104 protein-coding genes, 1 tRNA gene and 2 pseudogenes (1 of these 107 only partly in view) are annotated in these 115,343 nt (G+C 57.0%); 44 read left to right on the top strand and 63 right to left on the bottom strand.

The annotated features are described in order from the left end of the window. Positions 1-481: the 3' portion of a diguanylate cyclase gene (locus SCT_RS04875; protein WP_059419749.1), read on the top strand. 374 nt of this gene lie to the left of the window's left edge; only the last 481 of its 855 coding nucleotides appear in the window; its start codon lies off the left edge, out of view; it ends in the stop codon at positions 479-481. A 29-nt stretch (positions 482-510) separates the two neighbouring features. Here SCT_RS04875 and SCT_RS04880 read toward each other — a convergent pair whose 3' ends face one another. After that, positions 511-885, bottom strand: a complete 375-nt coding sequence (locus SCT_RS04880; RefSeq protein WP_059419751.1) for a VOC family protein — start codon at positions 883-885, stop codon at positions 511-513. A gap of 360 nt (positions 886-1,245) precedes the next feature. Here SCT_RS04880 and SCT_RS04885 point away from each other — a divergent pair, with 360 nt between their 5' ends. The 4 genes from SCT_RS04885 (at position 1,246) to lysS (ending at position 4,774) form a co-directional block, all read left to right on the top strand. After that, positions 1,246-1,500, top strand: a complete 255-nt coding sequence (locus SCT_RS04885) for a hypothetical protein (protein WP_059419754.1) — start codon at positions 1,246-1,248, stop codon at positions 1,498-1,500. Positions 1,501-1,660: 160 nt separating this feature from the next. Further along, positions 1,661-2,765 (top strand): peptide chain release factor 2 gene (gene prfB / locus SCT_RS04890; protein WP_144408224.1). Its coding sequence is split into 2 segments (ribosomal slippage): positions 1,661-1,741 and positions 1,743-2,765, totalling 1,104 coding nucleotides; the frame shifts between segments, so codons are not numbered across the junction. An 80-nt stretch (positions 2,766-2,845) separates the two neighbouring features. Next, entirely contained in the window at positions 2,846-3,199 is a 354-nt protein-coding gene (locus SCT_RS04895) for a CZB domain-containing protein (protein WP_059419757.1), read from the top strand. A 66-nt stretch (positions 3,200-3,265) separates the two neighbouring features. After that, complete coding sequence (gene lysS, locus SCT_RS04900) at positions 3,266-4,774, top strand: lysine--tRNA ligase (protein ID WP_059419759.1); 1,509 nt, start codon at positions 3,266-3,268, stop codon at positions 4,772-4,774. A gap of 243 nt (positions 4,775-5,017) precedes the next feature. Here lysS and SCT_RS04905 read toward each other — a convergent pair whose 3' ends face one another. After that, positions 5,018-5,881, bottom strand: a complete 864-nt coding sequence (locus SCT_RS04905; protein WP_059419760.1) for a DMT family transporter — start codon at positions 5,879-5,881, stop codon at positions 5,018-5,020. Positions 5,882-6,484: 603 nt separating this feature from the next. Between SCT_RS04905 and SCT_RS04910 the strand changes: the two genes are divergently transcribed. The 9 genes and pseudogenes from SCT_RS04910 (at position 6,485) to SCT_RS04950 (ending at position 13,860) form a co-directional block, all read left to right on the top strand. Next, positions 6,485-6,859, top strand: a complete 375-nt coding sequence (locus SCT_RS04910; protein WP_059419766.1) for a VOC family protein — start codon at positions 6,485-6,487, stop codon at positions 6,857-6,859. A 166-nt stretch (positions 6,860-7,025) separates the two neighbouring features. Next, positions 7,026-7,331: a hypothetical protein gene (locus SCT_RS04915; RefSeq protein ID WP_059419769.1), complete on the top strand. Its 306-nt coding sequence runs from the start codon at positions 7,026-7,028 to the stop codon at positions 7,329-7,331. A 119-nt stretch (positions 7,332-7,450) separates the two neighbouring features. Continuing rightward, positions 7,451-7,837 carry a hypothetical protein gene (locus tag SCT_RS04920; RefSeq protein WP_059419773.1) on the top strand — a complete coding sequence of 129 codons (387 nt, stop codon included), beginning with the start codon at positions 7,451-7,453 and terminating at the stop codon, positions 7,835-7,837. Positions 7,838-8,127: 290 nt separating this feature from the next. Further along, positions 8,128-8,382, top strand: a pseudogene (locus SCT_RS04925) (sodium:solute symporter); the annotation flags it as partial. A 36-nt stretch (positions 8,383-8,418) separates the two neighbouring features. Next, positions 8,419-9,792, top strand: a complete 1,374-nt coding sequence (locus SCT_RS04930) for an APC family permease (RefSeq protein WP_202812122.1) — start codon at positions 8,419-8,421, stop codon at positions 9,790-9,792. Between the two features lie 163 nt (positions 9,793-9,955). Beyond that, on the top strand, positions 9,956-11,038 hold the full coding sequence (locus SCT_RS04935) for an ABC transporter ATP-binding protein (RefSeq protein ID WP_059419784.1): 1,083 nt from the start codon (positions 9,956-9,958) through the stop codon (positions 11,036-11,038). A gap of 41 nt (positions 11,039-11,079) precedes the next feature. Beyond that, complete coding sequence (locus SCT_RS04940) at positions 11,080-11,958, top strand: ABC transporter permease (RefSeq protein ID WP_059419789.1); 879 nt, start codon at positions 11,080-11,082, stop codon at positions 11,956-11,958. Next, positions 11,951-12,724: an ABC transporter permease gene (locus SCT_RS04945; protein ID WP_059419795.1), complete on the top strand. Its 774-nt coding sequence runs from the start codon at positions 11,951-11,953 to the stop codon at positions 12,722-12,724. The genes SCT_RS04940 and SCT_RS04945 overlap by 8 nt, the downstream gene beginning before the upstream one ends. Before the next feature lie 53 nt (positions 12,725-12,777). Further along, positions 12,778-13,860, top strand: a complete 1,083-nt coding sequence (locus SCT_RS04950) for a PotD/PotF family extracellular solute-binding protein (protein WP_059420105.1) — start codon at positions 12,778-12,780, stop codon at positions 13,858-13,860. A 227-nt stretch (positions 13,861-14,087) separates the two neighbouring features. Here SCT_RS04950 and SCT_RS04955 read toward each other — a convergent pair whose 3' ends face one another. The 6 genes from SCT_RS04955 to merT all read right to left on the bottom strand — a co-directional run bounded on the left by SCT_RS04955 (position 14,088) and on the right by merT (position 16,587). Further along, the gene (locus SCT_RS04955) at positions 14,088-14,483 is read right to left on the bottom strand and encodes a phage holin family protein (RefSeq protein WP_059419797.1); all 396 of its coding nucleotides are present in this window, start codon (positions 14,481-14,483) and stop codon (positions 14,088-14,090) included. A 97-nt stretch (positions 14,484-14,580) separates the two neighbouring features. Next, a complete protein-coding gene (locus SCT_RS04960; RefSeq protein ID WP_059419799.1) occupies positions 14,581-14,868 on the bottom strand; it encodes an HU family DNA-binding protein in 288 nt (95 codons plus the stop codon). Between the two features lie 107 nt (positions 14,869-14,975). Further along, positions 14,976-15,275 carry a hypothetical protein gene (locus tag SCT_RS04965; RefSeq protein ID WP_059419801.1) on the bottom strand — a complete coding sequence of 100 codons (300 nt, stop codon included), beginning with the start codon at positions 15,273-15,275 and terminating at the stop codon, positions 14,976-14,978. Positions 15,276-15,428: 153 nt separating this feature from the next. Next, a complete protein-coding gene (locus SCT_RS17030; protein WP_144408225.1) occupies positions 15,429-15,866 on the bottom strand; it encodes a hypothetical protein in 438 nt (145 codons plus the stop codon). A 78-nt stretch (positions 15,867-15,944) separates the two neighbouring features. Continuing rightward, on the bottom strand, positions 15,945-16,223 hold the full coding sequence (gene merP, locus SCT_RS04970) for a mercury resistance system periplasmic binding protein MerP (protein ID WP_059419805.1): 279 nt from the start codon (positions 16,221-16,223) through the stop codon (positions 15,945-15,947). 13 nt (positions 16,224-16,236) lie between these two features. Further along, positions 16,237-16,587 carry a mercuric ion transporter MerT gene (merT, locus tag SCT_RS04975; RefSeq protein WP_059419813.1) on the bottom strand — a complete coding sequence of 117 codons (351 nt, stop codon included), beginning with the start codon at positions 16,585-16,587 and terminating at the stop codon, positions 16,237-16,239. A 72-nt stretch (positions 16,588-16,659) separates the two neighbouring features. On the opposite strand from merT, the gene merR reads away from it, so the two are divergent. From merR to SCT_RS04990, 3 genes are all read left to right on the top strand, one after another. Then, positions 16,660-17,070 (top strand): Hg(II)-responsive transcriptional regulator, encoded by a 411-nt coding sequence (merR, locus tag SCT_RS04980; RefSeq protein ID WP_059419818.1) that lies wholly within the window; start codon positions 16,660-16,662, stop codon positions 17,068-17,070. A 438-nt stretch (positions 17,071-17,508) separates the two neighbouring features. Then, positions 17,509-18,213 (top strand): glycine zipper 2TM domain-containing protein, encoded by a 705-nt coding sequence (locus tag SCT_RS17630; protein WP_059419819.1) that lies wholly within the window; start codon positions 17,509-17,511, stop codon positions 18,211-18,213. Between the two features lie 47 nt (positions 18,214-18,260). After that, positions 18,261-20,642: a heavy metal translocating P-type ATPase gene (locus SCT_RS04990; protein ID WP_059419825.1), complete on the top strand. Its 2,382-nt coding sequence runs from the start codon at positions 18,261-18,263 to the stop codon at positions 20,640-20,642. A gap of 89 nt (positions 20,643-20,731) precedes the next feature. Here SCT_RS04990 and SCT_RS17900 read toward each other — a convergent pair. Next, a pseudogene (locus tag SCT_RS17900) lies at positions 20,732-21,156 on the bottom strand (hypothetical protein). A gap of 544 nt (positions 21,157-21,700) precedes the next feature. Here SCT_RS17900 and SCT_RS05000 point away from each other — a divergent pair. Then, entirely contained in the window at positions 21,701-22,177 is a 477-nt protein-coding gene (locus tag SCT_RS05000) for a hypothetical protein (RefSeq protein ID WP_159107882.1), read from the top strand. 337 nt (positions 22,178-22,514) lie between these two features. Here the strand turns inward: SCT_RS05000 and SCT_RS05005 are convergent, their stop codons facing one another. The 3 genes from SCT_RS05005 to SCT_RS05015 all read right to left on the bottom strand — a co-directional run bounded on the left by SCT_RS05005 (position 22,515) and on the right by SCT_RS05015 (position 23,999). Beyond that, on the bottom strand, positions 22,515-22,964 hold the full coding sequence (locus SCT_RS05005; RefSeq protein ID WP_059419830.1) for a hypothetical protein: 450 nt from the start codon (positions 22,962-22,964) through the stop codon (positions 22,515-22,517). Positions 22,965-23,021: 57 nt separating this feature from the next. Next, positions 23,022-23,342 (bottom strand): DUF3106 domain-containing protein, encoded by a 321-nt coding sequence (locus SCT_RS05010; protein WP_059419834.1) that lies wholly within the window; start codon positions 23,340-23,342, stop codon positions 23,022-23,024. A gap of 63 nt (positions 23,343-23,405) precedes the next feature. After that, on the bottom strand, positions 23,406-23,999 hold the full coding sequence (locus tag SCT_RS05015) for a hypothetical protein (protein WP_059419836.1): 594 nt from the start codon (positions 23,997-23,999) through the stop codon (positions 23,406-23,408). 194 nt (positions 24,000-24,193) lie between these two features. On the opposite strand from SCT_RS05015, the gene ompR reads away from it, so the two are divergent. The 5 genes from ompR to SCT_RS05040 all read left to right on the top strand — a co-directional run bounded on the left by ompR (position 24,194) and on the right by SCT_RS05040 (position 27,544). Beyond that, positions 24,194-24,913, top strand: a complete 720-nt coding sequence (gene ompR, locus SCT_RS05020; protein WP_059419840.1) for a two-component system response regulator OmpR — start codon at positions 24,194-24,196, stop codon at positions 24,911-24,913. Next, the gene (locus tag SCT_RS05025) at positions 24,910-26,211 is read left to right on the top strand and encodes an ATP-binding protein (protein WP_059419844.1); all 1,302 of its coding nucleotides are present in this window, start codon (positions 24,910-24,912) and stop codon (positions 26,209-26,211) included. The genes ompR and SCT_RS05025 overlap by 4 nt, the downstream gene beginning before the upstream one ends. Before the next feature lie 145 nt (positions 26,212-26,356). Further along, positions 26,357-26,572: a heavy-metal-associated domain-containing protein gene (locus SCT_RS05030; RefSeq protein ID WP_059419848.1), complete on the top strand. Its 216-nt coding sequence runs from the start codon at positions 26,357-26,359 to the stop codon at positions 26,570-26,572. Positions 26,573-26,624: 52 nt separating this feature from the next. Continuing rightward, positions 26,625-27,254 carry a hypothetical protein gene (locus SCT_RS05035; protein WP_059419853.1) on the top strand — a complete coding sequence of 210 codons (630 nt, stop codon included), beginning with the start codon at positions 26,625-26,627 and terminating at the stop codon, positions 27,252-27,254. Further along, positions 27,251-27,544, top strand: coding sequence for a hypothetical protein (locus SCT_RS05040; protein WP_059419856.1), 294 nt, complete (start codon positions 27,251-27,253; stop codon positions 27,542-27,544). The genes SCT_RS05035 and SCT_RS05040 overlap by 4 nt, the downstream gene beginning before the upstream one ends. Before the next feature lie 21 nt (positions 27,545-27,565). On the opposite strand, the gene SCT_RS05045 is transcribed toward SCT_RS05040, so the two are convergent. From SCT_RS05045 to rluD, 8 genes are all read right to left on the bottom strand, one after another. Continuing rightward, complete coding sequence (locus tag SCT_RS05045; protein WP_059419859.1) at positions 27,566-28,045, bottom strand: hypothetical protein; 480 nt, start codon at positions 28,043-28,045, stop codon at positions 27,566-27,568. An 8-nt stretch (positions 28,046-28,053) separates the two neighbouring features. After that, complete coding sequence (rimO, locus tag SCT_RS05050; protein ID WP_059419863.1) at positions 28,054-29,370, bottom strand: 30S ribosomal protein S12 methylthiotransferase RimO; 1,317 nt, start codon at positions 29,368-29,370, stop codon at positions 28,054-28,056. A gap of 282 nt (positions 29,371-29,652) precedes the next feature. Beyond that, on the bottom strand, positions 29,653-30,432 hold the full coding sequence (locus SCT_RS05055; protein WP_059419868.1) for a ZIP family metal transporter: 780 nt from the start codon (positions 30,430-30,432) through the stop codon (positions 29,653-29,655). Between the two features lie 56 nt (positions 30,433-30,488). After that, complete coding sequence (gene pgeF, locus SCT_RS05060; protein ID WP_059420107.1) at positions 30,489-31,247, bottom strand: peptidoglycan editing factor PgeF; 759 nt, start codon at positions 31,245-31,247, stop codon at positions 30,489-30,491. Between the two features lie 181 nt (positions 31,248-31,428). Continuing rightward, positions 31,429-33,774, bottom strand: coding sequence for a plasma-membrane proton-efflux P-type ATPase (locus tag SCT_RS05065; RefSeq protein ID WP_059419870.1), 2,346 nt, complete (start codon positions 33,772-33,774; stop codon positions 31,429-31,431). After that, positions 33,771-34,346, bottom strand: coding sequence for a DedA family protein (locus SCT_RS05070; protein WP_059419872.1), 576 nt, complete (start codon positions 34,344-34,346; stop codon positions 33,771-33,773). The genes SCT_RS05065 and SCT_RS05070 overlap by 4 nt, the downstream gene beginning before the upstream one ends. A 58-nt stretch (positions 34,347-34,404) precedes the next feature. Beyond that, positions 34,405-34,848 (bottom strand): universal stress protein, encoded by a 444-nt coding sequence (locus tag SCT_RS05075; RefSeq protein WP_059419874.1) that lies wholly within the window; start codon positions 34,846-34,848, stop codon positions 34,405-34,407. Between the two features lie 85 nt (positions 34,849-34,933). Next, positions 34,934-35,929: a 23S rRNA pseudouridine(1911/1915/1917) synthase RluD gene (gene rluD / locus SCT_RS05080; protein WP_059419875.1), complete on the bottom strand. Its 996-nt coding sequence runs from the start codon at positions 35,927-35,929 to the stop codon at positions 34,934-34,936. On the opposite strand from rluD, the gene SCT_RS05085 reads away from it, so the two are divergent. Next, a complete protein-coding gene (locus tag SCT_RS05085) occupies positions 35,928-36,755 on the top strand; it encodes an outer membrane protein assembly factor BamD (protein WP_059419878.1) in 828 nt (275 codons plus the stop codon). The two genes, rluD and SCT_RS05085, sit on opposite strands and share 2 nt — an antisense overlap. On the opposite strand, the gene SCT_RS05090 is transcribed toward SCT_RS05085, so the two are convergent. The 19 genes from SCT_RS05090 to SCT_RS17035 all read right to left on the bottom strand — a co-directional run bounded on the left by SCT_RS05090 (position 36,756) and on the right by SCT_RS17035 (position 62,411). Next, the gene (locus tag SCT_RS05090) at positions 36,756-37,094 is read right to left on the bottom strand and encodes a P-II family nitrogen regulator (protein WP_059419883.1); all 339 of its coding nucleotides are present in this window, start codon (positions 37,092-37,094) and stop codon (positions 36,756-36,758) included. Between the two features lie 25 nt (positions 37,095-37,119). Beyond that, positions 37,120-38,727: an NAD+ synthase gene (locus SCT_RS05095; RefSeq protein WP_059419885.1), complete on the bottom strand. Its 1,608-nt coding sequence runs from the start codon at positions 38,725-38,727 to the stop codon at positions 37,120-37,122. Beyond that, the gene (sucD, locus tag SCT_RS05100; RefSeq protein ID WP_059419890.1) at positions 38,724-39,602 is read right to left on the bottom strand and encodes a succinate--CoA ligase subunit alpha; all 879 of its coding nucleotides are present in this window, start codon (positions 39,600-39,602) and stop codon (positions 38,724-38,726) included. The genes SCT_RS05095 and sucD overlap by 4 nt, the downstream gene beginning before the upstream one ends. A 15-nt stretch (positions 39,603-39,617) precedes the next feature. Continuing rightward, positions 39,618-40,778 carry an ADP-forming succinate--CoA ligase subunit beta gene (sucC, locus tag SCT_RS05105; RefSeq protein WP_059419893.1) on the bottom strand — a complete coding sequence of 387 codons (1,161 nt, stop codon included), beginning with the start codon at positions 40,776-40,778 and terminating at the stop codon, positions 39,618-39,620. A 131-nt stretch (positions 40,779-40,909) separates the two neighbouring features. Continuing rightward, positions 40,910-41,006: transfer RNA gene (locus tag SCT_RS17255), tRNA-Sec, on the bottom strand. Positions 41,007-41,045: 39 nt separating this feature from the next. Continuing rightward, on the bottom strand, positions 41,046-42,929 hold the full coding sequence (gene selB / locus SCT_RS05110; protein WP_059419895.1) for a selenocysteine-specific translation elongation factor: 1,884 nt from the start codon (positions 42,927-42,929) through the stop codon (positions 41,046-41,048). 17 nt (positions 42,930-42,946) lie between these two features. Then, entirely contained in the window at positions 42,947-44,347 is a 1,401-nt protein-coding gene (gene selA, locus SCT_RS05115; protein WP_082098188.1) for an L-seryl-tRNA(Sec) selenium transferase, read from the bottom strand. Between the two features lie 284 nt (positions 44,348-44,631). After that, on the bottom strand, positions 44,632-45,270 hold the full coding sequence (locus tag SCT_RS05120) for a hypothetical protein (RefSeq protein ID WP_059419900.1): 639 nt from the start codon (positions 45,268-45,270) through the stop codon (positions 44,632-44,634). Positions 45,271-45,362: 92 nt separating this feature from the next. Further along, positions 45,363-46,667, bottom strand: coding sequence for an McrC family protein (locus SCT_RS05125; RefSeq protein ID WP_059419902.1), 1,305 nt, complete (start codon positions 46,665-46,667; stop codon positions 45,363-45,365). A gap of 5 nt (positions 46,668-46,672) precedes the next feature. Then, complete coding sequence (locus SCT_RS05130; protein WP_059419905.1) at positions 46,673-49,147, bottom strand: AAA family ATPase; 2,475 nt, start codon at positions 49,145-49,147, stop codon at positions 46,673-46,675. Between the two features lie 91 nt (positions 49,148-49,238). Beyond that, a complete protein-coding gene (locus SCT_RS05135; RefSeq protein ID WP_059419907.1) occupies positions 49,239-49,523 on the bottom strand; it encodes a hypothetical protein in 285 nt (94 codons plus the stop codon). A 115-nt stretch (positions 49,524-49,638) separates the two neighbouring features. Next, a complete protein-coding gene (locus SCT_RS05140) occupies positions 49,639-53,061 on the bottom strand; it encodes a TM0106 family RecB-like putative nuclease (RefSeq protein WP_059419909.1) in 3,423 nt (1,140 codons plus the stop codon). A 226-nt stretch (positions 53,062-53,287) separates the two neighbouring features. Next, positions 53,288-54,448 carry an IS30 family transposase gene (locus SCT_RS05145; RefSeq protein WP_059419911.1) on the bottom strand — a complete coding sequence of 387 codons (1,161 nt, stop codon included), beginning with the start codon at positions 54,446-54,448 and terminating at the stop codon, positions 53,288-53,290. A gap of 391 nt (positions 54,449-54,839) precedes the next feature. Next, on the bottom strand, positions 54,840-55,763 hold the full coding sequence (gene fdhE / locus SCT_RS05150; protein WP_059419913.1) for a formate dehydrogenase accessory protein FdhE: 924 nt from the start codon (positions 55,761-55,763) through the stop codon (positions 54,840-54,842). Continuing rightward, complete coding sequence (locus tag SCT_RS05155) at positions 55,760-56,392, bottom strand: formate dehydrogenase subunit gamma (protein WP_059419915.1); 633 nt, start codon at positions 56,390-56,392, stop codon at positions 55,760-55,762. Before SCT_RS05155 ends, fdhE begins: the two co-directional genes overlap by 4 nt. Then, the gene (gene fdxH / locus SCT_RS05160; protein ID WP_059419918.1) at positions 56,389-57,267 is read right to left on the bottom strand and encodes a formate dehydrogenase subunit beta; all 879 of its coding nucleotides are present in this window, start codon (positions 57,265-57,267) and stop codon (positions 56,389-56,391) included. Before fdxH ends, SCT_RS05155 begins: the two co-directional genes overlap by 4 nt. Positions 57,268-57,275: 8 nt before the next feature. Next, positions 57,276-60,347 carry a formate dehydrogenase-N subunit alpha gene (gene fdnG / locus SCT_RS05165; RefSeq protein WP_144408226.1) on the bottom strand — a complete coding sequence of 1,024 codons (3,072 nt, stop codon included), beginning with the start codon at positions 60,345-60,347 and terminating at the stop codon, positions 57,276-57,278. Positions 60,348-60,569: 222 nt separating this feature from the next. Beyond that, positions 60,570-62,039 (bottom strand): EAL and HDOD domain-containing protein, encoded by a 1,470-nt coding sequence (locus tag SCT_RS05175; protein WP_059419928.1) that lies wholly within the window; start codon positions 62,037-62,039, stop codon positions 60,570-60,572. A gap of 168 nt (positions 62,040-62,207) precedes the next feature. Beyond that, positions 62,208-62,411, bottom strand: a complete 204-nt coding sequence (locus SCT_RS17035) for a hypothetical protein (protein WP_144408227.1) — start codon at positions 62,409-62,411, stop codon at positions 62,208-62,210. 233 nt (positions 62,412-62,644) lie between these two features. On the opposite strand from SCT_RS17035, the gene SCT_RS05180 reads away from it, so the two are divergent. From SCT_RS05180 to SCT_RS05250, 15 genes are all read left to right on the top strand, one after another. Further along, on the top strand, positions 62,645-62,947 hold the full coding sequence (locus SCT_RS05180; RefSeq protein WP_059419931.1) for a copper-binding protein: 303 nt from the start codon (positions 62,645-62,647) through the stop codon (positions 62,945-62,947). A gap of 70 nt (positions 62,948-63,017) precedes the next feature. Continuing rightward, entirely contained in the window at positions 63,018-64,313 is a 1,296-nt protein-coding gene (locus tag SCT_RS05185) for a TolC family protein (RefSeq protein WP_082098191.1), read from the top strand. Further along, a complete protein-coding gene (locus tag SCT_RS05190; protein ID WP_059419933.1) occupies positions 64,310-65,635 on the top strand; it encodes an efflux RND transporter periplasmic adaptor subunit in 1,326 nt (441 codons plus the stop codon). Before SCT_RS05185 ends, SCT_RS05190 begins: the two co-directional genes overlap by 4 nt. A gap of 1 nt (position 65,636) precedes the next feature. After that, a complete protein-coding gene (locus SCT_RS05195) occupies positions 65,637-68,771 on the top strand; it encodes an efflux RND transporter permease subunit (protein ID WP_059419935.1) in 3,135 nt (1,044 codons plus the stop codon). Between the two features lies 1 nt (position 68,772). Next, positions 68,773-69,216 carry a cytochrome c gene (locus SCT_RS05200; protein ID WP_059419937.1) on the top strand — a complete coding sequence of 148 codons (444 nt, stop codon included), beginning with the start codon at positions 68,773-68,775 and terminating at the stop codon, positions 69,214-69,216. 42 nt (positions 69,217-69,258) lie between these two features. Beyond that, positions 69,259-69,648 carry a DUF302 domain-containing protein gene (locus SCT_RS05205; RefSeq protein WP_059419941.1) on the top strand — a complete coding sequence of 130 codons (390 nt, stop codon included), beginning with the start codon at positions 69,259-69,261 and terminating at the stop codon, positions 69,646-69,648. Further along, positions 69,645-70,328, top strand: coding sequence for a leucyl/phenylalanyl-tRNA--protein transferase (aat, locus tag SCT_RS05210; protein WP_059419945.1), 684 nt, complete (start codon positions 69,645-69,647; stop codon positions 70,326-70,328). The genes SCT_RS05205 and aat overlap by 4 nt, the downstream gene beginning before the upstream one ends. Further along, complete coding sequence (locus tag SCT_RS05215) at positions 70,325-71,062, top strand: arginyltransferase (protein WP_059419950.1); 738 nt, start codon at positions 70,325-70,327, stop codon at positions 71,060-71,062. The genes aat and SCT_RS05215 overlap by 4 nt, the downstream gene beginning before the upstream one ends. 144 nt (positions 71,063-71,206) lie before the next feature. Beyond that, a complete protein-coding gene (locus tag SCT_RS05220; protein WP_059419961.1) occupies positions 71,207-73,258 on the top strand; it encodes an ATP-binding protein in 2,052 nt (683 codons plus the stop codon). Beyond that, a complete protein-coding gene (locus SCT_RS05225) occupies positions 73,255-73,719 on the top strand; it encodes a response regulator (protein WP_059419962.1) in 465 nt (154 codons plus the stop codon). The genes SCT_RS05220 and SCT_RS05225 overlap by 4 nt, the downstream gene beginning before the upstream one ends. Position 73,720: 1 nt before the next feature. Further along, positions 73,721-76,201 (top strand): EAL domain-containing protein, encoded by a 2,481-nt coding sequence (locus tag SCT_RS05230; RefSeq protein WP_059419963.1) that lies wholly within the window; start codon positions 73,721-73,723, stop codon positions 76,199-76,201. A gap of 72 nt (positions 76,202-76,273) precedes the next feature. Then, positions 76,274-77,068 carry a thymidylate synthase gene (locus SCT_RS05235; protein ID WP_059419965.1) on the top strand — a complete coding sequence of 265 codons (795 nt, stop codon included), beginning with the start codon at positions 76,274-76,276 and terminating at the stop codon, positions 77,066-77,068. Between the two features lie 225 nt (positions 77,069-77,293). After that, complete coding sequence (locus SCT_RS05240; RefSeq protein ID WP_059419970.1) at positions 77,294-78,517, top strand: methyl-accepting chemotaxis protein; 1,224 nt, start codon at positions 77,294-77,296, stop codon at positions 78,515-78,517. Positions 78,518-78,533: 16 nt separating this feature from the next. Then, a complete protein-coding gene (locus SCT_RS05245; RefSeq protein ID WP_059419972.1) occupies positions 78,534-79,046 on the top strand; it encodes a dihydrofolate reductase in 513 nt (170 codons plus the stop codon). Further along, positions 79,043-79,861: a metal-dependent hydrolase gene (locus SCT_RS05250; RefSeq protein WP_059419975.1), complete on the top strand. Its 819-nt coding sequence runs from the start codon at positions 79,043-79,045 to the stop codon at positions 79,859-79,861. The genes SCT_RS05245 and SCT_RS05250 overlap by 4 nt, the downstream gene beginning before the upstream one ends. Positions 79,862-79,979: 118 nt before the next feature. Here the strand turns inward: SCT_RS05250 and SCT_RS05255 are convergent, their stop codons facing one another. From SCT_RS05255 to apbC, 3 genes are all read right to left on the bottom strand, one after another. Beyond that, positions 79,980-82,226: an arginine/lysine/ornithine decarboxylase gene (locus SCT_RS05255; protein WP_059419976.1), complete on the bottom strand. Its 2,247-nt coding sequence runs from the start codon at positions 82,224-82,226 to the stop codon at positions 79,980-79,982. Positions 82,227-82,345: 119 nt separating this feature from the next. Beyond that, positions 82,346-82,912: a dCTP deaminase gene (dcd, locus tag SCT_RS05260; protein WP_009204872.1), complete on the bottom strand. Its 567-nt coding sequence runs from the start codon at positions 82,910-82,912 to the stop codon at positions 82,346-82,348. 90 nt (positions 82,913-83,002) lie between these two features. After that, complete coding sequence (apbC, locus tag SCT_RS05265; RefSeq protein WP_059419978.1) at positions 83,003-84,097, bottom strand: iron-sulfur cluster carrier protein ApbC; 1,095 nt, start codon at positions 84,095-84,097, stop codon at positions 83,003-83,005. A gap of 136 nt (positions 84,098-84,233) precedes the next feature. Here apbC and metG point away from each other — a divergent pair, with 136 nt between their 5' ends. Further along, complete coding sequence (gene metG / locus SCT_RS05270) at positions 84,234-86,273, top strand: methionine--tRNA ligase (RefSeq protein WP_059419980.1); 2,040 nt, start codon at positions 84,234-84,236, stop codon at positions 86,271-86,273. Positions 86,274-86,318: 45 nt separating this feature from the next. Here metG and SCT_RS05275 read toward each other — a convergent pair whose 3' ends face one another. Beyond that, complete coding sequence (locus tag SCT_RS05275; RefSeq protein WP_189799646.1) at positions 86,319-86,771, bottom strand: DsrE family protein; 453 nt, start codon at positions 86,769-86,771, stop codon at positions 86,319-86,321. Positions 86,772-86,982: 211 nt separating this feature from the next. Beyond that, positions 86,983-90,315 (bottom strand): EAL domain-containing protein, encoded by a 3,333-nt coding sequence (locus SCT_RS05280; RefSeq protein ID WP_082098192.1) that lies wholly within the window; start codon positions 90,313-90,315, stop codon positions 86,983-86,985. A 157-nt stretch (positions 90,316-90,472) separates the two neighbouring features. Here SCT_RS05280 and SCT_RS05285 point away from each other — a divergent pair, with 157 nt between their 5' ends. After that, a complete protein-coding gene (locus SCT_RS05285) occupies positions 90,473-90,748 on the top strand; it encodes an acylphosphatase (RefSeq protein ID WP_059419989.1) in 276 nt (91 codons plus the stop codon). 20 nt (positions 90,749-90,768) lie between these two features. Here SCT_RS05285 and SCT_RS05290 read toward each other — a convergent pair whose 3' ends face one another. Both SCT_RS05290 and dnaE read right to left on the bottom strand, forming a co-directional pair. After that, positions 90,769-91,242 (bottom strand): WbuC family cupin fold metalloprotein, encoded by a 474-nt coding sequence (locus SCT_RS05290; protein WP_059420115.1) that lies wholly within the window; start codon positions 91,240-91,242, stop codon positions 90,769-90,771. Between the two features lie 402 nt (positions 91,243-91,644). Beyond that, entirely contained in the window at positions 91,645-95,091 is a 3,447-nt protein-coding gene (dnaE, locus tag SCT_RS05295) for a DNA polymerase III subunit alpha (RefSeq protein WP_059419991.1), read from the bottom strand. A gap of 20 nt (positions 95,092-95,111) precedes the next feature. Here dnaE and yegQ point away from each other — a divergent pair, with 20 nt between their 5' ends. Next, positions 95,112-96,458: a tRNA 5-hydroxyuridine modification protein YegQ gene (gene yegQ / locus SCT_RS05300; protein ID WP_059420117.1), complete on the top strand. Its 1,347-nt coding sequence runs from the start codon at positions 95,112-95,114 to the stop codon at positions 96,456-96,458. A gap of 66 nt (positions 96,459-96,524) precedes the next feature. Further along, positions 96,525-97,754: an HD-GYP domain-containing protein gene (locus SCT_RS05305; protein ID WP_059419993.1), complete on the top strand. Its 1,230-nt coding sequence runs from the start codon at positions 96,525-96,527 to the stop codon at positions 97,752-97,754. A gap of 206 nt (positions 97,755-97,960) precedes the next feature. Here the strand turns inward: SCT_RS05305 and SCT_RS05310 are convergent, their stop codons facing one another. Then, positions 97,961-99,157 (bottom strand): ammonium transporter, encoded by a 1,197-nt coding sequence (locus SCT_RS05310; RefSeq protein ID WP_059419996.1) that lies wholly within the window; start codon positions 99,155-99,157, stop codon positions 97,961-97,963. Between the two features lie 202 nt (positions 99,158-99,359). Here SCT_RS05310 and SCT_RS05315 point away from each other — a divergent pair, with 202 nt between their 5' ends. Beyond that, positions 99,360-100,388: a DUF2279 domain-containing protein gene (locus SCT_RS05315; protein ID WP_059419998.1), complete on the top strand. Its 1,029-nt coding sequence runs from the start codon at positions 99,360-99,362 to the stop codon at positions 100,386-100,388. A 3-nt stretch (positions 100,389-100,391) separates the two neighbouring features. Here the strand turns inward: SCT_RS05315 and SCT_RS05320 are convergent, their stop codons facing one another. The 16 genes from SCT_RS05320 to SCT_RS05395 all read right to left on the bottom strand — a co-directional run bounded on the left by SCT_RS05320 (position 100,392) and on the right by SCT_RS05395 (position 115,029). Continuing rightward, entirely contained in the window at positions 100,392-100,709 is a 318-nt protein-coding gene (locus SCT_RS05320; protein WP_059420000.1) for a hypothetical protein, read from the bottom strand. An 82-nt stretch (positions 100,710-100,791) separates the two neighbouring features. Then, positions 100,792-101,688: a CoB--CoM heterodisulfide reductase iron-sulfur subunit B family protein gene (locus SCT_RS05325; protein ID WP_059420002.1), complete on the bottom strand. Its 897-nt coding sequence runs from the start codon at positions 101,686-101,688 to the stop codon at positions 100,792-100,794. Between the two features lie 10 nt (positions 101,689-101,698). Continuing rightward, the gene (locus SCT_RS05330) at positions 101,699-102,298 is read right to left on the bottom strand and encodes a 4Fe-4S dicluster domain-containing protein (protein WP_059420004.1); all 600 of its coding nucleotides are present in this window, start codon (positions 102,296-102,298) and stop codon (positions 101,699-101,701) included. 10 nt (positions 102,299-102,308) lie between these two features. Continuing rightward, positions 102,309-104,579: an FAD-dependent oxidoreductase gene (locus SCT_RS05335; protein ID WP_059420005.1), complete on the bottom strand. Its 2,271-nt coding sequence runs from the start codon at positions 104,577-104,579 to the stop codon at positions 102,309-102,311. Positions 104,580-104,583: 4 nt separating this feature from the next. After that, entirely contained in the window at positions 104,584-105,870 is a 1,287-nt protein-coding gene (locus tag SCT_RS05340) for a CoB--CoM heterodisulfide reductase iron-sulfur subunit A family protein (protein ID WP_059420009.1), read from the bottom strand. 171 nt (positions 105,871-106,041) lie between these two features. Beyond that, the gene (locus SCT_RS05345; protein ID WP_059420012.1) at positions 106,042-106,560 is read right to left on the bottom strand and encodes a metallophosphoesterase; all 519 of its coding nucleotides are present in this window, start codon (positions 106,558-106,560) and stop codon (positions 106,042-106,044) included. Positions 106,561-106,657: 97 nt separating this feature from the next. Beyond that, positions 106,658-107,206, bottom strand: a complete 549-nt coding sequence (gene ppa, locus SCT_RS05350) for an inorganic diphosphatase (RefSeq protein WP_059420016.1) — start codon at positions 107,204-107,206, stop codon at positions 106,658-106,660. Positions 107,207-107,290: 84 nt separating this feature from the next. Beyond that, positions 107,291-109,309, bottom strand: a complete 2,019-nt coding sequence (locus tag SCT_RS05355) for a sodium-translocating pyrophosphatase (RefSeq protein ID WP_059420019.1) — start codon at positions 109,307-109,309, stop codon at positions 107,291-107,293. Between the two features lie 251 nt (positions 109,310-109,560). Further along, positions 109,561-110,820, bottom strand: a complete 1,260-nt coding sequence (locus SCT_RS05360; RefSeq protein WP_059420023.1) for a 6-phosphofructokinase — start codon at positions 110,818-110,820, stop codon at positions 109,561-109,563. Positions 110,821-110,838: 18 nt separating this feature from the next. Continuing rightward, positions 110,839-111,183 (bottom strand): hypothetical protein, encoded by a 345-nt coding sequence (locus SCT_RS05365; RefSeq protein WP_059420025.1) that lies wholly within the window; start codon positions 111,181-111,183, stop codon positions 110,839-110,841. A gap of 10 nt (positions 111,184-111,193) precedes the next feature. Beyond that, positions 111,194-111,847 carry an adenylate kinase gene (gene adk, locus SCT_RS05370; protein ID WP_059420030.1) on the bottom strand — a complete coding sequence of 218 codons (654 nt, stop codon included), beginning with the start codon at positions 111,845-111,847 and terminating at the stop codon, positions 111,194-111,196. Positions 111,848-111,981: 134 nt separating this feature from the next. Then, complete coding sequence (gene kdsB, locus SCT_RS05375; protein ID WP_059420033.1) at positions 111,982-112,737, bottom strand: 3-deoxy-manno-octulosonate cytidylyltransferase; 756 nt, start codon at positions 112,735-112,737, stop codon at positions 111,982-111,984. Between the two features lie 23 nt (positions 112,738-112,760). Further along, entirely contained in the window at positions 112,761-112,940 is a 180-nt protein-coding gene (locus tag SCT_RS05380) for a Trm112 family protein (RefSeq protein WP_059420035.1), read from the bottom strand. Further along, complete coding sequence (gene lpxK / locus SCT_RS05385; protein WP_059420036.1) at positions 112,921-113,931, bottom strand: tetraacyldisaccharide 4'-kinase; 1,011 nt, start codon at positions 113,929-113,931, stop codon at positions 112,921-112,923. The genes SCT_RS05380 and lpxK overlap by 20 nt, the downstream gene beginning before the upstream one ends. Positions 113,932-113,965: 34 nt before the next feature. Beyond that, complete coding sequence (locus SCT_RS05390) at positions 113,966-114,388, bottom strand: biopolymer transporter ExbD (RefSeq protein ID WP_059420041.1); 423 nt, start codon at positions 114,386-114,388, stop codon at positions 113,966-113,968. A gap of 8 nt (positions 114,389-114,396) precedes the next feature. After that, a complete protein-coding gene (locus SCT_RS05395; RefSeq protein ID WP_059420043.1) occupies positions 114,397-115,029 on the bottom strand; it encodes a MotA/TolQ/ExbB proton channel family protein in 633 nt (210 codons plus the stop codon). Between the last annotated feature and the right edge of the window lie 314 nt (positions 115,030-115,343).

The following is a 115,343-nucleotide window of genomic DNA, read 5'->3' on the forward strand; positions in this document are numbered from 1 at the left end:
GCAGGACACCCTCACCGGCCTTGCCAACCGGCGCGCCTTCTACGAGATGGGCGAGATCGAGGCAGAGCGCTCCCGGCGCTATGACCGCCCCTTCACCGCCCTGTTTTTCGACCTGGACAACTTCAAATCCGTCAACGATACCAAGGGGCATGACGAAGGCGACCGCCTGTTGAAAACCGTCGCAGAGATTCTTCATTCCCGCCTGCGCACCACCGACATCTGCGGGCGGCTGGGCGGCGACGAGTTCGCCGTGCTGCTGCCGGAAACCGGCGAAAAGGCCGCCGCGATTTTTGCCGCCGAGCTGCGTGCCAGCCTGATAGAAGCCATGGAAAAGCACGGCTGGCCGGTCACCTTCAGCATCGGCGTAGCCACCTTCCACACCACGCCCGACAACCTCGATCAGCTGATCGAGAGGGCCGACGCGCTGATGTACCTCGTCAAGCAGGGCGGTAAGAACGCCATCCGGCAGGAAGTGTATTGACGTATAGCTGCCGGGCAGCCTGTTCCGGATTACTTTGCCGGAGCCTGCCGGGGTTTCCACAGCGCAATGGCCGCACCGGCAGGGTCGACAATCACACTGAACCAGCCATACCCGCCCACCTCAGTGACATCCCGCACCACCGTGGCGCCAAGCTCGCGCGCCTTGTTGGTGGAAGCCACGATATCGTCCACGCCCACATAGGCCAGCCAGTGCGGAGGAACCGCCGGATCAGGGTTCGCGAACATCCCTCCGCCGGTGCCCTCGCCCACGTCGATCATGGTATAGGTGCCGCCATCCGCCATCGGCTCGTCGATCAGCTTCCAGTCAAAAAGTTGGGAATAAAACTCCTTGGACCGGGCAAGGTCCCTGGTTTGCAGTTCAATGTGTACAAACGGGTTAGCCATGGCTGCACCTCCGGCAATCGAAACATGTTGTCCAAATCGGCGCGGCGGCATCGAACCGCCCGCCCCTTGATGTCTGCGCTCCCTGAGCCTGAGTATAGTTCAGGATAAAAAATCAGGCTGCCGGAGCGGGAGTGCCTGTAACCATAGAGAAACTGAGGCTTGCTTCCCTGTTTATTGCACTGCCCCATGATTTGCCTTGTATGCCATGTGGGAATCGGATAACCTGCATGACATCAAAAAGCTACGAAGATATACTGATGTCCGTATTATCAAGACATGACCGGGCCAATCTGTCATATGAATAACTGTTAGGCACGCCCTCATCAGGCTCATATCTTCCGTCATGACAAGGAGTAAACCATGGCCAACATTCGACATTACTTTGATATGGGTTCGTTACTCGTCATCTTCTTAACATTGGCCCTTTTCGTGGCCGCGCTCTACTTCACTGGGTTTACACACGACCTACTGCTTGAAACCGGTGTATTCCTGGTGTCGGTGAAACTGATCTTGATGTCGTACAAAAATAAGGTTGCATCAGATAATCTGCATAAGGAACTGGCCGAGATCCGTTCCCTGTTACAAGCAATGAATAAAAAATCGGGTTCAAATTGAATGTCTAAGACTGCACCCGGGCAAACGCGCCAAAAACGGCGTGCCCCTCAATTTGACTGTTGAATGTCCGCTTCAGAACGTTCCCACCCTTTCTACCCCTCACCCCTCACCCGCCTCACCATGTATAATTCCCCGCTTTGATCCACACGAGCAACGAATCATGGAAGCCGAACAACTCAACGCCATCGCCAACCGTCTCGAAAACCTTTCCGCACGGGCCACCGACCTGCGGAGGTATCTTTGACTACGATACCAAGCAGGAACGCCTGACCGAAGTTGTCCAGCTGCTGGAAAACCCGGCGGTCTGGGATGACGCCAAGCGTGCCCAGGAACTGGGCAAGGAACGCCGCACCCTGGAAACGATCGTCAATACGCTGACGAAACTCGACCAGAGCTTGCACGACAGCGCCGATTTGTTCGAGATGGCGAAGGAAGAAGGCGACGACGCCACTCTGGAGAGCGTCGCGACAGACGCGGAAGCGCTGGAGAAAACCGTGGCGGAAATGGAATTCCGCCGCATGTTCTCCCACCCGATGGACCCCAACAATTGCTTCATCGACATCCAGTCCGGCTCCGGCGGCACCGAGGCGCAGGACTGGGCCTCGATGCTGATGCGGATGTACGTGCGCTATTGCGAGCGCAAGGGCTTCAAGGTGGAAATCCTGGAGGAATCCGCAGGCGAAGTGGCGGGACTCAAAAGCGCTACGCTCAAAATCAGCGGCGATTACGCGTTCGGCTACCTGCGCACCGAAACCGGCGTCCACCGCCTCGTACGCAAGTCTCCGTTCGACTCCGGCAACCGTCGTCATACCTCGTTTTCCAGCGTGTTCATCTACCCCGAAGTGGACGACTCCATCGAAGTGGAGATCAACCCGTCCGATCTGCGCATCGACACCTTCCGTGCTTCGGGTGCGGGCGGCCAGCACATCAACAAGACCGACTCGGCGATCCGCATCACTCACCTGCCGACCAACGTCGTGGTGCAGTGCCAGAACGACCGCTCGCAGCACAAGAACCGTGCCGAGGCGATGAGCATGCTGAAAGCCCGGCTGTACGAGCTGGAACTGCGCAAGCGCAACGAAGAAAAGCAGGCGATGGAAGACACCAAGACCGATATCGGCTGGGGCCACCAGATCCGTTCCTACGTGCTCGACCAGTCGCGCATCAAGGATTTGCGCACCAATTACGAAGTCGGCAACACCCAGGGAGTACTCGACGGCGACCTCGACGACTTCATCAGCGCCAGTTTGAAACAGGGCGTGTAACACGGCACGCCACCCAGAAAACACTCGACTAGTCTCGGCTTTAACGTTAGGTTTTAAACAACTATCCGCTGGAGGGGAAAATGGCACTCAAACAAGAAATTGATCAGGCGATCGCGGATCATGCCGCATGGAAGTCGCGTTTCCGTGACTTCATCAATGGCAGAATCGAGCTCGATGCTACCACGGTGGGGAAGGACAACCATTGCCAGTTCGGCCAATGGCTCGAGCATGAAGGGGAAAGGATGCTGCTGCCCAAGGAGGTTCACGATGAGATATTCAGCCTACATGCCGAATTCCACCGGGTCGCCGCCACTGTTATCGTAAAGAAAATGAAGGGCGATATCCAGGGCGCGCAACATGACCTCACCCCGAACGGCGCGTTCGGCCGGGCCAGTGCTGCATTAATGCAGCGCATGCTCAAGATCAAGACCTGACCCACTTAACCCACGCCTGCCAGGCAGTGCCTCGCTGTTAACATTTTTTGACACCAGATTGCCATCATGACCAACGAACAAGTTACCCCGCCCCAGGACGAAAACCAGCTCATCGCCGAGCGCCGCGACAAACTGAAAAAGCTGCGCGAGACCGGCATCGCCTTCCCCAACGACTTCGACCGCAAGGATATGGCGGGCGATTTGCTGGCTGCTCATGGCGATAAGGACAAGGAAGCGCTGGAAGCGGAAAACGTCAGCATCGCCCTCGCCGGCCGCATGATGCTCAAGCGCGTGATGGGCAAGGCCAGCTTTGCCACGGTGCAGGACATGAGCGGCCGCATCCAGTTTTACATTAACGACGAAGGCGTCAGCGCCGAGACCCACGAGGCTTTCAAGCACTGGGACATGGGCGACATCATCGCCGCCAAAGGCACCCTGTTCAAGACCAACAAGGGCGAGCTGTCGGTGCGCGTTTCCGAACTGCGCCTGCTGACCAAATCCCTGCGTCCGCTGCCGGAAAAATTCCACGGCCTGACCGACCAGGAAGCGAAATATCGCCAACGCTACCTCGACATGATCACCAACGAGGAAACCCGCAAGACCTTTCTGGTGCGCACACAGATCATCCAGTCGATCCGCAATTTTCTGGTGGAGCGCGACTATCTCGAAGTGGAAACGCCAATGATGCACCCCATCCCCGGCGGCGCCTCGGCCAAGCCATTCACCACTCACCACAACGCGCTGGACATGGAACTGTTCCTGCGCATCGCGCCGGAGCTCTACCTCAAGCGGCTGGTGGTGGGCGGCTTCGAAAAAGTGTTCGAGATCAACCGCAACTTCAGGAACGAGGGCCTCTCCACCCGCCACAATCCCGAATTCACCATGATCGAGTTCTACGAGGCGTACCGGGATTACCGCTACATGATGGACCTGACCGAGGAAATGTTCCGCGAAACCGCCAAGGCCGTGCTCGGCCATGCGGTGGTGCAGTATCAGGGTCACACCATCAACCTGGCCCAGCCCTTCGACCGCCTCACCATCACTGAGTCGATCCACAAGTACCATCCGGGACGCTTCAGCGACGAACAGCTCCACGACCGCGCCTTCCTCAAGGCGCAGCTGGAGAGAATGGGTGCCGATCATCACCCCACCGATGGCGTCGGCGGGCTGCAATTGAGCCTGTTCGAGGAAACCACCGAGCAGCTGCTGATCCAGCCGACCTTCATCATCGACTATCCGGCCGAAGTCTCGCCGCTGGCGCGCAGCAACGATACCGCCCCCGGCATTACCGAGCGCTTTGAGCTATTCATCGTCGGCCGCGAGATCGCCAACGGCTTCTCCGAGCTGAATGACCCGGAAGACCAGGCAGAGCGTTTCATGGCGCAGGTAAGGCAGAAAGAAGCGGGCGACGCCGAGGCAATGCACTACGACGCCGACTACATCCGCGCCCTGGAATACGGCCTGCCGCCCACCGCCGGCGAAGGCATCGGGATTGATCGTCTGGTCATGCTGCTGACCGACAGCCCCAGCATCCGCGACGTGATCCTGTTCCCGCAAATGCGCCGGGAAGACTGACGGCCTGAAAAAGGCTCAGCAGGGCAATCCGAGTGGGCGCCATTTTTTATGGGTATCAGAAATCCACCATTGAAAGCCGGATTGCCATGAACAATCAAAATCACGGCTTCGGTGTTGAAAAGCCCACTGCCTCCTTATTTGGTAACGACCGCATTTAAGAGGTAAAGCTGCTTTTCGGGACCGCGGGCTCAATCGGCCACTCCCGACACTGAACAGACGGTCGCCGTTGCAGAAAGTGGACATTCAACGGCTGAGTTGGGCGCCATTAGCACGTTGTTTCTCGAGAATTACCAGCGCGATTCCACCTAGAATAGCTACGGACGCCAATACTAAGCGCAGGGTTATGGGCTCACCGAGGAAAAGAATGCCTCCCAAGGCCGCAATGACCGGAACACTGAGTTGTACTGTCGCAGCGTTGGCGACTTTCAACGCGGGTAATGCGGTGTACCAAATGGCGTACCCTATTCCAGAAGCCAGTGCGCCCGACGAAACCGCATACCAAAATCCGGCATTATCCAGAGAGGTACCGTTTAGCATTAGCAGGCTCAATGCTGCCGCGATAGGGACAGCGCGAAGGAAATTACCCGCCGTTACCTTGGTGGGATCACCAGCACCTTTCCCGCGCAAAGAATAGATGCCCCATCCAACCCCGGCTCCCAACATCAATATGGAACCGTACAGTGGAGGCGCCGATAGACCTGGTAGTAATAAACCCACAAGCCCGCCGAAAGCCAGCATAAGGCCGACGAGCTGCAGTCTACGCAGGCGCTCTCCCTTCCAAATCCCATGGCCGATCATCGTTACCTGGACGGCACCGAAGAGCAGCAGCGCACCCGTTGCCGCAGGCAAACTCACATAAGCAAAAGAAAATCCGGCTGCATAAGCAAACAACGCAAATGCAGACACCCAGCTGCCCCCGCCGCTATGTGTGCCATGACGCATATGCACCACCAACAAAAGCATCAAAGCCCCGGAGATCAATCTAATTGTAGTGAAACTGGCTGCATCAATGCTGGTATGTTTGAGAGCGGCCCGGCAGAGCAGTGAATTACCCGCAAATGCAATCATGGCTAGCGACGTCAGGGCGATTATCCGTGCGTATGACATTGAAAGTTTTCCTTAAGACCATCAAGGAACTGCGATCCAGGGCGTCCAACAATTATTAGACGGACCCACCGGTCCGTACGTTTTTTTTAAATAACATGGATGGGCACAATGCATTCAGCATAGATGATGGGTTGCGAGTTGCAAGGGGGATGCCGAACTGACCTGCAGCTTTTGACACGCAACCGTCGGTCTAGATGGCCTGTTCCCGACCTAGGCCATCCAGTCGATCTCATCTGAACATACGTTCGCCATCCGCCTTACAACTTCAGCAGCACTTATCCGATTTACACCCAACGTGCGATCTTGCTCCGCCACAGCTTCTAGCCGCTTTCGGCTTGGCTATGTTGCCATGCGCCTGGCATGGCATGGCATTGATTACCTGCTATATTAGGTAATAACAATTCTCATTCCATCGAATTGTTCTTGGTGCTATGGCTATCTGGAGTGCCCCCTGAACTCTGGTAGGCGTCTTAGCAAGGTGACTAATTCAAGGGCGCACTATTACCGCGAAATCACGCTGCCTTATCTGCAAGCAGCTGAAATCAATGGATACATTACCGAGTGCCTTTGCCCCGGAATGCCATTAAAAAAGGATGACGGAACATGACCACACCTCCCATGAAACTCCTGCGTATCAAAGCTATTGCCTTGGCTGTTACGGACCTTGACCGGGCAATCCATTTTTATACCGATACGTTGTCGCTCCGTCCCGCGTTTGAAGAGGGCAAGCAAGTCGGCAACTACCTCGGCGACACAGTGCTTATGTTCAAGAAAGATTGGTATGCGCAGCCATCCGATGCCCTCAACCCACGGGTGACAATCGAGACCGAGGACGCACGAAGCACGGAATCCGCCCTCCGTGCCCGGGATGTAGTCATCGCTGACCCGGTCGAGCGTTACGGCGAGTCATTGGTCGGCAGTTTCCTCGACAGCGAGGGCAACAAGCTGTGGTTCTGCTCAGGCCCGGAGCCCACCTGACCGCGGCAAGAAATAGTTACATTCGAGGTAACCCTACGGCCAACCGGACCGCCCAACAGCTGCGCTGTTGGGTTTCCTCCGATATTTGGGCTCCGGCGTTCAGTTGCCTTGCGTTAGGCGTGTGCGGCACCGCCTTCAAATGCCGTAACAGTAAGGAGGTCATCACATGAAAATGCTACTTACGGTCGAAATCCCACATGAGCCTTTCAACTCCCTCGTCAGAAGCGGAAAGGCAGGCGAGATCATTGGGCGCATCCTCGAAACAATCAAGCCGGAGGCGGCCTACTTCACGGAGCAAGACGGAAAACGCGGCGGAATCTTCGTGATTAACGTACAAACTCCGTCGGATGTGCCCGCCTTTTCAGAGCCATTTTTTCTCAACTTCCAGGCCAATTGTAAATTTCGCATTCTGATGAGCCCGGAGGATTTGCAAAAGGCTGGCCTGCAGGACATCGGCAAGAAATGGGAGTGAGATCCGCCTAACTTATACGTTGGTAGCCGGAAAATACGACCAAGCTCAGCCTGAAACGGATGCGGCGATAGACAGACCACCAGACGTAAAGCATCAATTGATACATAGGAGAAACGAGCATGCGGATAGCCAAAGAGGACGTGGACGTCAAGATGGAGATCCCGGGTGCCGTGATCCGTCAGCGAACGGATTTCGGCGACGCAACTGGACTAGGCAAGATCAGCTGCGAGTACTTCAGCCTCTCGGCGGGCGTTGATACCACCCCGCTGTTCCAGGGACTGGAAGGCGATTTGTGCCAGTGCCCCCACTGGGGCTTCGTCTTGCGCGGCCAACTCACCACAACCGACGCGGACGGCGCGCAGGAGACGGCCAACGCGAATGATCTGTTTTACTGGCCACCCGGGCACAACGTAAAGGTCGACGTAGACGCGGAGATCGTCATGTTCAGCCCTCAGCGCGAGCACAGCCATGTCATCAACCACATGATCGAGAAGGTGAAAAGTTAAGTCCGGTACCGGGAGTTGGGCGCGGCGCTCTCAGTCATCGAGTAAGGTCGCCAACGCGATGCCAAATAGCGCCGCCCAACCAGGTACTCAAGCCGACTGTCCCGCCTTCGGCGGGGCAGCAGCTTAGCTTGAGGGTTGAGGGTGTAGAAAACTCTTTCCGATGACCATCCTCTGAAATATCTACATTAAATCGTATTAAATCAGTTCCTGTTTCCATGCCTGAAACCGGCCTGCTTTTTTAACCTTTTTGCTATAATTTCCCAACTCCACTAACCGGCTAGCGTTCGATCATGTTGATCTGGTTCGTCATCATCTATCTGCTGGTCTCCATCGGCATCGGTCTCTACGCCGCCACCCGCGTCCACAACACCAGGGATTACGCCGTCGCAGGCCGTAGCCTGCCACTTTACATCGTTACGGCAACGGTTTTTTCCACCTGGTTTGGCTCTGAAACGGTACTGGGTATCCCCGCCACCTTCCTCAAGGAGGGCATGAAAGGCATCGTTGCCAACCCCTCTGGATCAAAGATTTCTCTTGTTTGGGCTTAAAACCCCCTCACAAAATCCTATTTTGGAGGCTCCGTGTCAGAAAATAAAGGTTTAGCAAAGGGATCGCTCGGTGCCTTCGAATCAGCAGTCATGGGCATTGCTGGCACTGCGCCAGCGTTTAGCGTAGCGGTCACGACGGCTGCTATCGTTGCCTCGGTTGGCGTCCTGTCGGTAGGCAGTATTCTCTACTGTGGACTGATCATGTTTGGCATCATGCTAGCGTTTATCCACCTTAGCAAAATAACCCCTCATGCCGGCGCTGCCTATGCCTGGGTGGGTCATGTGTTTGGTGAAAAATGGGGCTTCTTTACCGGCTGGGGACTGCTTGTCGCATCAATATTTTTCATGGTTTCGGCAACGATACCTGCAGCGACGTCAACCTTGCTTTTGATTGCACCTGATTTGGTCGAGGATACCACCTGGGTTACGCTGACTGCCGCAATCTGGCTGACTTTGGTCACTATCGTGGTCACCAAGGGCATCAAACACGCGAGCTATACACAATTGATCCTGACCGGAATGGAAACCGCCGTGATTTTCGCGCTGATTATCGGGGCCTTTATTCAATATGGAGGCAACCCGGCACATACCCCTTCATTTATCTGGTTTTCCCCATTTTCATTCACGCCGCAGTTATTTGCCACTGGCGCTTTGACGGCAATATTCTTTTATTGGGGCTGGGATGTCACAATGAACCTGAGTGAAGAGACCAAGGGTGGCGAGCCGCATCCCGCGAGCAAAGGCGCATTTTGGGCTATGGTGAACCTGATTCTATTTTTCATCATCATGATGATTGTGGTATTGATCGTATTGAACGATGAAGAAATTGCCAAAGCCAACACCAATGTGCTTTACGCGATTAGCGACAAGTTGTTTCCAAAACCGTGGAGTTACCTGGCGGTACTCTCAACCATACTCAGCACGATAGGCACAATTGAGACGCAAATACTCCAATTCAGTCGTAGCATGTTTGCCATGGCGCGTGACGACATGCTGCATCCTCGCTACGCCAAAGTTCACCCGCAGTGGCAAACGCCTTGGGTCGCGACATTTGTGATTTGGTTTCTGGGCGTGCTGTTGTTGTTTAGTTCGTCGTATATGCCCTCAGTAAAGAAAATTTTGGAAAGCTCGATCCTCGCAATTGGCTTCCAGATCTGTTTCTATATGGGTTTGGCGGGATTTGCCTGTGCTTGGCACTATCGTGACAAATTGAAGCGAGGTGCATACAACGCCATCTCTTACGTACTTTGGCCTTTGCTTGCGGCATTGGTTATGGTGTTCATCGCGCTTTACAGTATTCCGACATTTGACACGGTGACAAATGTCATGGGGATCGGCGGCCTTCTGGTCGGCTTTGTGCCTTTGTTTTTGGGTAGATTACGGCGCGGAAATAGCGCAACGGTGTGATCGGACTACATTAGTTCGTGCAATCTCCGTACCCAGTTGAAGGCGCAGGATGTTCATCCGTTGCCGCAGGACAAACGCACCATGTGGGAGAAGCGCCGCACTGTCACTCGTCGGTGCGTAACAAACACTGACTTTCCTCTCTCTTCAAGGAGGGCATTAGAAAATGGCGCTCCTGCAAATCGAGAACGTCACCCGCCGCTACGGCGCACTCGCCGCGGTGGAGGATGTCAGTTTCAGCGTCGAGGCGGGCGAGTTCTTTACCCTGCTCGGCCCTTCCGGCTGCGGAAAGACCACCCTGCTGCGCATGATCGCGGGTTTCGAGGCGCCTGATGCAGGCCGTATCCTGCTCGACGGCATCGACCTGGCCGGCACACCCGCGGAGAGACGGCCGGTGCATACCGTATTTCAGAGCTACGCCCTGTTTCCTCACATGACAGTAGCTGAGAACATTGCCTTTCGCCTGAAAATGGCCGGCAAGGAGCCGCAGACCGTCAAGGTTGGGGTCAAGGAAGCGCTGGCAGAAGTGCACCTGGAGGATAAAGCAGACTGCTTCCCCCACGAACTTTCCGGCGGGCAGAAGCAGCGCGTTGCTCTGGCGCGCGGCTTGGTCAACCGGCCCAGGCTGCTCTTGCTGGACGAGCCACTTGGCGCACTCGATGCCAAGCTGCGCCAGGAAATGCAAATCGAGCTGATCAAGCTGCAAAAGAACGTCGGCGTGACCTTCGTGTTCGTCACCCATGCCCAACAGGAAGCGCTGGCGCTATCGCACCGCATTGCAGTAATGCGCGAGGGCCACATCGAGCAGATGGCTGAACCGGCGAAGCTCTACAGCTTTCCCCACAACCGCTTCGTCGCCGACTTCATCGGCCATATCAACCTGTTCGAGGTGATTGTGAAGGAGGCAACTACCGGCCATCTGCGCCTCACCGCGTCGGGCCTCGGCGAAATCATCGCGCCACCGCCGGATGGCGTCAAGGCCGGTGAATCGGGCTGGTTCGCCATTCGTCCGGAGCAGGTGTGCATCGGTCAGCGCCACGATGTAGAGCTGAAAAACCGCTTTACCGGCACAGTGTGTGACTACCTGTATATCGGCGATGTGACCACTTACAAGGTGGAACTGGAAAACGGCACCCTGATCGAGGCGTTGATGGCGAATTCCGAGCCGGGACGGGCGAGGTTCTTCGAGGTTGGCGACGAGGTAACGGTGGCTTGGCGCCACGATGCGGGGCATTTTCTTGATGAATGATTGGTCAAAAGCGGTGAAAGGTTTTAACGGAGCTTGCCAAAATGGATAAGGGAGTTCGTTTGCTGAAATGGCTGACCGGCGGGCCGCCCTTCCTGTTCCTGCTGGCGTTCTTCGTCGCTCCCAGCCTGATCATGATCGTGGCGTCGTTCCGATTTCCCGGCGAATACGGCGGTCTGGCGCCGCTGATTGCAGACGGCAAGGCCAACCTGACGCTGGAAACCTACCGGTTCTTTTTCAGCGACTTCATCTACACCCAGGTCTTCATCAAGTCCTTCGTCATGGCGCTGGCCACTACCCTGATCTGCCTGATCATGGCCTACCCGGTGGCGCTGCTGATCGCGCGCAGCAGCAAGAAATTCCGCGACCTGATGGTGCTGCTGGTGGTGCTGCCCTTCGCCAGCAATTTCCTCATCCGCGTCTATGCCTGGATGATCATCCTCGGGCCGCAGGCAGCCTTCTCGCGCATGATCAACGGCGCACTCGGCCTATTCGGCTTCGAGCCGGTGGCGCTGCTGTTTTCGCCGTTCGCGGTGCTGGTCGGCATGGTTTACGTTCACTTGCCATTCATGGTGCTGCCGCTTTACACCAACCTGGAGAAGCACGACCCGGTATTGCTCGACGCCGCCCAGGATCTCGGCGCCAATGCCTGGCAGCGCTTCTGGCGGGTGACCTGGCCGCTCTCCCTGCCCGGGGTTTACTCTGGTGCGGCGCTGGTGTTCATCCCGGTGCTCGGCATGTTCGCCATTCCCGACATCCTCGGCGGCACCGGCGACATCCTGATCGGCAACCTGATCAAGGATCAGCTCCTCGGTACCCGCGACTGGCCGTTCGGCAGCACTCTGTCGATCATGCTCACGCTGGTGGTGCTGGCCTGCGCCGGACTGGCGATGTGGGTTTCGCGCAGGAGGAGCTATGCGTAACAAGTGGCTGTGGGTAGCCTCGGTGTTCGTCTACGCCTTCCTCTACCTGCCGCTGGTGATCGTGATCGCGTATTCCTTCAACGATTCCCGCCTCAACGCCGAGTGGGTCGGCTTTACCCTGCACTGGTATCAGGTGTTGCTCAACGACGAACAGATGCTGCGCGCCGCGCTCAATTCGCTGCTAATCGCCTGCACTGCCAGCGGCATTGCCACCGTGCTCGGCACCATGGCCGGCATCGCCATTCACCGCTACAAGCTGAAGCTGCTGCCGGTGCTGGTGATCACTCCTGTGGCGATGCCGGAGATCCTGCTCGGCGTTTCCCTGCTGCTGTTCTTCATCCAGGTGCTGAATCTGACTCTGGGGATGCTATCGGTGCTGATCGCCCACATCACCTTCTGCATCGGCTTCGTCGCCATCATCGTGCGCGCCCGCTTGGCCGGCATGGACGAAAGCATCTTCGAGGCGGCGCGCGACCTCGGCGCCACACCCTGGCAGACCTTCCGCCTGGTGACCCTGCCGCTAATCCTGCCGGGCGTCATCGCCGGCGCGTTGATGGCTTTCACCCTGTCAATCGACGATTTCGTTATCACCTTCTTCACCGCCGGCGTCGGCGTCGCCACCCTGCCGCTGCAAATCTACTCGATGATCAAGATCGCCGTCACCCCCGAAGTCAACGCCGTCTCGACGCTGCTGATGATGCTCACGCTGGGGATGATCGTGATCGCCTCGCGCATCTCGCCGGAAGCGATCAAGGGGAATGCATGAACACCTTTCTCACCGCGAAGGACACAAAGGTTCACAAAGGAAACCCGGGATTTGTGTTTTTCCTTCGCGCCCTTTGCGTCCTTTGCGGTAAATCGTTTTTAGTCTTCTGGTTTTCCCAAGCCGCGCTAGCCGCCGACGTCCTCCACCTTTACAACTGGAACAATTACATCTCGGCGCAGACCATGGAGCGCTTCGAAGCCGAGTGCAATTGCAAAGTCGTGCAAGACTACTACTCCGACAATGAGGAAATGCTCGCCAAGCTGGCGGCGGGGGCGAGCGGCTATGACATCCTCGTCCCCACCGGCAACGCGGTGGACGCGCTGATCCGCCAAGGTGCACTGCGGCCGATCGACAAGACGCAACTGCCCAACTTCAGGAACCTCAACCCGGCCTACCTTAACACCGCGTTCGACCCGGGCAACCGCTATTCCGTACCCTACGCCTACACCCTCACGCTGATCGGCTACAACACGGAAAAAATGAAGGCGCTCGGCATCCCCGCCGATACCTGGGCAGCGATCTTCGAACCACGCTATCTTGTGAAAATGAAAGGCCGGGTGACGGTGCTGGATTCGCAGCGCGAACTGATGGCCGCAGCGCTGAAATACCTCGGCTACTCCGCCAACGACACCGACGAAGCCAAATGGCGTCAGGCACGCGATCTGATTATCCGCGCCAAGCCATACTGGGCAGCGTTCAACGCCTCCAGCTACATCAAGGAGTTGACCATCGGCAACATCTGGCTCGCCCACGGCTACTCCAGTGACATGTTCCAGGCCGTGCAGGACGCGAAAAAGGCCGGACGCCCCTTTACCATCGGCTATTCAGCCCCGAAGGAAGGCGCTGTCCTGTCGCTCGACAGCATGGTGCTGCATAAGAGCGGCCCCCGACCCGATCTTGCCCACCGCTTCATCAACTTCATGCTCGACGGCAAAAACTCCGCCGAACTCACCAACCTGATTGGCTCCGGCAACCCCAATCTCGACGCCATGCCCTTTATCAAGCCGGAGATTGTTGCCAACACCGCGATCTTTCCAGACCGTGAACGGCTGGCGAAGCTGGAAATGTTAAAAGACCTCGACCGCAATAAACGCCGCGTTCTGTCGAGGATGTGGACGGAGATCAAGCTGAGGTAGGAAGCCTATTTGCGCGCCACGCAACAAATCCCAAATAAAAAAGGGTACCCGCTGACTGAGTGACCCCCAACGGAACCCAGAAATGTACTTGATTCAGGCTTAACGCTTTACAGTCAAAGATTTTCAGTGGGGATGAGATTCAGGATCTGTTGGAATCAGGGAAGCGCCTAGTCGAATTACTGTTGTAGAGCTTTGCTCTCTATTTCTTGCCGCACTGCCTTACGCGCTCATACCCATGAACCGTTGTTCAGTAGTATCCACGATGTGCTATCGCCTTCCAGGTACACACCGATAATCAAGTTCAGTATCGAGATGAATATGCTGGCAAAGAAGGCAGTCCAAAACCCAGAAATCGTAAAGCCACGAACAACGGCTGAAACTAGCAGTAGCATCATGGCGTTGATGACCAGCAGGAAGAATCCCAGCGTCAGCAAGGTAAACGGCAGGGTAATAATGATCAACAACGGTCTGATGATTGCATTAACAAAGCCCAGCAACAGGGCTGAAATGATCAGCGAGGAGGAATCTTCAAACTGGATGCCCTTGAACACGTAACTTGCCACCCAAAGCGAAAGGGACGTGATGCTCCAGTGGATTAAGAACGGCATCAGATTGTGGAGCATATACAGCTTTCGAGGCTAACAGCAGTAGTTTATGTGCAGGATGGCTATCTTGCGAGGGTGATTAAGACGGGTGGTTTGTTGTCCACCCGTCCTGGTGCTACTTCTTGGAAGAAGCGGCAACAGCATCTTTCATTTTGCTGCCGACTTTGAATTTCACAACTCTCTTGGCAGGAATCTTTAGTTCCTTACCCGTAGCTGGATTGCGGCCTACACGGGCGGCGCGTTCCTCGACAGCGAATGTGCCGAAGCCAATCATCTGGACACTGTTGCCGCTAGTCAGTGAGTTTTGGATCACTGCCATAAAGGCATTAAACATTTCTTCTGTTTGTGATTTTGGGTGCTGAGTCATTTTAGATACAGCATCGATCAATTCGCCTTTGTTCATTTTATGGACACCCTGGAGTTAACGGTGAATACATTGTAAGGGTATAAGACCAGCACGCCAATAGAGCTAAACGATGCTTCTCAATTGTTCTGATAACCCTGATTAAATCAAGGGCTGCGCTTTGTGTTGGGAAAGGGGAATATCGCTTCCCGACCTATTGTGTTGAAAAACTCAAAATTCCAGATCCCCCAAATTTCTGCCGAAAACCAATCTGATTGGGAATCCCATTCAATCAACGTTAATGGATCGGTTTGGGTGCCCTTGGTTAAGCTGGTGAACAATTTCCGTAGCCCCCCGCATCCGCGACTGACGGGCGCTCCAGAAGACGCTATAATTTTTCTTGCGCCATCAAAAAAATAGTTTTTCAACACAATCGACCCCTTGCTGCCATTGGCGCTGGCGAACATCCAATGACTGCCCTGCGGCCCAGTGCGGACCGATGCTGGCATCGTTGAGCTTCGCGGTCAGAAGCACTGCCTCGAAAGTTCTTTGCCCACGAGGCTGATTACCTGCCCGCTCCCTAGACGAAATGGAGTAGCCCCACCTCACTTCTGAGTTAATTACTCAGTTTTACGCTTCGCAGGAAAATCCTTCAGGCAGCAACGTCCGGATGGATTGCTCGTCTCGCACGAGCAAATCCCAAGTTTCGTTTGCGTCACGACAAAGTTCCTGATTCCTGGATCGTTCAGCGCATCCGCTTTGGTCACACCGAAGCAATAACAGACGAGTGCATCATCGGAGGCTTCCTTCACGCCTACCCGAGTTCGTAGTTGTGACTTCAGGATTATGGTGCCGTCGTCCCCGAAATAAACGACATCGCACGCCGGATCTTCACAGAAAAAATAACGTCCTGTCTTGCCGACCCACTTCCATGCATCTCGGATGTGATGAGCGACCGTTCTGGCCGAGACTTCGGAATACTCCTTCCCATTGGCCGGGCAGCGGTGTTTCTTGGGGTGCGATGTGTCGCAGTCGGTGGATGAACAGCAATCGGCCATGGCGAGTTACCTTGAGGTTGGGTGGATGTAGAAGAACATTCAGTTTACCGAGCGCCCGATGCGCATCGGCTGTCCGCCTTACTTCACGAGTTGGGACGGGTAACCGGCATCAGTTGTCGCCTGGATGAGCGCCTGCGAATTCGTTCTGGCATCGTCGAAGGTGACAGTGGCAGCGCGCTTCTCGAGACTCACGTCGGCTTTGAGCACGCCATCAACCATGGTCAGCGCCTTCTTTACCGTGATCGGACAGGCGGCGCAACTCATGCCGGGCACCGCGATAGTGACGATCTTCGTTGTCGCCCAGACCGGACTGGCGAAGATAGCTAATAGTGCGAACAATGCGAGCAGTTTTTTCATGAGAAACTCCTGGTTAGTAGAAAAACGGCATGACGTAGGGAAACCCGAGCGCGACCAGTACCAGCGCGGCCACGACCCAGAACAAAAGTTTGTAGGTGGTTTTGACATCGGGCATGGCACAGACTTCACCCGGCGCGCATAACGTGGCCGGATACCAGATGCGGCGGCCAGCGAGAAAAATGGCGAGCAACGCAGCGCCGATAAAGATTGGGCGATACGGCTCGAGCACTGTGAGGTTGGAAATCCATGCCCCGGAAAAACCGAGGGTGATCAGCACCAGCGGCCCGAGACAGCAGGTGGAAGCGAGAATGGCGGAAAGCCCGCCGACGATGAGGGCGCTACGGCCATTGTTGGGTTCAGTCATGCATCTTTCCTTTCTGGTTTTCCAGCAGAGGGTATAAACTTACATCCGTACTTGAGTACGGAGTCAAGCACCATGAAAGGACAGCCGAAAGGCGCCACGATTGGCGGATTAGCGGTCGCGGCTGGCGTTAATGTCGAGACCGTCCGCTTCTATCAGCGCAAGGGCTTGATGCGCGAACCTGAGAGGGGCTATGGCAGCATCCGCCGCTATGGCGAGGCTGACTTGGCACGCCTGCGGTTCATCAGATCCGCGCAGCGGTTGGGCTTCAGTCTGGATGAAATCGGCGAGTTACTGAAACTAGAGGATGGCACGCGCTGCGATGAGGCGCGCACGCTCGCCGAGCGCAAGCTTGTCGATGTGCGACAGAAGCTTATTGATCTTCAACGCATCGAATTGTCATTAACGCAACTGATCGACCACTGCGTGGCAAGCGGTGGCGAGGTCGCCTGTCCGATGATCGCTTCATTGCAGGAAGCGACTTAGCAGACTCGCTGGAACTCTTTGGGGTTTCTCTGCCACCGTCGGCGAAGGTCGAGTTCCTGAGTCCGGGACCAATTTTCCGTGCGTCGGCAATGGAGTTCGCTCCAGACGGTCAGCGGGGCAATTTTTCCACCCCGCCAGCGGCAGTTCCTGGCACACTGCGGGAATTGTCCCCTACGAAGACCAACGACTTCTCGCGAACCGATCGGGGACATCCGGCAAGTTACACAATCAATTCCAGATGGTGAAAGACGACATCCTGGGCGAATTGGGAAAGTCCCTTTTTTATTACCGACATTTAATCCAATTTGAAGTAGCCAGGCATCACCAACAAACGTTATCTCATTCTGCGTCAATAAAAACTCTTGCTTGTCGACACCCATTCGACTATTCATAAATAGTCGGCGCACTGATTTTTACTACTAACCGGAGAATTTCGTCATGTCAGAATCCACCAGCAAAACCAGTCCCTTCGTCATTGCCGCATCCATCGCGGTGATCATCGCCAGCATCGTGGGAGTCGGCGCCATGACTGGCCTGCTGCCTGGCCGCAGCGCCAAAACCGAAGCACCGCCCGTGGCAAGTGCACCTGCCGAAACTGACAAGACCTCCGGCGACGCCACAACGCCTCCCCAACCAGCCATGACGGCGCAAGCTGATACGGCAGACAAGGCCAGCAAACCGGCACCAGATGAAAAACCCGCAGCAAAGCCGAAGTCGGCCGCCAAGCCGACGCACAAGGCAGCCACAGAAAAACCCATCGCCAAGGCGGTGGTTGCCGAGGAAAGTTCTAGAAAAGCACAGACACCGGTGTGCGACAACTGCGGCGTCATTACCGCCATCCGCACTGTCGAGCAGGCTGGCGAAGGCAGCGGGCTGGGAGCGATTGCAGGCGGCGTGGTGGGTGGACTGCTGGGACACCAGGTCGGCGGGGGCACTGGCAAGGATATCGCCACCATCGCCGGCGCAGTCGGCGGCGGTTATGCCGGCCACCAGATCGAGAAGAAGGTCAAAACCACCAAGCATTACGAAATCGCCGTACGCATGGATGATGGCAGCCACCGCACCATGGTTCAGGAAACCGAACCGGCGTTCGCCATCGGTGAAAAGGTGAAGATCGTCGACGGCACACTGGTCCGCAACTAGCCCCCCAGGGAGGTGGAATCAATTGGATGATGTAGAATCCAATTGATATGCCATCCACTTCCCAACAGCACATCGAACTGCCCATCGCCGGCATGACCTGCGCGGCCTGTTCTGCGCGCCTGGAAAAGAACCTCAACAAGCTGCCGGGCGTAAAGGCCGCAGTCAATCTCGCCAACGAAAAAGCCCACATCGATTTCAACCCGGCGCTGGCCTCGCCCACCGAACTGGTGAAAACCATCCAGAAAACCGGTTTTTCCGTACCGGACCAAGAGGTGGTGCTGGAACTGGAAGGCATGACCTGCGCCGCATGTGCAACGCGCATCGAAAAGGTGCTGAACAGGATCGACGGCGTCAGCGCCACGGTCAATTTCGCCACGGAAAAAGCCCGAATCCGCGTTGCCCCGGGCGCGGCCACGCTGGATACGCTGATCGCCGCAGTGGCCAAGGCCGGCTACGGCGCTCACGAATCGATTGGCACCAGCCGCGAGGAGGAAAAACAGCGGCGTGCCGCCGCGTACCAGAAAGAACTACGCGTATTCTGGATTGCCGCAGTACTTACATTGCCGCTGGTGGCCCAGATGAGCGTAATGTTTCTCGGTCACCACGAAGATGTTCTGCCACGCTGGCTGCAGTGGGCGCTCGCCACGCCGGTGCAGTTCTGGGCCGGCAAGCGCTTCTATGTCGGCGCCTGGCACGCCCTGCGCGGGGGCGGCGCTAACATGGACGTACTGGTGGCGCTTGGCACCAGCATGGCCTACCTCCTCAGCGCCGTTGTCACCTTGTTCGGCCTGGACCAGCATGTTTACTTCGAGGCCGGCGCCGCCGTCATTACCCTGGTGCTGATGGGCAAACTGCTGGAGGCTCGCGCCAAGGCGGGTACCTCGGCGGCGATCGAGGAACTCGTCAAGCTCCAGCCGAAAACCGCGCGCATCGAGCGCAATGGCGAAATCATCGAGGTCGATGCCGCCAGCCTGAAGGTTGACGATATTTTCATCGTGCGTGCCGGAGAAAGCATCCCGGTCGACGGCGAAGTGATAGAAGGCGACTCCAGCGTGGTGGAGGCCATGCTCACCGGCGAAAGCCTGCCGGTCGGAAAGACCGCCGGCGCCAAGGTGTTTGCCGCTACCCAGAACCAGCAGGGCATGCTCAAGTGCCGCGCCACTGGCGTGGGCAGCCATACCGTTCTGGCCGGCATCATCCGCCTGGTGGAACAGGCGCAGGGCTCGAAAGCACCTATCCAGCGCTTGGCGGATGTCATTTCCGGCGTTTTCGTGCCGGTGGTGGTATCAATCAGCCTGGTCACCTTTACCGCCTGGTGGCTGATCGGCGGCGAGTTCACTCCGGCCCTGATCAACGCCGTCGCGGTGCTGGTGATCGCCTGCCCATGCGCCCTCGGTCTGGCCACGCCCACCGCGATCATGGTCGGCACCGGCAATGGCGCCAAGGCCGGCATCCTGATCCGGAATGCGGAAGCGCTCGAGCGCGCCGGCAAGATCCGCACCCTGGTGGTGGACAAGACCGGCACCCTGACTCTCGGCAGCCCCACCGTCACCGACATCGTCCCTGCTAGTGGCAGCGATGAACACTCGCTGCTCCGACTCGCCGCCACCCTGGAGCAAGGCTCGGAGCATCCTCTGGCCAAGGCGGTGATGTCCCACGCCGCATCGGCTGGCATTGTCCCGGCAGCCATCACCGGATTTGCCGCTGTAACCGGCAAGGGCGTCAGCGGCGAAATCGCCGGCACGCCCTACTTTCTCGGCTCCCCTGCCCTTGCCGCCGAGCGCGGGCTGAATATTGACCAGACAACGGTAGCGCGCCTGCAGCAGCAAGGCAAGACAGTGGTCGTACTGGCCAGCGAGAAAGCGGTGCTGGGCTACCTGGCCATTGCCGATGCGCTGCGCGACAGCTCGGTCGGTGCCGTGAAAAGATTGAAGGCAATGGGTGTCGAGGTGATCATGCTGACCGGTGACAATTCCGCCACCGCTGCCGCCATCGCGACGCAGGCCGGGATCGACCGCTTCCTCGCGGAAGTGCTGCCGCAGGACAAGGCCGCCGAAATCGACAAGCTCAAGGCCCAGGGATTGGTGGTCGGCATGGCGGGCGACGGCATCAACGATGCGCCGGCGCTGGTGGCGGCGGATGTCGGCTTTGCTGTTGGCAGCGGCACCGACGTGGCGATCGAAGCCGCCGACGTAACCCTGATGCGCAACGACCTGGGCAGCGTGGCTGATGCCATCGACCTGTCGCGCGCCACCCTTCGAAAGATTCGTCAGAACCTGTTTTTTGCCTTCATCTATAACGTGCTGGGCATCCCGCTGGCAGCGCTGGGCATGCTCAACCCGGTGATCGCCGGCGCGGCGATGGCGATGAGTTCGGTATCGGTGGTGAGCAACTCACTGCTACTCAAGCGCTGGCGGGAAGGTCGGTAAACAGTCCGGGTAACGAGAGCGGTTCCGACTCGAAGCGCCACTTCCGGTCGCCCCGGCGCCTAAACAAGGCACATCGGCTGCAGCATCGCTCAGTATCCCTTGCGGAACTCGGTGCCGTGGCAACTCGGGCAGGGCGGAATCTTGGTGGTGCGTTTAAGGTGCACCTTCTGGCCGCACTGAGTGCAGCTTAACGTCCCGCCGCTGTGATATCGCCGGTATTGTAATGCAGCGCATCCTCAGCCTTGCGCGAGAGAAACTGCAACGCCAGGCCAGTCGCCTCGAGCAGCCGGGCAATCGAGGACAGAGCACCGGCGCCCAACCTGGCTGGATGCAGATGTTCCTTGGCCTCCTGGCCGAGCACCTTCATGTCTTGCGCTGTCTGTTCCAGGTCGCGACGCATGAACTTCTTGAATGCCTCGCCCTGTTCTGCGGAAAACTCCGGCATCGGATAGTTGCTGGCGCGCCGCCTCCATGGCGCGTTCCATGGCTTCCTTGCTCTTTTCCTGTCCTGCATCGAAGAACTCTCTCGCGCGCTTGGTGTAGCGATCGTAAAGAGCTTCAAAGAGCTTCGAAGTGGCTTTGCTCTCCTTTCTCCTCGGCGGATTCGGAATCTGGCTTGCGTTCAGGTTCGGTCGGACTCATGGTTTATCTCCTTTATCTGCAGACGATGAAAAAATCCGAGCCGAAACTCGAACCTGCACCGGCGATCATGGTCGAGGACGCTATTGACCTAATAACCGTAGACTCCTCGTCGTATGGCAGGACAGGACGAAGCTCCCTCAAAAAGTAGACTACAGACTAAAAAGTAAGTTGCTCGGGGTGGCGCTTGCAATATTAAGAGTTCGCGGGCCTGGATAAGACGGTCAAGTGTTTCCCCGATAGCACTCAATAGATCACGTAATTGGTTGGCTGTTATACTATTGGACCAGCATTTAAATGCCGCCATTTTTCCTTCGGATCAACGAGCCTAAAATCCAGGAATTCGGCAGCGGAATGATGAATTAATATTCATTTGTGCGCCGAGTCAGCAAGCTTAATACATTTGTGGAGTAGCCGCCTTGCCATCACCAATACCCTTTCTGACAGCTACCCTGTTTTTGTTTTCACTTTCACCCCTAATGGCCGGAGCAGCGGAAAAGAAACCTTCCCTTCCGGCATGGACCGCATTGGCTAAAGACGAAACCTATGAAATCCAGGTGGTTTTTCTTCCTGACAGCAAGGTGGAAAAAAAGGCAACCCGTCAAATAGTTCTGAACAATATGGATTGCGAACGAAATGGGAACAAGTCATTGGAAAAAGAGGATACGAACACCTTTATCACTGTGGAATGCAGCGCAGATGGAAATCTCCTTATTCGGCGCAGCACCTTGCAGCCTCTCGGGAAATTGAAGCAGGAGCTAAACCTGACATCAGTTGGCACTTCCCGATTTGAGATCCTCCAGGGAAGCGATTATTACCCTGATATCATGATCAAAGTCAGTCGAATTAAAGCTGAAACTCCCAATACAACTCCAGGCGCGAACCCTAAAAAATAGGCAGACTCCATTCTGAGCATGGGCGATCTGTGCCAGGATTTCTTTGAGGGGAGTGATGAAGCACGAATGACCAACAAATAATAACGCCGCTTAAAGCGGCGTTATTAGTCGGCTTAAGGGATGCCGACTGGGTCAGTTTTCGAATACTGACTAGGGTAGCAACTACAGACAATTAATCATTGAAGTGTCGATAGGCATCTCCCATTAACGGTTCACTTTTCAGAACCAGCGAATCGAGAACCACAATTATTTATACGCTTAATTTCCGGTAAATTCAACTCAAAAAATCCAGCAACCTTCGAATCTCAAGCGCCTGGTTCGTGCCACTCGACCCAGCTTAGCGCTGCAACCGATCACTGTCATTCTGTTGGCCCCTACCGCTATCCCGGTTCGTTCCCTCGAAATCGCGGCGCATTCGATGCCGATCTTCCGGGCTCATATTCCGCCATCGTTCGCGCAACTCCTGCCGCCTTGCCTTGCGCTCTTCCGGGTTCATATTCTGCCAGCGTTCACGCAATACCTGACGACGTTCCTCGCCATCGCCAGGCGCGGCATTCTGCTGTTGTTCCTGGAAACGCTGGCGCAGTTCCTGCCGTTTCGCAGTCCGATCCTCAGGACTCATCTGCTGCCACTGCTCGCGTGCGGCGTGGCGATCCTCCGGGCGCATGCTCCTTACCTGCTCGGGTGACAACGCGCCAAGGCCGGATGGGGCCTCGGCGAATGCCGGCTGGCACAATGCCAGAAAGGCCGCAGCAGCGGCCAGCAATCCATAACGAGCAGCAAACATCACATCATCCTTCCCTGCAAACGCGCGCCACCCGGTGAGGTGGCACGGCACGGTTTCCTAGCTTCTACCAGCACCACCCCCGGCATTCCGGCGATGTTCTTGGAATCGCTGTTTCATTGCTTCGCGTTGTTCCGGGCTCATATTCTGCTGTTGTTCGCGAACACGCTGCTTCATTGCCTCGCGTTGCTCGGGGCTCATCTTTTGCCACTGCTCACGCTTTTGTTCGCGCGCTGCCTGTCGCTCCTCCGGGCTCATGGATTTGGACTGCTCCACACTGGAAGCGGGCCCCGACGGCAACTCATCTGCCAGGGCAGCCTGCCCCAGTGCCAACAGCGTTGCAGTGATGGCCAGCAGGCCGATTCGATTAATACGTATCATGATTTAACCTTTCAGTTAGTTTATCAAAGTGCGCCGATCTGATGGGGTCAGCACGGTGAATAATCAGCGACGCTCGGCGTCATGCTTCTCGTTGTAGATATCCTTGCTGGCAACACTCAGGTCCTGGTGCAAGTCCTTGCGCTCAGCCTTGGTCATGACGCCATCCGATTTGTACTGGCGTTCCTCCTGGCGGATGGTGCGCTGCTCCGCGCCAAGCTGCCTGGCTTCGCCACGACTCAGCTCGCCGGTACGGATGCCCTGCTGGATACGCTCGCGCTGGTTAGACTGGCGCGCATTCACACCGGGATCGCGCACTGAACCGCGGGCGCCATACTGGCCATCATGTTTCTCGGCGTAAATATGGCGGCTGGCACGGTTCTGGTCACTGCGCAGGTCGTTGCGCTCGGCCCGTGTCATCACACCATCGCTGTGGTATTCGCGGGCTTCACGGTGAATCCGCCTCTGTTCGTGGTTGAGTCTGGTGGCTTCACGGTGATTCAGCTGGCCGGATCTCACACCCTGCTCGATACGCTGATGCTGGTTTTGCATACGCTGGCCGGCGCCACGGCCTTGTGACTCGGCCAGAGCGGACCCGGATGCCATGGCGAAAACACCCATACCGACGATTGCTACAAAAGTTTTCTTGGTGAAGTTCATGATAATCTCCCTGCGCAATGATAAATTTGGTTGTTTGCCCAACGTCCCATTTGCTTCAGACGTTGGAGCCATCGTAGTAGGTAAATGTAAACAAGCTATGCACAAATTGCCGAAGTTTGTAACAAATTGTTATCCGACAGGTTTTTGTAACAATTACATACAATTCACCCTGATTTACAAGTTAAGATAACGCCATGACTACTGCTGCACGCATACTTCTCATCGACGACGACGCCCGTATCCGTGAACTGTTGCTGCGCTATCTCACTGAACAGGGTTTCGACGTGAAGGCCGCGGCCGATGGACGGGAAATGGCCCAGCTACTCGATCGCGGCCGCTTCGACGTGTGGGTGCTGGACCTCATGCTGCCGGGCGAGGATGGCCTGTCCATCCTGCGCCGCGCCCGCGGCACCGGCGAAACCACGCCGGTGATCCTGCTCACTGCCAAGGGCGACGAAATCGACCGTATCGTCGGCCTGGAAATGGGTGCCGACGATTACCTGGCCAAGCCGTTCAACCCGCGCGAACTGGTCGCGCGCATCAGCGCCATACTGCGCCGCCAGCGCACCCCGCCGCCCGGCGCTCCCGCTGCCTCGGCAGGGGTGGTCAGCTTCGGCCCGTGCAAGCTCGACCTCGGCACTCGCACCCTGTCCCGTGACGGCAATCAGGTAACGCTCACCACCGGCGAATTTGCGCTGTTGAAAGTGCTGGTCAGCCACCCGCGCCAGCCGCTTTCCCGCGACCGATTAATGGAACTGGCTCGCGGTCGCGACCACGAAGCCTTCGACCGCACCATAGACGTGCAGGTATCGCGCCTGCGCAAGCTGGTTGAACTGGATGCCGCCAAACCCCGCTATATCCAGACAGTATGGGGCCACGGCTACGTGTTTGTGCCAGACGATGGCGAAGCATGAGGCTGGTCCCTCGCACACTGGGCGTCCGCGCCTTCCTGCTGATCGCCTTACTGATCGTGGCATCGCTGGCGGCAAGCAGCTGGCTGCTCCGCCAGTCTGAACGCGCGCCGAAAGCTCAGCAGCTGGCGCATATGATCACCGCGGTAGTCAACCTCACTCGCGCTGCCGTACTGTCGTCCGAACCCTCACTGCGGCCGGCGTTGCTGGCAGAAATGGCTGAGTCGGAAGGCATCCGCGTTTTTTCTGCCGAGCACAACGAGCACCTCGAACCCATCGCCGATGACAATCTGACTCGACTGATGACTGCCGAAGTGCGCCGGCAACTCGGCCAAGGCACCCGCTTCGCCACCGGCAACGGCCTAGACGAATTCTGGGTGAGCTTTTTCATCGGCAATGAGGAATTCTGGGTGGCCATGCCGCGCGAACGCATTAAGCAGACCCAGGCCTGGCAGTGGCTGGGCTGGATCGCCCTAATACTGCTACTGGCGCTGGCCGGCGGCGCGCTGATCGCGCGCCAGGTCGGCAAGCCGCTGCGTGACCTGGCCAATGCGGCACGCCTCATCGGCCGCGGCGAGAACCCCGCGCCGGTAGTCGAAGCAGGTGCCGAGGAAACGGCAGCTGTCGCGCGCGCCTTCAACCAGATGTCGGCCGACCTCGCTGCCATCGAACAGGAGCGCTCGCTGGTACTGGCCGGCATCTCCCATGACCTGCGCACCCCGTTGACACGATTGCGTCTGGCGGCTGAGTTCATCAACGAAACCGCATCGCGCGAAGGCGTCATCGCCGACGTCGAGCAAATGGACGCCGTGGTTGGGCAATTCCTCGACTATGCCCGGCTTGGCGAGCAGGAAGCCGCTGCCGAGTGCGATCTCGCCGAACTGGCTGGATCAGCCGCCGCGCCCTATGCTAGCCATGGCGTGCAACTGGAACTGGACGAGTTGCCCCCAGCCCAAGTGCGCCCGCTGCTGCTCAAACGGGCGCTGGTCAATCTGCTCGACAATGCCGTCAAATACGGCGACGGCGAAATCACTCTCAAACTGGACGGTGTACCCTGGCAGGGCACGCCCGCTGTATGTTTCAGCGTGCTCGACCGAGGCCCGGGCATTGCCGAGGACAGCCTGGAAGCTGCCAAGCGCCCCTTCGTCCGACTTGATTCCGCACGCGGCGGCATCGGCGGCTCCGGCCTCGGGCTGGCAATTGTCGAGCGAACAGCACGCCTGCATGGCGGCGAATTTCGCCTGGAACGTCGTGAGGGTGGCGGACTCAGCGCCACGCTCACCCTACCCCGCTACTCCTGACAAACGCATACTGCATTTCTCAGGCAACTTCCGGTAGTGGGCAGCATCGAACATCAGCCTTACAATAGAAGGAATTGGCCGGGGTTCAGGATCACCGCCCTCTCTATCTCGCTTCGCGAGTTTTATTTTTAACAGGAGTACACCAATGGAAAACATCACCCTGACTGTCAAAGGCATGACCTGCATGGGTTGCGTCAAGAGCGTCAAAAACGTGCTTGCGCCGATTCCCGGTGTCGCAGTCGTAGACATTGTCCTGGAAAGCGGCCAGGTCGCTATTTCTTTCGATCCCACCAAAGCCGGTCCAGATCAGTTCAAAACCGCGATCCAGGATGCCGGCTATGAAGTTGTCGGTAATGGTTGAATATTTGCGCTGTATTCTTCATCATGAGTGCCGTGCGATTTAATATCCTGAAATGAACCCATTCGACTTTGCTCCTGTTTTCGACCTTGCCCATGGCTTTTCTCCAGTGATGGCAATCGGAGCTTTTTTTCCGTTCCTCAATAAGGAAAAAGAAGCCGCCACCATCAGTCGGGACAAGCTCAAGGCTATTAACCAGGCCGCCTACAATTTCCTTGAGGTTAGAGGCATAGAGAATTTCAAGGTTTACACTATTGCTTATGACGCGCAACCGGTGGTATTGATTCAGGTCGCACCGCAAAAGAAACTGCGCTTCTCCAATATTATCGAAATTCAAATCAGGAAGTTTATTCGAGAAACTTTATCGATCGAGGTGCCTGCTGTATTCTGGCGCTTCAAAACTGACTACAGCGAAGTTCCAGGGCCGGAACAGGCCGATTACGAATTCGACGAGCAGCCGCATTATCCGCAGGATCGGACCCAGAACCCGGCTACAGAACAGGAGCAGGCCGCTTTACTGGAACAGGCAAAAACCGTGGGTGAACCCCTGGAACAGGACAGTCTTTTTCACATTCCGCCGCATTTGGCAGTGAACGATTTGCATGTGGAGGAAATCTCCATGGGCGAATTCGATGAATTCCTGAAGGGCGCCTCCAGCAACGAAAAAAAGGATGAACAGCAATGACAAGCAACGATGAAACCTCAATGGAACAGCGCGTCCTGCGCGTAATGCGCAAAGTACTGGGGAGTGTCGTCAAGGACACCACCCCACAGCCTGGCATGCATCATGCCCTGTCACAGCAGACCATTGAAGATATCAAGGCCTGCTTCGCGCTGATCTCGGCGAGGGAAATGGAGTTGGCAAAGGAAGCCGGCATCGCCGAGGAAAGACCCCACTACAGCGACGACACGAAGAAAGCCAAGGTCGTGCCGATTACCCGGTCCAGCCTGAAGAGTGTCAAGCCAAAGGAATAAGGGGGTTACTGGGTTACTGGGTTACTGGGTTACTCGATGTTTCACGCAGTACAACTTGGTTTTGGTATTGTCGTACTCGATCAGGAAACTGCCCTGCGCCGACCGTAGCACCGTGTCGCCCGAAAACGGCAGATAGCTGACCCCTTTGATGTCCAGCATCTTCTTCCTGGCCGTGTCGAGGTTTTCCTTGAATATCACGCCCAGAAAGGCGTAACGACTGCTTTCCGTACTGACGTAAATGTCTGTCAGTTCAAGACCATAAAGCCTCTGAGACGGGTCCGGCTTGAACCAGTAAGCTTCGCCTTCGGTCTTGTACGGCTTCTTGAAAAAACGGATCAGGTAATCCTCGAAGTAAACGGGATCGATCTGGTCGTTGCACAGCAAAGCGCTGCCGATCACCGGCTCGAAGGTCGTGGGCGCCGCGAACAATGAGACCGGCATCGACCCCAGCGCTGCCAGCATAAGAAACAGGAATTTCCTGGCCATATTCAACTGGCGCATGACGCGACTCAACTGACGCGCCGCCCCCACAGATCGTGGGCATCGGCGTCGGTGATTTCCACTTCGACGAAATCGCCTGGTTTCAGATTGCCCGCATCCTCGATATAGACCAGGCCGTCGATTTCAGGCGCATCCGCCGCACTGCGGGCAACGGCGCCCTCCTCGTCCACTTCGTCCACCAGCACGGTGAAGGTCTGGCCGATTTTGCGCCCCAGTTTGGCCGCGCTGATTTCTTCCTGCAGTTCCATCAGCCGTGCCACACGCTCCTGTTTCACCTCTTCCGGCACTGCACCGGGCAGCGCGTTGGCTGTTGCCCCTTCCACCGGCGAGTAGGCAAAGCAGCCGACGCGGTCAAGCTGCGCCTCGCGCAGAAAGTCCAGTAGCAGTTCGAAATCGGCCTCGGTCTCGCCGGGAAAACCGGCGATGAAGGTGCTGCGTATCGTGATCTCCGGGCAGATCTCGCGCCAGCCGTGAATCCGGGCCAGCGTGCCCTCGATATTTCCAGGACGCTTCATCGCCTTGAGGATGCGCGGACTCGCATGCTGGAGAGGCACATCGAGGTAAGGCAGGATCTTGCCCTGCGCCATCAGCGGGATGACCTCGTCGACATGGGGATAAGGGTAGACGTAATGCAGCCGCACCCACGCGCCCAATTCGCCGAGGGCACTGACCAGTTCGGTCATTCGGGTGCGCAGCGGGCGGCCGCCCCAGAAGCCGCTGCGGTATTTGACGTCGACGCCGTAAGCGCTGGTGTCCTGGGAGATCACCAGCAGTTCCTTGACGCCGGCCTTGACCAAGTTTTCCGCTTCCTGCATCACTTCCCCCACCGGCCGGCTGACCAGATCCCCGCGCAGCGACGGGATGATGCAGAAAGTGCAGCGGTGGTTGCAGCCCTCGGAAATTTTCAGGTAAGCGTAATGCTTCGGCGTCAGCTTGATGCCTTGGGGTGGAATCAGGCTTTCAAACGGGTCGTGCGGCTGCGGAAGATGCTGATGCACCGCCGCCATCACCTCGGCTGCGGCATGCGGGCCGGTCACCGCCAGCACTTGGGGGTGCGCCGCCAGCACCACGTCGGACTTGGCGCCCAGACAACCGGTGACGATCACCTTGCCATTCTCTTTCAGCGCCTCGCCGATAGCATCGAGCGACTCCGCCACGGCAGCGTCAATGAAGCCGCAAGTATTGACCACCACCAGATCGGCACCCTCATAGCTGGGTGAAATAGCATAGCCCTCGGCACGCAAGCGGGTGAGGATCTGCTCGGAATCCACCAGCGCCTTGGGGCAACCAAGGGAAACGAAGCCGACTTTTGGAATTGAAGCCATTAAAAAATATCCGTTAAAAGCGTTAACCGCAGAGGACGCTGAGGAAACCAAACCCAGGCATATTGGGTATTGCCTTTCCTCTGCGTCCTCTGCGGTAAAATCAAGTTTTCTTTTATACTACCGCCCATGTACTTATACATTATCGCAATCGGCTGGGCCTACGTCATACTCATGATGGCCGTAACGGCAAAAAGTTTCGTTTCCGGTGTGCTGACTTTCTTTTTTTTAGGCCTGCTGCCTCTGGGCATCGTGTTCTACATCACTCTGAAACGGCTCAAGCGCTCACGCATGGCCGCCCAGCAGAAACTTGGTCAGCCAGATAGAGCCGATACCCAGCCCGATCAGTAGCGCCTGTTGCAGAGTAACGAGCAACTCCGGGCGCTTGTGCAGGCCCGGGATCAAATCCGCCACCGCCACATAAATCATGCTCGCCGCGGCAATGGCAAGGAAGAATGGAATCCACTCGTGCATCGATTGCAGCATGAAATAAGCGAGCACGCCGCCCACCACCGTCGCCAGACTGGATAGCAGATTGAGCAGGAACGCCTGCTTCTTGCTGTAGCCAGAATGCAGCAGAATAAGGAAATCGCCCACTTCTTGCGGAATTTCATGAGCGATGATGGCCAGCGAGGTCACCACGCCGATCTGAAAATCGGCCAGGAACGCGGCAGCAATGATGATGCCGTCGACGAAATTGTGGAAGGTGTCGCCGACCATGATCATCAGACCGCTGCGGCCATGATCGTGGCCGTGATCGTGGGACGGGACGTGAGCCTCGCAATGGTCGACATGGCAATGTCGCCACAGAACCAGCTTCTCCAGCACAAAGAACATCAGGATGCCGAACAGGATGGTGGCCGCGGTATTTTCGATACTTTTGGTCAACTCGAAAGCGTGCGGCAAAATCTCCAGAAATGCCGCCCCGAGCAAGGCGCCAATGGCATAACTGACCAGCATCGGCACCCACTCGGCGCGCGCCGACATAGCGAACAATGCCGCCACGGCAATACTGAGCGTACCGCCGAACAAGCTGGCAAGGATGATTCCAGTCAGAGTGGACATAAGAACCTGGCGTTAAACCTGAAAAGGACTGGAGGCCGACATTATACGGGATAACATCAAGCAAGCCAGATTAACGACGCCATTCGCCCGGTAGCCTGATCGCGGCGGTAGGAGTAGAAGCGTTCGGCATCAGTATAGGTACACAGACCGCCGCCGTACACCTGTTTCACGCCTAGGAGGGCAAGGCGCTGGCGCGCCAGGAGATAAATATCCGCCAGCCATTTCTGAGTGTCAAGTGTCGAGTCCTGATTACTGACTACTGGAGAAGGCACGAAAGCCTTTTCGGCCGCCGGATCACGAGCCATGAACGCCTGCCTGACCTCTTCACCTACCTCGAAGGCTGCTGGACCGATCGCGGGGCCGAGCCAGACCATAAGTCGCTCCGGTGCGACGTTCATCGCATTCACCGTCGCCTCCACCACACCACCGGCCAACCCGCGCCACCCAGCGTGGGTGGCGGCCACCACCGTACCGGCTTCGTCGCATATCAGCAGAGGCAGGCAATCCGCCGTCATCACCGCGCAAACTTTGCCCAGCTGCCGGGACAGGGCGGCATCGGCATCCGGCACGCCAACCGTACGGTCGGCATCCACCACGATATTGCCATGCACCTGTTTCAGCCAGACCGGATCGGCAGGGAGGGCTTCGCGCAACAACGCCCGGTTCCGCACCACAGCAACTGTGTCATCGCCAACATGGTCACCCAGATTGAGCGTAGCATAGGCGCCCACACTCACCCCGCCTTCACGGGTGGTTTGCAAGGCGCGCACATTGGCCGGCGCGGGCCAGTCGGGGATTATCCAAGAATGATTCATTTGTATTTTGCCACGAATAAACACGAACACACGAAATATGGCGGCTGATTGATTAAGAGCTTGTCCGTAAATAAGCTGCTTGCCATATTCATCACCAGCATGGGCACTGAACCCGTCTTCTCCCATATTATTATTCAAGACACGATGTTCTTACTAATTCTGCTGCGTTACCACAGTCTTCTCAGTGCAGGCCGAAATGCCTGAAGAGCTGGATTTTGAAAAAATCCAACACTGTTAAGAATATCAGCACCAGGATCAACAGACCAACCACCAGCGCAGGGCTGATGGCGGCCATCAGAATGCCCTGGGTGGCCAGCACGCTGACAATCAGGATGTCCATCAACGATGCCAGCATAAGCCAGCGACTAGGCAGCGAATGCCAGAAATGATGCCGCTCGCGCACCAGATAAACAGTGCCCTGGCCGCTAAAAACCAGCATGACAAAGATCAGGGTTTGTAATTGCGGCAGGGGCAGATGAAGCAAGTCGCGACCGGCGAAAAACACCGAGAAAGAGAGAATCAGGACAAGCACGGCCAGCGCCCCGGCGGTCAGCATCAGGGTCGGAATGCGCCAGCGCTCCGGCTTCCTGGAAAAGGACACGCGGTCGGTGGCGATGGACATGGTGACGAAGTCGTTGGTAAAAAGCAGCAGCACCATAAGCAGCGGCGTAATGACGAAAGTGCCGGTCAGCATCAGCCCGAGGCTCAAGAAAACGGCGATTTCCAGAGTCTTGATGATTTTGTTCAGAGTGTAGGTCAGCATGCGCTGGTAGATGCGCCGGCTCACTTCCACCGCGGCCAGCACATCTGTCAGCCCCGGGTTGGTCAGCACCATGCTGGCAGCGGCCTTGGCCACATCGGTGGCACTAGAAACGGCGATGCCGACTTCCGCCTGTTTCAGCGCGGGGGCGTCGTTTACGCCATCGCCGGTCATTCCCGTCACATGGCCCGCATGCTGCAAATTCTGTATCAGGCGGAACTTGTCTTCGGGGAGGACACCCGCGATCACATCGCATTCCGCCATATCCTTGTCACTGTCGCCGCGCAATGATTCCGGCGGGCAGGCGCGGCTGCCGATGCCTACCTGGGCAGCAACGGTGCGGGCAGTGGCAAGCCCGTCGCCGGTGACCATCAGGACGCGTACCCCAAGCTCGTGCAGGCTTTGCACCAGGGACTTGGAATCTTCCCTTGGCGGGTCTTGCAGCGCCACCAACCCGGCTAATTGCAGCGTCCCACCTGTTCCGGAGGCCACCGCCAGAATTCGATAACCGCCGGCAGCAAGAGCCTCCACTTCCGCACTCACATCAGGCGCACCCGAAACCTGCGCGGCGACCGCCTGAGGAAAACCCTTGAGCACGCGAAGATCTCCGCCTTCCTGCTGGAACAGGGCTTCGGAGCGCTTGATTGCCGGATCGAAGGGGGTGAACTTCAGTCGTTGCGGTACGCTCAAGAGCAAGTTGCGCGCCCGTGCAGCGTCGAGAATCGCCAGGTCAATCGGGTCCTGGGTCGCTTCATCGCAAGCCAGTGCCGCAAGGCGCAGCAAATCGTCCTCGCTGTGCGGAGGATAGGCGCGCAGCGCCGCCAGCGCCAGCCGGTTTTGGGTGATGGTGCCAGTTTTGTCGCTCGCCAGGGTATCCATGGCCGCAGCCTCTTCGATGGCGGACAATCGCGTCACCAGCACGCCGCGTTTGGCAAGTTCCAGCGCACCGAAGGCAGTAGCCAGGGTAAACGTGGCCGGCAGCGCCACGGGAACGGAAGCCACCAACAGGATCAAGGCAAAGGGGATGACCTCCGCCATCGGGATGTGGTTCGCCCCGGCGTAAATCAACAAGGCCGCAACCAGAACAATATCCAGCGCCACCAGATATTTAACGATGATGAAAATAAGGGTTTCGAGATGGCTCACAGTTTTCGCCGTACGCACCAGCTCGGCGGTCTTGCCGAAATAGGTGTGGCTGCCGGTGGCCGTGATTTCGCCGGTCGCCTCGCCGCGTTTGACGATGGCCCCGGCATAGGCCGTGCCGCCCGCACCTGCCTCCACCGGCAGGGACTCCCCCGTGAGGGCCGACTGATCGAGCTGTATCTGGCCGTCCAGCAGATGGATATCCGCCGGCGAGAGATCTCCCATGCGCAAGTGGATGACATCTCCGGGCACCAATTCCTGCGCTGCCATCAACTGCCAATGGCCGTCGCGCAGCGTCCGTGCCTGAACCGCCAGGCGGTTCTTTAACAGGGCGAGCGCGTTGTTGGCCCTGCCTTCCTGAATAAAGCTCAAAACGGCGTTGAATACCAGCAGAATGGCGATGATGAGCGCCTCGTCCGCCTTACCCAGCACAAGCTGCAGGATGATGGTGACTTCCAGCATCCACGGCACCGGCGCCCAGAATTTGCGCAGCAAGGCGAGCCAGGGATGCGGGCGCTCCTCCGCTACCGCATTTGGGCCGTATTGCTTGAGACGCGCCGCGGCTTCGCCACTCGTCAGGCCCGGCAAGGCCGGCCCGGATAAAGGATACGCTTCCTGGCTCACGGAGGATTTCTCCCCGAAGCACGCCGCTGACGCCAGCGGTAGTGAAGCCAGACGGCGATCCCTGCGATGGCCATCAGTGCCAGCAGCGCTTCTTCATAACGATGCAGATCGGTAAGCAATAACGCCAGCACTTGGCCAAACAGGTAGCCCGCGCCACCGATCAGCACTGCCCACCCCACTGCGCCGATGAGGTTCAGGGCGAAAAAGCGGACCCACCCAACCGGACTCATGCCGATGGCGAGTGGTCCCACAGTGCGCAAGCCGTACAAGAAGCGTATTCCCAGAATCAACGGCAAATGATAGCGCGCCAACAACGCCTGCACCTGCGCCGCACGCGGCTTAAAACGGGGGAAACGGTTCAAGATACGCCATCCATAACGCCTGCCCAAATAAAAATATATCTGGTCACCAAGGAAGCCGCCAACAGCGGCCACGCCCATCACCCAGGGCAGATCCAGATAGCCACGGTGGGCGGCAAAGCCGGCCATGATGAGGAGGGTTTCCCCTTCCAGGACGGCGCCCACGAAGACAGCGGCGTAGCCATAATCCTGCAGCAGCGCGGCGAGCGACATATCAATCCGGGAAACTATCAGCGTGCAGACACATGCGCCGCAACAGTGCTCCCGAGCTTCACTTGCCGCGAATCAGCAGTACCGGTTTGGGGGAAATTCGGACAATGCCCTCTGCCACGCTGCCCATAAGTAGGTGGTTAAACCCGCGCCGGCCATGGGTTCCCAGCACGATCACATCCGCAGGCCAGCTCTGCGCTTCTTCCACGACCATGTCCGTGATCCGGTGACCCAGCGTTTCAATTTCGAGCAGCTTGGTTTCGGCTTTGACGCCGGATTCGCGTGCAACGGCTTCGGCCTTTCTCAGTACCGCCTCGCCCGTTTTGCGCATAGCTTCCTGATACGCTCCCATGGCGTACTCTGCGTCGATGTTGAGCGTCACCTCTTCTACCACATGCACGATCCGCAGTTGGGCTTGCCTCCCCTTGACCAGTTTAATTGCTTCCTGCAAGGCCAGATTGGAGGTATCGCTGCCATCGACCGCCACCAGAATATGTTTGTACATTGCCTTAACTCCTCATTATTGAGAACCACTTTTTAATTCTATACTTTCTTACTTGTACCCTTCGGGTGTTCGTGAATATCCATGGCTAAACTACCCCATGTCTTAAGGTTTCGATCAGCGCCGCCATATCCGCCGGCACATCCACCTGCCACTCCATCGGCTCGCCGCTAACTGGGTGAATCAGCCCGAGCCGTTCCGCGTGCAGAGCCTGACGACCCAAGGCCTTGACCGCGTCGCGCAGGGCTTGCGACATATTCAGCGGCCTGCCGCCATAAACCGGGTCGCCCACCAAAGGATGGCCGATGGACTGCATGTGCACCCGAATCTGGTGCGTGCGGCCAGTTTCCAGGCTGCAACGGATCAGCGTGTGGCGATCGAAGTGCTCCAGTACGGTGTAATGCGTTACCGCCGGCTTACCGTTGTGGACTATCGCCATTTTGACGCGCTGACTGGGATGCCGGCCGAGCGGCGCTTCCACCTTGCCGTCACGATCCACCAGCCCCTGCACCACCGCCAGATAATCGCGCTTCACGCTACGAGCCTGAAGCTGGCGCACCAGATCGGTCTGTGAGGTCAAGGTTTTGGCCACCACCAGCAGGCCGCTGGTGTCCTTGTCGAGGCGATGGACGATGCCTGCGCGGGGAATGCACGCAAGCTGCGGTGCATGGTGCAGCAGGGCGTTCAGCATGGTGCCCTGCCAGTTGCCGCTACCGGGGTGAACCACCAGCCCGGCTGGCTTGTTGACCACCAGCAGCGCATCGTCTTCATACACGATGTCGAGGGCGATTTCTTCCGCTGCATAGGGAGTTTCTGATGGATGCAACTCTGGTTCTACCCTAACCTTTCCACCGCCCCACACCGTCTGTTTAGGTGCAACACACTGGCCATCGAGCGTGACGCGTTTCTCCTTGATCCAGGTTTGCAGGCGGCTGCGGGAATAATCCGGCAACAACTGCTGTAAAGCCTGATCGAGGCGCAATCCGGTCATTTCTGGCGGAATCGTCAAGTTGATGGGGGCCGGATTTGGGTTATAATCGGGCGGATTACCACTTGCGCCCTGCTGGGCATCGGATATTGTCATGAGGCTTAGTTTAGCGTTAATTCTTGCATTGTTGATAACCGGCTGTGGACTGTTGCCTGAAGTCCAGGATGAAACCAAGGGCTGGTCAGCCCAGAAACTCTACACCGAGGCCAAGGATCAAATGGCCGACGGCGGCTATGAAAAAGCCATTCAGTACTTTGAAAAACTGGAGGCACGCTACCCCTACGGCCGTTATGCGCAGCAAGCCCAAATCGAAATCGCCTACGCCTACTACAAGGCGAACGAACCGGCCTCCGCCATTGCCGCCTGCGACCGCTTCATCAAACTCCACCCCAACCACCCCAACGTGGATTACATCTATTACCTGAAAGGGCTGGTGAACTTCAACGACGATCTGGGCTTCCTCGGCGCCCTGACGGAGAAGATTGCCGAATCCTCGGAAACCCTTGCCCCACTCGCCAAACAGGACATGAGCGAACGCGACCCGAAAGCATCACTTGAAGCTTTTGAATCCTTCAAGGAGCTAACGACCCGCTTCCCCGGCAGTAAATACACACCGGACGCCATTGCTCGCATGAAGTACCTGGTCAACGCCCTCGCCTCGCATGAAGTTCACGTGGCTCGCTATTATTACAGACGCGGCGCTTACGTTGCCTCCGTCAACCGCGCCCAGTCTGCGATGCAACAGTACCCGCAGACACCCGCCACCGAGGAGGCGCTGACTATCATGGTGAAAGCCTACGATGCACTCGGCATGAATGATCTGCGTGACGACACCCTGCGCATCATGCAAAAGAACTTCCCCAACAGCCGCTACTTCGCCCTGGAGAAAAAGGCGGAAACGCCGTGGTGGAAAATCTGGTAGTTAAATCGCCGCATCGTCGGTCTCTCCGGTGCGGATGCGCACCACTTGTTCCACGCTGGTGACGAAAATCTTGCCGTCGCCGATCTTGCCGGTGCGTGCCACCTTGATAATGGCATCGATGGCGGCCTCCACCTGACTGGCTGTAATCACCAATTCGATCTTGACCTTGGGCAGAAAGTCGACCACGTACTCGGCGCCGCGGTAGAGTTCGGTATGCCCTTTCTGCCGTCCAAAGCCTTTCACCTCGGTCACGGTCAGGCCAGTCACACCAATTTCGTGCAACGCTTCACGCACTTCATCAAGTTTGAACGGCTTGATAATCGCTTCAATCTTTTTCATTTGCCACTCCCGCTTGTTGTGATCCCTATTCCAGCCAGGGACGATACTTCGATGTAATCGGATAGCGCCGGTCCTTACCGAATCCGCGCGGCGTGACACGTACTCCAACTGGCGCCTGGCGTCGCTTGAACTCGTTATTGTCAATCAGTTTCACTACGCGGCGCACGTCCTTTTCAGCGTAACCATGCGCGATTATGTCATGAGGACACAGGTCGTGCTCGACATAGGCTTCCATGATGGCATCAAGAATTTCATACGGCGGCAGGGCGTCCTGGTCGGTCTGGTTGTAGCGTAGTTCGGCGGATGGCGCACGTGTGATGACCCGTTCCGGGATCACCACGCCGAGACTGTTGCGATAGAGCGCCAGGCGATATACCAGAGTTTTCGGCACGTCCTTCAGCACCGCGAATCCGCCAGCCATGTCGCCGTACAGCGTGGCGTAGCCCACCGCCATTTCGCTCTTGTTGCCGGTGGTCAGGACAATCGAACCGTATTTATTGGACAGTGCCATCAGCAAAGTACCCCGGATACGGGCCTGGATATTCTCTTCAGTGGTATCGAGCGGCAAGTCGTCGAACTCTTCTGACAAGGTTCGGAGAAAAGCGTCGAATGCCAGCTTGATCGGCAACTCGCTGTAGCGAACCTGCATTCGTCCCGCCATGATCTGCGCATCCTGCAGGCTGATGTCGGCAGTGAACTCGGACGGCATCATCACCGCATGCACCCGTTCCGCACCCACCGCATCCACCGCTATCGCCAGCGTCAACGCGGAATCGATGCCGCCGGACAATCCCAACACCACACCGGGAAACCCGTTTTTCATTACATAATCCTGAACGCCCAGACACAATGCCTTGTAAACGGACGCCTCGATCGGCAGCTGCGGAATAATCTCTCCCTGCTGCGGCTGATCCTTCTCCAGTTCAACAATGCGCAACGTCTCCTCGAATGCCGGGAGCTGATGCACCAGCACACCCACGCCGTCCATGACGAAAGAAGCGCCATCGAAGACCAGTTCGTCCTGACCACCGACCAGATTGACGTAAAAAACCGGCAACCCGCACTCGCCGATCCGCTCACTCACCGCCTGGTAGCGCGAAACCTGCTTGTTCATATGATAGGGAGAGGCGTTCAGCACCAGCAACAAATCAGCGTTTGCGTTGAGCGCGCAGGTGGCAGCGCCCTCCTCCCAGATATCGGCGCAGATGTTGATGCCGAATTTGATGCCATCGGCTTCGAACACGCACGGCTCGGTACCGGGCGTGAAATAGCGCACTTCGTCAAAAACGGAATGGTTGGGCAATATCTGCTTGTGATAGGAGCTGACAAGCTTGCCGTCGCGCAGCACAGAAGCCGAGTTGTAACGTAGCCCATCCACCTGCTGCGGATGACCGATCACCAAGGTGATCCCTTGCGTATCCCGTGCCAATCCGAACAGAGCCTGGTCGCAAGCCTCATAGAAACCATCGCGCAGCAGCAGGTCTTCCGGCGGATAACCGGTCAGGGCCAGTTCCGGCGTCACCAGGATCTGCGCGCCTTGGGCCTTGGCCCGCTCGGCATAATCGAGTATTTTCGCGACGTTGCCGGCGATGTCGCCGACCGTGCAGTTGATTTGGGCAATAGCGATCTTCATGCTTTTTTGTTGATTGCCTCGACTACCGCTTCGCCCAGGCCTGCCGGCGATTTTGCCACCACCACGCCGGCCGCTTCCAGCGCAGCGATCTTGTCCGATGCCAGCCCCTTGCCGCCGGCGATGATCGCACCGGCATGGCCCATGCGCTTGCCTTTCGGCGCGGTCTGGCCGGCGATGTAGGCCGCCACCGGCTTGGTGACATGGGCCTTGATGAATTCCGCTGCCGCTTCCTCGCGGTTGCCGCCAATCTCGCCGACCATGATGATCGCCTCAGTCTGCGTGTCATCCTGGAACATCTTCAGGCAGTCGATAAAATCCAGTCCCTTGATCGGGTCGCCGCCGATGCCGACGCAGGTGGATTGCCCCAGGCCGAGTTTCGTAGTCTGGTAGACGGCTTCGTAGGTCAGGGTGCCAGAGCGCGACACCACGCCGACCTTGCCCTTCTGGTGGATGAAGCCAGGCATGATGCCGATCTTGCATGCTCCCGGCGTGATGATACCGGGACAGTTAGGGCCGATCAGCACGGCGTCGTTGGCGCGCAGCGCGGCCTTGACGTTAAGCATGTCCAGCACCGGGATGCCCTCGGTGATGCACACGATCACCTTGATGCCCGCGTCCGCAGCCTCCATGATCGAATCCGCCGCGAAGCCTGGCGGCACGTAGATCACCGAAGCCGTCGCACCCGTCTCGCGCACCGCGTCGCGCACGGTGTTGAACACCGGGAGATTGAGATGGGTCATCCCACCCTTGCCCGGCGTCACGCCGCCGACCATTTGCGTGCCGTAGGCGATCGCCTGTTCGGAGTGGAACGACCCCTGTTTGCCGGTAAAGCCCTGGCACAGGACTTTGGTGTTCTTATTAACCAGAATGCTCATGTTTATTCCTTGAAATCAGGCCACTGCCGCCACTGCACGCTTTGCTGCGTCGGTCAGGTCACTGGCAGAAATCACGCCGACGCCGCTCTCGGCCAGCATCTTCTGCCCCAGCTCGACGTTGGTGCCCTCCAGACGCACGATCACCGGCACTTTCACGCCGACTTCCTTGACTGCGGTGATAATGCCCTCGGCGATGATGTCGCAGCGCATGATGCCGCCGAAGATGTTGACCAGGATCGCTTTAACGTTGGCATCGGAAAGGATGATTTTGAATGCCTTAGCCACCGTATCCGCCGTGGCGCCGCCGCCGACGTCGAGGAAGTTGGCAGGCTGGCCGCCGTGCAGCTTGATCAGGTCCATGGTCGCCATGGCCAAGCCGGCGCCGTTGACCATGCAACCGATGTTGCCGGCGAGAGCGATGTAATTGAGGTCGAATTCCTTGGCTGCCACTTCCTTCGGGTCGATCTGGCTGACATCGTTCATCTCGGCCAGTTTCTTGCGCCGGTACAGGGCATTGTCGTCAACGCCGATCTTGCAGTCGAGCGCCACCAAGCTGCCCGATGCTGTCACGATCAGCGGGTTAATCTCGACCATGGACAGGTCGTTGTCCTTGAACAGCCGGTACAGGCCCTTGGCCAGCTTGCCGAACTCACCGATCTGCGCGCCTTCCAGCCCCAGTCCGAAGGCCAGAGCGCGGCACTGGAAATCCTGCAGGCCGAGCAGCGGGTCGCAGAATTCCTTCAGGATTTTTTCCGGCGAGGCGTGGGCGACTTCCTCGATTTCCATGCCACCGGCGCTCGACGCCACCAGCGCAATGCGCTCGGATTCGCGGTCCACCGTCAGGCTGAGGTAAAGCTCGCGTGCGATCGGCAGGGTTTCCTCGATCAGCAGACACGACACCATCTGCCCGTCGGGTGCATTCTGGTAGGTCACCAGCTGTTTGCCCAGCAGCTCATTCACCGCTTCCAGCAGCGCCTCGCGCGATTTGACCAGTTTCACCCCGCCGGCCTTGCCGCGCCCGCCAGCGTGGATCTGCGCCTTCACCACCCAAGTGTCGCCGCCCAGCTCCACAATCGCGCCATCCACCTGGGAAGCGCTGTCTATCGCCGCGCCGCGCGGCGTTGCGATGCCATAGTCACGCAACACCTGTTTCGCCTGATATTCATGCAAGTTCATATCCGTCCTCGATTTCTGGCGTATCCCCAGCCGATCCTGTTCGCCCCGGCAATTCGTTCCAGCTTATTTTCATTCTGCGACAACCGTCACAACCAGACCCGCCATGGATAGCGATGGCCAGTTAAAATCGTTGGCGGAAGAGAGTGGGAGTCGAACCCACCAAGAACTGTCTGACAACCCTTGCCAGATTTGAAGTCTGGCCGCCCCACCGGGGAACGCTTCTCTTCCAATTGCAGCCAGGCAGTATAAAGCTTTGCAGCTATCCCCTCAACGCAGACGATGGGTATCGCCGGCACGGCGGGTAATGCCGCTACTGTCGAAAAACTCCAGAATCTGGATCGCCAGCTTGCGCCCGACGCCGATCCGGTCGCGAAACTGCGCCGCCGCAATCGCTCCATCCTGGCTTCCCGCCGCAAGCTCGCGCGCTATCTCCTCGAGCTGCGCCACCGATTGTGGCATAAAATAATGGTCGTGGGCCACCCGGTAAGTTTCTCCCATGGCCGCCAAACGCTGGAGAAGGAGGCGCATGCGCGCTTCCTCCACCTGCAGCGCAGCGGCCAAGTCGCGCACCCGGGGCGGCTGGAATGGCTGATCCAGCAACAGCGGCGCCACTTTGTGCCAGATCTCCTGATCACCGGTGGAAAGCGTAATGCGGTGATCCGGCAAGTGCAACCAGAGCCCGCTCTGTGCGATCAATCCCTCCGCGCGCAGTTGCGCCAGCAGGCTGTCGAAAACGGCACGCGCCAGGCGCGGCGCCACCTGCATGCGCAACTGATTGGCCCCCGGCCCCAAGGTATCCGGAGACTGGCGATGCGCCTCCGCCAAGCGCTCCAGCACGGCCTGTCGCAGTCCTTGCCAAACGCTTTGCGCGAAAACCATGCCGTCGGCGGCGGCCAGCGGGACTTGCCGCAGCAAGGCTTCTGCTTCGGCGGAACTCAGGTTGCAGGTGAGCGCGAAGCGCGTCAGGTCGACACCGCCCGGGGATGCCTCGAGCACTCCGCTCAGCACCGCTTCCAGCGTCGCTTGCTCGAGTGCCGTGAGTATCGCCAGGCGCTCCGGCGTACGCCGCTTACGCGCAGGCGGGTAAGGATCGAGCACGGCGCCGCCGCCCAAGGTGCGACTGGCGGATTGGTCGCGAATGATGAAGCGGTCACCGCGCAGGGCACCGATGGATCGGTCGAGCACAATCTGCGCCCAGGCGCTTGCACCCGGCTCGAGCGCTTCGCCTTCCAGCAACGCCACCCGCGCGGTGACATCGACCGCACCGAGGTGAAAATGCACCGGCGACCAGTGGCGCAACGCCTTGCCGGCACTGGGCAGCAGATGCAGGCGCACATCCAGGCGCTGCGTCGGCCCATGCGCCGCCCCGGCCAGCACCCAATCGCCGCGGCGCACGTCGTCTTTATTGAAACCCGTGCCCGCCAGGTTGAGGGCGCAGCGCTGCCCGGTTACGCCAAGCTCGGAAGACCGGTTCTGGGCGTGAATGCCGCGCACCCTGACAGGGATGCCGGCAGGCGAGAGCAGCAGTTGGTCGCCCACTCGCACCGTACCGGAAAATACCGTGCCGGTCACCACCGTGCCGGTGCCGGCCAGGGTAAAGCAGCGATCGACCGCCAGACGGAAATTGCCGGTCGCGGCGCGCGGCGGCAAAGCCGCAGCGACCGCCTCGAGATGTCCGCGCAGCGCCTCCACCCCTGCTCCGCTCACGGCAGAAAGCGGAAAAACCGGACAGTCGGCAAGCGGGGTTCCCTGCAACAGCGATTCCACCTCCGCCCAAGCTTGCGCCACGCGTTCTTCCGGCACCCGGTCGATCTTGGTCAAAGCGACGGCGCCGAGCGACAGCCCAAGCTGGTTAAGAATGGCAAGATGCTCGCGGGTCTGCGGCATGGGACCGTCGTCGGCAGCCACCACCAGCAGCACGAAATCGATGCCGGTGGCACCGGCCAGCATGTTGTGCACCAGCTTTTCGTGCCCCGGCACATCGATAAAACCCAACATCTCGCCGCCAGGCAGGGGCGAATAGGCGTAGCCCAGGTCGAGGGTGATGCCGCGCGCCTTCTCTTCCTTGAGGCGGTCGGCGTCGACGCCGGTGAGCGCCTTCACCAGGGAGGTCTTGCCGTGGTCAATGTGACCTGCGGTGCCGATGATCATGCTCTAAAACAAAAAGCTCATGAAACAGCCAAGTGGGTTACTTGGGCCACAAACCCCGCCTCATCCTCCAGGCAACGCAAGTCGAGCACCAGAGCGCCTTCCTCGATGCGACCGATGACCGGAATCGGTAAGGCGCGGAAGGCCACGGCAAGTTTTTCCAGGGCAGTCCCCTCGCCACGCCCCTTTCTGGCGGGACGAATGGCGATGCCGCGGCTAGCCAGACGTTCCACTGGCAACGAGCCGCTGCCAATCTGGCTGGAGCAGGCGCAAAGCGACACGCTGTAGCTTCCCGCAAGTTTCTCCTGCAGAGGTGGCAGTACCCGTCCGACGGCTAAGCCGATGTCTTCCGCCGTCCGTGTCAGCAGCCGGAGAGTGGGCAGGCGCTGGGCCAGGCGATCGGGGTCGCGATAAAGCCGCAGGATGGCTTCGAGCGCCGCGAGCGTCATCTTGTCCAGACGCAGGGCACGCTTCAGCGGATTTTTCTTGATCCTGTCGATCAGGTCGCGCCGACCGACCAGGATACCCGCCTGGGGGCCGCCCAGCAGCTTGTCGCCGCTGAAGGAAACGAGATCGGCGCCGGCCGCCAAAGCCTGTTGGGGAGTAGGTTCGGCAGGCAAGCCCCAGCGGGAAAGGTCGACCAGGGTGCCGCTGCCCAAGTCGATCACGAACGGCAGGCCGTGCTCATGGGCCAGCCGCGCCAGTTCCTGCTCCGGCACGGCGGCAGTGAAGCCGACGATGGCGTAGTTGCTGGTATGCACCTTGAGCAGCAAGCCGGTTTTCGTGGAAATGGCCGCCGCGAAGTCCCGCAGGTGGGTGCGGTTGGTGGTACCCACCTCTATCAGGCGACAGCCGGCACGGGCCATGATGTCGGGGATGCGGAAGGAGCCGCCGATTTCGATCAGTTCACCGCGGGAAACGATGACCTCCTTGCGCCCGGCAAGTGCGTTGAGCGCCAGGAATACTGCCGCCGCATTGTTGTTGACCACGGTTGCGGCTTCAGCTCCGGTCAGCTGGCGCAGCAGCTCTTCCACGTGCACATCGCGGTCGCCGCGCCGGCCGCTGTCCAGGTCAAATTCAAGGTTGGAGGGCTTGGTCAGCACGTCCATCACTGCCTGCACTGCCTCGGCCGGAAACAAGGCACGCCCCAGGTTGGTGTGCAGCACCGTTCCGGTGAGATTGAACACCGGGCGCAAGGATGGCTGCTCGCTGGCTTCCAGAAGCTCGGCGCAGCGCACTACCGCTTCCTCCTCGCACAACGAGCCCCCTGCCGAGCCGACTCGCCAAGCCGCCCGCGCCTCATCCAGCACGGCGCGCACGGTTTCGACCGAGCGCGCACGGCCGAAACGGGCTATCACCACCTGCATGGCGGGCAGGTTGAGAACGCGGTCCACTGAAGGAAAAGGTGATTGATTGCTCAAGAAGGGGCACGGTTAGAAACGGAGTCGGGCTTAATTATGAATGCTGGGAAGAATCCCGGCAACAGATGCGTATTCACTTCTGCGTGACCACCATTTCTTATTCAAACTGACCAAGTGTTCTCACGCAATTGACCGCACATCAACAATTGGCACTGCCGGAAAGCGGCACTTCGACAATTGGCGCTAACGACCCGTTGCGGTCATACCGTCCGCCGCTTATCAACCGTCCGGTTCACACGCCAAAGCGGTCGTTTCATTTCAGACAGCGTTGTTATATTAGCCTTCTACAGAATAACGGTTCCCGCTGGCAAGCCCAGCTTATAGTTCTGCAGCACGATGTTACGAGTTTCCACATCCATGATTGGATCGGTGATGACCGCTTCGCCTGTATTGGGACGCCGCATGAAGTTGGCGCCATGTAGATCCAGATCCGCTGCAGGCCATCGTGATTCCAGAAAATCGGCAAGCAATAAAAGTGCCCGACTAATTTCGTCATCAGGATGACGTGTGCTTACGTGCCGGAGCCTTCCGGATGGAATGTTCTTATGCTCCAAGGATTGCCGTAGCTGCCGCCCGATGGACAGGCAACGTTTGCGCGCCGTGGTGCCGGCCTCGAGCCTAATCAGTGATTCCATTTCGACAAGGAACAGTGGAACACCATAGTCGAGCGCGCCAACTATTCCGTGGAGTCCTCGAATGACAGGCAAGGCCGAACATCGCCATTCAGACTGATGTTCGGCCAATGCGTAGGCCGCACGATCAATGGTGAGCTTAAATACCGATGACTCATCGCCAAGAATGACCGAGTAGACACCACGACCTATAACGGGCTGATGTTTGAGCAGAGGATGTTTCAGTGCCAGCCTGACACCACCATCGTTCCTTGAAAACAGCTTTCGATTACCCCAAAAGAGAACCCCCATGGTCAGGCGTCAGTAGCGGGTAGTGGCATCGTTGTGCCAAAGAAAAAATCTCATGCAGTCGCGAAAACCGAGAGGTGCGTCCATCCCATTGGTCAAGGAGAAACAGCCTCAGTCGCCGAGTTTTCGGGCAGGAATAGTTGCCTCAACTGCGCAGGAACTGTCTTCAGGTTTTCCAAATTGATGGTCGCAACTCGAACCCGCCTGCTTTCCCGATTACTCACTTCGAGTAACCAAGGGTTCAGCGAGTAGTTTCCACGGATCCCGGCAACCGGTCCCAGCTCTTTATGGTGGGGATATAGCAAGACAACATCGGGGCAGCAGTAACAGTTGGCATACGCATACATTTGGTAAAGGTCTGACTGGGCCACACCATCCTTCGCTTCTTCCATGGAAAGCCGTTTCCACTTGGTATCCAGAATCCAGGCAGTCTTCGAATTCAGGCTGCCAACGACATCAGGCTTCATCGCAAAAGCCGGTCGCTTCAAGTTTTCGTCAAAAGCAAGATATTGCTGCGGGCCTTGCAGAGTTACTCGGTAGCCCAATGGTCCAAAAACACGGACAGCCATCCGACCGATATATTCCTCAAACAGAACGTTCATATCAAAGAACAGCGAAAACCCTTGCATCCCGCCCCCACTTACATCAGGAGGTGTCATCTTAAGGAAAAGCTCTGCCAGTTTATAACAGGGCTTATAGCGGTCGCTCATGCGGTCGAATACCACGCGATTCCATGGAAGCGATGTCCTTGGACATTCAGATGCGCCCTCAAACACCAGCAGCAGCTCAGCCAACTGCCGCTGATTCTTCAATTCCCTAGATACCTTCAGTAGAAGGCGAATCGCCGCCTTCAGCACCTGGTTAAGCGGGTTGTCCTCCTGAAACTCGTCGAAGCGACAGAATAGGCGCTCGGGATTGGCCGCGTTGAGTCGCACCTGCTCTACCACACCCAATTTTCCACGGAGTACCGAGAGGTTCTCTTCGCGGCCTTCATAACGCCGAACCAGACCTCGATGCACCTGAGCAAAAAGTTTGTCACAGAACAGCCTGATAAGAATCTCGAGGACGCCGTGGTTCTGGGTAGCCACTCTGGCGACATCGCCTTCGCTGATATCGAGATCAAGCGCGATAGCCAGCATGGCGACAAGATTTCGCCTAACATTCGGAGCATTTCCGTCAACCTTCGGTAGCACCTCTACGGTATGAGGTCCGAGCTGGAATACACCTACGTACTGTTGTGCAGCAAGCGTGGTTCCATTGATGTACTTGAAGACCTCAAATCCATATGTTGCTTTGAGGTCAGTTAGGAGCGCAGCCTGACCACAGGTAACCGCCGGACGTGCGGCGTCAAACTCTCCAATATGGAGCTTCCCATACTCCCGAACGGAAATCAGAGACATGATAGTTACTGGTATATTTTGAGGTAGGCTTCCAGCGGGAATTCCCTATCCCTCACTTTGTATCGGGGCTTGGGGTCGTATCCATCTGCGGTCGACTCTAGCCCTTTGGGAACAATATTGTCTTCCTTGATGAAGGCTCCATCCTTGTCGTTCAGAGCCAAGCGCACTTTGGCCCAATCCTCATAGAAGTATTCCTGCAAAAGTGGAATGATCTTGTGCCGAAAAACCCGTTGCAGTTTTTCCAGTGAATCAACGCCCATAAAATAGGCATGACCGATAGTGTGGTCGCGGTCATACAAATACTCGATTCGGTCATTCATGGCCTTCAACATAGCGCGGAGATCCACACCTTCGACCAGTCCCCCTGGCAGGGTCTCGTAGTCTGGCTGCAATTCCTCAAACTCAAAGCGTCTTCTCAGTGCGGTGTCCAACAAGGCAATTGAACGGTCAGCAGTATTCATGGTGCCTAGTACGTAAAGATTCGATGGCACAGTAAAGTCATCACCCGAATAGGCCAACTTCAGTGTTATAGCGTTTGGCATCCCTTCACGCTTGTCGGGTTCCAAAAGCGTGATGAGTTCACCGAATACCTTTGAAATATTAGCGCGATTGATTTCGTCGATAATGAGTACGTGTGGCTGTGCCTCTTCAAATTCGCTGGCGGGAACCAAAAGTGCTTGCAACCCTTCGTAGTTAACGTCGTGTAGCTGATGCAACGACCGCATGGTGAAATCCTTCGCATTCACCTCGGATGCTGGTCGCCCCGACTCGAAGACGGCAAGCCATTTGACAGGACGCGCTTGATGGAACGGCCCATCCTCGTCGAACTCATACTCACCGGTCACCTCCGCGATGCCACGGAAGGCTTTATTGCCATGCGATACAACTAGGATGTCACCCACCGCAAGCTCATTTTTGAAGCGGTCGACAAAAGCCACTTGAGATTTAAACTTATCGATATCGGGTGCTTCTTGCTTCAGCTTTTCGCCAATAGATTCAGCATTACCACAGTCGCTAAAATCGACATCCGCGCCCCATCCCATTAGCACACATCGGTTCTCTAGGCAGTACTTGAAAACCTTCACACCCTCGTCGTTCCAACTAGCCCCGAGGGACATCTTGAAGATTTTCCGTTCCTGAAGTGGCTTGCCAGATAGCCCAGGATCCACCAAGTTTGGAAGCCTAGCGGAATCACACGCCCGACGAAACGCGCCCGGCACCACACTGTATGAAACCTGACCTGAAGTTTGGAGCACAGGCCGAAGTCCTTCCACAAAGTCTTCATATCCGTAGGACTGATGAAAGGTAACGAATGAGATACGTCCTGCCTTACGGAACTCTTCATATTTTGCCCTGACCTCAGGGTCGCTTGCATCCGACGGCCAATCAGGGGCGCAGATTTGAACTGCACGGAGAGCCGTCGAATAGGTCTTACCAGTACCTGGCGGCCCATAAATAATCTGGTTTAGTGACACATTAGGCAGATGGGTTTCTGGATTATTTGTGTTCATCGGTTCGCTCTCAGAAAAATCAGTATCGTCATAGGCATCACACAACGCAATCAACGCCGCCTTTGTGGGTACGCGAACCATGACGGCTGGCTTACCTTCTGCCAAATCGGGGGCATTAGAAGTTAAATTGCTGTTGCGTGACTTATTAGGTTCATATTCCTGGATTTTCCCCAATTGATCGCGAACCGTATCAAGCCATGCGCCCGGAGAGAGAAACAAAGTGGTTTCTTTGTTTTCACGCGCCAAGGCAATTTGTCGTCCAGTAGGCATGTTGAAACCCGCAATATACTGCGAGGGAGGCTTAATGGCGGCAAAACGGTCAGGCTGGCTATTAAAGTAGGTCAGCGCATCTTCCGGTGTCAATTTTTCCGCCAAAATGGAAGATACTTTATTCCACAATGCATCGGCATATCCGAACACCGATCCATCACCTCTCCCTTTCATAACGTGCCTGTAAAGGCCAGGATATTTCAACCCCTTTGCTGCTGTTCCAATAGCAGCCTGTAGATGCTCGAATTTATAGATGGGTAGTAGGCAAGGTGTCTGGCGATTTTGGTACAAGAACGCCAACTTCCACTTGTAAACATCACCCAGATCTATTGAATCAATTGCTTCTATGTTTCCCTGGCGTGCAGCGTTGGCACATTCGACAATGAGCGCTCGAACCTTTTCGAAAGCTTCTTCATGGTTAGATCCGTATTTCGCATACCACGAATAAATATCATCATGCTTAAAGTGCTCACGCTGTTCCTTGATCGGACCTTTGCGACAATAAATACCGAACTTAAAGGAACCCCCTCCGCGCATTGAACCAAGCATCTGAGTACCAAACTCCATCCAATAAGTAAGTGTCTCTTTGCTATCCGCCTGAGTATATTGTTTCAAGAACATATTTGGCAGATTCTCTAACGGCCAAATCTCCAAGAATTTATCCCACAACATTTCTCTATCGGCGATCGGTTCATTCATTAGGTCAATTCCTTAATCTAAGGTAGTTCGAGATTACGCCATATTGTTCTGACTCTGCATAAAGCGGAACGTTAACTAACTCTTCAACCATCTAGGTATTAGTCAATTCATCTTCGATGCAGCTTCGCTTTACTTCATCAATATCCCCGAACTTGCAGGTTACGATTCCCGGAATGTTATTCTTATTCCGGCGGCGGAATCGAGGGGCCGACAACTTTCTTAGCTCTGTCAGTGCTTCCCAGTAGTCACTGATATAGCGTTCACTTCCTTTCTCCCCGATCCGATAACCTTTTGTCAGTCTAACGCTTGGCAAAAATAGGGTCTTGCTCCCATCTGGCTCGATGTAATAAGGCACTTTGATAAATTCGTCATTCATTAATATTTCCCCAATAACTCCCCGACCAAAGCCAGGGTAATCCACACACCACGAAAGGAACTCCAAGCCTACAAGGCGAACGTGGGAAGCAAAACCCCTAAGTAAATATTTCCTATCAAGGAGCCAAATCGCTTACAGCCTCGGCCTGTCCCACCTCCTGCACCCAGCACAAGGTATTCACCAACGCCATTTCCTCTGGTGTTGAACATCGGATAGCCATCAGCGCCGGGTTGGCAATAAATAGCGCCAGACACTTGGCTCGGGAAATCGCCACGTTCAGCCGGTTCTTGCTGTACAGGAACTCAATGAATCGCGGCAGATATTCCCCACTGGAGGTGGTCATCGACATGATGACTACTTCTGCCTCCTGTCCCTGAAACTTGTCGACCGTTCCAACCCGTGTGCCTTCCGGCAAGGCCTTCTTCAACAAATTGACCTGCATGTTGTACGGCGCCACGACAAGGATGTCGTTCAGGGTTAACGGGTGCTCCTGACCTTTTTTGTCCCGATAGCGCTGCTGCAACAGGCTATTTACCAGTTCCAAGACTAGATCGGCCTCCTCCTGGCTGCGCTGCGAGCAGGCATCATGCTCAATCGGGATATACCGGATGCCTGTAGGCATCAGGGCCGGATGGGCGTCACCACCGAGGAGCAAACTTTGCCTCACATTGTTGGGATCCGCCTCCAGGCGGCCATCGTAGACAGCATCGGAGATAAATTTGCAGACATCGGGGTGCATTCTCCATGTCGTGCCGAGGAAGATGCCGCGCTCGGACGGAATGGTTGCCATGCCGTTGAGCAGGTATTCCAGCGACGATTTCCCTGAGCGCCCAGGATGAACACCTTGAATGGGTTGTCCCAACTGCATCTGGTCTCCCAGCAGCACGATGTTTTTGGCGCTGGTCCCCATGGCGGCGAGGTTAGCCAATGCCACCTGCCCGGCTTCATCCACAAAAATGTAATCCAGCTGCTGGTCCATTTCCTCGTCGGCAAACAGCCAGGCAGTGCCTGCGACCAGGCGATATTCATCATCGCTGCCAAAGACTCCCCAAATCGACTCATTGTCGAAAACGTCGTCAATGTAGTCACCATCAAAGAAAGAGTCACTTTTGCCCTTGGTCGATTTCTTTGCGCCACGGAAAACGTAGTCCTGCTCTTTAGCCACCTTCACGATGCCTTGGAGCAAGTTGTTGATGGCTTTATGGCTGTTGGACGACACCCCAACCCGGCGACCTTTCTTTAACAATGCGACAATGACGTGGGAGCCAGTATAGGTCTTGCCAGCCCCCGGCGGGCCCTGAACGAACAGATAACTGTTATCAAGATTGGAGATCGCCTCGATAATTTGCGGTAGTCCCTCCTTATCTTCAGGCACTATCGGACTTCCGGCCTCCGTGCCACGGATTTTCGGCAAGGACTGAGACAGCACGGCTTCAATCGCTGGATATCTCCTATTTCCTTCAATGATGCTGTTTCCGAAACGGAAGACCGCCTCGGTCAGAGCCTTGGTGGAAACGGGCATTCCTGGCCCTAGGCAAACGGATTCCGGCAACGGTTCCTTGTTAGCTGTCCGTTTGAAGCTGACGCGGCGATTATCTTCATCGACCTTGAGTTCGCGTACGGGATCGCCAGTCTGCGTAATGGCGGCACTATCCCCTGTCTTGAGTTTCGATGCCTGCTCGGGGAAAAGATAGGTATAAACGATGGAGCGCTTCTCCTGCCGAGGCGGATTGGCCGGGTCTGGCGTCAGGCCTGCCAGGCATTCTCCATCCTCCATGAGTTCATCTTCAGCCATTTCCATGCGCGAGAACATGGCCCACCACTCTGGTTTCGCGGACCGCCGATGGAAATCGAGCAACTGGTAGGCCAGTTCCTGCAAATGCTCGTGCGACCCCCATACCTTGCGATCCTCTGGCAACATATCAATCAATCGCTCTCGATAGGGAATCAGCCGTTTTTCTTCTTCGGTGAGCTCGCCCACCTCCGGGTTAACAGCTTCCAGCCCTTCAACGGCGTCCTTCAACCACGGCAGACCTGCAGGGCGTATGGATAGAAGCCACTGCTGCAATTCGTAGGTCGAGCGAACATCATCAAAGTTGTAGTCCTCAATGTCCTTTAGCAGTTGGGGGTCGCCGGTCTCCTTCCATCGTTCGTAATAGACGATGCTGGCGCCGGCATTCGTGACGTCACCTGTACGGCGCTCAAGATAAAAATGCTCGAGGTTCTTGATCGAGTAGCGGGGTTCGGAGACACGAATCCCCTCACGGACGACCTTGTAGAGGTCCACGAGCTTCTGTACCCGCAACAGGTTGTCCACCTCGGCCTCTCGGGTGCCATGCAAGGACATAAGTTTCTTGAGGGCCGTCTGCTCGTAATGGGCGTAATGATAGATATGGGCAGCAGGATGGAGCCGCAGCCAAGCCGTCACAAAATCCATGAAGGCTTCGAAGGCGCGCTTTTCCTCGGCACGGTTATGGCCCCAGAATGCCTTGAACTCGGGCTTTCCGTCCTTGAAAAAGTAGAGGCCGAAAAGGTACTCGAGCCCACCTTCCTCCAGTGGATTGCCTTCCATGTCAAAAAACAGGTCACCCGCGTTCGGCCTGGGCAGGCGCGCAAATCCCCGAACCGCCTCGATTTCCTGAGGCAGCAATTCCAATTGGTTCTCCCCGCTTTGACGTGCCAGTAGCTGCAATCGGGCTTGCCGATGCAGTTTCTCGAGCGTCTCCGCAGTCACTTTCGGAATCCGGGTCTCGACCGGCAGGGTGCCCAAGGCCTCCAGAGTCATCACACCGGCCACTTGCAGCTTCTTGATCTGCAGTCGGCTGATATTCGCCACCTGGCAAAGGTGGTCGTCCTTGAGCCGCTTGTCCTCGCACAGGCCGCTCCATTTGCACAGGTCGCATTTTTCGCAGGGGACGGGATAGGTTTCCAGAGCTTTGCCCGTAACCCGGTCGAGAAAGCGCTGGGTCACGAGATTCAGATAGCGGGCATAATCAGCATAGCGGTAAGCAACTTCAGTCCGGTCGCCGAGGACGACATGCATCTGAATCGGCGGCAGGCCCTGAGCTTTTCCCACCAGCGCCGAATAAAACCCCAGCTGGATAATGAACTTGGCTATCGTGCTTCGTGCCAGCTTGGTATCCAGAACCTCGTAGCTCCAGTTGCCAAGTTCCGATGGTCGGGGCACTTTGCGCAGGAAATCGGCGTGACCAATCAGGCAGCCATCCCGCAAGGTCGCCTGAAAAATTATTTCATAACCATCGTGCATGGCTTGCAGGGTGGCGGCGACCTTCTGCTCCAAGGTGCCACCCGTCGCGGAAATATCGATGAGCGATGGATGCCGAGCCTTGAGCAGCTCAAGGAAGTCCGCCTCATGGGCATATCCCTTGGCCTGAATCAGCTTGGCTTGATCACTATTCTCGGTTTTCGGGAGCGGTGTTTCGAGGTCAATCAGGTCGAGTGTGGTGAGGTGCTCACACTCCAGGTAATTGACAAGATCTGACGCCGAATAAAGAACTTCCTTGCCACGTTTTTGCATGGTCGCTCCCTGATGTTGTTTTTGTCATGCTGCATCGAACGGATCGCTCAGCAACTGAGCATCTGCCATTATCCTGACCTAATGGCTCACCAGATGAGCTACTTGGATTTTTTTCAGAGCGGGGTGCGTTTAAACAAACGACATGTCTAAAGCAGACTCTATCACTTTCCGAGGGTTGGCCCACTGAAATACATGAAAGTCATGTGGCTGCTTTTGGCTCTTGGATTCAACCGGTCGATGCAACAGATTGGCTGAATCGTTCAGCAGGCGTTTCGTAGTTTAGTGTTTTCCTTGGCCGCTCATTCAATTTCCTAGCCACGGCATTTAGTTGTGCTTGTGAGTAGTTCGAGATGTCGGTTCCCTTGGGGAAATACTGCCTCAACAGCCCATTCGTATTTTCATTAGACCCACGCTGCCAAGGACTATGAGGATCGCAGAAGTAGACCCGGATGTCAGTCGCCAACGTGAAACTCTTGTGGCCAGCCATCTCTGTACCTCGATCCCATGTCAGCGACTTGTAGAGCTCTTGCGGCAACGTGTGGGCGTTCTTGATCAGCGCTTTGATAACCGTCTCGGTTTCTTTGCTGGGAATCTTCACCAACATTACGTAGCGTATTTGACGTTCGACGAGAGTCGCAATCTGGCTGCCGGGAGTTCCACACAGCAGGTCACCTTCCCAGTGGCCCGGTACGGCCCGATCTTCCGCCATGGCTGGGCGTTCGCTGATCGAGACCGTGTCCTTTATCCTGCCATGAGTACCTGTTTTCTGGGTGTGATGGCGCGAACGGCGCATAACTCGTGTTCGCCGTAAATGCTGCAACAACTCTTTCTTCAAGGCGCCACGGGCTTGAATGAACAGGCTGCGATAGATAGTCTCGTGTGACACTTGAAAAGCCTCGTCGTATGGGTAAGCACGCTTCAGCCACCCAGCAATCTGTTCTGGCGACCACAGCAGTTGGAGCTTATCGGCCACGATGTGCGCCAACGTACGGTTCTCGGCCAACCTACAGGTCTTGGGACGATGTCCTCGATCCCAAGCAGTCTGGTCGGCCTGACTCGCCCGGTAGCATTCTCGGCCGCCATTGCGCATTATCTCACGGCTAATCGTAGATGGTGCGCGCCCAAGTCGCGTCGCTACTGATCGTACCGACAGACCCGTAGCCATAGAACGCGATATTTCCTCTCGCTCAGCTAACGTCAGCGCCAATCTAGAACGGTGGCGTTGCGCCGGCTCTATACCACCTGTCTCTGCCAGTATCCGTTGTATCGATGAGTGGTTGCGATCAAATAGTTCGGCAATGCGCTGGAGGGACTCACCTTTCCGCCACTGCTCCCACATGATCGCTTTCTGACTTTCCGTGTAATAAATCCGAGGTCTTTGCTTCATCTGCAACACTCCTTCTGCTTACGCAGTTTCTAGTGTGTTGCATCGACCGGTTGAATCCAAGGCTGACAACCGGCCAGTCGGCAGCCTGATTTCGTGGCGCCTCGACTGTCGGCTGATGGCACACAGCGGCTATACGCATATTCTAACTGCTTGCCGAAAAGCGGTCGCTCGCGACTTGAGGTTTGAATGGTAACTGACCTTGAGAATTGCTGGTCAGTCCTGATGAGAACAGCGGGCAAAGGTCACGATATTTCGCAACAGAACCTGAATATCAGGGCGGCACTGAACAAGTATGGTTTTGTCGTTCCCGCGAAAGCGGGAACCCACTCAATTCAATAAACTGGATTCCCGCTTTCGCGGGAACGACGACTTATTCAGTGTTCCCTTAGATTCAGACGCTGCCAGGGTGAAAAAACAGGTTGGGACCGCCGCGCGCCTTGCCCGCCTCGTCCATCAGCACATCCAGGGCAAGGGTGGCCAAGTCGTCAGCCACTGCTTCCACCTGGCTGTCCTTTTCCATGTACATCAACTTCAGGTACGAGTTGCAGTCATCGCAGCTTTCCGCCTTGACTGCGCCGTTCGAGCCCTCTAGCTGGTAGTAGTTGATGCCGTGGGTGGACTCGCAACTGCTGCACTTGATGCGCACCATGTGCCACTCCGTGGCGCACAGGGAGCAGGAAAGATAGCGCAACCCCTGCTCCGTCCCGCCTACGCGCACGATGCCGGCGACCGGGTGCGAACCGCATACCGGGCACAGCCCGCCCTGCTCCAGACGGCCGAAGGCATGCTCCCCCAAGGCTGCCGCCATGTGGATCCAATAAACCTGCAAGGCGGCAGCGACGAACGGCATGTCCTGCGCCCCGACCCCGGCCAGATCGCCCGCCAGAAGCTTGCTCGCGATCTCCTCCAGTTCGGCATCTCCCGCCTGCATCAGGCGGGAGACGGCCTCGCTTGCGGGGCCTGGAAGGGATGCCGTGGCCATGTGCCGCAGCATCTCTTTCAATCCTGCCCGCCAGGCTGCATCCCTGGGCCAGGCCTGGGCACCGAGCACCGGCATACCGTGTTCGCGACATAGCGCCTGCTGTTCAGCACCGGGCAGCGGCACCGTTGGAAAATGGGCCAGCGCCTCCTGCTGCGCCTGCGCCAGGGTCGCTAAAAAAGCCAGGTAGCCGCCAAAGGGATGCCCCTGGGAAAGCTGCCGGAACCGCTCCGCCCGTTGCTTGAAAACATCCGGCCCGGCCAGGCGGAGAAAGGGAATCTGCCCGGCCGGGGCTTCGATCTGACCTGGTTCGATAATGCGTGCTTCGGTATTCATTTTCCTCCACCGGTAATCTGCCGGAACCACGCCGGATGGTGCTGCTTCGCCCAGGCGCGGCTGACCGTGCCATACCACATGGCGCGGATGGTACCCTTGGTCCAGATCGCGGCGTAAACGTGGACGATGATCAGGGCGATCATGCCCGCCGCCGCTGTCGCATGCACGACCGAGGAAAGGCGGATCAGGCCGATCGGGAACAGGGCCGAGAAATAGGCGCGCCAGATGACGATACCGGACACAGTAAGCAGCGCCATGCAGCCCGCCAGCAGCCAGAACAGCAGTTTTTGGCCACCGTTGTACTTACCCGCTTCCGGCATGTTGTGGTCATCGCCATCCACCATTTCGCGGATACGGCTCAGCCATTCCTTGTCGGTCGGCGTCATGATGTTCAGCTTCCAGAAGCGGAAGAACATGGCAACAAAAGACAGCGCCATCACCACCCCGATGAAAGGATGGAGAATGCGCGCCCAGACGCCGCCGCCGAACAGCTGATTCAGGGGGTAGAACGCCGGATGGAAGAAAGCCAGACCGGACAGCGCCAGAAGGATGAAGCTCATCCCGACCGCCCAGTGATTGGCGCGCTCAGGAGCCGTATAACGGGCTAGGTCCTTGGGATCGCGTTTCATTCTTCGAACTCCTTCTCGATGTCTTTCGAGACCTCATTGGGGCCCTTCATGACGTAGTGGAACAGGCTACCGAGGGCGACCAGGCCGATGGCGAAGGAGGCCAGCGGCTTGGTGACGCCCTTCCACAGGCCGACCATCGGACTGATAGAGGGATCCCTGGGCAGGCCACTGTACAGCTCCGGCTTGTCGGCATGCTGCAGCACGTACATCACGTGCGTGCCACCCACACCCTGCGGGTCGTACAGCCCGGCATTCGCGTAGCCGCGGCTCTTGAGGTCGGTGACGCGACCCTCGGCATGCTGGATCATGTCCTCCTTGGCACCGAACACGATGGCACCGGTGGGGCAGGTCTTGACGCAGGCCGGTTCCAGCCCCACTCCTACACGGTCTGAACACAGGGTGCACTTGTACGCCTTGCTGTCGTGCGCCGAGATGCGCGGCACGTTGAACGGGCAGCCGGTGATGCAATAGCCGCAGCCGATGCAATTCTCCTCGTGGAAATCAACGATGCCGTTGCTGTACTGGATGATCGCGCCGGGCGCCGGACAAGCCTTGAGGCAACCCGGGTCGGCACAGTGCATGCAGCCGTCCTTGCGAATCAGCCATTCCAGCTTACCGGCTTCCACTTCCACTTCCGAAAAGCGCATCAGCGTCCAGGACTTGGCGGAAAGATCGGCTGGGTTGTCGTACACGCCGACATTGGTGCCGACCTCGTCGCGCAAATCGTTCCACTCCATGCAGGCTACCTGGCATGCCTTGCAGCCGATGCATTTGGAGATGTCGATGAGTTTCGCCACCTGCATCGTTTCCCGCACGGAGGGAGAAGGTGTCGTAGTGGCGGAACGGGCTTTGATGTCTAATGATTGCAGTGCCATATCGCCCCCTATACCTTCTCAACGTCCACGAGGAACGATTTGAATTCAGGCGTCTGAGTGTTAGCGTCGCCCACGAAAGGGGTCAAGGTGTTGGTGATGTACCCGTTCTTGGCCAACCCCATAAAGCCCCAATGGATCGGAATACCCACGGTATGCACCTTCTTGCCTGACACGGTGAGCGTCTTCAGGCGCTTGGTGACGACGGCCACGGCAATGATGAATCCGCGCTTGGATTTCACCCGTACGTGGTTACCGGCCTTGATGCCTTTCTCCTTGGCCAGATCTTCGCCGATTTCCACGAACTGTTCCGGCTGCATGATGGCATTCAGCTTCACATGCTTGGTCCAGAAGTGGAAGTGCTCGGTGAGCCGATAGGTGGTCGCCACATACGGGAACTTGTCCGGCTTGCCGAACGTATCCCAATCGCCTTTGAACACCCGCGCCGCCGGATTGGCCCGCGCCTTGGGATTGTCCGGATGCAGCGGATTGCTGGCCAGCGGCGATTCCATCGGTTCATAGTGTTCCGGGAAAGGGCCTTCCGCCATCTTGTCGATGGCGAAGAAGCGCGCCACGCCTTCCGGGTTCATGATGAACGGATTGATGCCTTCTTCAGGTGCGGAATCGGCCTTGATATCCGGAATGTCCGAGCCGGTCCACTTGCCTGCTACAGCGTCCCAACCGATCAGTTTGCGTTTCGCATCGTAGGGTTTGCCGGTGAGATCGCAGGATGCACGGTTATACAGAATGCGCCGGTTCGCCGGCCAGGCAAATGCCCAGTTGAGCGTTTGCCCGATGCCGAACGGATCGGAGTTGTCCCGCCGCGCCATCAGGTTGCCCTTCTCCGACCAACTGCCCGCGAAGATCCAGCAACCGCACGAGGTGGAACCGTCATCGCGCAATTCCGCGAAACCGTTCAGCTGCTCGCCGGCTTTTACCAGCACTTTGGTCGGGTCCTTGGGGTCGGTCACTTCCTTCAAGGCCTTGCCGGAAAACTCCTTCGCCAGTTCCTCAGGGGCAGGAGAATGCGGCTGGCGATGCTTCCAGGTCAGGTTCAGGATAGGATCGGGGAAAGCCCCGCCTTCTTTTTTGTACATCTCCTTCAGCTTGAGGAAAATGCCCGCCATGATTTCAGGATCGGCTTTCGCCTCGCCCGGCGCTTCGGTGGCCTTCCAGTGCCATTGCAGCACGCGGCTGGAACTGACCAGAGAGCCGTCTTCTTCCGCGAAGCAGGTGGAAGGCAGGCGGAACACTTCGGTTTGAATCTTGGTCGGATCCACGTCGTTGTACTCGCCGTGGTTCTGCCAGAACTCTGAGGTTTCGGTCGCTAGCGGATCGATCACGACGAGGTACTTGAGTTTCGCCAGAGAGCCGGAGATCTTCACCTTGCACGGCGCCGAAGCGAGCGGGTTGAAGCCCTGGCAGAAGTAGCCGTTGACCTGGCCCTGGCTCATGTTCTCGAACACCTGCAGGATGTCGTAGTCCTTGTCGAGTTTGGGCAGCCAATCGTAGCACCAGTTGTTGTCATTGGTCGCGGCGTCGCCGAACCAGGCTTTCATATTGCTGACGAAGAATTTGTTGTAGTTCTGCCAGTAACTCATCTGGCCTGGCCGCAGCGGTTTGAAAGCGCGCTTCTCGATATAGCCCGTGTAATCCTGCTCGGCCTCGCGGGGCAGCGTCATGTAACCCGGCAACAGATTGGACAGCAGGCCCAAATCGGTCAGCCCCTGGATGTTGGAGTGGCCTCTGAGGGCATTCATGCCGCCACCCGCCACGCCGATGTTGCCCAGCAACAACTGCACCATGGCGCCGGTGCGGATCATCTGTGATCCCTGCGAGTGCTGCGTCCAGCCCAGGGCGTACATGATGGTCATGGTTTTGTCGGGCTTGGAGGTCTCCGCAATCATCTCGCAGACTTTGAGAAAGGCATCCTTGGGCGTGCCGCAGATGTTGGACACCATTTCCGGCGTGTAGCGGGAGTAGTGCGCCTTCATCAACTGGTACACGCAGCGCGGATCCTGCAGCGTCGGGTCGGTGACCACGAAGCCATCCTTGCCGATCTGGTAGCCCCAGGTGGATTTGTCGTACTTGCGCTTCTCCGGGTCATAGCCGGAGTAAATGCCGTTCTCGAATTTGAACTCGTCCTTCACCAGGAAACTGAAGTCGGTGTAATTCTTCACATACTCATGGTGAACCTTGTCGTTGCTGAGCAGGTAATTGATCAGACCACCCAGAAAGGCGATGTCGGATCCGGCACGTATCGGTGCGTAAAAATCCGATACCGCGGCGGAGCGCGTGTAGCGGGGATCCACTACAATGAGCCTGGCTTTGCGGTTGGCCTTGGCCTCGGTCACCCATTTGAAACCGCAGGGGTGGGCCTCGGCGGCATTGCCGCCCATGATGAGAATAAGATCGGCATTCTTGATGTCGACCCAATGATTGGTCATGGCGCCGCGGCCGAACGTAGGGGCAAGACTTGCCACCGTAGGTCCGTGTCAGACGCGTGCTTGATTATCGAATGCGAGCATCCCCAGACTGCGCACCACTTTGTGGGTGAGATAGCCTGATTCGTTACTGGAAGCGGAAGCGGCCAGGAAACCCGTGGTCACCCAGCGGTTCACGGTGGCGCCGTCCTTGTTCTTGGCGATGAAATTCTTGTCCCGGTCTTCCTTCATCAACTTGCCGATGCGGGTGTAGGCCTCGTCCCAGGAAATGCGTGTCCATTCCTTGCTGCCAGGGGCACGGTACTCAGGATACTTGAGGCGGTTAGGGCTGCGCACGAAATCCAGCAGGCCGGCGCCTTTGGGGCAGAGCGTGCCGCGATTTACCGGGTGATCCGGGTCACCTTCGATATGGACAACTTTTGCATGGACGTTCTTGGCTTTATCGCCCAGGCTGTAGATCAGGATGCCGCAGCCCACCGAGCAGTACGGGCAGGTGTTGCGGGTTTCGGTAGTGCGCGCCAGCTTGAAACTACGCACCTCCGCCAGCGCATCGCCGGGCGCGAATCCCAGCATCGCCAGGCTGGAACTACCCAACCCGCCGGCGCAAACTTTGAAGAACTGCCTCCGTGTGACTTGCATTTCCACACCTCCTTTATTATACGATCGAATAGTTGTCGTTGATTTTTTATGGCCCTATAAAATTAATTGATAAACCAGCTATTGTCAACCTCGATATGCGCACGAATGCCTGCTCGATAGCAATACGCGCACAGGGATGCTCGATAATAAATGAAGAACTTTATGAAGTTGGGCGAACACGCGCCCAGGATGGAAAAACGACGGGGATTTAGCCGATGATGCTCACAAATCAATCTCCTCCGCCCAGACCAGTGCCTTGACCTGGGCAGTATTGACCTCATTGGCATCCAGCCCGCAAGCGGCGGCATGCTCGATGATCGCCTCCTGATCGGCCTCCTCGCACGCCACGGAAAGTGCCAGGAAAGGGGCGTAGACGCCTTCGCGACGGGCCAGCGCCGCCATAACCGGTTCAGGCAGTTTCAGCTGCTCCAGCGCCTGCTCCATCGGCACGTTCAGCAACACGTCCAGCAAGGAAAATATCCCGACGATAAACAAGCCTTCGCGCTCGGTCGGCAACAGCTTGCTTTGGCCCAACAGCTCCGTCATGCGCGCACGCACCAGCGCATTCTGCAGCAGCGCCTTGCTGCGCGGATCAGCCTTGCCGCTGGTAAACAGCAGCAACGTCAGCCAGCGATACAGTTGTTTGTAGCCGAGAATCACCAACGCATGGGCTATGGAGCGGATTGGCTGCTGAAAGCCATTGATCGGCGCATTGATGTAGCGCAGCAGTTTGTAGGAAAGCATCGCATCGTGCTTGAACCCTTCCTCCAACTGCGAGATTTCTTCCTGGCTCTTCACCATGTTGAGCAGTTCCAGGACCCTGATGCGGTCGCTATCGACACGGGGCGGCATGGAGGGGCGCAAACGGGTGAAATAATTACCCTCAAAGCAATGGAATTGCATCTTGTAACAGGCTTCGAAATCGTCATCCGTCTCCACGTTTTTTGCAAGCAGTTGCGGCGAAGACTTATCCAGGAAGCGATCAGCCAGCTTGCCGAGCTCAATGGCGTTGAAGCGTGTAACGTCCACTCTGACGAAGCTCGCCAGCGTGAGAAACTGCCCCAGACCCCGTTTCGCCTCAAAATCATCCAGCGCAATCTGGTAACCCATGCCCCTTAATTCGCGGCAGCGCAACAGGTTGTCCTCCAACTTGTCCTGGTCCGGGCACACGAGCAGCACTACACCCTTGCTAGGCAATTTCTGCAGCAGAGAACTTTCCAGCATGACAGGAGAAACTCCGACAAACGCCAGTTTGTCTTCGAGCAAACGGTTGACATCAAGATCAACCAGGCAGCGGATCAAGGCTTCGTCCTGCATCCGCCGCACAGCTGCGTCTGGCTCTTTGACCGTGGGCAGCACCTTGCTGCGCAGCAGTAACTCGTAGCCGACGATCTGCTGAGAGCGATCCAGAACCGGCTGGCGGCCGATGATTTTCAGCCGCAGCTTTTCCGCATTGGTACGCTGGCCATTCGTTTCGATTTCAGGAATGCTGGCTACCACGTTATCCGCAGCAATACGGCCGGTATCGATCGATACTTCATCCGCTACGGAAGGAAGGGAATCGAGCAAAGGGATAGATCCGCCCAGTGAAGAAGAAGACGTAGCAGCAGGCTTGGAAGCAGAGGATACGACATTGGGTTTGTCATCGCCGGATTTGCCGCGCCTGATAAATTTCAGATATTTCCCTAGCACTTGACGGACTCCATGAAAGCTTGGCCGATTCTAGCACGCAACCATCCGCATATAAATGTCATAAACGCTGCGTTCAGGAACTTTTATTGCGGAAAGTGAGTCTTTTGATCTATGCTTCATATATAAACGCACAAGAAAATCAATATCCAAAAAATCATGGGGCACTGCTTACGAAATTTCATCCTCGGTTTTCTGCTGCTTTGGCTCCCACTGCAGGGGTTTGCCGCGGCCGGGATGTCGTTCTGCCGACACGATCACACTCCGCCGCCAGCAATGCAGGCCGGGATGCAAGATCATCATGCTGGCCATGATTGCGCCCATGACGCCCCTGCCACACCCCAAACGCAGTGCGACGATTGCGGCTATTGCCACCTGGCTGGCGCTCCCGCTCTACTGCCTACGCTTACCGGCTTGCCCGATAACGCCAGCTTCTCCTTCAAATTTGCTTTTGACACACACTTCCCGCTAGTCTTTCCCGAACAACCTCAGCGACCCCCTCACGCGCTTTTTTCCTGAGTTCTACCAAATTTTGACTTGCAATGTGGGTCTATGGGCTTTTTTCCCATAGCTCGCCGCATGCACGACTTTAATTTCAGGAGCAAATCATGAAAAAAGCATTAATCACCCTCTTCGCTGCCGCCACAATGCTGACAGCCGTTTCCACCGCCCAGGCTGCAGATGCGGCTAGCGGCAAAGGCACTGTCAACAAAATCGACACTGCAACGGCTACCGTGAACATCTCTCACGAGGCCATCCCTTCTATCAAATGGCCTGCCATGACGATGGATTTCAAAGTGGCTGACAAGAAAGTTCTGTCCGGCATCAAAGCCGGCCAAGCAGTGACATTCGGCCTCACCAAGGAAGCGAAAACCGGTTACGTGATTTCGCACATCGAAGCAGCGAAATAAGCTGGCTGACGGGAAGCCGCAAGGCTTCCCGTTACCGATATAGATTTTCTCTTCCTAAGGACAGAGGCAAATGAAACCTCATCGCTATCCAATCATGCCTGGAAAGCTGCATGCGCTCGCGCTCGTTTTGGCTCTGGCTAGCGCGTCGGCGCTGGCCGAACCCACTGCATCGCTGCCCGGCGCCAACGTCGAAAGCCTGCTCGAACTGGCGCGCAGCCAAAACCCAGAATTCGCTGCCATGCGCCATGAAGCGGAAGCAGCAGCGGAGCGGGTTTATCCCGCCGGCGCCCTGCCCGATCCTACCCTGCGCACCGAGCTGCGCGACATCACCAACCAGGGCATGGATGCCAGCCCCAACCTGCTGCCTGGCCGGATCGGCAGCGCCAAATACACCCTGATCCAGCCGGTGCCTTTCTGGGGAAAACGCGATCTGAAACAGGATGTGGCCGAAGCTCAGGCCAATCAGGCCAGAGGTAACGCATCAGCCAGTTGGTCCGACCTGGCGGCACGTATCAAAGTGGCCTACGCCCAGTATTATGTGCAGATCCACGCCGAAGCCCTGACCAGGGAAATCCTCGATCTGGTCGGCAGCCTGGAGAAAATCACCCAGACACGTTATGCCAACGGCCTTGCGCCACAGCAAGACGTGATCCGCATCCAGATTGAGCGCACCAGCATGCGTAACGAACTGGTGGCGATCGGCAACGAGCGCCACCATGCCCAGGTCAAGCTCAACACTTTGCTGAATCGTCCAACAATGGCGTCTCTGGCCGACCCCGAACGCTTGCGTCCGATTCCGTCACCAGCCAGACTCGAACATGGTGCGCTGGAAGAGCGCCTGCGCAACCGCAACCCCCAGCTGTTCGTCGAGGAAGCGCGCGTTACCGCCGCCGCCAAAAACCGCGAACTGGTTTACCGCAACCGCTATCCTGATTTCAACCTGGGTCTGTCACCGATCCAGACCGGCAGCCGGATCAACGAATGGGAGCTGATGATCGAACTCAACATTCCGCTGCAGCAGGAAAGCCGCCGCTCCCAGGAGCGCGAGGCGCAGGCCATGCTGGCAACAGCCGAATCGCGCCGGGAGTCCACCCAGAATCAGCTGCTCGCCGATCTTGCTGAAAACATCGCCTCCCTCGATACGGCCCGCTATACCGAGAACCTGACCCGCACCAGCTTCCTGCCCCAGGCCGAACTGAGCTTCAAGGCGGCCATGGCGGGCTATGAAACCGGCAAGGTGGATTTCGCCACCCTGCTCGACGCCCAGCGCCAGATCCGCAAAGCCAAACTGGATACCCTCAAGGCGCAGGGTGAAATGCAGGTCCGGCTGGCCGAAATCGAACGACTGTTGGGAGAAGATCTATGAACAAGACCGCAGCTATTGCAATGAGTGCGGCCATCGCCGTCGCACTGGGTGCCGGCTACTGGCTGGGAAACAAGGGCGTGTTCAGACCCGGCGCCGCGCCGTCAGCGCCAGTAGTCAGCAGCGCACCGGCCAAGAAACAGCCCAAGCTCCTGTTCTACCGCAACCCAATGGGCCTGCCCGACACTTCGCCAGTGCCGAAAAAGGACGAAATGGGGATGGACTACATCCCGGTCTACGAGGGTGAAGAGGATGGCAGCCCCGAGGCGGCGAAGCAAGTCAGGATCAGCCCCGAGAAAATCCAGAAGCTGGGCGTGCGCAGCGAGGCCGCCAGCCTGCGCGATCTGGCACGCAGTATTCGTGTTGTCGGCCGGATCGAAGCTGATGAACGCCTGACCTACACCGTAGCCCCCAAATTCGAGGGCTGGATCGAAAAGCTGCACGTCAACACCACCGGCCAGACGGTGGGGAAAGGCCAGCCCCTGCTCGAAGTGTACAGCCCGGAACTGGTATCGGCGCAGAAGGAATACGCCATTGCCCAACAAGGCCAGCGTGACCTGAAGAACGCGAGTTCGGAAGCACAGGCGGGGATGAAACAACTGGCCGAATCCAGTCTGACCCGCCTGAAAAACTGGGATATCTCCGACGAGCAGATCCAGGCCTTAAGCAAAAGCGGCGACAGCAAACGCACCCTCACCTACCGCTCGCCGGCCAACGGCATCGTAATGGAGAAGAAAGCGGTGCAGGGCATGCGCTTCACGCCCGGCGAAGTGCTGTACCAGATCGCCGACCTGTCTTCGGTGTGGATCATCGCCGACGTGTTCGAGCAGGATCTGGCTCTGGTCAAGCCGGGGCAGAATGCCAGGGTCAAGGTCAACGCCTACCCCGGCAAGGAATTTTCCGCCAGGGTAGTCTATGTCTATCCCACCCTCAACGCACAGACCCGCAGCGTGCCGGTTCGGCTCGAACTCGCCAATCCGGGCGGCCTGCTCAAGCCGGCAATGTACGCCGATGTCGAACTGGCTGCGCCGAGCAAGGGAAAAGTACTGACCGTTCCGGCTTCGGCGGTGCTCTATGGCGGCTCCCGTCAGACCGTGCTGGTGGAACTGGCCGAAGGCCGCTTCGAGCCGCGCGAAGTGAAGCTCGGTGTGCAGGGGAACGACTATGTCGAGGTACTAGAAGGGGTGGGCGAAGGCGAAAAGGTCGTGGTCACGGCCAATTTCCTGATCGACTCGGAAAGCAATCTCAAGGCAGCTTTCAGCGGCATGAGCAGCAGCCAGTCCAAACCCGCGGCGACACCAGCCACCGCTCACGAGGGGCACTGACATGCTGAATCGCCTTATCGAGTGGTCGGCGCGCAACGTCTTCCTGGTGCTGCTGGCCACCCTCGCCATTATCGGTGGCGGCATCTATGCCGTGCTGAAGACGCCGCTCGATGCCCTGCCCGACCTCTCCGACGCCCAGGTCATCATCTACACGGAGTATTCCGGCCAGGCCCCGCAGGTAGTGGAAGACCAGGTCACCTATCCGCTCACCACGGCCATGCTGTCGGTACCGAAATCGAAAGTCGTGCGTGGTTTTTCCTTCTTCGGCGCGTCATTCGTCTACGTGATTTTCGAGGACGGCACCGATATCTACTGGGCGCGTTCGCGCGTGCTGGAATATCTCACCTCCCTTACCGGCCGCCTGCCGCAAGGCGTTTCGCCCCAGCTCGGGCCGGATGCCACCGGCGTGGGCTGGGTCTACCAGTACGCGGTACTAGCCAAGAACAAGACCCTGGCCGAACTGCGTACCATCCAGGACTGGTATCTGCGCTACCAGCTCACCAAAGCACCGGGCGTGGCGGAAGTCGCCAGCATCGGCGGCTTCGTCAAGCAATACCAGGTAGTCGTCAACCCGCGCCAGTTACAGGCTTACGGCATACCGCTATCCAAAGTTTCCCAGGTGATCCGCGATTCCAACCGCGATGTCGGCGGGCGCGTAATCGAAATGGCCGAAACCGAGTACATGGTACGCGGCAAAGGCTATCTACGCGGCAAGAGCGACCTGGAGCAGCTCGTGGTCAAGAGCGAAAAGGGCGTGCCGGTGCTGCTGCGCGACATCGCACGGGTGGAACTCGGCCCGGACGAGCGGCGTGGCCTGACCGAACTCAACGGCGAAGGCGAGGTGGTATCCGGCATCGTCATGGCACGCTACGGCCAGAATGCACTGGAGGTCATCTCCAACATCAAGGAGAAAATCAAGGAGGTGGCCAGCGGCCTGCCCGAAGGTGTCAGTATAACAACGGTGTATGACCGTTCCGACCTGATCCTGCGCGCCATCTCCAACCTCAAGACTACGCTGCTGGAAGAAAGTGCCATCGTCGCTCTGGTCTGCATCGTATTCCTGCTCCATGTGCGCAGCGCTTTGGTCGCCATCATCATGCTGCCGGTAGGGGTGCTGATCGCCTTCATCGCCATGCGCCTGCTCGGCATGAATTCCAACATCATGAGCCTGGGCGGCATCGCAATCGCTATTGGTGCGATGGTGGACGCGGCCATCGTCATGATCGAAAACGCCCACAAGCACATCGAACGGCTCAAGCCCGGCGAATCGCGTGCCCAGGCCATGATAGACGCCTGCAAGGAAGTCGGCCCGGCGCTATTCTTCTCGCTGCTGATTATCACCGTATCGTTCCTGCCGGTATTCACACTGGAAGCGCAGGAAGGACGGCTGTTCTCGCCGCTAGCCTTTACCAAGACTTTCTCCATGGCCGGTGCAGCGCTGCTCTCTGTAACTCTGGTGCCGGTGCTGATGATGCTGTTCATCCGCGGCCATATCATTCCCGAGGCGAAAAATCCGGTGAACCGCTTCCTGATCTGGGTGTACCGGCCGGTGATCGCCTGGGTGATGCAGTGGAAGAAACTGACTATCGTTCTGGCTCTGGGAGCCTTGGTTTTGAGCTTATATCCAGCTTCCAAGCTAGGCAGCGAATTCATGCCCACCCTCAACGAGGGCACGTTGTTCTACATGCCGACAGGGCTGCCCGGCATGTCGGTGACCAAGGCGGCGGAGCTACTGCAAACCCAGAACAAGATCATCAAGGGTTTCCCCGAAGTGGCCTCGGTCTACGGCAAGGCCGGACGCGCGCAAACCGCCACCGACCCGGCACCACTGGAGATGTTCGAAACCATCATCAACCTCAAGCCGGAAGCCGAATGGCGGCCAGGCATGAAGATCGACAAGCTGATAGCCGAACTGGACAAGGCATTACAAATCCCCGGCGTCGCCAATTCCTGGACCATGCCGATCAAGGCGCGCATCGACATGCTCTCCACCGGCATCCGCACCCCTATCGGCATCAAGGTGTTCGGCAAGGACCTGGCGGGCATGGAAAAGCTGGCCAAGGAAATCGAAGCGGTGGTGAAACAGGTTCCCGGCACCACCAGCGCCTACGCCGAGCGCCTCACCGGCGGCCTGTACTTGAACATCGAGCCGCAGCGCGATCAGCTGGCCCGTTACGGCATTGCCGTGGGCGAACTACAGGACGTGATCGCCACCGCCCTCGGCGGGGAAATGGTCACCACCACAGTGGAAGGCCGCGAGCGTTTCGGCGTCAGCGTGCGCTACCCGCGCGAACTGCGCAGCGACCCGCAGACAATCGCCACACAGGTGCTGGTGCCGGTCGGCGGCGAGATTAGCGGTCCGGTCGCGATGGTGCCGCTGGGGCAGCTTGCCCGGATCGAGATCGCCAGAGGCGCGCCGGCGATCCGCACCGAGAACGCCCTGCTGTCGGCCTACATCTACGTCGACATCCGCGACCGCGACATCGGCAGCTATGTGCGCGATGCGCAGCAGGCGGTACGCGACAAGGTCAAGTTCCCGCCCGGCTACTATGCCACCTGGAGCGGCCAGTTCGAGTACATGGAGCGCGCCACCGAGAAGATGAAGGTTGTCATCCCGGTCACGCTGGCAATTATCTTCATGTTGCTCTACCTAAACTTCCGCCGCCTCACCGAAACCCTGATCGTGATGCTGTCGGTGCCTTTCGCTCTGGTCGGCGGAGTTTGGCTGATGTGGGCGTTGAGCTACAATCTCTCGGTTGCCGTGGCAGTGGGATTCATCGCCCTGGCCGGCGTCGCCGCCGAAACCGGAGTGGTGATGCTGATCTACCTCGACCACGCGCTGAATGAAATCAAGGCCAGGCGCGAGGCGGAGGGTAAGCCCCTGGTCCAGGCCGACCTCTACGTCGCAGTAATGGAAGGCGCGGTGGAGAGAGTACGGCCGAAGATGATGACGGTGGTGGCGATCATGGCCGGCCTCCTGCCGATCATGTGGAGCAGCGGCACCGGCTCCGAAGTAATGAGCCGCATCGCCGCACCGATGGTGGGCGGCATGATTTCGTCGACAATTTTGACGCTGGTTGTGATCCCGGCGCTTTATGCGCTGGTCAAGGAATGGACACTTTTCAAACGGAGCTAGCATGAACAAGAAACTGATCATCACCCTGAGTGTTGCGCTGCTGGCGGGCTGTGGTGACGGCGCCAAACCGCCGGAAGTTCAGGGCAAGGGCCTGCGCCAGTACGACAAGAATGTGCTGGCGCGCGGAGAGCGGGTATTCCAGACGAACTGCGCGGTATGCCACGGCAATGGTGGCGAGGGCAAACCCAACTGGCAACAGCCAGGCCCGGACGGCAAGCTTCTGCCCCCACCACTGGACGGTAACGGTCGGGTCTGGCGCCTTTCCAGCAGCCAGATGAAACAGTTCGTCCACCAGGGCAGCCCGGATGGACGTGCCAACATGCCGGCCTGGCAAGGCAAGCTATCTGACCAGGAAATCGACGATGCGGTCACCTGGATCACCTCCTTGTGGTCAGATCAGGTTTATCTGGACTGGAAATCAAAAACCGAGCAATCTACTCAATAATTTTGTAAAATTAGCTTTTTCTAATTTACCAGGAGATCTTTCATGTACGGATTCAGCACAGAAGTAAAAGGCTCTTTCGACGCAGTCGTGGCAAAGACCATCGACGCCCTGAAAGTGGAAGGCTTCGGCGTCCTCACCGACATCGACGTGAAAGCCACCATGAAGGCCAAGCTCAACATCGATGGCCGCCCCTACCGCATCCTTGGCGCCTGCAATCCGCCACTGGCACACCGCGCCATCGAAGCCGATCCTGATATCGGCCTGCTGCTGCCCTGCAATGTGGTGGTGCGCGAAGAAGCTGATGGCAAGATCATGGTCGCCTTCATGGATCCATCCGCGGTGCTGAAACTGGTAGACAAGCCCGGCATCGAGGAACTGGCGGCGGAAGTGAAAGGCCGGCTCGAGCGGGTGCGCGACAGCCTCAAGGCGTGATCCCCTGGATCGATAACGACACGCCCTTTCCGCCGCTTTCTTCCGCCCTCCGCGAGCCCAACGGCTTGCTGGCGGCGGGTGGCGACCTTTCCCCGCAACGGCTGATTGCCGCCTACTCGCGCGGCATTTTTCCCTGGTTCAACCCCGGCGAGCCGATACTGTGGTGGAGTCCGGATCCCCGCATGGTGCTGTTTCCCGGCGAACTAAAAGTATCACGCTCGCTGCGCAAGACCCTGAAGAATCAGACCTACGAAATCCGCACCGACACCGCCTTCCGGCAAGTCATGCAAGCCTGCGCTGCACCGCGCGACGGCCACAGCGGCACCTGGATATCTCCCGCCATGGTCGCCGCATACACCGAACTTCACCGGCAAGGCCTGGCACACTCGGTCGAAACCTGGATGGACGACAAGCTCGTCGGTGGGCTCTATGGCGTCAGCCTGGGCAGGATGTTCTACGGCGAATCCATGTTCAGCCTCGCCACCGACGCCTCCAAGATCGCCTTCGTCCATCTGGTCAGGCAACTCGAACTCTGGGGCTACGGCATGATCGACTGCCAGATGAAAACCGCGCATCTCGCCTCGCTCGGGGCGCGCGAAATTCCACGCGCCGAATTCAGCCAAAAGCTGACGGAACTGGTAAACTTTCCCGGGATAATTGGCCCCTGGCACCGACCATGAACTTGCTGAATGACTTTTCCACGCGCGAGCTGCAATTCTACCTGACCTCCGCCTACCCGTGCAGCTACCTGCCGGGACAGATGGCGCGCTCGCTGGTGGCCACACCCAACGAGCTGGTTGACAGCACGGTTTACAGCGAACTGATCCGCCTTGGCTTCCGCCGCAGCGGCGCTTACAACTATCGACCGCAATGCAGCCAGTGCCAGGCCTGCGTCCCGGTGCGGCTGGTGGTCGATGAATTCGAGCACAACCGCACTCAGCGGCGCGCCTGGAAAGCCCATTCAGCAATGACCGCAGCGGTGCGAGAACTGGTCTACGACCCAGAGCATCACGAACTCTATCGGCGCTACCAGACATCGCGGCACGCCGGCGGCGGCATGGATCAGGACGATCAGGAACAGTACCAGCGTTTTCTGCTGCAAAGCCACGCCACCACCTACCTGGTCGAGTTCCGCGAGGGCGACGTCCTGCGCATGGTCAGCCTGATCGACAGGGTGAATGACGGCCTGTCCTCGGTGTATACTTTTTACGACCCAGACCTGCCCCGCGCCAGCTTCGGCACCTACAATATCCTGTGGCAGGCCAACCTGTGCCGCGAACTGGAGCTACCCTATCTGTACCTCGGCTACTGGATCAAGCATAGCCGCAAGATGGCCTACAAGATCAACTACCAACCGCTACAAGGCTACATTCAGGATATCTGGCAAACCCTCCCTCCCATCATCCTGATCTAACTCGAATGCAGAAAAGCCTGTTTCAGATAGTGTATTCTATGAAATATGGATAATCAGGCCTCCGCCTGTACCCCAAAAAAAACCTTGGCAGTCACGTACTCATGGCCGGCTTTGATCAGCTGAACGTTCAGACTTAAGGACAAGATGACCTCTATCCTCATCGTCGAAGATGATCCCCTGCAGGCGGAAGCACTCAAGCTTCAGCTCGTCGACTGCGGCTATCAGTTTGCAGCACTGGTCCGCTCCGGGGAAGAAGCGGTCGAACAGGCACAGGCGCTGTGTCCCGACGTGGTGCTGATGGACATCATGCTAGCCGGAAAAATAGATGGGATCGATGCCGCCCAAAAAATCCGCGATTGCTGCGACATTCCGGTGCTTTACCTGACCGCCTATGCGGATGAAGCCTTTTTTCAGCGCGCCCAGGTAACCGAGCCCTACGCCTATCTGCTCAAGCCCAGCACACCACGGGAAATCCAGCTCGCCATCGAAATCGCCCTGTACCGCCACCGCATGGAATCAATGGCGCACGCGACCCTGGAGCAGGCTGTAGCGGAGCGTACCCTTCAGCTAGAACAAGCCCGGCAACGCATCACCGGCATCCTGGAAAGCACCACTGACGCCTTCGTCGCCCTCGACACTGACTGGCGCTATACCTACGTCAATCAAAGGGCCGGCGCACTGTTCGGCCGCAAGCCGGAAGAGCTGGTTGGCAAGCACATTTGGACCGAGTTTCCGGAGGCTGTGGGCCAGCCTTTCTACCATGCCTATCACCAGGCCATGGCGGAACAGATGCCGATCGAGCTGGAAGAGTATTACCCCCCCTGGGAGCGCTGGTTCGAACATCGCGTCTTCCCCGCCCAAGAGGGTCTTTCCATCTTCTTCCACGACATCACCGAACGCAAGCAGGCCGAGCAACAGATTCAGCGTCAGATGACCATGCTCCAGGCACTCTATTTCGGTGCACACAAGCTGTCGGAAAGCGTGGATTATGCTGGCATTGCAAAAAGCGTGACTCGCTTGTGCGTCGAGGTTCTCGGCGTGCAGCTGGCCTGGCTGGGTCGTGCCGAGGCGGATGGCTGCGTCAGCCTGCTGGCCCAATACCCGGTAGAGAATGCCTACCCCCGTCGCATCACCGTGCGCTGGGATGAGTCGCCGCAGGGTCAAGGAGCCACCGGCCGCGCCATTCGCCAAGGCGCTCCGGTATTCAGCACCGACCTCTCCGCTGATATGAGTTTTTCTCCCTGGCACGACATGGCTCTGAAAGAAGGTTTCCGCAGCAGCGCCGCATTTCCGCTTATCAGCCGCGGCCAAGCTTTCGGCTCCCTGAATCTATACAGCCCTACCCCGAACTACTTTACTTCCGGACGCATCGAACTGTTCCAGGCCCTTGCCGACCAAGCCGCCGCTGCGCTGGTCAACATCACGCTGTATGACGAAGTACGCGCCTATGTCACGCAACTGGAACAACGGGTAGCCGAGCGCACCGCCGATCTCGCTGCCACCAACCAGGAACTGGAAGCTTTCAGCTATTCTGTCGCCCACGATCTGCGGGCGCCGCTACGAGCCATGCAGGGCTTCGCCCAGGCATTGGAAGAAGATTACGGCAATAGCCTGGATCCAAGAGGCCGGGAGTATATCGGGCGCATCGTCACCGCTGCCGAACGTATGGGTACCCTGATCCAGGATTTGCTGAGCTACAGTCAACTGACCCGCGCCGAAATTCAGCTCAGCCCGGTGAGTCTGGCTGCGGCGGTAAAAGTAGCGCTGGCCCAGCTCGACAGCGAGATCGGAAAAACAGGGGCACGCATCACGGCCATCCCTGCCCTGCCGGAAGTAATGGGGCATGCACCCACCTTGGCCCAGATCATCAGCAATCTGCTCAGCAACGCGATCAAGTTCGTCCCCTCCGGCATACAACCCCAGGTGAGGATACTGACCGAGGATCGTGGCGAACGGGTGTGCCTGTGGATAGAAGACAACGGCATCGGCATTTCTCCTGAGCATCAGTCACGCATCTTCCGGGTATTCGAGCGGCTGCATGGGATAGAAACCTATCCCGGCACCGGCATCGGCCTCGCCATCGTGCACAAGGGAGCAGAGCGCATGGGAGGAGAAGCCGGAGTGGAATCAGAAACTGGCAAAGGCAGCCGCTTTTGGGTAGAGTTGGACAAACCCCCAACAACGGAAAAGCCATGAGCACAAACAGCGCCCTGCAAACCATCCTGCTGGTGGAGGACGACGCCAACGACGTCATGCTGTTCCAGCGCGCCTACCGCAAGTGCAGGCTAGCCAACCCGCTGCAGGTGGTGGATGATGGCGAGGCAGCGCTGGACTATCTCGCCGGCAGAGGCAAGTACGCTGATCGGGCAAGCTATCCGCTGCCCGCATTGGTGCTGCTCGACTTCAAGCTGCCGCGCAAGTCGGGGCTGGAAGTGCTGGCCTGGATGCGGGAACGTACCGAGCTGAAGCGACTGCCGGTAGTGGCACTGACCTCCTCGCGGGAAAGATCCGATGTCAACCGTGCCTTCGACCTCGGCATCAACTCCTACCTGGTCAAGCCGGTGGCCTTCGACAACCTGCTGCAACTGGTCAAGGCGCTGGGCCTGTACTGGCTGGTGTTGAATGAAAACCCAGATCTCATGACTGAACATACCTGACATGACGGCCGTCACCTCTACTCCGCTTCGGCTACTGCTGGTCGACGACAACCCGGACGACCGCGCACTGGTGCTGCGCGAACTGCGCCGCGAATTTCCCGATTTGCACGTCGCTGAAATCACCGAGCAGGATGGCTTCAACCGGGCGCTGGAAAATGGCGATTTCAGCCTCGTGATTACTGACTACCAGCTGCGCTGGAGCGATGGGCTGACTGTGCTGCGCGCACTCAAATCAAAATGGCCCCATTGCCCGGTGGTGATGTTTACCGGCACCGGCTCCGAGGAAATCGCAGTGGAAGCGATCAAAAGCGGGCTGGACGACTACGTGCTCAAATCACCCCAGCACTATGGCCGGCTGGCCACACGGGTGCATTCGACACTGGAACAGGCCTTGAGCAAGGAAAAACTGCTGAGGGCCGAGAACGCGCTGCGCAAGAGCGATACCATGCTGCATGCCATCATCGAGGCGGAGCCGGAGTGCGTCAAAATTCTCGGGGCGGACGGAAAGCTACGCTACATGAATGCCGCAGGCCTGGCACTAGTGGAGGCGGATTCGCCCGCCCAGGCACTAGGCAAGTGCATGACGGACCTGGTCATGCCGCAATACCGACTGGCGTTTGACGCGCTGCGCCAGCGCGTGCTCCAAGGCGAAAGCTGCATACTGGAATTCGACATTACCGGCCTCAAGGGCGGCCATCGCTGGCTGGAGACGCACGCCGTGCCGCTGGAACTGGAAGACGGGCCGGGGTTGCTAGGCATCACCCGCGACATCACCGCGCGAAAGCTTGCGGAGGCTTCCCGCGCTGAACTCGCCGCCGTTATCGAGGCCACCAGCGATTTCGTCGGCATCGCCGATGCAGAGGGCCGGGTGGTTTATTTGAACCACGGCGGGCGGAAAATGATGGGCATAGCCCCTGACGAAGACATTTCAGCCACCCGCATGGCCGACTATCATTCTCGCGAGGTGATGGAAACCATTCGTGCCGAAGCCATTCCCACCGCATTGCGAGAGGGAAGCTGGAGCGGAGAGACCTGCCTGCTATCGCGCAGCGGAGAGGAAATTCCGGTGTCACAGGTGATCATCGCCCACCCGAGGCACGAAGGCGGCACGCAATTTTATTCAACCATCGTGCGCGACCTCACCGAACGCAAGCGCCACGAGGCCGAGCTCATCCACCTTGCCAACCACAACGCCCTCACCGGTCTGCCCAACCGCACCCTCCTCTGCGATCGCCTGCAGCAGGCTCTGATCGAGGCGAAGCGGCACGACCGCCTGATAGCGCTGATGTTCCTCGACCTGAACCGCTTCAAGCACATCACCGAATCCCTGGGGCACGAAGTCGGCGACCTGGTGCTGAAAGAGTTTGCCGAACAACTGGCTGGCCTGGTGCGCGAAGGCGACACCGTTGCCCACCTCGGCAGCGACGAGTTCGCCCTGTTGTTCAACGACGTTGCCCACAGCGAAGACGCCGCACGGCTGGCGCAGAAGGTACTGGACCACTTCAACCATTCCACCCTCATGGTGGGCGGTCACAGCCTGTTTGTCACTGCCAGCGCCGGCATCGCCCTCTACCCCGCTGACAGCGCCAGCGTGGATGGCCTGCTGCGAGCCGCAGCCACCGCCATGGACCGCGCCCAGTCCCTGGGAGGCAATACCTACCAGTTCTACTCCAGTGAAATGAACGCTAAAGCACTGGAAAACCTGGCCTTGAGCAGCGCGCTCCACTATGCGCTGAAGCGCAATGAACTCGAACTGCATTACCAGCCCCTGGTCAACTTTGTCAGTGGCGAAATCGTCGGCATGGAGGCGCTGCTGCGATGGCACCACCCGTTGCTGGGCATGGTTTCCCCTGCCGTGTTCATTCCCCTGGCGGAAGAAACCGGCCTGATCGCCTCCATCGGTACATGGGTACTGCGCGAGGCCTGTCGCCAGAATAAAGCCTGGCAGGACGAAGGGCTTGCCCCGTTAAGGGTGGCGGTCAACCTTTCGGCGCGGCAATTTGTCCAGCGCGATATCGCCGCCACCATCACCCGGATTCTCGCTGAAACTGGCCTGGAGTCACGTTTTCTCGAGCTCGAAATTACCGAGAGCATGTTGATGCAGGACGCTGAAGGCGCTATCGCCATCATGCTGCGCTTGAAGGAGATCGGCATCAGTTTCTCTCTCGACGATTTCGGCACCGGCTACTCCAGCCTTAGCCACCTCAAGCGCTTCCCGATCGAAACCCTGAAAATCGACCAGTCCTTCGTGCGCGACATTCCTGGTGACAAAAACGACGCTGCCATCGCCGCCACCATCGTCGCCATGGCCCATGCACTGGGCATCAGCGTCACCGCCGAGGGTGTGGAAACATCGGAGCAATTCGCCTTCCTGCGCACCCAGAAGTGTACTACCATGCAGGGGTACTATTTCAGCCGGCCGCTACCGGCGGCGGAGTTCGCCCGACTGCTGCGCGAGGAAAGAAAACTTTCAAACGTATGATGTAAAATTCGCCTGATTTCAGCCGTTGGCTGAAGCGCTCCTATCGACAACCTCACACAAGCCATAAACTCAATGCGCCAATACCTTGACCTGATGCAACACGTCCTCGATTACGGCCACCAGAAGAGCGATCGCACCGGCACCGGCACCATCAGCGTGTTCGGCCACCAGATGCGCTTCGACCTGTCGCAGGGATTTCCGCTGGTGACCACCAAGAAATGCCATCTCAAGTCCATCATCCACGAGCTGCTGTGGTTCCTGCAGGGCGACACCAACATCAAATATCTCAAGGACAACGGCGTCCGAATCTGGGATGAATGGGCTGACTCAAACGGCAACCTCGGCCCGGTATACGGCTACCAGTGGCGTTCCTGGCCGACTCCGGACGGCCGCCACATCGACCAGATTTCGCAGGTAGTGGAACAGATCAAGCGCACCCCGGATTCCCGCCGCCTGATCGTCTCTGCCTGGAACGTGGCCGACGTCGACAAGATGAAGCTGCCACCCTGCCACGCCTTTTTCCAGTTCTACGTCGCCGACGGCAAGCTGTCCTGCCAGCTTTATCAGCGCAGCGCCGATATTTTCCTGGGCGTGCCCTTCAACATCGCTTCCTACGCCCTGCTTACCCTGATGGTGGCGCAGGTGTGCGGCCTCAAGCCGGGCGATTTCGTCCACACCCTGGGCGATGCCCATATTTACCTCAACCACCTCGACCAGACCCGCGAGCAACTTTCGCGCAAGCTGCGTCCGCTGCCGACGATGCAGATCAACCCGTCGGTGCGGAACATTTTCGACTTTAAATTCGAGGACTTCGCCCTCGAAGGCTACGACCCCCATCCTGCCATCAAAGCGCCAGTTGCAGTTTAATCCAAGAATAAAATGAGTCCAGCTGGTTCATACTCATAATAGAAGAGCAAGTTTGTGAATTGTTAGAGCCGTTCAGAATGTGCGACCTGAGATGAAGTATAAAGGGATAGTTCGCCGAATCAGGGACATAATAATTATGCTATATCCCAGCCCGGATTATGGTATAAATATCGGCATTAGCGCCCACAAAAATAACCTCGCTTATCCACCAGGAGACCAAATAACATGCATTGGATCAAGCACAGCATTCGCAACAAGCTCTTTATGATTTCGGGAACCGGCACGGTGTTGCTGATCGCCGCGGCTCTATTCGGCCTGTGGATGGCCTGGGGTGATATTCAACTAATTGAAAACAAAGAGGCCATAGAAAGCGCCCAGAACGGCATCCTCATTAGCCTCGGTTTGATGGCAGTAGCAATACTCATGGCATTCATTGCCTTCCTGGTGCTGGTGAACAAATACATTGTCACTCCCGCCAACCAACTAGTTCATGACTTGAAGAAACTGGCAGATGGCGATTTCACAGCGACTATTTCGCATCCTACCGAGGATGAGATCGGGCAAATCGCAGTCAGCGCAGAGCAACTCCGTAACAATCTCGGCGGCATGATCACTCGCATTAGCGAACTCATGAACGAAAGTTACAGTGCTGCCACCAGGCTTTCTTCCTCGGCAAGCCAGATCGCTTCCCGTTCGAACGAGCAAAGCGAGGCAGCCTCGGCCACAGCGGCCACAGTCGAAGAGATGGCTGTCAGCATCGCTTCCGTTGCGGAAAATACCGACCATGTAAACCAGATTTCCCGGCAAGGACTGGAACATATTGAAAAAGGCAACGAATCGCTGTCCGAATTGATTGGGGAAATTTCCACTGTGGAATCATCCGTGGAAGCCATCGCCGAATCGGTATCGGAATTCGTTCGCAGCACCGAGGCCATCACCAACATGACAAGGCAGGTCAAGGATATTGCCGAACAGACCAACCTGCTCGCGCTCAACGCAGCCATCGAGGCAGCCCGCGCCGGCGAGCAGGGCCGCGGCTTTGCCGTGGTGGCCGATGAGGTGCGCAAACTGGCGGAAAAATCGGCGCAATCCGCAAGCCAGATCGACCATGTCACCATGACGCTCAGTGCGCAATCCGCCACCGTGGAACAAGCGATCCAGGATGGCAAAAAATCATTGCAAACCAGTCAGGATTACCTGGAGAACGTAGCCATCGTTCTGAGCGACGCCAATCAATCCATGTCGGAGAGCGCGGAAGGTGTCAGCAACATAGCCATGTCAGTGAACCAACAAAAGGCGGCCAGCCACGACATTGCCCAGCATATCGAGAAAATCGCTCAAATGGCCGAAGAAAACATGGCTGCCACCCAGGAAAACACTGCGGCTGCCCAGCACATGGAACACCTGGCTACCGCGGCGCAGGAAATGGCGAAACGCTTCAGGGTGTAAACCCGTTGGCGAGAACATGGGGCATCCACGCATTTCCATTATCGCTGCAATGGCGAGAAACCGTGTCATCGGCATTGCCAACACCCTGCCTTGGCGCCTGCCCGAAGACCTGAAGCATTTCAAAGCCCTTACCCTCGGCCACCACATCCTGATGGGTAGAAAAACCTACGAGTCGCTGGGCAGGCCACTGCCCGGGCGCACCAGCGTCGTCATTACCCGTTCACAGGATTTGCAGGTGCCCGACTGCCTCGTGGCGAATTCGATTGCGGAGGCTGTCGCCGCCTGCAATAACGATAATGAAATTTTTTTCATCGGCGGCGCAGAGCTTTACCGCCAAGCGCTGGATGTCGCCGACCGAATCTACCTCACGGAAATCAAGGCGGATTTCGCAGGTGATGTGTGGTTTCCCGAGTTCGACACGAACCTGTGGCAGGAAACCGGGCGCAAACCCTGCAAATCCGAAAGCGGTCTGGAATGCGATTTTTTGATCTATGATAAAAAAACCTTAACACCCAAGGATAAAGCATGAAATTTTTCCGCCCATTGTTTGTGTTCCTGCTCCTGCAAATCCCCCTGAGCGCCATCGCCGCCGGGCAGGCCGAACTCACCTGGTATGGCCATGCCGCCTTCAAACTCACCACCCCTACCGGCAAGGTATTACTGATCGACCCCTGGCTCACCAACCCGGCCAACAAGAATGGCAAGGATGATTTGGCGAAGCTGGAAAAGGCCGACTTGATCCTGATCACTCACGGCCACTTCGACCATGTCGGCAACAGCGCGGAAATCGCCAGGAAGACCGGCGCCAGGCTGGTCAGCACCTTCGACCTGGGCAAGGCGATCGCACAGTACGGCGGTTACCCGGAAAAGCAGATGGGTTTCGACACCCAAGGCAACTTCGGCGGCGAGCTAACGCTACTCGATGGCGAGGTAAAAATCGCTTTCATCCCGGCCATTCATAGCTCCACGGTGATGGCGCCCGAGGGCAGTGCCGACAAGGACATCCACGACGGCGGCAACCCCGGCGGTTTTTTTATCATGGTAAAAAATGGCCCGGCGATCTACCACACCGGCGACACCGACGTGTTCAGCGACATGGCCCTGACTCACCAATTCGGCAAAGTTGACGTGATGCTCGCCTGCATCGGCGGCCATTTCACCATGGGCCCGGAGCGCGCTGCAGAAGCCGTTCGGCTGGTCAAACCCGGCATGGTCGTGCCGATGCACTTCGGTACCTTCCCGGTACTGGACGGAACGGTGGAGACCTTTGCCAAGGCCTTGAAGAAACAAGGTGGCAAGACCAGACTGCATGAAATGAAAGTGGGTGAGACCCTCAAATTCTGAGGCGTCACCTTGTAGAGGAGGGCTACCCTCTCCTCAATCCTCTCCCGCAAGCGGGAGAGGAGGCAAACGAGAAAGGCGCTGGTTTTGATTTGCCCGTTTTGCTTTGGTACAGCCTGCTCTAGAGAGACCTAACGCAATCCACATAGTACCGTGACTTCCCGTTCAGATCATCCTTCACCAGACCGTGTATGTCGGTCTCGAAGCCAGGAAATTTCTCGTTGAATTCACGGGCGAATTTCAAATAACGAACGATGGTCTCATTGAAGCGTTCGCCGGGAATCAGCAATGGAATACCTGGAGGATAGGGGGTCAGCAACACGCTGGTCACGCGCCCGGCCAGGTCGTCGATCTCGACCCGGTCGATCTCCCTGTGTGCCATGCGGGCAAAAGCATCGGTCGGCTTCATCGCGGGCACCATGTCGGATAGATACATCTCGGTAGTCAGACGCGCTACATCGTTGGCCTTGTAGATGCCATGGATACTATCGCTCAGTTCCCTCAGGCCCATCCGCTCGTAGCGCGGATTCTTGGCGACGAATTCGGGCAGCGCACGCCACAGAGGCTGGTTGCGGTCGTAGTCGTCCTTGAACTGCTGCAACGCAGTCAGCATGGTGTTCCAGCGGCCCTTGGTAATGCCGATGGTGAACATGATGAAAAAGGAGTAAAGGCTGGTCTTTTCCACGATAACGCCGTGCTCCGCCAGGTACTTGGTGACAATGGCTGCGGGGATCCCCGTGTCGGCGAAATCCCCGTCCACATCCAGTCCCGGCGTGATGACGGTGGACTTGATCGGATCCAGCATGTTGAATCCCGACGCGAGGTTGCCGAAGCCGTGCCATCGATCGCCCTGGCGCAGCATCCAGTCGTCGCGCTCGCCAATGCCTTCCTCGGCGAGATGCTCCGGCCCCCAAACCTTGAACCACCAGGAATCGCCAAACTCCGCATCCACCTTGCGCATGGCACGGCGGAAATCCAGGGCCTCGAGGATCGATTCCTCCACCAGCGAGGTGCCACCGGGCGGTTCCATCATCGCCGCCGCCACATCGCAGGATGCGATGATGGCGTATTGCGGACTGGTGGAACTGTGCATCAGGTAGGCCTCGTTGAACACGTCGCGGTCCAGCTTGCGCGCCTCGGAATCCTGAATCAGGATCTGCGATGCCTGGGACAGCCCCGCCAGCATCTTATGGGTGGATTGGGTGGCAAAAATCATCGAGTCCTTGCAGCGCGGACGATCCTTGCCGATGGCGTGCATGCCCTGGTAGAAATCGTGGAAGGTGGCATGTGGCAGCCATGCCTCGTCGAAATGCAGGGTATCGATCTCCCCGTCCAGCATTTCCTTGAGGGTTTCCACGTTGTAAAGAATCCCGTCATAGGTGCTCTGGGTGAGGGTAAGTACCCGTGGCTTGGTTTTTACTCCACGCGCAAAAGGATTGGCCTCGATTTTCTTGCGGATGTTCTCCGGCTTGAATTCTTCCAGCGGAATCGGCCCGATGATGCCGTAATGGTTGCGGGTGGGGGTAAGGAAAACCGGCACCGCGCCGGTCATGATAATCGCGTGCAATATCGATTTGTGGCAGTTGCGATCCACCACCACCACATCCCCCGGCGCAACCGTGGAATGCCATACCATCTTGTTGGAAGTGGAGGTGCCGTTGGTGACGAAAAACAGGTGGTCCGCATTGAAGATGCGCGCAGCGTTACGCTCGCTGGCTGCAACCGGGCCGGTATGGTCAAGCAACTGGCCAAGTTCGTCCACCGCATTGCACACGTCTGCGCGCAGCAAATTCTCGCCGAAGAACTGGTGGAACATCTGCCCTACCGGGCTCTTGAGAAAGGCAACTCCACCCGAATGGCCAGGGCAGTGCCAGGAGTAGGAGCCGTCAGCAGCATAATGAGTGAGCGCCCGGAAGAAAGGCGGCGCCAGGGAGTCCAGATAGTCCTTTGCTTCCCTCACCACATAGCGCGCAATGAACTCCGGCGTATCCTCGAACATGTGAATGAAGCCGTGCAACTCCTTCAGCACGTCGTTGGGGATATGGCGCGAAGTGCGGGTCTCGCCGTACAGGAAAATGGGAATATCCGCATTTCGGCGGCGTATTTCCACCACGAAGGCGCGAATCTGCTCAACCGCCTGCTCCGCCAGTTCAGGCGTAGAGAACTCTTCATCATCGATCGACAGAATGAACGTTGAGGCACGGCTCTGCTGCTGCGCAAAGGAAGTCAGGTCGCCATAACTGGTGGCGCCCAACACTTCCAGACCCTCTTCCTCAATCGCCTTGACCAGCACACGCACGCCAATGCCGCTCGCGTTCTCGGAGCGGAAATCTTCATCGATGATGACTACGGGGAAACGGAATCGCATTTGAGTTCCTGGTGGGAAAAGTTCGTGAGGGGTGAGGGGATAAGGGTGAGGCTAATGTCAGAAACGGAGTGGTAGTCAGCTTTTACGCCTCACCCCTCACCTTTCACCCCTCACGTTTATCAGATTTTAGGCAATGTTACACCGTGCTGGCCCTGATACTTGCCGCCACGATCCTTGTATGAGGTTTCACAGACCTCGTCCGACTCGAAAAACAGTACCTGGGCCACACCCTCATTGGCGTAAATCTTGGCGGGCAGCGGCGTGGTATTGGAGAACTCCAGGGTCACGTAGCCTTCCCATTCCGGCTCGAACGGCGTCACGTTGACGATGATACCGCAGCGCGCATAGGTGGACTTGCCCAGGCAGATTGTCAGCACACTGCGCGGGATGCGGAAATACTCCAGGGTACGTGCGAGGACAAACGAATTGGGCGGGATGATGCAGACATCGCTTTTGACGTCGACGAACGAATTGGGGTCGAAATTCTTGGGATCGACGATAGTGGAGTTGATGTTGGTGAATAGCTTGAATTCATCCGAGCAGCGAATATCGTAGCCATAGCTGGAAGTGCCGTAAGAGACGATTTTTTTGCCGTCAACGCTCCTCACCTGCCCCGGCTCGTAGGGTTCGATCATGCCGTGCTGTTCCGCCATGCGGCGAATCCACTTGTCCGACTTAATGCTCATAAATCCAGCCTTCAGCTATCAGCAGCCAGCCACCAGTTAAAGCGGCCAGCACGAAGCTGACCGCTGAAAACTGACCGCTGACTGCTTGGGTTACGTATTTTGAATCACAATATTGGGGAAGCGTGCGCTGAAATCCTGCGCCTGCTCGGCCACTTTGACCGCCACGCGACGTGCAATTTCCTTGTAAATCTGGGAAACACGCCCGTCAGGATCGGCCACTACTGGCGGCCTGCCCTCGTCAGTCTGCTGACGAATGTTGATATCCAGAGGCAATGCACCGAGAAACTCGACATCGAAGTCCTTGCACATTTTCTCTCCGCCGCCGGTACCGAAAAGACGCTCTTCATGGCCGCAGTTGGTACAGATATGCAGGCTCATGTTTTCCACGATACCGAGAATGGGAATGCCCACTTTTTCGAACATCTTCAGGCCCTTGCGCGCATCGATCAGGGCCACATCCTGAGGCGTGGTAACGATCACAGAGCCGGTCACCGGCACGGTTTGCGCCAGAGTAAGCTGAATATCACCGGTCCCTGGCGGCAGATCCACCACCAGGTAATCCACGTCCTTCCAGTTGGTGTCATTCAGGAGTTGTCCCAGCGCCTGGGTTACCATCGGGCCGCGCCATACCATAGGCTGGTCCGGATCAATCAGAAAGCCGATGGACATGGCCTGCAAGCCGTGGCCATTCAGCGGCTCAAGTTTTTTTCCATCCGCAGAAGGTTCGGGGCGGTCATCCTTGATGCCCAGCATCAGGGGTTGAGAGGGGCCATAGATGTCGGCATCGAGAATGCCCACTCGCGCGCCTTCGGCAGCAAGTGCCAGCGCCAGGTTCACTGCGGTGGTGGACTTGCCTACGCCACCTTTGCCGGAAGCCACGGCGATGATGTTCTTGATGCCCGGAATCAGCTTGACACCGCGCTGCACGCTATGTGAAACGATGTTGGAGGACACATTGACCGTCACGTTACCGACACCGGCAATACTCTTGACCTTGTCACTAACCAAGGTGCGGATGCTTTCGAACACGCTCTTACCCGGGTAGCCGAGGACGATGTCGAGCGACACCTTGTCGCCGTCGATCTTGATGTTCTTGACCGATTTGGTGCTAACAAAATCCTTCTTGGTAGTAGGATCGGTAATTTCCTTCAGTGCATCTTGCACCTGCTGTTCTGACACGGACATGCTTACTCCTTGAGTGTAACCATTTTTGCCCAATACCCATCAGGGCAAGAGGCAGAAAACGAAAGTTTAACGAATAATTGGGCTTGCTACCACGGTTTGTTACAATTGAGGTCTTTCAAGTTCCTGACAAACCGCAATGAAACGCAAGATCCTGGTTACCAGCGCCCTACCCTACGCCAATGGCAGCATCCATCTTGGCCATCTGGTTGAATACATCCAGACCGATATCTGGGTACGATTCCAGAAAATGCAAGGGCACGAGTGTCATTACGTATGCGCCGACGACACCCATGGCACCCCCATCATGCTGCGTGCGCAAGCCGAGGGCATCACCCCGGAAGCCCTGATCGAACGTGTCTGGCACGAGCACAAGGCGGATTTCGATGGTTTCCACGTTGAATTCGACAACTACTATTCGACCAATTCAGACGAGAACCGGGAATTGGCACAGAATATCTACCGCACGTTGCGCGATCAGGCGAAACTGATCGAAACCAAAACTATCGAGCAATTCTACGATCCGGAAAAGGAAATGTTCCTGCCGGACCGTTTCATCAAGGGCGAGTGCCCCAAGTGCCATGCTTTAGACCAGTACGGCGATTCCTGCGAGGCCTGCGGGGCCACCTACTCGCCCACCGACCTGATCAACCCGGTCTCGGCAGTATCCGGCGCCACGCCGGTACGCAAGGAATCCGAGCACTATTTTTTCACGCTCGGCGCCTGCACTGATTTCCTGAGAGAATGGACCAATGCCGACCATTTGCAACCGGAAGCTGCCAACAAAATGCAGGAATGGATAGCCGGCGGCCTGCAGAACTGGGACATCTCGCGCGACGCACCCTACTTTGGCTTCGAAATCCCGGATGCCCCAGGCAAATATTTCTATGTCTGGCTTGACGCCCCGGTCGGCTACATGGCCAGCTTCAAGAACCTGTGTGCGAAGAATGGCCTGAATTTCAACGACTTCTGGGGACAGGATTCAACAGCCGAGCTCTACCATTTCATCGGCAAGGACATCCTTTACTTCCACGCCCTGTTCTGGCCGGCGATGCTGAAGTTTTCCGGCCACCGCACGCCGACCGGCGTCTTCGCCCATGGCTTCCTCACCGTCAATGGCCAGAAAATGTCCAAGTCGCGCGGCACTTTCATCACCGCCGCCAGCTACCGCAAGCACCTCAACCCGGAACAGCTGCGCTACTATTTCGCCGCCAAGCTCAACAGCAGCATCGAAGATATAGATCTCAGCCTGGAAGACCTTACGGCGCGGGTGAACTCAGACCTGATCGGGAAATACGTCAACATCGCCAGCCGGGCAGCAGGTTTTATTACTAAGCGGTTTGACGGGAAACTATGTGGATTTACGCGTCACTCGATTGTGGAAAAGCTGCAAGACAGCACAAACGAAATTGCCAGACTCTATGACGAACGCGAATATGGGAAGGCCATTCGGGAAATCATGAACCTGACGGATATAGCCAATCAGTATGTGGATGAGCAAAAACCATGGGAACTGGCCAAGCAGGAAGGTATGGAAGCCCGGTTGCACGAAGCCTGCAGCGTCAGTCTCAATCTGTTCCGCCTGCTCACCCTCTACCTCAAGCCGGTACTGCCCAAACTGGCTGCTGACGTGGAAGCCTTCCTCAACATCGCCCCCCTGCAATGGGGTGATGCGCAGGCGCTACTGCCAGAAGGGCACACCATCATCCCCTACCAGCACCTGATGACCCGTATCGACCCAAAACAGGTAGAAACCATGATCGAAGAAAACAAAGCCACCCTGGCTCCGGCAACGGAGCACTCACCCGCGCGCCATGCCGAGATGCAAGTGCATGAAATCCAGCCGATCGCCGAAACCATCAGCATCGACGATTTCATGAAGATCGACCTGCGTATCGCCAAGATCGTCAATGCCGAACATGTGGAAGGTGCCGACAAGCTGCTGCAACTGACGCTGGACATCGGCGAGGGAAGGACACGCAACGTGTTCGCCGGCATCAAGTCGGCCTATGCGCCGGAGAAGCTGATCGGCCGCCACACCGTGATGGTCTCCAACCTCGCGCCACGCAAGATGAAATTCGGCCTGTCGGAGGGCATGGTGCTGGCCGCCGGCGGCGATGGTGGCCTGTACATTCTCAGCCCGGACGAGGGTGCCAAGCCGGGCATGCGGGTGAAATAAAAAAAGGCGGCTCGAGCCGCCTTTTTTGCGCCCCCCTTTTTTCGATCAGGGCTTCACGTAGGCGTAGTGGTATTGCGATTGTAGCTTGGAAAGTTCCGCCACGCCCGATGGCACAATTTGAGCTTCCGGCAACACTGTCTTGGAATCAATCTTGCGACTGACCAGTGTGTTGTTGCACACATCGAACGTCACGCCTTTTTTCTTCAGATCCTGGACAGTGATATCGTAGGGGTTCCCCTTGGCATCGGTAGCGCCTTCAAGCAGGAAATCGATACCTTTGCCATGGGTGACAATAACGATATGCGCTTGAGGATTGGCATCAAGATGGTTTTTGACGTTTCTCATCGCTGCGCCCGCCACTGCGGAATCGTTAACATGATAAACAACGTTCTCCGGAAACCCGGCTTCAGCCGACTTGCCTCCGGTTGAGGCGCAGCCCGCAAGGCCAAACAAGCCAGATAGTGCGATCAGCAAGAACAAGTTACGCAAACGTGCCATTTTTGTCTCCTCGATAATTATTATGATTTGGCAAAAGCCCATAACTACGAAACTTCTGCAGAGTGCTCTTATTTAACTCTAGTACCGGAAATTACGGATGTAAATAGTCCAAACGTACTCAATACACTGATTATAATAAGTATTTAGGACAATTCGATCTTGTTAACCGGGTTGACCTAACACCGTCAGATCATCAAAGAAAACCCAATATTTACTGCTGATTTTTTACCAGCTCTTCGAATTCCTGTGCTGGAATCGGCCTGCTGAACAGGTATCCCTGCATGCGGTTGCACTGGAGTTGCTTCAGGTAGTCCAATTGCTCCCGGGTTTCCACACCCTCGGCAACGAGCTCCAGCATCAGGCTGCGGGCCATGGCGACAATCGCCGAAACGATGGCGACGGCATCGACATTGCCGGGGATATCCCGCACAAAGGATTGGTCGATCTTGAGGCAATGGATGGGAAAACGCCTGAGATAACTGAGCGAGGAATAACCGGTGCCGAAATCGTCCACCGAAAGGAATACGCCCATTTCCTCCAGTCGCTTCAATGTGCTGATTGCGACTTCCGGATTCTTCATGATATAGCTTTCCGTCAGTTCCAGCTCCAGGCAATCGGCGGACAGGCCGCTTTCCTGTAAAGCCGACGCAGTCATTTCCACGATATCCTGCTGCTGGAATTGACGTGCTGAAAGGTTGACGGAAACCCGCATCCTGGCCATCCCCGCGTCTTGCCAAGCCTTGTTCTGCCGACATGCCTCACGCAGCACCCATGCGCCGATCGGCAAGATCAAGCCGGTTTCCTCCGCCAGCGGAATAAACTGCGCGGGAGAAACCATGCCCAACTCCGGATGCCGCCAACGCAACAGCGCCTCCATGCCGGAGATTTTCCCAGTTTCCAGGTCCACCTGAGGCTGGTAATAAAGCAGCAGTTCGTTTCTATCCAGCGCCTTGCGCAGGCTGTTTTCCATGGCCAAGCGCTCGAAAGCCCTGGCATTCATATCCCCGGTAAAAAACTGGTAAGCGCTTTCCCCCTGTTCCTTGGCGCGGTACATGGCCACTTCGGCGTTCTGGATCAGGGCTTCCCGTGTCTGTTCATCGGTGGGATAAAGCGTAATACCGATGCTGGCGCTAACAAAAATCTCCTTGCCGGCCAAAAGGAAGGGTTGGGATAGCACATTCAGAATACTTGCCGCCACTTCCGCGGCCTCTTCGAAATGCCCTAAATTGGGCAGCAGGAATGCGAACTCATCTCCGCCCCAGCGAGCAATGGTATCCCCACCGCGCATGCACGTTGCGAAGCGGAGCGCGGCCTCCTTCAGTAACACATCGCCCACATCATGACCGAGCGTATCATTGATGATTTTGAATCGATTGAGGTCGAGCAGCATCACCGCCATCAGATGATCAGTATGGCTAGCTTGAGCGTGGGCCAGTACCTGCCCTAGCCGGTCGTGGAACAGCAGACGGTTAGGCAGGCCGCTAAGCGCGTCATGATTGGACTGGTGCAGAAGCCGCTCCTCGAAGCGTTTGCGCTCGCTGATGTCACGCGCAATGGTGGAAAGAAATCCTTCCTGACTATTGGCAGCCTTGTGGGCAATGATGACCTGGGAAACCGGGATTTCCGTGCCATCCCGGCTTAACAAGGTAGATTCTCCCTCCCAAATCCCATTATCGATCGCATAGGGAATCGCTTCATTTCTGATGAAGCCCCATATCCATTGGGGGTAGGCTTGCAGTGTGGACAACCCAGTCACGTCTTCCTCATCGGGGATGCCCAGCATGCGTTTTCCTGCCTGATTCAGGTATACGCGCCGGCCATCCAGGGTGGAAATACTGACGAATTCCGGCGTGGCTTCGAGGATGCTGGACAACTGCTGCCTTTCGTTCTGTGCCTTGATCATTTCGGTGATATCACGACCGACCACTACCAAGCCCTTACGGCTGCCATCAGTATTGAACAGTGGCACCTTGATAACGTCGAAAACCATGTTGCCGTCGCCCGGCCTCGGAATTACCTCATTCGCACGCCTTGGCCCGCCACTGCGCCAGGCATCCTCGTCCGAGGATTCGCTACTGTAAAAGGTCTCGCTATAAAAATCGCTAAGCTCAGCCAGTTCATAATTCGTCTTTCCATGGTATGGAATGCCCTCGAGCTTGAGAAGCTTAAGGTCAAAATCGTTAGCTTCCAGCCAGCGGCCGTCACCATCCTTGAAACACACGATATCCGGCATGGCATTGATCAATGTACGCAGACGCTCTTCACTTTCCCTCAACGCCTTTCTTGCCTCCTGGCGTTCGGTCACATCATGAAACACCAGTACCGCTCCGATAATCGACCCGCTCCGGCTGCGGATAGGTGCCGCCGAATCTTCAATGGAGATCTCGCTGCCATCCTGACGAATGAGTATGGTGTGATTGGCAAGCGCAACCACCTCTCCGCCTCTCAGGCATTCCTCCACAGGGTTTTCCACCACCGTCCGGGTATACTCGTTGATTACGTTGAAAATCCGGCTCAACGGCAAGCCCTGGGCCTCGACGCAACTCCATCCACTCAGCTGTTCCGCTACGGGGTTGAGGTATTCGATCAAGCCTTTTTCGTCGGTCGTAATCACCCCATCGCCTATCGATATCAGGGTAACCTGGGCGCGCTCCTTCTCTTGCCATACATGACGTTCAGACTGACGCAGCCGCTTGTAGGGTTCCTGTACGCTGCTTACGAATACTGCGCGGTAAATAAAAACATACGCCAGAACCTTGTAGGCGTGGCCCATCAGGTTGAAGATATCGGTGACACTGGAATAGAGTGTGAAGCACAGTTCGCTCAGTACCATGATGGCAACGGCGGCCAACAGGTCCACCACATAATCGGGCTTGGGTTTACGCGCCCCGGCAAGGAAAGCGCCCACTGTCAGCAGATGGATAAATACAATGAAGTATTCGCTGCCGATCTTGAAGGGGGTTAATCCTTTTCCGGCGATAAACGTTGCCGGCAAATCGCTCTCATGGAAGAGGATGACCCAGTAAACCAGCAGGGCAACGCTCAGACTGACTGCCAGCACCACATAGCGCAGCCACTTGAATGGAAAAGGTTTCCATGGCAGAAGAGCCGCGGACAGCAAAGCAAAGGCAGCCAGAAAGCGGGCCGCAAGCCAGAAATCGATCCCCTTCTGCACCCCGGACGGGGTGACAAAATCCGGCATGCCGGCGTAGGACAGCATGTGGGCAAAATCCAGCAAACCCACCGCCAGAAAAGCGCAAGACAGCAGCACAATGTTGAACGGCCGCTCCACACTGTATGCATTCCACCCGATACCGAACACCAGCACCGCCACCACAATAGCGATGGTTTCCATGAAACTATGGAGCGGAAGAAATCGGGAAAGGCCTTCAAAAAAGGTGTGCGCTGGCGGAGCAAGCCATACAGAAACGAAAAGTACAGCCAGGGGAAAAATCAGCCACCCGATTTGGTGCAGGGAAACACTGCCAAATGGCCTATTCAGAGCACCATCAGCCATTACCTCTCTCCCCTTTGCTGCTATCATTTGTTCCACTTTCTGTAAGGGCTACGATTAAATCTGCTGCACGAGGACTCACGCCCTCATCCCCTTTTTATTCATATAGATATTCTATTTTTTTACGACTCTAAGTGAAGTGGATGAATTGTGCAACCAGCCTATTTACACTTGTTGACGAGGATCAATGAATAACAGCCACCATCTGAGAATTTACGGTCGTGTTCAGGGCGTATTCTTCCGCGAGTCCATGTGCCGCAAGGCTCAGCAGCTCGGTGTCACCGGCTGGGTCAGAAATTGCCGCGACGGCACCGTGGAAGCCATGATCCAGGGAGCGGAGGAAGCAATCAGCGCCATGATCGAATGGGCCAGAACAGGACCGGAACTGGCGCGGGTAGAAGAAGTGGAAATCAGTGCGGGCAGTGGCGAATATGCCGACTTTGAAAAACGGGATACCGCTTGAAGCGGTGGCATGCAACCGGGTTAGAACATAGCCCTGAGAAAATTCAGGTAAGCAGTCGCATCCGGCTCACCCTCGGCGGGTGCCCAGGATGCTTTTTCTGCAGGCTCCAGCACCTTATAGGGGCCGGCCTTGGCCTCGAAAAATATACTGCCAGGCTCAAGGGCTACCAATGAATGAAACACGCCGTGAGGAATATTCACCCCCACCGCTTCACCACCCGGAGCGAGGATTGCCGTCCCGGTAACCTTTCCCTCATGGTCGAAGAAAACGACCCCGAACCGACCCGCGAGCGCGATGATGGACTCATCCTTGCTCGCATCCCGGTGGCAGTGCGGAGGGATGTATGAATCCGGCTCCATCGCATTGAGCAGGCGATGACTCGCATCCGCCTCTGCGACATGGAAATTGAAATTTTTGCGCCGGCGTGGCGCGGCACGCGCTTCCGACGAAACGCGGTCGAATAATTCACGGTTGATGATCTGGGGAATATTCATGCGGACAACGCTACCAATGTCTGAAAAAGGCAAAAAAAAACGCGGTTCACCTAAGTGACCGCGCTTAAAATCCACCAATAAAGGAGGATGGAGGAGACAACACCGGAACAACTCACAGTTGGTGAGTAATTCAAGTTATTAGTATTGTCTAATATTCGAATTTGCTTTGCAAGCATTAATTGAAAAAGTTTCAATGCTTAATCCCCATACTGTTTACTTAATCGAAATATTGACATGTAGGTTGGGTTAGCGGCCTTATCGCGTAACCCAACAGACCCAAACATTCAAGGGCGGTGTTTAAAGGGAAGATTAGGTTTGTTGGGTTACGGCGCAAAAAGCCGCGCCTAACCCAACCTACATGTGACACCTCATTAATGTAGACCGTATTGTGCTTAACCCGGGTTAATATTGAATGGCGGAATTCTCACTGCCGATGCAATCGGCCAACGACACCAGCAGATTGTCCTTGAGCTTCACCCGCCAGTCTTCACCCAGCTCCAGCTCGCAGCTCGCCGTGGTGTTGCAGTAACCGATCCGCACCCTGCACCCTGCCTGATCACGGTAGCCAGACAGAATTTCGCGTAATTTATCAGTGTTGGCGGGCGCCATGCACGACAGTCGCAACAGCTTGGCGAAACGCGTACGTGCTCCGGCCAAGTCGAGCAAGCTTTCCGCAATCACGCGAAATCCGCCGGAATAATCGTCCTTGCTGATCTTGGCTTCGATGATCAGCAATTGATCCTCCTTGAGGATATCCCTGTGCGCATCGAACAATTCACTGAACACCGAAACCTCGACTCGCGCCGCACCGTCCTCCAGGGAAATGAACGCCATTTTCCCGCGCCGCGTCATCTGGGTACGAATAGCATAGATCACTCCTGCCAGCCAGACTGGCTGTTGCTGCGGCGCTATGTCGGAGAGCCGGGTCTTGATGAAGCCGGCGAGTTCCGCGCGGTACGCATCGTAGGGGTGGCCGCTGAAGTAAAAACCCAGTGCCTTCTTCTCGTTTGTCAGCTGCTCAATCATCGGCCAGGGCGGCGCATCCACCATGGCATCGGGTCGATTTTCTGCGCCGCCATCATCCATGGCATCGAACAGGCTATTCTGGAGAATATCGCGATTCTCCTGTTCCGCAGCTTCCATCGCCACGCCGACACTCGCCAGCAGGCTCGCCCGGTTATCGTTAATGGTGTCGAATGCACCGGCGCGCACCAGAGACTCGATCACGCGCCGGTTCACGGTGCGCTTGTCCACCCGGCGGCAAAAATCGAACAGACTGGTGAACGGCCCGTCTTTTTCACGCGCTGCGACGATAACGTTGATCGCTGCCTCGCCAGTACCCTTGACAGCACCAAGGCCATAACGGATCTCGGTCCTGGAAACCGGCTCGAAACGGTAGCCGGAAACATTCACGTCCGGCGCCAGCACCTTCACCTTGTTGACCAGGGTATCCTCGTAGAACACCTTGAGCTGGTCGGTGTTGTCCAGTTCCGAGGACAACGTCGCCGCCATGAAGGCCGAGGTGTGATGGGCCTTGAGCCAGGCGGTCTGGTAGGAAATCACCGCGTAGGCGGCAGTGTGGGACTTATTGAAACCGTATTCGGCAAACTTCGCCATCAGGTCGAACAAGCTGTTGGCGAGCTTTTCCGGGTAATCTTTCTTGAGCGCGCCCTCGACGAACAGGCTGCGGTGCTTGTCCATCTCCTCCTGCTTCTTCTTGCCCATCGCGCGCCGCAGCAAATCCGCACCACCCAGGGTATAGCCGCCGATGATCTGGGATATCTGCATCACCTGTTCCTGGTAGACGATCACACCGTAAGTCGGGGCGAGGCTGGCCTGCAGGTCAGGGTGAAAATAGTCGATCGACTGCTTGCCTTTCTTGCGCAGGATGAAGTCGTCCACCATGCCCGAACCCAATGGCCCCGGCCGGTAAAGAGCAAGCACGGCGATAATGTCCTCGAAGCGATCCGGCTGGAGCTTGGCCAGCAGCTTTTTCATGCCCTCTGATTCCAGCTGGAACACCGCCGTGGTGTTGGCCTTCCTCAATACCTCATAGGCTGCCGGGTCGTCGAAATGCTGGGTATCCAGCGGCTGGTCAAAGCTTGGATCGAGCTTTTTGATGTACTTCACCGCCAGCTCGATGATGGTGAGGTTGCGCAAGCCGAGAAAGTCGAACTTGACCAGGCCGGCGGCCTCCACGTCATCCTTGTCGAACTGAGACACCGCTACCGCTTCCGAACCGGAAGCCACGTACAAGGGGCAGAAATCGGTGAGCTTGCCGGGCGCAATCAGCACGCCGCCGGCATGCATGCCAACGTTGCGGGTGAGGCCTTCGAGCTTGCGCGCCAGAATGAACAGCTCGCGCACCTCTTCCTCGTTGTCGTAGCGCTCCTTGAGCTGGGGTTCCATCGTCAGCGCTTCGTCGAGCGAATACTGCTTGCCGGGCGCAGCCGGAATCAGCTTGGAAAGCTGGTCGCAGAAATTGTAGGGCAGATCGAGTACCCGGCCCACGTCGCGCACCACCGCCTTGGCCGCCATGGTGCCGAAGGTGGCGATTTGCGACACCGCATCGGTGCCGTAGCGCTCGCGCACGTACTCGATCACCTTGTAGCGAGTTTCCTGGCAGAAATCGATATCGAAGTCGGGCATCGATACCCGCTCGGGATTGAGGAAGCGCTCGAACAGCAAAGCGTAGCGCAGCGGATCGAGGTCGGTAATCCCCATACTGTATGCCACCAGCGACCCCGCGCCAGAACCACGCCCCGGCCCGACCGGCACGCCGTTGTGCTTGGCCCAGTTGATGAAGTCGGCCACAATCAGGAAGTAGCCAGGAAAGCCCATCTGGATGATTGTATCGGTCTCGAACTTGAGCCGGTCGGTGTATATGGGAAACTGTTTTGTCCGCTCCGCCTCATCGGGGTAGAGCGTCACCATGCGCTCGGCCAGTCCTTCAGCCGCACGTTGGCACAGGTAATCATCCGGGCTCATCAAGCCCGGTATCGGGAACAGCGGCAGCTTGCTCTTGCCCAGTTCGACGCTGAGATTGCAGCGCTTCGCGATCTCCACGCTGTTGGCAAGCGCAGCGGGGATATCCGCGAACAGTTCCACCATCTCGGCCTGGGTCTTGAAATACTGCTGCTCGGTAAAAACCCTCGGACGGCGTTTGTCCGCCAGCATGTACCCCTCGGAGATGCACACCCGCGCCTCATGGGCCTTGTAGTCGTCGGGAGCGAGAAATTCGATGGGGTGCGTCGCTACCACCGGCAGATGCAGTTCTGAGGCCAGGTTCACCGCCTGCCGCACATAAGCTTCGGTCTGAGGCAATCCGGTACGCTGCAATTCAAGGTAAAACGCGCCGGGGAAAAGCTGCGCCCAAGCTGCGGCAAGCTCCTTGGCCTGTACACGGTTTCCCTGCAACAGCGCCTGACCGACATCGCCCATATGCGCGCCGGACAATGCGATCAGACCATCGCTGCCGCCCTCCTCGAACCATGCACGGTGGACTTCTGCCCTCCCCCGATGCTGATTGGCACGGTAGGCACGAGTGAGCAGGTCGCACAGACGCAAATAACCCTGGCGGTTGCGGCACAGCAGCAAAAGCCGATGGGGCTGATCGCGGTTGGCCTCGTTGCTGATCCACACATCACAGCCGATGATCGGCTTGATGCCCTTGCCACGCGCACCCTGGTAAAACTTCACCATGCCGAACAGATTGGAAAGATCGGTCAGCGCCAGCGCCGGCATCCGGTCGGCAACGGCAAGGCCAACGGCATCGCCGATGCGCACGATACCGTCAACAATGGAATACTCGCTGTGCAAGCGGAGGTGGATAAAGGAAGTGGCAGGCATGATGGTATAATTTTACCATGATGACGAAGACCCCCGAACTTTTACTCCCCGCCGGCAGCCTGGAAAAGATGCGCTATGCCTTCGCCTATGGCGCGGATGCCGTATATGCCGGTCAACCCCGCTACTCCCTGCGCGCCCGCAATAACGAATTCGGCCTGGAAGAACTGGGAACGGGCATAGCCGAGGCACATGCGCTGGGCAAGAAATTTTTTGTCGCCAGCAACCTGACGCCGCACAACTCCAAGCTCAAGACCTATATGGCGGATATGGCACCGGTGATGGCAATGAAGCCGGACGCCCTGATCATGGCCGACCCCGGCCTGATCATGATGGTGCGCGAGGCATGGCCGGACATGCCGGTGCACCTGTCGGTGCAGGCCAATACCGTCAATTACGCCGCGGTGAAATTCTGGCAGACGCTGGGCTTGACGCGGGTGATCCTGTCGCGCGAAATTTCCCTGGACGAAATCGCCGAGATCCGCCAGCAATGTCCCGACATGGAGCTTGAAGTATTCGTCCATGGCGCCCTGTGCATCGCCTATTCCGGTCGCTGCCTGCTATCCGGCTACTTCAACCACCGCGATGCCAACCAGGGCACCTGCACCAACTCCTGCCGCTGGGACTACAAGGTTCAGGAAGCGCAGGAAGACGCAGCGGGCGTGATCCGTGAAACCGAATTCGATTTCAACAAGGCCATGGGCGAATCCGGCCTTACCGCGTGCGGTGACCAGCAACGCCACCCCCTCGCCGACCGGGTATGGATGATCGAGGAAAGCAAGCGCCCCGGCGAACTGATGCCGGTACTGGAGGACGAGCACGGCACCTACATCATGAATTCCAAGGACCTGCGCGCGGTTGAGCATGTCGCCCGGCTGGCTGAAATCGGTGTGGATTCCCTGAAAATCGAAGGACGAACAAAATCGGCCTACTACGTGGTACGCACCGCCCAGATTTACCGCCAGGCGATCGACGATGCCACTGCGGGTCGCACCTTCAACACGGCGCATCTGAGCGCGCTGGAAAACCTCGCCAACCGCGGCTACACCGATGGCTTCTACCAGCGCCACCACACCGTGGAATACCAGAACTATCTCACCGGTCAATCGGAAAGCGCGCGGCAGATTTATGTCGGCGACATCGTCGCCTATGACCCGGCCCGGAAAATGGCTGAAGTGGTCGTGAAAAACCGCTTCGCCGTGGGCGACCGGCTGGAACTCATCCACCCCGCCGGCAACCGCGAGATGGTGCTGGAACAAATCTTTAACAAAAACGGCGCTTCCATAACTGAAGCGCCAGGTAACGGCTGGGTGGTTCACATTCCGCTCAGCGACAATGTCGATAGAGCGATGCTGGCGAGGTTTATTTAAAATCGGGTGCTTTACCCACCACGACAACAATCCAATAAAGCCTGAAAGCGCCGAAGAGCCTATAACATGCTAAAGAAAATTCCTGTTGAGCATCTCCGGCTGGGAATGCATCTCCATGAACTTTGCGGCTCCTGGATGGAACACCCCTTTTGGCGCACCAAGTTCCTCCTCAAGGATCCGAATGACATTCGTCTCATCATCGACAGCGGCATTACCGAAGTCTGGATCGATGTAAAAATTGGCCTCGATGTTGAGCAGGGCAGCGATGCCTCTGCAGCCGAGACTAAAGAAGAAGTGAGTGCCGCGGTCGACAAGCTCCTGATCCAATCCGCTGCTCGCGACCAACCGGTCAAACTCGTTTCGATGGCTGAAGAAGTGAAGCGCGCAGCCAAAATATGCGCCAAATCAAAAGAGGCCGTCGTCTCCATGTTTCAGGAAGTGCGCATGGGCAAGGCGATTTCCGCCGAGGCCGCAAACGAACTGGTGGATGAAATTTCCTCCTCAGTCATGCGCAATCCTGGTGCGCTGATCAGCCTCGCACGCCTGAAGACCGCAGACGACTATACCTATATGCACTCAGTTGCCGTCTGCGCCCTGATGGTGTCGTTAGCCCGCCAGCTCAAGCTCGACGAAAAGCAAATCCGCGATGCAGGCATGTCCGGACTGTTGCACGATCTTGGCAAAGCCATGATACCCATGGAAATACTCAACAAGCCGGGCAAGCTGACTGATGAAGAATTTGACCTCATCAAGAGCCACCCGACAGAAGGCCACCGCCTATTGGTCGAAGGTGGCACCGTGGGAGAAATTCCGCTCGACGTCTGCCTGCACCACCATGAAAAGGTTGATGGGCGCGGATATCCGCATCAACTGAAGGACGAGCAAATAAGTCTTTTTGCCAAAATGGGCGCCGTCTGCGATGTCTATGACGCCATCACCTCTAACCGTCCTTACAAGGCTGGCTGGGACCCGGCCGAATCAATCCGCAAGATGACCGAGTGGTGCAACGGCCACTTCGACACGAAAGTCTTTCAGAGTTTCATCAAGAGCATCGGCATCTACCCCATCGGGTCGCTGGTGCGCCTCTCGTCCGGTCGCCTCGCGGTAGTGACCGAGCAGTCAGAAAAATCACTGCTGACTCCAAACGTCAAAGTTTTCTTCTCAACCAAGGCCAATGCCTACATCCAACCAGAGGTAATCAATCTCTCTCGCCCTGGCACCACCGAAAAGATTGTAAGTCGAGAAGATGCAGCGACATGGGGCATAAAGAATCTCGATCAGTTTTGGACTGTGTAATTTCCCGCGCCAAGACGAGTTACCGGGGCTTAGTGTAGGAGTTGAGTGAATTGCCGCAAGCTCAACCAAAGTTAGCCGGAATGCACAAAAATAGGCATTTGCCAGAATTGGCAAAAAACTAAGGCCCGGAATAAAACCGGGCCTTAGTACTAGCCGCTTCGAAGTACGACTGACTTTAGATGCAAACGATCATGCATGCATGAAGGCTAGACCTCGCCTTCCGGCGTGGCGTAGATCTTGTGTATGCTGATATCGGCACCGTTGAACTCCTCTTCCGGGTCCAGCCGTATCCCCACCAGTTTCTTCACTAGTCCGTAAACCACGAAGCCGCCAATCAGGGCGATAGCTATACCCATCAGGGTACCGATCAGTTGCGCGGCAAAACTCACGTTGCCGATGCCGCCCAGCGCCTTGAGGCCGAATATCCCGGCTGCAATTCCACCCCATGCGCCGCACAGGCCATGCAGCGGCCAGACGCCGAGCACATCGTCAATTTTCCATTTATTCTGAGTCAGGGTAAACGCCCACACGAACAGCCCACCTGCCACCCCACCGGTTATCAGCGCACCCAATGGGTGCATCAGGTCGGACCCGGCGCACACCGCCACCAAGCCGGCGAGCGGGCCGTTGTGCACGAAGCCGGGGTCATTCCTGCCCACCACCAGCGCGGCGAGAATACCACCGACCATCGCCATCAGCGAATTCACCGCCACCAAGCCACTCACGGCGTCTATGGTCTGCGCCGACATGACATTGAAGCCGAACCAGCCCACCGTCAGTATCCACGCGCCCAATGCCAAAAACGGAATGCTTGAGGGGGGATGCGCAGCCACCATGCCATCCTTGGTATAGCGGCCGCGCCGTGCGCCGAGCAGCAGCACTGCCGGCAACGCAATCCAGCCACCCATGGCATGCACAACCACGGAGCCGGCAAAGTCATGGAATTCCGCCCCGAAAGTCCCTTTCAGCCAGTCCTGCACGCCGAAGTGATGATTCCAGACGATACCCTCGAAGAAGGGGTAAACGAAGCCCACCAGAAGGAAAGTGGCCGCCAGTTGCGGATTGAATCTGGCACGCTCGGCGATGCCGCCGGAGACGATCGCCGGAATCGCCGCGGCAAAAGTCAGCAGGAAGAAGAATTTGACCAGATCGTAGCCGCTCTTCTGCGCCAGCACCTCGGCACCGGAAAAGAAATTCACCCCATAAGCGATGCTATAACCGATAAAGAAGTATGCAATAGTGGATATGGCGAAATCGACCATGATTTTCACCAGTGCGTTGACCTGATTTTTCTTGCGCACTGTACCCAGTTCCAGAAAAGCGAAGCCTGCGTGCATCGCCAGCACCATGATTGCGCCCAGAAGGATGAACAATACGTCGCTACCGGTCTTGAGATTTTCCATCGTCGCTCCAGAAATAAATGTTTCACCCTAGACAGCAATAATTGGGCCAGAATTAAACGCACTGTTTTGAAAAGGAACTTCCCAAAACAGTGCATTAATGGTGCACCAATTTAGTGCAATTATCCATTATGCGCCCCGGAACAGTGCTTGGTTGAACGAGTAAATTGACAACATGCCGTCACCTGATAGTATTTAAAGTACGATGAATAAATTGCTTTTCCTTGATACCAACATCTGGATGCCCCCTGCTTTTCAAGCGATGGCATTGTTTATTGTTTCCGCGCTTTTCTGTCTTCCTGGCGCTCATGGCGGTACGGAATCAGACGATACCATCAGTGCACCCTCCGTGGTTTTCACACAAGCCAAACGAAATGCTGTTGCAGCACTGGATATCCCGGCTGATAAGGGGGATAGCGCAAGAGCAGCAGCGCTGTCTGAGGAAGACAAGCGTTTTCGGACGCAGGCGCTGATTTGGGGCGGAGCCGGAACAGTTTTAGCCTACGGCGCCACCGTCTGGTGGAAGGATGGCTCTTCCGGCCATTTCCGTACCGCCAGTGAAGGATGGTTCGGGCAGGACACGTATGCCGGGGGCGCGGACAAATTGGGCCATGCCTACTCCACTTATGTGGGAACCCGCCTGCTCGCCCACGCCTTCGAATGGGCTGGAAACGACCGTGAAGACGCTGTCGTCCTGTCGGCAGCAACCGTATTCGGCACAATGCTGGCGGTAGAAACCCTCGACGGATTCTCGGAACGATACAAGTTCAGCAAAGAAGATTTGATCATGAATGCCCTCGGCACCGGGTTGGGCCTGTTGTTCGAGAAAAACAAACGCCTCGACGACCTGTTCGATTTCCGCCTGCATTACTGGCCTTCCGGCGATGCGAAACGGCTCAACCAAGTCGGACCGATTGGCGACTATTCAGGCCAGACCTATCTGCTGGTCGCCAAGGCAACCGGCATACCGCAGCTGAGAAACCATGACGTGCTGCGTTACTTCGAACTGGCGGCGGGCTACGGTTCGCGCGGCTTCGAGCCCAACGACGGAAGGCCTTCGCCCAACCGCAGCCGGCACGTCTACTTCGGCATTTCGCTGAATATTTCGGAGATATTGAGGAACACGGTGTTTCGCGATATCTCAGAGAAAAGCCGCGGTCAGCAAGTCACCGAAACAGTTCTGGAGTATGTTCAGGTTCCCGGTACCGCTGTACTGGCTGACCATCGATTTTAACCGCTACTGGGAATCGATATCCAGACCAAAGCGGTGGGTATGATTAATGACGTTAAGTAACGACTTGAACGGCACGCTCGGACCGAACCTTTTAACGATCGCCATGAAGGGCAGGTCAGGCCCGTTGGGATCGAACTGATAGCGGCCTGAAGTCATATCTTCGAACATCTGCCGCAATTCCTTGTCCATCGCATCCACCCAGGGCAGGATCATGGTCTTGCGCTCCTCGTCGTCCTCGACAATGGCGCGCAGTTCATCAACTTCATAAACGGCCTGGTGAACCAGATCGATGTATTCGTCTAAAGTTTTCGGATTTTTCATGCTCATTCCTTGTGCTGAGACAAAACAATTAGGGGCGGCCCGCAAGCCGCCCCCCAAGTTGATGCCGTGAAGATCGTTATCTTTACTTCTTGGCAATTTCCTCAAGCTTGGTGGCACGAACCAGCTGGCCGTCCAGCGCCGCTTCCTGAGCAGTGCCGCCATAGGCTATGGTGATCAGCTGAGAATAATACATCACCGGAATGTTGAATTTGGTGCCGAAGCGCTTGTTCACTTCACCCTGGTAAATCTCCACATTGGCCTGGCACAGCGGGCAAGGCGTGACGATCATCTCGGCGCCATGATCGTAGGCAGACTCGATAATGTCCTTGATCTGTTTCTGACTTTTTTCCGGCTCGGAGAAGGCCAGCGCACCACCGCAGCAGGTCACCTTCTGGTCGTAAGGTACAGCTTCACCACCCATCGCCTCGATCAGGTTGTCGAGATACACGGGATTTTCAAATGATTCACCGGCAAGACCGAACGGGCGGTTGGTCTGACAGCCGACGTAACCAGCGAACTTAATGCCCTGCAGCGGGTTCTTTACACCCTTCTTCAGTTCATCGAAACCGAAATCCTCGACCAGCACCTCCGCCATGTGGCGTGCCGCCTGATTGCCTTTATAGGTCAGCCCCGCCTCGTTCAGCGCCGTGTTGGCTTCAGCCAGGGTCTGCGAACTGTGCGCGAGACGCTCCTTCGATTCACGGGTGGAAAGCCAGCACGCTGCACAGGTAGCAACCAGATCCATGCCCGGGTTATGCTGTTCGGACAGAGCCATATTGCGGGCAGACAGCGTGATGCGCGGCAATTCGCCACCTTCGGCATAACCGATAGACGCACCGCAACAGTTCCAGTCCGGGATTTCCTTCAGTTCGATATCCAGGTATTTGCACATCGAATTGGTCGACTTCAGGTAGTTGTCCGAGGACGCCTTGGTTTGTGACGAGCAACCGGGGTAAAACGAGTAAGTCTTTTTAGCCATCATTGACTCCTTAGGCGAAATTCTTGCGGCGGTCTTCGATTTCACGCGCTTTCTTCAGCATGGCGTGGAAGCCGGCCTTGTCCTTGACGCCGTGCCCACCGAACAGTTCCATCGGGTTCAGGCGTTTCGCCTTCACCATGCCCAGGCCGACACTCTGCATCGCCATGGCGTTCTTGACGCCCTGAGCGAAACCGTCCTTGAAATAAATGCCGAGGGAGAGCTTTAACTCGTTGACGCGACCGGTCTGAGCCAGATTGTTCCAGAACAGGGTGGCGAATTGTTGCGTTGGCTGGTTCTTAGGCGAAAGTCCCAGTCGGTGGGCGTAATTAGCCAGGCCGTGCATGATGTGGGTGATCGGCAGCTTGCGCGGGCAACGCACGACACAGTTGTAGCAGGAGGTGCACATCCACATCGAATCGGATCTCAGAACTTCCTCGCGCTTGCCGGCGCGGATCATCATGAAAATTTCCTGTGGCGGATGTGCCCAGTGTGGGCCGAGCGGGCACGAGCCGGCACACACGCCGCACTGCATGCACATCTTTACCCATTCACCTTCTTCGACCATTTCCTCGACTTCTTTGAGGAAATTATTATGATATTTTTCGCTCATTTGCCGTCTCCTAGAATCCCTTTAACGGGCTCATGCCGATTTCCTGGATCTTCGCCGCGTAATCGTTGATCAGTTGCGGCACGCGCTCGATGTCGGTGATTGCAACCTCGAAGGTGGCAACCCGCTCTTCTTCCAGCCCCATTTGCTTGAGTGTGTCGCCAATCTTGCTCATGCGATAGCTGGCAAGCTCAGACCCCTTGACGAAGTGGCACTGATAGTCGTCGCCGTGCTTGCAACCCATCATCATCACGCCGTCGTAGCCGCTACTCAGAGCATCGTTGATCCAGATGGTGTTGACAGAACCCAGGCAGCGAACCGGGATGATACGCACGAACGCACTGTAGACGTTGCGGTTCATCGCCGCCATGTCGAGCGCGGGATAGGCGTCGTTTTCGCAGGCCAGAATCAGGATGCGGGGCTTCTCGGAAAACTCGTCGGGAACGTCCACCGCTTTCAGCTGCGAGCCAACGGTATCAATCGAGTAGTTCTCGAAGGAGATCACGCGCACCGGGCAGGCGCCCATACAGGTGCCGCAACGGCGGCAACGGGATTCGTTGAACACCGGAAAACGTTTCTCGTCTTCGTCGATGGCGCCGAAGGGGCATTCCACCGTGCAGCGCTTGCACTGGGTGCAGCCCTCGAGGCGCACTTTCGGGAAGCTAAGATCGCCCGAACGCGGATGCGCGGCACGGCCCAGGCCTGCATTCTCGACGGCCTGGATTGCCTTCATCGCAGCGCCGGTGGCGTCTTCCATCGCCTGCACCATGTCCATCGGACGGCGCACCGGACCGGCGGAATAAATGCCGGTACGGCGAGTTTCATAAGGGAAGCAGATGAAGTGCGAATCGGTGAAACCATACTTCAGCTGCGGCACATCCGGACCTTGACGATAGGTCAGGTTGAGCACGGAAATCGGCTGGACGGCACCCTCTACCTGGGAAGCGTTATAGGCTTTCAGCAGTGAGTTATCGCCTGCTGCAGCGGCAATATCCGCCTTCAGTTTGGTGTCAATATCAACGCCGGAATTCGGCACCTGACCGGTGGCCAATACAACCAAGTCGGCATTGTCGATGGCGGTCTGATCGTTGAGGATCAGGTCGTGAAAATTCACCTTGCACTGGTTGCCGGAGGCTTCAACGCTGGAAACCTTACCCTTGGTGAAAATCACGCCCTTGTTCTGACCGCTGCGATAAAAATCTTCACCATTGCCGGGCATGCGCAGATCGGTGTAGATCACTACCGTATCGATGTCAGGATTGGAATCCTTGAAATACATCGCCTGCTTGACCGAAGTTGAGCAGCAGGAGCCGGAGCAGTAAGGCAGATGTTTGCCGGTATCGTCGCGCTGACCGGCGCACTGGACGAACACCACGGTCTTTACTTCACCGCCGTCGGAGGGGCGCTTGATCGCACCGCCGTTGGCTGCCTTGGCAAGCGCTTCCAAACCGGCCTGATCGACCACGTTGGCGGACTTGCCAAAGCCGAGCTCAGGCAGGTTGTTGGCATCGTACAGCGAGAAACCGGTGGCCTGGATAATGGCGCCGACTTTCTCGGTCGCGGTAGAGCCAGACTCGGTGCTGATCTCGATTTCAAATTTTCCAGGGGAGCCGGAGGTCTTGCTGGTGATGGCGTTGAGGTAGACCTTGATATTGGCGTCGGCTGCTATCGCCGCGTCCATATCCGCCACTGGCGTATCTTGCGGCTCAGCATACGGCGACTTGCCCGGCGAACGCTTGTACAGCTTGGCCGCCCAACCGCCGAGGGCGCCGGATTTCTCCACCAGCACCACCTTGTAGCCGGCCTTGGACGCCTCCAGCGCAGCGGTCATGCCTGACACGCCACCGCCAACAACCAGCACGGTACGCTCGGTAACGGCTGCCGGATTGCCCTCAGGCAGGGTCATTTTCTTCACTTCGGCGCAGCCCATGCGGATGTAGTCTTCCGCCATTTCCTGCGTGGTCTCACGCGCCTCATCGGTTTCAGGCTGGCACCAGATCACACCTTCGCGCAGATTGGCGCGCGACACCGCAACATCGGTGAACCCGAACGCCTCGGTCTTGGCGCGACGCGAACAGGCGCCGATCATGACATGGGTGACTGCTTCGTTGGCGATGTCGTCACGTATCATCTTGACGCCTTCGGCGTTGCACAGGAACTCATGCTCCCTGACCAGAGCGGCCTTGCCTTCCTTTTTCGCCACACCAGCCAGTGCTGCCGTATCCAGGCGGTCGCCCAAACCACAACCCTGGCAAATGTAGGCTGCTACTTTCATATCTGCCATTTAATTAACCCTCCACTCTGGCAACACGGTTAACCACCTGAATTGCGCGCAAGGCGCTCGCAGTGGCGCTCTGTACCGCACGGTTCACGTCTAGCGGATTGGATGCGCAACCCGCGCCGAAGAAGGCGTGGTTGGATGGATCAGCTTCGATGAAACCACTCGAATCGGACACGATTTCTGCCGGAATGTTGGCACCTTTGACAGACGGCTCCATACCTACGGCCAGCACAACCAGGTCATGCGGGGTGGCATAGCGGTGATAGCCTTCGGTATTCACGCCGTGCAGAATGACGTCACCGGTCTTCTCGTCCTGGACAGCCTTGGCCACCTTGGATTTTATGAAGCTGACGGTCGGGTCCTTCAGTACTTTCTGGTAGAAGTCCTCGAAGCGATCAATCGCCCGGATATCAATGTAATAGATAGTGGACTTGCCTGCGTCACCATAGGCTTCACGCACGTAATTGGTCTGCTTCAGCGAGGCCATGCAGCAGATGCGCGAGCAGTGACGCAGATGGTTCTCGTCACGCGAACCGGCGCACTGGATGAAAGCGATGTTCTTCGCTTCCTTGCCATCGGAGGGGCGCAGGATCTTGCCCTTGGTCGGGCCATGGATGTCGGCCAGGCGCTCGAACTCGACGCTGGTGATGACATTCGAGTAACGGCCATAGCCATAGGGCTGAATTTTCGCAGCATCATAGGGCTTCCAACCGGTAGCCCAGATCACCGCACCGGCCTTGAACTGGACGGTTTCTTCCTTCATGTCGAGATCAATCGCGCCGTACTTGCAGGCAGCCTTGGCCTTGTCGGCATCAGCAGTGCCGATAATCGACGGGTCAAGTACATAGCGCTGCGGATAGGCCATTTTATGAGGCAGGTAAGCCGCCTTGGTCTTGCCAAGGTTGTAATTGAAGGCATCCGGCACTTCGGCGTCCACCGCCTTGGCGCATTCGCCACAAGCGGTACAGTTTTCGTTGACATAGCGCGGAGCCAGTTTGACGGTGGCGGTATAGTCGCCTTCGCCGCCGGTGATCGCCGTCACTTCAGCCATGGTCAGAACACGGATGCGCGGATTCTGCTTGAGTCGGCGCAAGTTGATTTCCAGACCGCAGGTCGGGTGGCACAGCTTGGGAAAATAGCGATAAAGCTGCGAAACACGACCGCCAAGGGCGGGGTTCTTTTCCACCAGCACCACATTCTTGCCGCATTCGGCCGCCTCCAGGGCAGCTGTCATGCCGCTGATGCCGCCACCGACGACCAGAATGGTCTGATTGGTTGCAATTACGTCCGTCATCAGGTTACCTCCATCACGGATACTTGGGCTTCGGCGTTGATTTGCGCCTAGTCCAGTTTAAGCACTAATTTGGATTTTAGACTGGTGCAATCTTACTCCCAATTGGAGACCCAAGCCACAGCACCGTTCGCAAAAAAATAATTGAATTTTCTTATGGTTAAATAGATTAAATCAATGTCCGGCAGGAACGGGAAGAACCTCGAAGGTCATAGCCTCCAGGTCACCCAGCACATAGGTGGGCGGCTTTCCCACCCCGCCGACCGTACCCGGATTCACCATCCAGGTTTTCCCACCGCGGATGTTGTCCACCTGCTCAATCGCTGAGCGATGATCGTGGCCACAGCAGACCATGTCCCACTCGCCGGTACAGGCCAAGGCGCGGGCATAATGCGGGTAATGGACGATGAATATCGTGCGGCCATGCAGGGTGATACCCGCATCCTGACCGTAGAAGTGGATCAGGTTGCCCGACTCGTGCGCCATGCGCGACAAAGTATAGAGATCGCCGGTGTTGTTGCCGTAGATAACATGCGCCGGCATGTCCAGCTTCTTGAACACACTCAGGGTATTGGCCGCGACAACGTCACCGCAATGCAACGTGGCAACGGCACCGCGTGTCTTGGCGTCCTGCACGGCGGAAGCCAGCAGCGTACGGTTGTCGTGACTATCGGAAAGTATACAGATTTTCATAAATGCTCGAGAGGGGTGAGGGGTGAGGGGTGAGGGGTGAGGGGTGAGGGGTGAGGAAAAAACCAAAGGCACGCCTAACACCTCACCCCTCAGGATTTTAAAACATTGGCTTAACAGCTGCATCCTGATACCGCTTAACACCCGCCATGATCTCGGCCTTGGTCTCTTCCGCACCGACCCAGCCCTCCACCTTGACCCACTTGCCCGCCTCCAGATCTTTGTAATGCTCGAAGAAGTGGCTGATCTGGGACAGCGTCAGTTCCGGCAAATCACGTGGCGACTCGATATTCCGATAAAGATTGCACAACTTGTCGATCGGCACCGCCAGCAACTTGGCATCATCGCCGGCCTCGTCGCTCATCTTGAGCATGCCTATCGGGCGGCAGCGCACCACCACGCCAGTAATCAGCGGCACCGGAGTAATCACCAGCACGTCCACCGGGTCGCCGTCATCAGACAGGGTATGAGGAATGTAGCCATAGTTGCAAGGATAATGCATGGCCGTGGACATGAAACGATCCACAAACATGGCACCGGTTTCCTTGTCTACTTCGTACTTGATCGGGTCGCCGTGCATCGGAATTTCGATGATGACATTAAAATCGTTCGGAAGATCGCGTCCGGAGCTGACTCGGTCAAGATTCATCAGGCTAAACCTCAAAAAATAAAGCCGGTATTATACCGGCTTTATTTACAGCTACCTAACGGGCCCTACCGGCCCGATTCAGGGTTACAGCAGAGGCACAATCATCAGCGCAACAATGTTGATGATCTTGATTAACGGATTGACAGCAGGGCCGGCGGTATCCTTGTAGGGATCGCCAACGGTGTCACCAGTCACCGCCGCCTTGTGGGCTTCGGAACCTTTGCCGCCAAAATTGCCTTCCTCGATGTATTTCTTGGCGTTATCCCAAGCACCGCCACCGGTGGTCATGGAAATTGCTACGAAGATACCGGTAACGATGGTACCGACCAGCACGCCGCCAAGAGCTTGAGCACCCAGGGTCAGGCCGACGATCAGCGGAACCGCAACTGGTAGCAGAGAGGGAACGAGCATTTCCTTGATCGCGGCCTTCGTCAGCATGTCGACGCAGGTGCCGTATTCCGGTTTGCCAGTACCCTCCATGATGCCGGGGATTTCCTTGAACTGACGGCGCACTTCAACCACCACCGAACCGGCAGCACGTCCTACTGCTTCCATGCCCATGGCGGCAAACAGGTAGGGCACCATGCCGCCGATAAACAGGCCGATGATTACCATGTGATTGGACAAGTCAAAGGTCAACCCAGGGTGATTCGTGGAAAGCGCATGGGTATAGTCAGCGAACAGCACCAGCGCAGCCAGACCAGCGGAACCGATAGCGTAACCCTTGGTCACGGCCTTGGTGGTGTTGCCCACAGCGTCAAGCGGATCAGTGATATTGCGGATAGACTCCGGCAACCCGGCCATTTCAGCGATACCGCCAGCGTTGTCGGTAATCGGACCGTAGGCGTCAAGCGCCACGATAATACCGGCCATAGACAGCATCGAGGTCGCGGCAATGGCGATCCCGTAGAGTCCTGCAAAGGCATAGGCACCATAAATTGCCAGACACACAGCGAGCACTGGCGCTGCGGTCGACTTCATCGAAACGCCCAGACCGGCGATCACGTTGGTGCCGTGACCGGTGGTAGACGCCTCGGCAATGTGACGCACCGGGCTGAACTCGGTCGCAGTGTAGTATTCGGTAATCCACACCAGCGCGGCAGTCAGCAACAGACCGATGACAGCGGAACCATATAGCGCACCGACGGAATACACACCGTTATCGCCCATCATCATGGAGGTGATCGGATAAAAAGCGATCAACGCCAACACGGCAGAAACGGCCAAACCGCGATAGAGAGCGTTCATGATCTTGCCGCCTTCACGCGCCGTAACGAAGAAGGTGCCGATGATGGAGGCGATGATTGAGAAGCCGCCCATCACCAGCGGATAGATCACGGCATTCGGTGAATTAGTCATCAGCAAGCCGCCCAACAGCATCGTGGCGATGATAGTCACGGCGTAGGTCTCGAACAGGTCGGCGGCCATACCAGCGCAATCGCCAACGTTATCGCCAACGTTATCGGCGATCACCGCCGGGTTGCGCGGGTCGTCTTCGGGGATACCGGCTTCGACTTTACCCACCAGGTCGGCACCAACGTCGGCACCCTTGGTAAAGATACCGCCGCCGAGACGGGCGAAGATGGAGATCAGCGAGCCGCCGAAGGCCAGACCCACCAAAGCATGGGTTGCTTGAGCGGTGGTAGTGCCCATTATCATGGTCAGAAAGGCGTAGTAGCCGGCCACACCGAGCAGGCCTAGGCCAACCACCAGCATGCCAGTGATCGCGCCACCCTTGAAGGCCACGTTCAGGGCGGCGTTAAGGCCATCCTTGGCAGCTTCCGCGGTACGGATATTGGCGCGCACAGACACATTCATGCCGATGTAGCCGGTCAAACCGGAAAGAATCGCACCGATGGCGAAACCGACTGCAGTCGGCCAGCCCAAGGCCGCAAAAATAGCCACGAGCAGAATCGCGCCGACGATGCCGATCGTGGTGTACTGCCGGTTGAGGTAAGCTGACGCACCTTCCTGCACCGCAGCGGCGATTTCTCGCATGCGATCGTTGCCTGTCGGCAAGCCCAAAATCCACTTAATCGAAACCGCCCCATATAGAAGCGCCGCAATTGCACATAACAGTGCAAACCCCAGACCACCTGACATAATTACTCTCCCCAAGTTAAGCCGGCCGATCAGGGCCGGCCAATCGCCCTAAAGCCAAACATCCCAACACCCAAACCCAAAAAACAACCACAAAAACTGATCTACATCAAATAACATTCATCCAGGAATCAGCTTTTTGTCCGGAACAATCCCGCAAAATGCGTCGATCATCTACGCACTCGGGAAAGAACCTGCCACTGAGCCGGTAAAACGGTTTGTTCAGCAGCAAGTTCATTCTTTACCCCCAGGACTTAAAGCTTGAATTCGGCCAGCTTCTTCGGTACCGCTACATTCTTGAGCCGAACGTATTGTGGCAGACCATCCTTATACGGCGGGTAGTCCTCGCCCTTGATCAGAGGTGCCAGATATTCACGGCACTTTTCGGTAATGCCAAAGCCATCCTTGGTGATGAAGTTTTTCGGCATCATCTTTTCGACGTTGGCAACCTTGCTGAGCTGCGCCATGCCAACCTTCCACTTGTAAGGCGCATTCGACACACGGTCGATGGTAGGCATCACCGAGTTGTGGCCCTTGAGCGCAAATTCGACTGCCGCCTTACCCATCGCATAGGCCTGATCTACGTCGCTCTTCGAAGCGATGTGGCGAGCAGCACGCTGCAGGTAATCGGCCACGCCCCAGTGGTACTTGAGGCCAAGACCTTCGCGAACGATGTTAGCCACCACCGGCGCAACGCCACCCAGTTGGGCATGACCGAATGCGTCCTTGAGGCCCTGGTCGGCGAGGAACTTGCCGTCGGCACTCATTACACCTTCGGACACCACTACGGTGCAATAGCCGAATTTCTTGACCAGCTCGTCTACGCGGGCAAGGAATTTTTCTTTGTTAAATGTTACTTCCGGGAACAGAATCACGATCGGCTGCTCGGCGTCCTTTGTAGAAGCCAGTCCGCCAGCGGCAGCGATCCAGCCTGCATGACGACCCATCACTTCGAGCACGAACACCTTGGTCGATGTCTTGCACATAGAGGCCACGTCAAAGGTCGCTTCCAGAGTGGAGACAGCAATGTATTTGGCAACAGAACCAAAGCCAGGGCAGTTATCGGTGATTGGCAGGTCGTTATCCACGGTCTTTGGCACATGGATGGCCTGAATCGGATAACCCATCTTTTCCGAAAGCTGCGACACTTTCAGGCAGGTGTCGGCGGAATCGCCACCGCCATTGTAGAAAAAGTAGCCGATGTTATGCGCCTTGAACACCTCGATCAGGCGCTCATACTGGAGCTTGTTCTCTTCCAGGCTTTTCATCTTGAAGCGGCAGGAGCCGAAGGCACCGGAAGGTGTGTGGCGCAATGCAGCGATGGCCTTGGCTGTATCCTTGCTGGTGTCGATCAGGTCTTCGGTCAACGCGCCGATGATGCCGTTGCGGCCGGCGTAGACTTTGCCGATTACGTCCTTGTGCTTGCGCGCAGTCTCGATCAAACCGCAGGCGGATGCATTGATCACCGCGGTCACGCCACCGGACTGGGCATAAAAAGCGTTCTTCTTTGCCATATCTTTAGACTCCCTCAATTATTGATTCTGTTGACGCTTCGCGTCGTGGTCAGCCTGGAGCTTGAGCAGGGTCACCACGCAGTCCAGCAAGTCATCGTATTCCGCCTTGCCGGTACCGTACTGCTCGCGCGCCGAGTAAAAGAACTGGCAGCGGAATCGATTATCACCCACCTTGGATATCACGAAACCGGCGCCCTGCTCCTTCCACACCATCGCTGGGCAATGCGTCAACTCCATCACAGCAGGATCCAGACGCAATTCGACGTCTGCCAACTGCACTTCCACTGGCTTGCCGTAGCGCTCCCTGAGGGTCGCCTCGACCATCCACAGCTCGGAATCGGTGATGTTGGGGACGCCGCTCATGCTCTATCGATTAACCCAATGCGGAAAAAATGGAGTCGCGGATCTGGTCAACTTTACCCATACCAGAAACCTTGACGTATTTAGGTGCGCCAGCAGCACCCGCAGCGGCCCAATCAGAGTAGTACTTCACCAGTGGCTCGGTCTGCGCATGGTAGATATCCAGACGCTTCTTCACGGTTTCTTCCTTGTCGTCGTCGCGCTGAACCAGATCTTCGCCGGTAACGTCATCCTTGCCTGCCACCTTGGGCGGATTGAAGATGACGTGGTAAGTACGACCGGAAGCCAGGTGAGCACGGCGACCGGACATACGCTTGATGATTTCTTCGTCAGGAACATCGATCTCGACTACATAGTCGATCGGCACACCGGCGGCCTTCATTGCGTCGGCCTGAGGAATGGTGCGCGGGAAGCCATCGAACAGAAAACCTTTGGCGCAATCCGCTTCCAGGATGCGGTCTTTGACCAGACCGATGATGATTTCGTCCGACACCAGACCGCCCGCATCCATGATCTTCTTAGCAGCAACACCCAGCTCGGAGCCGGCCTTGACTGCAGCGCGCAGCATGTCGCCAGTAGAAATTTGCGGAATACCGAATTTTTCCTTGATGTAAGTAGCCTGAGTGCCTTTGCCGGCGCCAGGGCCGCCCAATAGAATTAAACGCATAAAACCTCCAATTGTCGTGTGTTTGTGGTTGCCCGGACGCATGCCCGGCCAAATAACTTTTTACCCAGCTTGTCGTCAAGGATATTCAAAAACTCTAACATATGCACATTCAAATTTTGTATCCACCCATAAATCTAGTTAAGAAGCCTCCTCACTCTTTGCAGATCCTCCTCGGTATCAACGCCCGCAACGGGCGCCTGCTCAACTACGGCTACGCCTATGCGGAAGCCATGCCACAACGCACGCAACTGCTCCAGCGCCTCGAACTGCTCGATTGCGGCAGGTTGCAGCTGCTTGTAAATTTTCAGGAACGAAGTGCGATAGGCATAGATACCGATATGGCGATAGGCCGGCAATCCCGCCGGAAAATTTTCCGGCGCAACGGCGAACGCATCGCGCGCCCAGGGAATCGGGGCGCGACTAAAATACAACGCATGGCCATCACAGTCAGTCACCACCTTGACGATATTCGGATTGAACAGGTCGGCACAATCATGAATGGCGTGGCTGGCGGTCGAAATTGCCGCCTCGGGATGGTCATAAAGATGTTGCGCCACCTCACGGATAAGCGATGGTTCGATCAGCGGCTCATCGCCCTGTACGTTGACCACGATCTCGTCGTCACCCCAACCGCGTTGACTTGCCACCTCGGCAATGCGATCAGTACCGGAAGGATGATCGGGTGAAGTCATACAAACTTGGTGACCACCGGCGCGCACGACGTCGGCGATGCCCTGGTGGTCAGTCGCCACCCAGACTTCATCAGCACCGCTCTCCAGAGCGCGTTCGACCACATGCAGCACCATCGGCCGACCTCCGATGTCGAGCAACGGCTTGCCGGGCAGGCGGGTGGAAGCGAAGCGGGCGGGGATGACGACTTTGAAGTTCATGAGAAATTATTTACCGCAAAGGATCAAACCTCTTCCTCGGCCGGCAACTTGCGCGCCTCATCCTCAAGCATAACCGGAATGTCATCACGAACAGGGTAAGCCAGTCGACAAGGCTTGCATACCAGCTCCTGCTCGGGTTTTTTGTAGACCAACGGCCCCTTGCACAACGGGCATACCAGAATTTCAAGCAGTTTGGCGTCCATCAATATCCCTCAATTTTTGTAGCACTGTTTGTCCGAAAGCCAGTGGCAAAATAGCCTCCACCTCCAGAGCCCAATAGCGTTCGTCGGCGAAACCGTCGCATTTGACCGCATCCTTCTCGGTCATCAGCAAGGCATCGGCATTATCGTAATCCAGATCCTGCGGCCGAAAGACGCAATGATCAGGGAAAGCGTGCGACTCAAACGCCAACCCAAGCCCACGCAAATGAGCAAAAAACCGTTGCGGGTTACCGATGCCAGCCACGGCATGAAGCTTCTTGCCACTAAAATCGGCCGCAGCAGCATGCAATTCCTGGTTGCGCAAATTATAGAACACTCCGCCTTGGAGGCTCATTTCAAACTCGTTGCGCAGCAGCATGGACGCCTCCGGGCTGCCACCGTTCACCACCACCGCATCCACCGACTCGAGTCGAGAAACACCTTCACGTAGTGGCCCTGCGGGCAACAGCAAGCCATTTCCGAATTTGCGATCCCCGTCCACCACCACTATTTCTATATCGCGGTCGAGGCGGTAATGCTGCAGACCATCGTCGCTCACCAGCACATCACACTCCGGATGCGCTCGCAGCAAAGCATTTCCTGCTGCCGCCCGGTCGCGGCCAACCCAGACCGGGCAACTGCTTTTTTTTGCCAGCAACAGAGGTTCATCGCCCACGACCGCCGGATCACTGCGGACATCAACCCCCACTACGCCACCTGTGCCGCCACCGTAGCCGCGACTGACAACCCCGGGATGGTAGCCGTGTTGCCGCAAAAAATCAGCCAGCCATAGTACCAGCGGAGTTTTTCCGGTACCGCCGACGCTGATGTTGCCAACCACGATCACCGGCACCGGCAATCGAATAGCGCGCAGCAGTCCAACGCGGTAAAACACTCGATGCAACGCTGCAACCAACCCGAACAAGACACTCAGGGGAAGCAACACAACATGCCACGGCGTTAGACGGAGCCATTGTCGTTGGAGCCAGAGCATACTATTCGGAATTGAGCGCCAGCCCCAATCCCGCCTACTTATCCGGCTTTGCCTGAGTGGCAAAAGTGATGTGGGTATAGCCTGACAGGCGTGCGGCCTCCATGACGTTCACCACCGCCTGATGGGTCGCCTTGGCGTCCGCATTGATGATAATCACCGGATCCGGCTTGTCACCCGCGGCACGGCGTAGCGTCAGGCTGAGTGCTGCAGTATCGGTATCGGCCACAGCCGAACCGTTGACCAGGTAACGTCCGTTGGCGTCTACAGCCACGTTGATGGCAGCAGGCTTGTCCGCCGGCTTTTCCGCCTCGGCGGTGGGCAGGTTGATCTGCAATTCGGCAATCTGTGAAAAAGTGGTGGTGACCATCAGAAAGATCAGGATCACCAGCAGCACGTCAATCATCGGGATCAGATTGATCTCGGGTTCTTCCTTGGCCCTGCCTCGCTGAAAGTCCATACCGATTTCTACTTGCGCTCGCCGTGGACGATCTGCACCAGCTTGATCGCCTGCTGTTCCATTTCCAGCACCAAGGTTTCAGCCCGCGCGCGGAAATAGCGGTAGAAAATCATGCTGGGAATCGCCACGATCAGGCCCATGGCGGTGTTGTACAGCGCCACCGAAATGCCGTGCGCGAGCTCGGCGGGGCTACCTCCACTCGGCCTGAGTGCGCCGAAAATCTCCACCATCCCGATCACCGTCCCGAACAGCCCGAGCAGCGGACTCACCGAGGCGATAGTGCCGAGCGTATTGAGCGAAACCAGGAAAGACAGGCCGTATTTCAAGCGGGGCTGTTCGATTTCATGGGCGATGCGCCGACCGGTTTCCTCAATCTCTTCCTGCATTACTTCGCGCGAGCTCTTGGTATTCCTCAACCCGGCCGCGAAAATCTGACCAAGGTAGGAGTGCTTTTCCAACTGCGCCACCTTTTCAGCGTTCACCGCACCCTGCTTGACCCATTGTTGTACCTGGGAGAGCAAATCCTTGGGGGCGATCAGGTTGAATGTCCACAAATGCCAGCCGATGATCGTCAAGGAAATAACCGATGCAATGATCAGAGGCCAGATCGGCCAGCCTGCTGCTTGAATAATGGATAACACTCGCCCTTCTCCCTTATAATTCTGGTATTTCTAAAAACGCCCGTAACTTTAGCCTGCCACAGGGTTTTCGGCAAGCCCAGTCAAGTAGAGCATCAAGAAAGCGCATTAACTTATTGTCGTAAAAAACCTTTACTGACTATCCACAAAGACTGTGGATAACTATGTGGGCAAGTTGTACGTATTTATCCTAACCTGTCCATGGGAAAAGAGAATTTTACGCAGGTTAAAATTTAACCGTCTATTTTATTGTTTACAATCAAGTGTATATAAAATTCGCAATCAGCTCAGGATGATAGCAATTTGTTACACTTGGT

The sequence above is a fragment of the Sulfuricella sp. T08 genome (assembly GCF_000971475.1).
Lineage (GTDB): Bacteria > Pseudomonadota > Gammaproteobacteria > Burkholderiales > Sulfuricellaceae > Sulfuricella.

Coding starts and splice junctions, on each gene's coding strand:
- SCT_RS05235 (WP_059419965.1), top strand. CDS start 76,274: ATGCGCCAATACCTTGACCTGATGCAACACGTCCTCGATTACGGCCAC.
- SCT_RS04915 (WP_059419769.1), top strand. CDS start 7,026: ATGAAAATGCTACTTACGGTCGAAATCCCACATGAGCCTTTCAACTCC.
- selB (WP_059419895.1), bottom strand. CDS start 42,929: ATGATCATCGGCACCGCAGGTCACATTGACCACGGCAAGACCTCCCTG.
- SCT_RS05310 (WP_059419996.1), bottom strand. CDS start 99,157: ATGGAAAATCTCAAGACCGGTAGCGACGTATTGTTCATCCTTCTGGGC.
- SCT_RS05285 (WP_059419989.1), top strand. CDS start 90,473: ATGAATAACAGCCACCATCTGAGAATTTACGGTCGTGTTCAGGGCGTA.
- SCT_RS05280 (WP_082098192.1), bottom strand. CDS start 90,315: ATGATAGCAGCAAAGGGGAGAGAGGTAATGGCTGATGGTGCTCTGAAT.
- metG (WP_059419980.1), top strand. CDS start 84,234: ATGAAACGCAAGATCCTGGTTACCAGCGCCCTACCCTACGCCAATGGC.
- lysS (WP_059419759.1), top strand. CDS start 3,266: ATGACCAACGAACAAGTTACCCCGCCCCAGGACGAAAACCAGCTCATC.
- SCT_RS04885 (WP_059419754.1), top strand. CDS start 1,246: ATGGCCAACATTCGACATTACTTTGATATGGGTTCGTTACTCGTCATC.
- fdxH (WP_059419918.1), bottom strand. CDS start 57,267: ATGGCACTGCAATCATTAGACATCAAAGCCCGTTCCGCCACTACGACA.
- SCT_RS05230 (WP_059419963.1), top strand. CDS start 73,721: ATGACGGCCGTCACCTCTACTCCGCTTCGGCTACTGCTGGTCGACGAC.
- SCT_RS05345 (WP_059420012.1), bottom strand. CDS start 106,560: ATGAAAATCTGTATACTTTCCGATAGTCACGACAACCGTACGCTGCTG.
- SCT_RS04945 (WP_059419795.1), top strand. CDS start 11,951: ATGCGTAACAAGTGGCTGTGGGTAGCCTCGGTGTTCGTCTACGCCTTC.
- SCT_RS05015 (WP_059419836.1), bottom strand. CDS start 23,999: ATGAACTTCACCAAGAAAACTTTTGTAGCAATCGTCGGTATGGGTGTT.
- SCT_RS05365 (WP_059420025.1), bottom strand. CDS start 111,183: ATGAGCGGCGTCCCCAACATCACCGATTCCGAGCTGTGGATGGTCGAG.
- SCT_RS04935 (WP_059419784.1), top strand. CDS start 9,956: ATGGCGCTCCTGCAAATCGAGAACGTCACCCGCCGCTACGGCGCACTC.
- rluD (WP_059419875.1), bottom strand. CDS start 35,929: ATGACAATATCCGATGCCCAGCAGGGCGCAAGTGGTAATCCGCCCGAT.
- SCT_RS05240 (WP_059419970.1), top strand. CDS start 77,294: ATGCATTGGATCAAGCACAGCATTCGCAACAAGCTCTTTATGATTTCG.
- SCT_RS04880 (WP_059419751.1), bottom strand. CDS start 885: ATGGCTAACCCGTTTGTACACATTGAACTGCAAACCAGGGACCTTGCC.
- SCT_RS04990 (WP_059419825.1), top strand. CDS start 18,261: ATGCCATCCACTTCCCAACAGCACATCGAACTGCCCATCGCCGGCATG.
- rimO (WP_059419863.1), bottom strand. CDS start 29,370: ATGGCTTCAATTCCAAAAGTCGGCTTCGTTTCCCTTGGTTGCCCCAAG.
- SCT_RS05155 (WP_059419915.1), bottom strand. CDS start 56,392: ATGAAACGCGATCCCAAGGACCTAGCCCGTTATACGGCTCCTGAGCGC.
- SCT_RS04965 (WP_059419801.1), bottom strand. CDS start 15,275: ATGTTCGCCAGCGCCAATGGCAGCAAGGGGTCGATTGTGTTGAAAAAC.
- SCT_RS04940 (WP_059419789.1), top strand. CDS start 11,080: ATGGATAAGGGAGTTCGTTTGCTGAAATGGCTGACCGGCGGGCCGCCC.
- fdhE (WP_059419913.1), bottom strand. CDS start 55,763: ATGAATACCGAAGCACGCATTATCGAACCAGGTCAGATCGAAGCCCCG.
- SCT_RS05255 (WP_059419976.1), bottom strand. CDS start 82,226: ATGCGATTCCGTTTCCCCGTAGTCATCATCGATGAAGATTTCCGCTCC.
- apbC (WP_059419978.1), bottom strand. CDS start 84,097: ATGTCCGTGTCAGAACAGCAGGTGCAAGATGCACTGAAGGAAATTACC.
- SCT_RS05005 (WP_059419830.1), bottom strand. CDS start 22,964: ATGTTTGCTGCTCGTTATGGATTGCTGGCCGCTGCTGCGGCCTTTCTG.
- SCT_RS05305 (WP_059419993.1), top strand. CDS start 96,525: ATGCTAAAGAAAATTCCTGTTGAGCATCTCCGGCTGGGAATGCATCTC.
- dnaE (WP_059419991.1), bottom strand. CDS start 95,091: ATGCCTGCCACTTCCTTTATCCACCTCCGCTTGCACAGCGAGTATTCC.
- SCT_RS05205 (WP_059419941.1), top strand. CDS start 69,259: ATGTACGGATTCAGCACAGAAGTAAAAGGCTCTTTCGACGCAGTCGTG.
- SCT_RS05275 (WP_189799646.1), bottom strand. CDS start 86,771: ATGGCACGTTTGCGTAACTTGTTCTTGCTGATCGCACTATCTGGCTTG.
- SCT_RS05325 (WP_059420002.1), bottom strand. CDS start 101,688: ATGGCTAAAAAGACTTACTCGTTTTACCCCGGTTGCTCGTCACAAACC.
- SCT_RS04960 (WP_059419799.1), bottom strand. CDS start 14,868: ATGAACAAAGGCGAATTGATCGATGCTGTATCTAAAATGACTCAGCAC.
- pgeF (WP_059420107.1), bottom strand. CDS start 31,247: ATGAATCATTCTTGGATAATCCCCGACTGGCCCGCGCCGGCCAATGTG.
- SCT_RS17030 (WP_144408225.1), bottom strand. CDS start 15,866: ATGGCCGATTGCTGTTCATCCACCGACTGCGACACATCGCACCCCAAG.
- SCT_RS05290 (WP_059420115.1), bottom strand. CDS start 91,242: ATGAATATTCCCCAGATCATCAACCGTGAATTATTCGACCGCGTTTCG.
- SCT_RS05070 (WP_059419872.1), bottom strand. CDS start 34,346: ATGTCGCTCGCCGCGCTGCTGCAGGATTATGGCTACGCCGCTGTCTTC.
- dcd (WP_009204872.1), bottom strand. CDS start 82,912: ATGAGCATTAAGTCGGACAAGTGGATTCGCCGCATGGCGGAACAGCAC.
- ppa (WP_059420016.1), bottom strand. CDS start 107,206: ATGAATCTTGACCGAGTCAGCTCCGGACGCGATCTTCCGAACGATTTT.
- SCT_RS04910 (WP_059419766.1), top strand. CDS start 6,485: ATGACCACACCTCCCATGAAACTCCTGCGTATCAAAGCTATTGCCTTG.
- merP (WP_059419805.1), bottom strand. CDS start 16,223: ATGAAAAAACTGCTCGCATTGTTCGCACTATTAGCTATCTTCGCCAGT.
- SCT_RS05025 (WP_059419844.1), top strand. CDS start 24,910: ATGAGGCTGGTCCCTCGCACACTGGGCGTCCGCGCCTTCCTGCTGATC.
- kdsB (WP_059420033.1), bottom strand. CDS start 112,737: ATGAACTTCAAAGTCGTCATCCCCGCCCGCTTCGCTTCCACCCGCCTG.
- SCT_RS04920 (WP_059419773.1), top strand. CDS start 7,451: ATGCGGATAGCCAAAGAGGACGTGGACGTCAAGATGGAGATCCCGGGT.
- SCT_RS05180 (WP_059419931.1), top strand. CDS start 62,645: ATGAAAAAAGCATTAATCACCCTCTTCGCTGCCGCCACAATGCTGACA.
- SCT_RS05140 (WP_059419909.1), bottom strand. CDS start 53,061: ATGCAAAAACGTGGCAAGGAAGTTCTTTATTCGGCGTCAGATCTTGTC.
- SCT_RS05075 (WP_059419874.1), bottom strand. CDS start 34,848: ATGTACAAACATATTCTGGTGGCGGTCGATGGCAGCGATACCTCCAAT.
- SCT_RS05250 (WP_059419975.1), top strand. CDS start 79,043: ATGAAATTTTTCCGCCCATTGTTTGTGTTCCTGCTCCTGCAAATCCCC.
- SCT_RS05120 (WP_059419900.1), bottom strand. CDS start 45,270: ATGGGGGTTCTCTTTTGGGGTAATCGAAAGCTGTTTTCAAGGAACGAT.
- SCT_RS05035 (WP_059419853.1), top strand. CDS start 26,625: ATGAACCCATTCGACTTTGCTCCTGTTTTCGACCTTGCCCATGGCTTT.
- SCT_RS05225 (WP_059419962.1), top strand. CDS start 73,255: ATGAGCACAAACAGCGCCCTGCAAACCATCCTGCTGGTGGAGGACGAC.
- SCT_RS05200 (WP_059419937.1), top strand. CDS start 68,773: ATGAACAAGAAACTGATCATCACCCTGAGTGTTGCGCTGCTGGCGGGC.
- SCT_RS05330 (WP_059420004.1), bottom strand. CDS start 102,298: ATGAGCGAAAAATATCATAATAATTTCCTCAAAGAAGTCGAGGAAATG.
- SCT_RS04895 (WP_059419757.1), top strand. CDS start 2,846: ATGGCACTCAAACAAGAAATTGATCAGGCGATCGCGGATCATGCCGCA.
- SCT_RS05335 (WP_059420005.1), bottom strand. CDS start 104,579: ATGGCAGATATGAAAGTAGCAGCCTACATTTGCCAGGGTTGTGGTTTG.
- SCT_RS05360 (WP_059420023.1), bottom strand. CDS start 110,820: ATGGCAAAGAAGAACGCTTTTTATGCCCAGTCCGGTGGCGTGACCGCG.
- SCT_RS05030 (WP_059419848.1), top strand. CDS start 26,357: ATGGAAAACATCACCCTGACTGTCAAAGGCATGACCTGCATGGGTTGC.
- SCT_RS05355 (WP_059420019.1), bottom strand. CDS start 109,309: ATGTCAGGTGGTCTGGGGTTTGCACTGTTATGTGCAATTGCGGCGCTT.
- SCT_RS05245 (WP_059419972.1), top strand. CDS start 78,534: ATGGGGCATCCACGCATTTCCATTATCGCTGCAATGGCGAGAAACCGT.
- SCT_RS05125 (WP_059419902.1), bottom strand. CDS start 46,667: ATGTCTCTGATTTCCGTTCGGGAGTATGGGAAGCTCCATATTGGAGAG.
- sucC (WP_059419893.1), bottom strand. CDS start 40,778: ATGAACTTGCATGAATATCAGGCGAAACAGGTGTTGCGTGACTATGGC.
- SCT_RS05090 (WP_059419883.1), bottom strand. CDS start 37,094: ATGAAAAAGATTGAAGCGATTATCAAGCCGTTCAAACTTGATGAAGTG.
- SCT_RS05135 (WP_059419907.1), bottom strand. CDS start 49,523: ATGAATGACGAATTTATCAAAGTGCCTTATTACATCGAGCCAGATGGG.
- SCT_RS05215 (WP_059419950.1), top strand. CDS start 70,325: ATGAACTTGCTGAATGACTTTTCCACGCGCGAGCTGCAATTCTACCTG.
- SCT_RS05315 (WP_059419998.1), top strand. CDS start 99,360: ATGAATAAATTGCTTTTCCTTGATACCAACATCTGGATGCCCCCTGCT.
- SCT_RS05220 (WP_059419961.1), top strand. CDS start 71,207: ATGACCTCTATCCTCATCGTCGAAGATGATCCCCTGCAGGCGGAAGCA.
- SCT_RS05085 (WP_059419878.1), top strand. CDS start 35,928: ATGAGGCTTAGTTTAGCGTTAATTCTTGCATTGTTGATAACCGGCTGT.
- SCT_RS05095 (WP_059419885.1), bottom strand. CDS start 38,727: ATGAAGATCGCTATTGCCCAAATCAACTGCACGGTCGGCGACATCGCC.
- SCT_RS05185 (WP_082098191.1), top strand. CDS start 63,018: ATGAAACCTCATCGCTATCCAATCATGCCTGGAAAGCTGCATGCGCTC.
- lpxK (WP_059420036.1), bottom strand. CDS start 113,931: ATGCTCTGGCTCCAACGACAATGGCTCCGTCTAACGCCGTGGCATGTT.
- SCT_RS17630 (WP_059419819.1), top strand. CDS start 17,509: ATGTCAGAATCCACCAGCAAAACCAGTCCCTTCGTCATTGCCGCATCC.
- ompR (WP_059419840.1), top strand. CDS start 24,194: ATGACTACTGCTGCACGCATACTTCTCATCGACGACGACGCCCGTATC.
- SCT_RS05010 (WP_059419834.1), bottom strand. CDS start 23,342: ATGATACGTATTAATCGAATCGGCCTGCTGGCCATCACTGCAACGCTG.
- SCT_RS05055 (WP_059419868.1), bottom strand. CDS start 30,432: ATGTCCACTCTGACTGGAATCATCCTTGCCAGCTTGTTCGGCGGTACG.
- sucD (WP_059419890.1), bottom strand. CDS start 39,602: ATGAGCATTCTGGTTAATAAGAACACCAAAGTCCTGTGCCAGGGCTTT.
- SCT_RS05390 (WP_059420041.1), bottom strand. CDS start 114,388: ATGGACTTTCAGCGAGGCAGGGCCAAGGAAGAACCCGAGATCAATCTG.
- SCT_RS05130 (WP_059419905.1), bottom strand. CDS start 49,147: ATGAATGAACCGATCGCCGATAGAGAAATGTTGTGGGATAAATTCTTG.
- SCT_RS05340 (WP_059420009.1), bottom strand. CDS start 105,870: ATGACGGACGTAATTGCAACCAATCAGACCATTCTGGTCGTCGGTGGC.
- SCT_RS05195 (WP_059419935.1), top strand. CDS start 65,637: ATGCTGAATCGCCTTATCGAGTGGTCGGCGCGCAACGTCTTCCTGGTG.
- SCT_RS05190 (WP_059419933.1), top strand. CDS start 64,310: ATGAACAAGACCGCAGCTATTGCAATGAGTGCGGCCATCGCCGTCGCA.
- SCT_RS05040 (WP_059419856.1), top strand. CDS start 27,251: ATGACAAGCAACGATGAAACCTCAATGGAACAGCGCGTCCTGCGCGTA.
- SCT_RS04955 (WP_059419797.1), bottom strand. CDS start 14,483: ATGCTCCACAATCTGATGCCGTTCTTAATCCACTGGAGCATCACGTCC.
- yegQ (WP_059420117.1), top strand. CDS start 95,112: ATGACGAAGACCCCCGAACTTTTACTCCCCGCCGGCAGCCTGGAAAAG.
- SCT_RS04905 (WP_059419760.1), bottom strand. CDS start 5,881: ATGTCATACGCACGGATAATCGCCCTGACGTCGCTAGCCATGATTGCA.
- merR (WP_059419818.1), top strand. CDS start 16,660: ATGAAAGGACAGCCGAAAGGCGCCACGATTGGCGGATTAGCGGTCGCG.
- SCT_RS05320 (WP_059420000.1), bottom strand. CDS start 100,709: ATGAAAAATCCGAAAACTTTAGACGAATACATCGATCTGGTTCACCAG.
- merT (WP_059419813.1), bottom strand. CDS start 16,587: ATGACTGAACCCAACAATGGCCGTAGCGCCCTCATCGTCGGCGGGCTT.
- SCT_RS05045 (WP_059419859.1), bottom strand. CDS start 28,045: ATGCGCCAGTTGAATATGGCCAGGAAATTCCTGTTTCTTATGCTGGCA.
- SCT_RS05145 (WP_059419911.1), bottom strand. CDS start 54,448: ATGAAGCAAAGACCTCGGATTTATTACACGGAAAGTCAGAAAGCGATC.
- SCT_RS05380 (WP_059420035.1), bottom strand. CDS start 112,940: ATGGACGCCAAACTGCTTGAAATTCTGGTATGCCCGTTGTGCAAGGGG.
- adk (WP_059420030.1), bottom strand. CDS start 111,847: ATGCGTTTAATTCTATTGGGCGGCCCTGGCGCCGGCAAAGGCACTCAG.